Here is a 102098-nt window from a genome sequence, read left to right as displayed (position 1 = left end):
GCCGCATTTCTCTTACATATTTTTGCGGTTTGACTTCAGTTCTGTATTTTACCGATTAAACTGCCCCTTTCTTAAATCCCTACCCTTGAAAGAGAGGGGGCCCCGAGTTCCCCGCTCCTGAGAGGCTTTGATTCTTACTCCCCAACGCTAGTAGGAGAGCCAGTGCGTTGCGGGGATTCCAAGAGTTGTAGCAGCTGGCGTAAGGGGTTGGGGGTTAGGTTTAAGAGAAAGTCGCACACGGTGTTATTTACTTACTAAACATTACTTGTAGTGCTAACAAGTTTTTCCCCTTTCAACATCCGCGCCGCAGCTTCAAGTAGAGCTTCTTCGAGATAGGGCTTGGTAAAGTAGCCACTAGCACCGAGTTGAGCTGCAATTTGTCTGTGCTTGTCTGCACCCCGCGAGGTAAGCATAGCGATGGGTAGGTGGTTGAGGTTAGAATCTTTCTGAATGCGAGATAGTAACTCCAGACCATCGCAACGGGGCATTTCAATGTCGCAAAATACAATATCACAAGGCAGACCAGAGCGGAGTTTATCCCAAGCTTCCTGCCCGTCACGCGCCTGTTCTACGCGATAACCTGCTTTGTTAAACGTTAGGGATAGCAATTCTCTAACTGTAATTGAGTCATCGACTATCAGCACTGTCGGGTCAATCTTCGCAGCAGAGGTATCTGGAGGAGTAGCTTTCTGTTGCCAAGAATTGCTACCAATTTCTGTAGAAATCCGTCCTTGGAAAATGTCAATTATTTCCAGCACGTCAGCAATAGGCATAATGCGACCATCACCCAGGACTGTAGCACCAGCGACACCAATGGGTTTAGGCGCTGGGCCTTCAAATTGCTTAATTACAATTTCTTGTTCGCTCAACACTAGGTCAATCTGTAAAGCAATCAGGGTATTTGCCGATCGCACCACAACTACAGAAACCATATCATCATCTCTGGTGCCGCCATAAACATTACCCCGACTGATCTGGCGATTAAAGGTTAAAAGTTCCTTCAGGGGTCGGAATGGCAGCACTGTATCGCGCCAGGAAATAAATGATTCCCCATTGGCATCGTGCTGGATATTTTTGACTGGTATATCCAGCGTATCTTCTACACCATCCATCGGGAAGGCAATTCTAGCTCGATCAGAGACGCAGCAAAGAGCTTTACAAATACTCAGAGTCAGTGGTAAACGAATGGTGAAGGTGGTTCCCTTACCGAGGGCAGAATCGGTGTTCACTGTCCCACGAATTTCGCTAATCTCGGAGCGCACTACGTCCATACCTACACCACGACCAGAAATTTCATCTGCTTGGTCTTTGATCGTAAAACCAGACTGGAACAGCAGATCGTAGACTTCCAGGCGAGACATGGCTTTTGCCTGCGCTTGTGTAATCATGCCAATCTTCACAGCCTTAGCCTTAATCCTTGCTGAATCGATACCTGCGCCATCATCACCTACGGAAATGATCGTTTGATTGCCTTGGTGGAAGGCACGGATAGTAATGATTCCCACGGGTGGTTTACCAGCAGCTTGCCTCTCTTCTGGCGTTTCAATACCGTGAGCGATCGCATTATTCAGCATATGAGTTAACGGATCGGTAAGATGATCCAAAATCATCTTGTCAATTAAGGTATCGCCACCTTCGATCACCAACTCCACTTGTTTGCCACACTTAATAGCGTTGTCGCGCACTCCTCGCCGCCAGCGATCAATGGTTTGGGCAAAATGCACCATTCGCGCTCTTGTTAATCCCTCTTGTAGCTGGGTGGTTACTTGGCGGAATTGCCTTGCTACTCGCTCGGTTTCTTCGGTAACGAAATCAATGTCACTTGCCGACTCACGCACACGCACAATCCGCTCAATCATCTGCTGTGACAGTGTATGGAAAGGAGTAAAATGATCCATTTCTAGTTCGCTAAAACCCCTATCGGCATTGGAATCAGGGGTTTGGAAGCCGGAGTCTATCTTTTTGCGTCCAGCTAACAGAGAAGCTTCCAGTAGCGATCGCTCGTACAACTCCTGCATCCTTGCGCCCACATCCGAGAGTTGTTGTACCTGAATCAGCAAGTTATCTAGTGACTGCCGTAGCCGTTCATGATCTTGCTCTAAGGTATTGCGATTTACCACCAACTCCCCAACTAAATTACTCATATCGTCCAGTTGCTTAACTGGAACCTTCATCGTTTCTTCAAATCTTGCAGCCCGACGAATAGAGGGGCGGGGAGTTTTGCTGATGTTAGATTTTACTAATGGAGAATGGGATATTGTTTGATCTGCTTCTGCCAGCAACTTCTCCAAGTCACCAAATTCATCTTTTATGGCTGGTGATGGAATGGCATTTTTAGCCAAGACTGGTTGAGTGTTCAAGGGCTGGCGTTGGCGTAGCCCGTCGTAGCGAAAAGTTGGAGCGGAGGAAACCTCCGATCCAAACTTTTCAAGGCAGACATCGCTGTCGTTATCTGTACCTAGCAATTCTTCCAGGGCTGCAAAATCTACTTCTAATGTTGAGGTAGCTTTGGGGTTAAGTGCTACTTCCTCTTGTAGTAATGCTTCCAAGTCTGCAAATTCATCTTCTGAAGCAACTACTTCAATGGTTTCTGTCATTACCAATTCTTCAGTTGAGGTAACAATAGCATTTTCTTCCTTTAACACTGGTGCAGCTTCAGATGTCTCTTCTAGATCCCATAAATCAGTTTCTACATTTTCCTGAATAACCGTTTGTGAGCCAATTTTTGCCGCGTTTTCTCCTAATTGTTCCTGGTTTGCTGCTTCTGGTAGAGCAGTTTCTGTAAGCAATAAATCATTTGTAAAATCCAGTTCTCTATCTTCAAAATCTGTGTTTTCTGAGAACTCAAAGGCAGTTTCTAAGTCATTGTTTCCCTCAGGATCTAAAACTTTGGGGCTTGTCTGGGCTGAATCTGAAGTTTCCCCTAAATTAATATCTAGAGAAGTTTCTCTAGCTTCTTGTTGATCCACAGTATTATCTGTGGTTTCCATCTGAATATAGGTGGAGTCATCTGTAGCGACATTCTCAAACAGCAGTTGCGGATTTTCATCGAAAGAGCCGAACAAATCATCTGGCTGTGTTTGGGGTGATACTAAATCTGAAGTTTCCCCTAAATTAATATCTAGAGAAGTTTCTCTAGCTTCTTGTTGATCCACAGTATTATCTGTGGTTTCCATCTGAATATAGGTAGAGTCATCTGTGGCTACATCCTCAAACAGCAGTTGCGGATTTTCATCGAAAGAGCCGAACAAATCACCTGGCTGTGTTTGGGTTGATACTAAATCTGAAGTTTCCCCTAAATTAATATCTAGAGAAGTTTCTCTAGCTTCTTGTTCATCCACAGTATTATCTGTGGTTTCCATCTGAATATAGGTGGAGTCATCTGTGGCTACATCCTCAAACAGCAGTTGCGGATTTTCGTCGAAAGAGCTGAATGAATTAATTTCCAGATCAACAGCAGATATCTCTGAGGGCTGATTAGTAAATTCTGGAACAAAATCTAAAGCTTCTGGTTGTTGCGATCGCCTAAGAATTTCTTCCCCTGAATACTGCGTGAACAACGGCGTTTCCAGCGTGGAGGCATCGTTGATTACAGGAGGAATAGTTGGGTTACTCGGTGCTAACTCTTCAAATAAATCATCTCCAGAATCTGATGAGAATATTAAATCTAGCTGCTCTTGGTGCTGGAAATTGAGATCAAAATCTTCTTCTATGTCAAAACTGGTTATAGGAGAAGGTATGGGCTGCTGACTGTCGACAAAAATGTCATCAGTCGCCGCAGTAAACAAACTCTCATCTAACGCCCTTTCCACATTCTGCTCAATTAATGAATCAAATTCGTCCAGTTCCTCTGTGGTTTCCTGGCTCCAGAAGTTGCTCAGATCATTTTCTGATTCAGAAAACTCAGGTGCTGTCGGTGGAGATGTATCAAATAAATCACTGATTTCTGTTTCACTTGTAGGCAGTAGTGTCTGTTCTTCCATTTCAGCAAACAGGCTGTCTAAAGACAAGCCTGTTTGCTGGGGTAATTCTATGTAGTCACTAGGGGAAATTTCTTCTACCCAATTTGCATTTCTAGTTTCTAAGAATAAGTTATCAAAACTGTTTTGTTGGTTGGTAGATAGTTCCACACTGGCGAACGCCTCAGTTTCTGGTTGAGTCACTTCGGCTGTAGGCAATAGTTCTTTATCATCTAGTGCCAGTGTCAATAAATCTTCAACCACATCGTTTTTGTCAACACTATTTTGGACAATCTCCCCAAGAGGCTGGTTTGTATCACTAGGAATACCAGTAATTTCTTCTAAATTTTCGAGAGAAGAAGAGTCTAAATTTATATCAAGTACGTTAATATCGCTCAACTCTAGAGTCGTAGCAGATGTTTGTTGATTTTGCGGTTCTGAATTCTCCTTTTCTAGGAAATTGTCACCAAATAACAGGGATAAATCTTCTGTCGTGGCTGTGCTTGTTGGGTGCTGCTCGTTGCTTATGTCTTCATCAAAGGAGAGTAAATCGGATAAATCGCCATCAGCAGCCTCAGCGTCAGTGCTGCTAAAATCAATTCCAAAGTCATCGGTGGCAACTATATCTAAGGTTTCTTCTTGATGCCAGCTTTCATCTAGTTCGGGAGTTTCACCTTCAAATAAATCGGCAAGCGTATTTAACTCAGCTATTCCTACCTCTGGCCCATTGGGGTCAAGATTGTTACTGATTGGATGTACTTCCTCATGTGTGGTGAAAGTAAGACTAGTGTGAGTCACAGCGTTTAGTGGTGTCTCTTGTAACTGAAGATAGGGGCGTTCGCTAGTATCCTCGTCTAGATTCAGCTCCTCAGTTGTCTGGGCTAGGTTAGTTATGACTAACGGCTCGATGTTACCAGATAGAATTAGCTTTGAGGCAGTTGATGATTCTGTCAAAACCGCAGACTGTTCATCAAACAAATCAGGGGTAATTTCTAATAACTCAATTTCTGCAAAGCTCAAAAGTGCTTCTAGTTGCTGACTAATTGCAATTTCGGCTTCCCTACCTTGCAGAACTAATTCTTGAGCTTGTTTGATTTCGGTAATGACAATTTTAGCTAAAGTCAGGTAAGTATTTTCGGGATTGCCGATCGCACTGGCTGCTGCTTCACACAAACCACACCACTTGGACAAATTCCAAGTCTCACCCAGTTTGACTAACTGGTAACAGCATTGCTGAAGGTTTTCTCGAGTTGAGGGTGTTGTGGTTTGCTTAAACAGTTGCAACATTTCCCGCAGTCTTTGCAGTACCTGGGCTTGAAATTCGCCCCAATTATTATTTTCTTTGGCGGTGACTGGCGATCGCGCAGCCTCTTCGAGTCCGCTTACCCCTTCTCTTAAGCTAGCTACGCGTAGCGTCTCAGAAAGAGCGTCACGCACCTTCTGGGGTGGTGCAAAGAAGGATATTTCTGGAGATTCCTGATGGGTGTCTTCTGCCAAACTAGGAATATCTCGCTGGAGAAAAAGTTCTGTAAGTGTGGAGACATTTTCTACAGAGGTTGTGTGTAGTTCTGTTGCGTCAGGACTACTGGCGACTCCACTTTTTCCTTGTTCTACAAGTAGTTCCAGATGCTGATACAGCCATTGAAAGACTGGCTCAGTTTCTGACATCAAAGTATTAGCTGCATCTTCGGAAAGACCAAATGGCCCACTCAAATGCTCTAACAGCGATTTCAAGGTATCAGATACACCAAGAAATAAAGACTCTAACTTTTGGTCAATTTGAACCGGATGATCTTTGAGAACTTTGAAACAATCTTCCAGACGGTGGGAGGTATGCTGAATACTAGTCAATCCAAGCATCGCCGCTCCTCCTTTGATAGAGTGAGCCGCCCGGAATACTTCACTGATCATTTCCGGGTCGTTCAGGGTATCCTCTAAATTCAGCAATCCCTGCTCAATGGTATTCAGGTGATCCCTGGCTTCTTCGATAAAGTAACCCAAAATCCGCTGTTGTTGTTCCGGCAGCATAGCAAAAGTTATGAGTTATGAGTTATGAATTATGAGTTATGAGTTGTGAGTTGTGAGTTATGATTTTTATTTCTAACTTCTCACTCCTAACTCCTAACTTTTTTCCAAGTTATGAGTTGTGAGTTGTGAGTTGTGAGTTGTGATTTTTATTTCTAACTCCTAACTCCTAACTTTGTTACCTGGTTTCCATAGTTTCCACTCGGAAACGTTCAACGGAGGCGATTAAGTCACGAGATACACCTACTAAGTGTTGTAGGGCACCTGAAACTCGCTGTGCTTCCTGGGAAGTTTCTTGCGCGGTGAGTTCTACTGATTGCATTACGTGAGCGACGGCGCGGGAGGTTTCAGTTTGTTCCACAGTGTCGCTGGTAATGGAGCGCACAAGAATATCGATGCGATTCGCCACTTGAATAATGTTTTCAAGCGATCGCTTGGCTTCTTCTGCCAATTTTGTCCCTTTAATTACTTGTTGTGTGCCTTCTTCCATTGCCGTCATTACAGAGCCTGTTTCACTTTGGATTTGCATCACAATTTGTTCAATCTCCTTCAAGGATTTAGCAGATTTATCTGCTAGCTGGCGCACTTCATCTGCGACGATCGCAAACCCGCGTCCAGCTTCTCCTGCCCTTGCCGCCTCAATACTAGCATTGAGTGCTAACAAGTTTGTTCTGGAAGCAATTTGGGAAATCAACGCCACAATTTTAGAAATTTCTTGGGAAGATTCCGCCAACCGCTTCACTTTTCGAGTGGTTTCAGCAACGGTTTCCCGAATTTCTAAAATCCCCGCCACAGTATTTTCTACTGCTTCTCCACCTTTGAGAGCGATCATACTAGCATCACGGGCGACGGTTTCAGCTTCCCGCGCCGCCTCTGCTACCCGCTGAATCGAGTCGGTCATTACCTGTACAGAATTCAGCGTCACTGCCAACTCTTCTGCTTGCCGCAAGGCATCACTAGATAAGGCTCTAGCAAAGGTTTCGGAGTTGGTTGCACCTTTTGTCACATCCTTCGCTGCCACTTTTACCTGTTGGACGATATCCCGCAGGTTTTGAATTGTCAGGTTAAAGGCGTCAGCAACGGCTCCCAGTACGTCGGCTGTCACTTCAGCTTGGACTGTTAAATCTCCTCTAGCAGCTCCTTCCACATCATCCAACAGGCGAATCACTTGGCGTTGCAGGTTTTCTTTGGCTTCCTCTTGCTCATCGGCTTTCCGTTGGGCTTCACTTGTGGTTGTGAAAATTACTCGCGCCATTTCATTAAAGCCAGTGGATAAATGTCCTAATTCATCTTCAGAAAACACTGTGGCTTGAGCATTCAGATTTCCTTGACGTACAGCCTCAAATTGAGTTTGGAGATCATCAGTTGTGCGCCGAATTTGTTTAAGCGCAAGATTCCCCATGAAACCTGCGGTAGTAAAACCTGCAATCCCAGCTGCTAGTGACATTGCCCAACCGGTGTTTCGTACTGATTCTCGTTGTTGGGCTGGCGAAAATGTGGTGGCGACAAAGCTAACTGTGGCTACAACCAGCGCTGAGACAATGCCCACACTTCCAGCAATTAACCATTGTTTCCTTTCGATGGAGGCATTCTCTAATGGTGCTAACCATCCTTGCTCGATGCTGACGTTGGGTTCTTGTTTCGAGACATCTGTTTGGGTAAAGACTGGAACTGCTTCATGTGAACCAGTCATCGAGAATAGTTCCTCTTCGCGATCGCTAGCTGCATTACTTAAAAAAGCCTCCGCGCTTTGAAGGTGTCCACTACCACTAGTTTCTAATGGAGCAGAATGTATTGCTGGATCACTGAAGTTAGAATCTCCTTCGATCAGGTCAAACCCTGGAATGTTGCCTAAATCGTCAAATTCCTCAAAGTCATCTAAAAACTCGATATTGCTCTTAGAATTTTCTCCATTTAGTATATTGTTTGAGTCTTCATAAGAGCTTAACCCCTCTGAGCCAAAGGCAGACTCAAATGCTTCCATATCAAAATTTTCATCGTCATCGAAGCTATTTTTATCGCTGAGTTCACCTGATTTTAACTGCTTTTCTTCCAGAGGTAGATTGCTGCTAAAAGATGAAGATTCATCAGATAAATCAGGCTCGGAAGCTGACTCTGCTTCCAAATTTTTTTGCTCCAACCAATTATGTGCTTCGGTTTCTGAAAAATTATCTTGACTGCTGTATTCCAAGTTATTTGTTGTTGACGAACCATTTTTAAGTTCTTCATCAACAATCAGTAAAGTTTCGTCTCCAAAAATAGATTTTTTATATTCTAAATTCCCAAGACTAAGCTCTGGAGACTTTGGTTTACTCAACAAATCAGGTAAATCATTCTCGCTATTACCAGTTTGGGAATTAGAATATGAAGAGTTATTATTGTCAATAACTGAATTTTCGGGGTTAAGATTTATCCCATTATCTGAGAATTGACTATTTACTAATGATTCTTCCAGACTATCTTCTGACATATCTTCCTGCCAAAAAGCAGGCAACTCTAATTCTGTTTTATCCTCCAAGTTGCTATTTGAGTCTTGTTCCTGTAGTTCTTCATTCAAGGCAAAAGGGTCGTCACCAAAAGCTGTAGAAGAGTCTGATATTTTTACTGTTCCAATACTATCTTCTGTGGGGATGTCAAATGGACTTTTTGAAGATACTTCTTCAATGCCATTCACAGTTTGTTGATGCTCTCCAAAAAAGTTAAAATCAAGGTTTTTGCTGTCAAAATCCTCATTAGCACCCAAATCTTCTAATTCTTGTTCGCTATATGCCAGTTCATCAGACATCTCTGGGGAATTTATTTGCTTTTGACTTCCTGATGTATCAATCTCCCCACTGAATGACTGTAAATATTGGTTGATATTCTCAATTCCATTATTGGCAAAACCAATAATTTCTTGATCGTCAGTCAAGCGTAATACCTGTTGATATTCTTCTTTTGCTACATCGTACTGCTGCAAAACATAGTAGATGTGACCCCGTAACAAATGGGAATTGGGGTCCTTTGGTAAATTTTGCACCACTTGGTCAACTAAAGTGGCGGCAACCTCGTAATTCCTTTGAACATAGGCGGTCATCGCCTGTTGATATGTTGGCTCGTAATTATCAATACTTGCTGCCATTTCCTCCTCCAATTTCATCCTGCCCACCGCGCACTCCGTAAAATTGCCATTTGATCGAGCAGTCGTAGACACTGATTATTTTTAGCACGTAATAACCACTCTCCACGTAAAAAGGGAGCCATAGTATCTGGAACAGTTGTTGGTGGCATGAGATTCTGGACATCCAACCAGTCCATACCACCGATTTCCTCTACTGCTAAACCCACTATTGTATCTTGCTCTTCAATGGCAATCACCGGAATTTCAGCTCTATCCGTGTTTAATGCACTTGCTTCCCCAAGAAATTGACCCAAATCAGCCACCCAAATAACTCGACCTCGTAAATTTAGAGTACCCAAAAGTAAAGGAGAAGCATTAGGAATCGGGGTGATTCTATCAGGACTTAGTTCAATTACCTCCCGAATGCCAGTTGCTTGTAGTGCAAACTCCTGATGCGAGGGAATGTAAAACCTCAAATGTAACTCACCTTCAGGACTTTCTACTTGTAATTCAGGTCGGAAATGGTCTTGACCACTGCCACTTAAAAAGTCCGGTTTGCTGACCATATTGCTTTTATCCTTATCCTCGCAGCAGTTGTTTGACTGTTCCTACCAACTCGGTTGGTTGAAACGGTTTGGCTATGTAGGCGTCTGCACCCTGCTTCATGCCCCAATAGCGATCAAATTCTTCACCTTTGGAAGAACACATAACCACAGGGACATTTTGGGTTTTTGGATCGGATTTTAACCGCCGACAAACTTCGTAGCCGTTCATCCGGGGCATGACAATATCCAATACCACTAAATCGGGAGGTGCTATTTGAATTGCCTCCAATGCTTCTAATCCGTCACTGGCATGGGTAACAGTTAGGCCAGTTGCTTTCAGGAGGTCTGTAATCATCTCCCTTTGCGCGATACTGTCTTCCACAATCAGAACTGTACTCATAAGTATCTATTTACCTCCTGATGTAGACGTTCCTATTTGGAACATTCCCTGATTCCTCCGCAAGTATTAACTGTATAAATTAATTCTAGTTTTTGACTATTTTCCTGGATATTGACATTTCACTGAGTTGGCTGACTCTGTGATAACATCTTTTACCTGATCTTTTAGTAGATCAACAAATCTTGGATCTCTTTATGTGCCCCATGCCCAATTTTCATTGGTTGTTGATATATTTCTCTACGAGCATGAGTAACTCAGTGTCTGTAAATGGTTTTGTTAAATAATCTGTAGCCCCGACCATCCTAGCTTTGACTCGATCAATAAATCCATCTTTACCAGTAAGCATGATAATCGGTATGAGCCGAAATGCTGTTGAATGTCGCAGCATGGCGCAAACCTCGTACCCCTCCAATTCCGACATGGCAATGTCGCATAAAATTAAATTCGGTTTGAGTTGAAAAATCAGAGTGAGCGCTTCTAAGGGATTGCTGAGGGCGATCGCTTCATAACCTTGTGGTTGTAAGATGGAATTTACAGTCTCACCGATGGCGATCACATCGTCAATACATACTATCCGCCCCCTGTATTTTCCCTTCAATTCCCAGCTAACCGTGTGGATATCTGGTTTAAGTGTCTCTGAATATACTAGTTGTAGCCAACTCTGTTGCACATATGGATATATTGCCTTAGCGACTGTCAAAATGTCTCGGTTGAGATAGCGAGCCAGTTGACGCAAAGATGTTTTACCATCAGCCCAATGTTGTAGCTTATTCACGGTTGCTTCTGGTAGGGAGGATTGTAGTTGAACTTTGTCAGATAGCACTAGCAATTGTTCTGGAGACTGAATGTGTGGATACAGTTGCTTCCACTCTTGCACCTGCTTCGTAATTTTTGTTACAAAAGGAGCGATCTCGAAAGTGTTTAATTGCGGGGCAAGTGCCGCACCCTGATGAAAGATAAAGTTACCTTGGTGTAAGCTCAACAGATCAAAGAGGGTTTCATGCACCAAGCCGTGAATGATACCATCAGCTATCTTTGGGTTGATGATATTCCGCTCCAAGAGTGCCCAAAGATAGGCATACTCTGGCGCATCGGTTGATGGTAAGGAGGCAATTTGTTTGTCGGTGAGTCGCATCTCAACTCGGTAATAACGTAAATAATCGCTAATTCTGGATAAACTACTTTCACCTTCTTGGCAATAAATAATTTGACCATTCAGGAAAAAGACGAACCAAGACTGTTGTTTGGGGCGATAAATGCTTGCTCCGTCTCCACCCAGTTTGTTGTTATGGTGAGAGCTATGAGCTTCTACCCATAGTTGTCCAGTTCGCTGTCCCAACTCAATCAATTGCAGGATACTGCAAATATCAATTTCATTTAAATTTCCCTGCATTTATCTAAAAAGTACTCCTTAAGTATTGCTGAATTCGGAATTCAAAATTCGGAATTCTGACTTCTTCTTTAAGTATTAATTATGGAGTATTGGAAAGATTATTACCCTGTTCCTTGTTTTCATACGAGAATACATTAAACTATAAACCTTCATCTTTCGTAATACACTTCGACAAAGCTAGTGTTAACACGGAAGTCATCATCACTGTCATCAGTACAAAATATAAAGGCGCGACCAAGTCGCTTCTATAAGTATCAAGACGTAACATCTCGCGTCTATAGTTTTGTCTGTCTTGTTCTCCTAAACTTCGGTTCAGTCAGACAAGTTAACAGAATTATTTAAGGTATATCCCAAAACACGAACTTGAAGTGCATCAATAAGGACTAACGGTGTGCTGTATTTAGCAGAAGTACAAAAACAGAAAGGTGGTTTACTCAGTGGCGGTGCTAAAACCGAACTGAAACTGCTAGCTTGTCAGCGAACTGACCAGAATTGGAGTACTGTGTCGGAAGATGTGATTGCCGCTGAGGACGCAAGCAAATTAAATGATGGTGCTTTGGTACTGGTTGAACTGAATCCGAATCGTCAAGTGCAGCGGATTCAAGAAGCAGGGCGTCCACTAGTAAACATTTTGCAGAATTTTTCCCGCCAATTGGAGAAATTTAAGCTCAAGGAAGATGAGATTGATCAGTGGAAGCAATCGCTGACGTTTCAGGCGCAAGAGTTGAATCGCCGTGAAATGGACATGGAAGTACGCTCAGAACAGTTGCAAGAAATGGAGGATGAGGTGCAACGCCTGGAGGAGCAAAAACAGGAAGTTGACACCTCGCGCCAGGAACTTGAACGCTTGCAAGCAGAAAATGAGCGCAACCGCCAGGAATTGGAAGGCGCTTGGGAGCATTTACGCGGTGAGCAGCGTCGCTTAGAGGAACGTCAAACGGATTTTCAACAAGGGACGGTTTTGGATGAGGAGCAAAGTCGGGTAATGAGTGAGTTACTTGATCGCTTGTCTAGTCGTGTTACTCCCACGCAAACAGTCAGAGAACAGCTGCATCTGGCCTTTGAATTAGTCGAAAAGCAGCAAGCTACTCTAACCCCACACTGGCAAAAACTGGAGGAGCAAAAAACTGCGATCGCTCAACAGCAAGAAGAAGTAGAGCGTTTGTCACAAACGTTTAGCGATCGCCAAAACGCATGGCAACAAGCACAAAATTCTTTAGCCCAGCAAACAGTCCAATTGCAGATAAATACAGCAGACCTTACCAGTAAGCAAGAGTATGCTCGGATAATCAAAGAGCAGTTACGAAACGCCGAAGAGTTATATCAACAGATTCACTCTTTGGCTGCAACATCTGGTGATCTAGTTCTCGGCCAGCAAGCTGATGTGGAAGCTTTGGAGAAAAAGCCTTTAGAAGAACTACAAAAAATAGTGCAAGACTTGCAATATAAGTTGGAAATAGATGCTAGCTTTGTTCACGATCAAGAACAAGAACTGAAATATAAACAAGAAACTATAGAAGAACTCAAAACTAAAATAAATCACGCATCTGACCATGACCACATCAATTTGGAAGTGGAACTAACGGATGAAAAAGACCTCTATCAGATGCTAAACTCCAGTTTGGTGGGACAACGCCGCAATATGCTACAGCATCAAAAGTTTCTCAAGCAACACCAAGCTGTACTGCTGCGGCGGCAAGGACATACTGTTACTGATGAAGAAGAAAGCAACAACAAAATTAATTTAGAACCGATTCTGTTACAAATTGAAACCCAGCGACAACAATATTCACAGGAAATCCAAAAGCTGGAACGAGAGATTGAGCAGATCCGTGCTGGTATTGAGCTAAATCAGGGAATGATTGACAATCAAACTCACGATTTGGATGAAAAACGCCAAGAAATCAAAGCGATCGAGGAAAACTTGTTGTCCCTGCGAAGAACAACTGCCGAATGCTGGGGTCGGGTGAATCTGTATCAAGAAGCACTACAACCAATTCAGGATTCACTCGATGGCTTACGGCAAAAGCTGCTCTTAATTGGAGAATCTTTGGAGCAATTCCAGGAAAGTGGTGATTATCAACTCCAAGCGATCGCCCAGTTGCGCCATACTCTCCATTTAATGTCTCAGCCAGAATTACTATCGTCTTAACGAGTTAGGAGTTATGAGTGATGAGTTATGAATTAAAGAAAACTCCTAACTCATAACTTTTAACTCCTAACTATTTCAAGCAGATCCAGTCGCCTTCTACTTGAGCGATCGCACCGCCAGGAAATGGATCAGTTTGTGATCGGTTGGGCGCTATAATTAAAGCCGTTAATTTTTCGATGTGTTCAAAACTAGGGGCATCAGTAAGTATTTGCTGCAATACCTGACGCATCACGCGACGTTGCAGTGCCAATGGTGCTTTCTGCAATACCTGACGATTTAACCGTACAGGAAGAAGGCGAGTAAGAGAATCTTTTTCATCCCCAATGCCCCATGACATCGCCTTTTCTTGCAACTGCTGGGCAGCTTTTTCTAAATATTCCACTTCTGCTTGGAGAAGTTCTGCTGTTTGGGCTAAGGCAGATTCTACTTGGGGGTTGAAATTTTCTTGTAAATATGGTAACAGTTCTTGGCGAATGCGGTTGCGGGCATATTGCAAATCTTGATTGGTGGAATCTTCCCAAATTGGTAATTTAAACTCTTGACAAAATTGTTCTGTTTGTGTACGAGTAATTTCTAAAAGTGGACGTACTAGCATAATGCCCGTAGTCAGGGAGCGTTGCCAAGTAAGAGCCTGTAAGCCATCAGCACCAGTACCGCGAATTAAGTTGTAGAGGAGAGTTTCGGCGCGATCGCTAGCGGTGTGTCCTGTAACTATATATTGATAATTATTTGCTTGAGCGATCGCACTTAAAGCTTGATAGCGCCAATCGCGTGCAGTAGCTTCACTATTTATAGATTCGTTAGCTGTTTCTAAGTAAAAGGATATACCCCAAGTTTTAGCTAAATTTTCGACGTGATGAGCATTAGCTTGGGAGTCAGAACGCCAGCGATGATCACAGTGAGCTATACCTAAATACCATCCCCATTTTGATTGTAAATCTAAAAGTAATTTTATTAAACACAGAGAATCTTGTCCGCCAGAAACAGCAACTAATAGCCGCTGATTGCGCTCAAATAAGTAGCGCGATCGGATGGTGCGATGTATTTTTGCATGTATGGGAGTCCATACCATTTTTGGAACTTCTCATAGTTTTTGGATTTGACTTGCAGCTATAACTTTTTTAACAGTTAACGCTAGTTCGGGGAAAGTAGTAGAGATAATACGGTCATTATTCGTAAACTTTTGAACTTGGTACTCTCCGTCAACTAACTGGTAAACAAAAATCGTGGGTAGTTTGGGATTACCGAGATAAGCACGAGAAGCGATCGCTAGATAATCTACAATCCAATACTCAGAGATACCGAGTCGCTGATACTCATCTAGCTTGTCAACGTAATCATCATCCCAGTTTGTTGAGGTTACTTCTACAGCAAGTTGGATAGGCTCAATCAGCGCTCCGTATGCTAGAACATTGGTATTCCACTGTGATGCATTAACTACACCCACATCTGAATTTCTGCCTTGTTCTTGCCCAGCATCAGTAAACGTCCTAATGATGATATCTTTGTCAGCAATATATTCAAGTCCCAAGCGCCTAATTTCATCATAGAAGGCAAGCATTAAAAACCTTGACACATTCTTATGCGCTCTAGTTGGCTCCACTGGTATAATTTCTCCGTTGATCAGTTCGTAAATACCACCATCAGGGTATTGCTCTAGAAACTCTTCAAAAGTTAGTTTTTTAACTGGAGTTTGAACCATATTGTTCACCTGCTAAAAAAGGACTTAAAGTAATTTGTAATTGATAATAACGCTCCTACATTGCTAACGTAATTCGTAATTTTTGAAACTCAGATTCAATCTGGGTTTCCAGGTTTGTGTCTGTTGCCTTATTTTAGGCAATTCTTGCAACACAAAGAAAGTACTTTTGCAATACTCTCTGCATCTGACTTTTCACGGCATTTAGAAAACCTCTCTCTAAATCTCTCTCCTTTTAGGAGAGAGACTTTGAATTTTCCTCCTTCCCGCGTCGGGAAGGGCAGGATGGTTTCATACAAACAGAGAAAAACTAAAACTGGGTTTTAAAGCCTCTCCCCCACGGGGGGAGAGGTTTGGAGAGACGGAAAAAACCTGGACACAAAATGAGAAATCAAGACTTATGTATTTTTCTTTTTTCGTATGAAACCACCTCCCTTCCCGACACGGGAAGGGGGTTAGGTTTTTGGTGGACTTTTCCACATAACCTGAATTGTCAGAAGTGGATGAAGCGATCGCACTCTACAATCAGTCTTTGGAAATAACTCAACGCATTGGACATGTCCAAACCAAGGCGGTGACGTTGCACCAACTGGCAGGTATCTACGCCGACAAAGGGGAAGTGGAAGAAGCGATCGCACTTTTCAATCAGTCTTTGGAAATAGAAGAACGCATTGGTAATTTCCAAGGCAAAGCGGCGGTGTTGCACGAACTCGGACGTATCTACGCCAACAAAGGGGAAGTGGAGCAAGCGATCGCACTCTACAATCAATCTTTGGAAATAAATGAACGCATTGGAAATGTCCAAGGCAAAGCGGCGACGTTGCACTCTTTGGGACGTATCTACGCCGACAATGGGGAAGTGGATGAAGCGATCGCACTCTACAATCAGTCTTTGGAAATAACTCAACGCATTGGAGATGTCCGAACTCAAGCAATGACTCTGTGGTGGTTAGGAGATTTGGCAGAACAGCAGGGTGAATACACTAAAGCGATATCCTATTTGCAACCAGCTTTAGAGATTTTGCAGCGATTAAAGTCACCACACGTTGAAAGTGTGAGTGCAAGTCTTGATAGGGTAATGCGTAATTTGTAATTACTGAAAGATTTTTATGTCACGCAAAGGCGCAAAGAAGGCAAGAGTGTGATTTAAGTAAATGAAAACTGCTGTAATGAGTCTTTGATACTTGTGGACGAGTCTTTTATACTTGTGAATGAGTCTTTGAACTCCATTAATGAACCTTTGAGCTTTGTTGATGAACCTCGGAGCTTCGTTTGTGAACCTTGGAGCTTCGGTCGTGAACCTCGGAGATTCGTTTGTGAACCTTGGAGCTTCGGTCGTGAACTTCAGAGCTTCGTTAATGAATCTTTACAGCAATTTAGATGAGAGAATCAGGATCTATGCCGAGCGATCGCAACTGTTGTGCTAATAATTCAGCACGTCGTTGTGCTTGTTGAGCTTTTTGTTCTGCTTGTTGAGCTTTTTGTTCTGCTTGTTGAGCTTTTTGTTCTGCTTGTTGAGCTTTTTGTTCTGCTTGCAGGGTTTTCTGTTGAGCGAGTTTTGCGTTTTCTTCGGGTGTTAAAAGCTTTTCCCCTTGCTGGTTATACCAATACAACCACTGGCGAGGAATGCCTAGATAAGTTCCCCGTTCCATGCCAATTCCTAAACCAATCTCTGGCAACCAAATGGGATTACTATCTTCTAATGCAGTGTAACCACCATTAATTAATTTGTATATTTCTAACCGTGGCTTTCGGCGACGATTCGGATTGTAGATTACATAATATAAAATTCCTAATTTCGCATACTCTGCTTTTTTAGTAGAGTACTCACCACGATATTTTTGAGATACTACTTCCAGCGCTAATATTGGTACTCTCCTCTCTTCCCAAAGCACATAACTGGGGCGGAGGTTTTCATCATAAAATCGCTCTACGCCCAAACTCAAAAATCCATCTGGGACTATTGCTGGTAAATCTGGGTGGTAATAAATACCCATATCTACGCCAAAGTACCAATCCATGCGTTCTGGCCAAGCGATCGCCAGAAGCGCTTTAAGTAAACCGGGAATTAAATCTTGTAATTCATTATCCACAGGGGTATCGTCAGAGTCAGGTAGTTCCTCTGATGAAGGCAAACAAGCTAATGGATCGTAATTTAGCATGATGGATTTACCGTTTCTCAGTTATTAGTGCATCTTTAGTTTATAAATTAATTTTGATAGCAATTTAAATGAGAGAATCAGGCTCTATGCCAAGCGATCGTAATTGCTCTGCTAATAATTCAGCACGTCGTTGTGCTTGTTGAGCTTTTTGTTCAGCAACTTTTTCCTTTTCTTCTGGTGTTAAAAACCGTTGTCCTTGTTGGTTATACCAATACATCCATTCCCGTGGTATGCCTAGATAAGTTCCTCGTTCGATGCCAATTCCTAAACCTATTTCTGGCAACCAAACTGGATTACCATCATGTAATTCATAAACATTGTTAACTAATTTGTAAACTTCTAAACGTGGCTTGCAGCGACGAAATGGGTTGTAAACTACATAATACAAAATTCCCAATCTTGCATACTCTGCTTTTTTAGTCGAGTACTCACCACGGTATGTTTTAGATACTACCTCAAACACTAATATCGGTAATTTATTCTCTTCCCAAAGCACATAACTGGGGCGGAGGTCTTCATCATAAAATCGCTCTACGCCCAGACTCAAAAACCCATCTGGGACTATTGCTGGTAAATCTGGGTCATAATAAATACCCATATCTACGCCAAAAAACCAATCCATGCGTTCTGGCCACGCCATTGCCAGAAGCGCTTTAAGTAAACCGGGAATCAAATCTTGTAATTCATTATCCACTGGGGTATCATCCGAGTCTGGCAGTTCCTCAGATGAGGGTAAACAAGCTAATGGATCGTAATTTAGCATGATAGGTTTACTGTTTTTCGGTGATTAGTGCATCTTTATTTTATTAATGAATTTTGATATAGCAATTTTCATTTGAATGAGGTACACAGTAGGGGCGCACAGCTATACGCCCTACGAATTATCTTTACTCCATATTAGTTTTCTACTTGTTTGAGTTTTTGAAAAATTTCATCAAGTGGTGACTCAGATTCATCAGGACAAAATTCTAAAGCAAGCCTAACTTTTCCTTTTTTCCATCCCTGAGTAGTAAACTGCAAAACTTCACAATTTAATCCTTGGGTATACAAATTTACCTCATCTTTTTCATCTGCTCCAATATATTCCTTAATTGCTGTAATTAAATCACGGACTTTAAAAGTTTTAGCAATATTTAACTTATTAAAAGTGTCTGGTTCTATAGACACAACTTCATCGTGATTCAGTCTCTCGAATCCATCTTCCATAAAAATCTCCTGTCACTAAATCTATACTTTCCATAGATTTAGCAGTTCATCCGAAACAAAATGATGATTTTGTAGAGTTTTAAAAATATCTAAATTCTTAAAAGTGTTTGCTTATACAGACACTACTTCATCATGATTTAGATGCTCAAATCTATTTTCCATATTAATCTCCTGCAACTAAACTTATAATTTTCAAGAGATAGTAGTAAATTTCAATCTGCTCGTTTCTCCCTCTCCGTCAGCGGAGAGGGGTCAGGGGTGAGGTTATTAAAAGAACCAACCGTAAGAATGCAAACCTTTACCCAAAAGATTCACACCGAGATAGCAAACCCAAACGACAACAAAGCCAGTGGCGGCTAAAATTGCGGGACGACGCCCTTGCCAACCGCGAGTGATTCGGGCGTGGAGGTAGGCGGCGAACACTAACCAGGTGATTAATGCCCAAGTTTCTTTGGGGTCCCAACTCCAGTAGGAACCCCAAGCTTCGTTAGCCCAAACGCCACCGGCAATGATCCCAATTGTCAGCAGGGGAAATCCTAGTCCAATGATGCGATAGCTGATGTTGTCAAGGGTTTCGGCAAGGTTAAGGCGCTGGGGTGAAAGGGGTTCGGCAGATGCTACAGTTTGAGGCTCAGAGGTAGTTACTAAATTCAAAACAGCGGTGTTAGCATTACCGTTGCCGTTGCTACTAGTTTCAAAACGAGCAAAGCCGTTATTTTCGGCAGAAGGGGCTGGTGGTTGAGAAATTAGTTCAGATGCTTTGTGTAAGCGGTAGCCGTTGCTGCGATAGCCACCAGTACCTACAGAACTACCTTGTAGTTGGATGTTTTGACCGCGAGTGACTACTAAAAAAGCGATCGCTAATAACGCACCCACCATCAAAGCAGAATAACTCAACATCATGACGCTGACATGCATCATCAGCCAATTTGACTTCAAGGCAGGTACTAGCGGTTCTGACGTTTGCATCTGAGATGGTAGTGTCATGGTAGCAAAAGCAGTGATCGCCATTGCCACAGGAGCTGTAACAACTCCTACTAAGCGGCTACGGCTACTACTTTCAGCAATTAGATGGACTGTGGTAATTCCCCAAGTTAAGAAAAACAGAGATTCATATAAATTACTTAAGGGAAAGTAACCAGCTTCTATCCATCGTGCCCCTAATAGAGTAGCCATGCACAAATTAGCGATCGCCATCCCAGCTGTCCCCAAAGCGGCTAGATAAGGCAGATTCGGAAAAGCCGCTCCTCCCCAATACACCAGCATTGTCAGGAATAATATGGCAAAGGAGGCATTGTCCAGCCAGTTCTGGAGTACAACTAGATTCATAAAGTGTTCTCTCCGTGGATGATTTTAAATATGGATTCTGACTGTTCTGATCCTATATGCTTACAAGGTCAAGAAACAGGTGAAAGTTAGGAGTTAAGAGTTATGAGTTATGAATTAATAATTTTTAATCCCATTTCATTTTAACGTTGCTACAGATGGTATTGCTCTGAGGTAAAGACACACCAGACGCGAAGATTGATGTATAGCAAGATTTTTGAGAATTGGTACAACTCTTAACTTCTAACTCCAAACTCTAAACTTCTAACTCCTACTCCCTTTCCTGTGTAAGATTACCTATTTTATTCTTGACTTTCTTGGTGTTCTTCTCTTCTCTACGAGATGCTTTTGCTTTCAGCGAACGAGACGCTTGGCGTTCACGTAGTGTCTCGTAGAGAAAGCGTCTTGGCGGTTTTTTACATCGGTATTCTTCTAGCGGGAAGGAAGTAACTCCAAACTCCTAACCGGAGCTTCGGAGTCTCCGGCTTTGCTCCAAACTTTTCCAATTGCTGTTATGGAGAAGTCGTAGATGATGTAGTAGGACTAGGCAAGGCAGTCAAGTTCCTAACTTTTTTGAGTGCGATAAAAATGTCGTAACGGTTACTGCGACTGTCACTGACAGCAGATGTCATCCCAATTGAGCGCGTTCCATCTAGCAAAGTTTGTTGATTGGGAATTAGAGTTGGTAAAGGGAAATTTTTCACAGTTCGTTCCACATCCAGGAAAAATTGACCATTTGTCGGATTTGGTTCTGTGGGAACTGTTTGTTGGAAGGGAAGATTGCTAGCTAGTGTGTTGTTGGGTTGGGGAACAATTTTATCAGTGATGGGAGCGCCCACTACTAGAAAGGCGACATCTCCATCTAACCAGCCGTGGGTGGCAGTTAACGTACCATAGGGTGAAACCCAGTTAACAACAGGTTGATCGGCAACTTTCCCCGGTTGGACTTGGAACTGGTATTGATTTCTCATCACTTCATCGAGCTGTTTTATGGATGCTTCAGCTGATTGGCGATTGCTTGCCTGTACCATGAACACTAAACCCGCACGAAAATCATCTGGTGAACCTTGTTTTGGAGTAGTAGGAATCACTGATAAGGAAAATTCGCCTTTCATCCAATCGAGCAAATCCTTATCTAAATCGAGATTGGTAAGAGATTTTATACCACCTCTGATCTGTTCTGGTGCGATCGGCGAGAGGGGATTTCCCTGAGATGTTAAAACATAATCTCCCCACAAGCGCTGTAAGTTACCGCCAGATAGCATCATTAAGGTTTCTGCTGGTACGCGGCTTTGCATTTTCCCAGCTTTGTTTTCTACCGCCAGCACACGTTGACTATTAGGGTTTAGCCAAGAAACGCCTTTGAAGCGAATTCCTTCTGGCTCTAAGGTCATTGTCCCCGCTAAACCTTGATTATTTTGCAGTTGAGCTAAAACTTGAGCAGGTAAAGGGCGGTTTGGAGAAGCTGCGGCTATTTTGGCTGCGGTTGGCACATTTACGTAAAACTGGGCAAAGGGTTGGTAATTGGCAATTTTTGGAAAATTCTCAGCAAACCCCCCTGTTGTGGCTAGGGATGTTTTATTTTTGTAGGCATCAATTGCTCGTTCTGTGGCTTTGGGACTATCAGTTATGACTAAAAAACGCCCATCTAGTAATGCTGCTGAGAAGTTTTCTCCTGCTTGTCCCTGATTTTGTTTAATGGGGACCCCTTGATAAGTACGGTCAATCCATTTGCCTTGTTTAAGGGTTTTGGGTCGTGCCAAAATGCTTTTGGCGATTTCTGGGTTTTTCACTGGCAATACCATTACCATCGACTGCTGATCGCTAGCAGCATCTTCATTGGTGGTAACTGGTTTAGGTGCAGGTTTACTCGCTGTGTTTGGGGCAAGAAATGCGATTGTGACGTCATCACCTACCCAAGGAGCGACATCTTTCTGGAAGTCGTAACCATTATTAGTCAGAAAGCGATCGCGCAATTCTACTAAATTTTTGTCCAGTTCTACTTGGGTTTCTTTTGTGCCAAACTGTCGCAATTTCTGCCACTGCTGGGGATCTGTTGTCAGAGAAACCGCAAACAAAGCATCACCAGGAATAATATTTGCACCTACTAGCAAATCGCCAGAAGACATTTGTCTTTGGGCTAACAACCAGTATGCTACACTCCCGGTACCAATCAATAACCCAGCAGCCGAGAGCGTCAGCACCAGAGACGGTTTCTTATTTTTATTCATCGGAACAGACACAAGAGGCGGTGCCATTGAAACCTATACCTTATACTTGCAAACTCATTACTTGTTTGATTGGTTAAGTTAACCAAAAAGTTTCTCGTTATCTAGGGCAGTTAGCTGCATAAATTTTTCTATCCTAGACATTGATGATATTTCCCTAATAAACCTTCCCGAGTCTTTCAAAACCTGTGTTTTTGGCTCAGTTACCATTTTTAACATGCTTTGTTGAATTTCGTAGGACGTTTCCCTAAGATTAATTCCTCAGTCGGAAAGTTTGTGCAAGTAAATCCGTTATTCCAAGCAATTTGAGAATATAACTAACTGGACAAAGCTGCAAGTCATGATTCGAGCACACTACTCTGCGTTGGCAAAGCTTGCCTTCGTTCCAGAGAAAGGAATATCAAGTACTTTGACTACAATTTTTAATCAGCGATCGCATTTTGGATGGATAATGTGGTAAGCCAAGCTATGCCCTGAAAGCTTATCCCTACCTATACTTGCAACTCAAATCCAGGTAATATATCTTCTCCAGAAAGAATCCCTGGCATTTGCAGAACTTCTACAGCCTTCAAAAGTCGGTAAATTTCCACTCTTGCATCTTGAGGATTAATCAGCCAACCCAAACGCAGACCATTTTTGATGTATTCCTGCATTTTCTCTTGAATCGGTGCAAGCCGATCTGTCTCCGAACGCAGTTCAATCACAAAGTCGGGTACAAGTGGCGGAAATTTTTTTCGTTGTTCTGGTGTCAAAGCTTCCCATCGCTCCAATTTTACCCAAGCAGCATCAGGAGAACGTTTTGCACCATTGGGAAGTATAAAGATAGTTGAAGAACTAAAAACTTTCCCTAATTTAGCTTGACGATTCCAAATTTCTAAATCAGCGATCAGTCCAGCTTCTTGATTTCCGCTTTCTCCTCCTACTGGTGGCATAATGATTAATTCTCCGCCTGCATTCATTTCCAGGCTTAAATCACGATTGGCAATACACAATTGATAAAATTGCTCATCAGTTAAATGAGCAATCGGTTCTAGATTTAGCACAACAGTATTCATTAAACCTTTCCTCGTGCCTTTGTTGCTAAGATCAGTCGAAAATTCTTGCTTGTTGGAAAATTTTTTGAGGTGTAATTTGTAGCCTTTCAAATAAGGAATCTTCTAAACTATCAGTGTCACGTTTGGTTTGAGGGAGAATATCAGGATAAAAAATAGTGATAGTTTTTGCTCTAGTATCAATAATCCAAACTCGTTGAACTTTAGCTTTTAAATAATCAGTAGCTTTTTCTGTAATTTCTCCGAAAGTTTGACCAGGGGAGATAATTTCAATGACTAATTCAGGTACAACAGGACAAGCCTCATCTTGCAACCAATCAGCAGAAAGACGGTTATAGGAAATATATGTCAAATCTGTTACAGGAACCCAGTCTTGTTGATTTCGTGTTAGCTTAATTGCCCATTCAATTACAACTCGCCCCTTTCCTTGCGCCCATGCAGACAATAGTATAAATAACGCACCTGTTATAGAACTATGAAAAAATTTTGGTGACATTACATCGTTTTTAAATTTGGGAACAGCTTCTCCATCAATGAGTTCGGAGATGATGTCTCCTTCGGGAAGTGCGAGAAATTCTTCAAGGGTGAGTTGGGTTTTGAGTTGAATCATGGTTGGTTTTGGGGGATGACTCTATTTTAGATTTTTACCGATCTCAAATACTTCATCTGGGATTTCCTGTTTCTACTTTTAGGCGTTCCCGCTTCTCCTGTCAAAGACGCTATGCGTAGCTTGTTTCCACGTTCGCGCTAGCGTTTTTGTTGGCGCAGCCTCTCCGTCAGGAGAAGGAGGGTACGGGTTGCCGTAGGCATCGCTTGTGTGGGTAAATTACTCGTAGGTCTTTTACGATACCGCTGGCAGTTGCTTCTCGTCTTGGCGGTAGCCTGCGGCAAGCCACTACGTGTCTACGCTAAATTAAGCTTTTCGGCGATTTTTGCGTAAGTCCTGAGTTCTCTAAATAGCAATCAAAACTCAAAAGCAATATTCTCTTCAGGCTTTTTACGGGTTTTTTGAATTTAATTGCATAGCTCCCAAATATTTGGTTAAATAAGGCGAAAACACTTCATAAATTAAGGTCAGTGGCTGTCCATGATGCCAAAACAAGTAATGGCGACCCCAAAAAGGCCCAATTACATCAAAACCCGATTCTAGCGCCGATGAGTCACCGTAGTAAATTCCTCGAACATCCCGATACAACTCTGTGCGAAGACGAGCCAAACTCGCCCAAATTGGTAATGAACGGTTTTGCAAATATTCATCTACATGACTGGCTTCCCACCACGAGGTGGCGTAAGCTAATCGTTGACCAGAAGCAGTACGCAGCCATACTTGTCGCCGTAGTCGTGGCCCTGGGACAGTTTGGATTAACTCAGGCGCACCATCCAAGTCCATGCCAATCAATGACATATCAATCACATCTACTTCTATAGGCTCACCTGTAAGCAATTCTAAGTGACGTGTTGGAGAGCCGTCACCCAAAAGCATTAGCTGCCAGGCAGGTGCCAGCTGAGTGTGAGGTAAACTTTGTTGAATTATTTCTTCCCCTCCTTGCCAAATCGGAGTGAGGCGATGCCAAGCTGCTGGCAGTGTTAAGTTATTTGTTGCCGTAAAAGTTATAGTCAATGCTTTTTACAAAACTTCATCTATCTCTATAAAAGCATAAAAAAACCAGAACTATAGCCAGATTTAATGGTCAACAGTCTAAGGTCTTTTGACCCTTGACTATTGACCGTGCCAATTTTAGATTTTAGATTAAAGAATTGAAGAATTAAAAATTATTTCGGTTTATGTCCCGCTTAAAGTGGGCGGAACAAATCCAAGATCCAAAATTTCAAATCATCTTGCCCAACTCTTGTGGAATGGTCTGTTTCAATTCAAAATCGGCAATTTAAAATCCAAAATTGCTTGACCCTTGACTAAATAAACAAAATATGCGGATGGCGAGACTCGAACTCGCAAGGCAAAGCCACACGCACCTCAAGCGTGCGCGTATACCAATTCCGCCACATCCGCACGGGTTGTCTAAACATAGACTATAGCATAAGAAAATAATTATAGTAAGGTGATATCTAAGTTATATTTCTCAAAAATATAAATTTCCTCAAGGCGGTATCAGACTGACAGAAATCTAGCCTCTGCACAAGTGATATTAAAAAGGGTAGAGCTACTGTGTTGGGCAGGGTGCGATGGCGTACCCGCCCGTTTTATAGCGATGTCTACGACGGGTTGCGCCTACGCACTCTGCCCAGTTTGGTTAGCTAGTCAAGACTTACAGCAGCAATGTTGTTAGTGTAGTAAGACCCATACAGGCAGCAAGCCTGCAATCTTAAGTTTGCTTAGAATCGGGGTGGCGAATCTCCTGTGATAATTTGAAATAATGCCAAAGCGTCGTTTCAAGTTGGATCAGAGAAAATGTCAATCTACTGGTAATGATATCGAAACTAAAAAATGAAGTTTGACAAAATATTAATTGCCAATCGGGGAGAAATCGCCCTTCGCATTCTCCGCGCCTGTGAAGAAATGGGGATTGCGACAGTTGCGGTTCACTCCACCGTTGACCGTAATGCTCTCCACGTCCAACTTGCTGATGAAGCGGTTTGCATTGGCGAACCTGCTAGCAGTAAAAGTTATTTGAATATTCCCAATATTATTGCTGCCGCACTGACGCGCAATGCCACCGCCATTCATCCAGGCTATGGCTTTTTGGCAGAAAATGCCCGGTTTGCGGAAATTTGTGCTGACCATCATATTGCTTTTATCGGCCCAACTCCAGAAGCTATCAAGCTGATGGGGGATAAATCCACTGCCAAAGAAACCATGCAAAAAGCTGGAGTCCCGACAGTACCTGGTACTGAGGGGTTAGTAGAATCTGAGGAACAAGGATTAAAATTCGCCAAGGATATCGGCTATCCAGTGATGATCAAAGCCACAGCAGGTGGCGGTGGACGGGGTATGCGCCTAGTTCGTTCTAAAGATGAATTTGTCAAACTTTTCCTGGCGGCCCAAGGGGAAGCAGGAGCAGCTTTTGGGAATTCTGGCGTTTACATAGAAAAATTTATTGAACGTCCCCGCCACATCGAATTTCAAATTTTGGCGGATAACTACGGTAATGTTATCCACTTGGGCGAACGGGATTGCTCAATTCAGCGCCGAAATCAAAAGCTACTAGAAGAAGCACCAAGTCCCGCTCTCGACCAAGACCTACGTGAGAAAATGGGGCAAGCTGCTGTCAAAGCTGCCCAATTCATTAATTATACTGGGGCGGGTACTATCGAGTTTCTCTTGGATAGATCCGGTAAATTCTACTTTATGGAAATGAACACCCGGATTCAAGTAGAACATCCTGTAACAGAGATGATTACTGGCATCGATTTAGTTGTCGAACAAATTCGGATTGCCCAAGGAGAAAGACTTAAGCTTACACAAGAGCAAGTAGTCTTGCGGGGTCATGCGATCGAATGCCGGATCAATGCTGAAGACCCCGATCATGACTTTCGCCCTTCTGCTGGACGGATCAGCGGCTATCTTCCCCCTGGAGGGCCTGGTGTTCGGATTGATTCCCACGTTTACACAGATTACCAAATCCCGCCCTATTACGATTCCTTGATCGGCAAGTTAATTGTTTGGGGACCAGACCGATCCACTGCTATTAACCGCATGAAACGCGCACTCCGGGAATGTGCCATCACTGGACTACCCACCACCATCGGGTTTCATCAAAAAATTATGGAAACTCCACAGTTTTTGCAGGGTAATGTCTATACAAATTTTGTGCAAGAAATGAACGGTTAAGGGAGTGGGGAAGAAGCAGGGAAGCAGGGAGCAAGGGAGAAGAATTTTCCCCTCTGCTAAGAGCACCCCGCCCCTCTGCCTCTTTTCAATGCCTAATGTCCCATGCTCCATCCCTAATTGACACGAGATAGCATAGTTAGTAATCCTTGCTGACCTAGCAGGATTTCTCGCAACAGACTGAAGATGCCAACCCAAATAATAGGTGTAATATCTACCCCGCCTATAGGTTGGACTAGCTTTCGCAACGGTATTAAAAATGGTTCAGTAGGCCAAGCTATTAAATTAAAAGGCAAACGATTCAGATCCACTTGCGGATACCAAGTGAGAATGATCCGGAATATAAATAAAAATGTCATCAGCCCTAACACAGGGCCCAGAATCCAAGCAGTCAGGTTAACACCAGTCATCGGTTTAAGCTACTATTTATCTGTAAAGAAAGAAAAAACTTAGGCAACGGTAAGCCCTTCGGGTGGCGCTCCTGCGTCGCTAGCCTCTCCCAAGGGGAGAAGACCGCGCTAGCTCACAGCGCTTCGCGTAGGCATAGCCCGTCGTAGACATCGCCAGAAAATTTGAAGCTTTGTAAAGCACTCTCATGATCATTTTAACCAAATGCTGTCACTTCCTTCTGGAATAGAAAAGCAAACTCGCCCACGCGGTTAACTCAACAATTGATGAAAGCAGTTACCAAGTTTGGCAGTTCAGACTTAGAGGCTTCTCAAGAAAGTAATACACTATTAAAATTAGGATGAAGTGTGTAAAAAAAGGTTGAGAAGTATGACGCCTTCTTTAGCAAATTTTCTTTGGAGTCTGGTTTGGGGTGCTGCAATTGTCGTAGTACCCGCTACAATTGGTCTAATTTTCATTAGCCAGAAAGATAAAATTCAGCGTTCATAATCCTTATGAGAGTTGAATTAACTCTCACAATCGATTGTCTGTCAGCTATCTACATTAATTGCACTAAAAGCAGCAGTTTCTGCCGCTGGTGGCAGTTGTAGCTGAGAAACATAGGTTTTTTTATTTTTCGGTGAACAGCTTCAGAGCTTCTTTACCAGAGGCTTTGAAGCTTTAATATATCGTGCCTAATCGGAGTAGTGATTTTAATTGTGACTCGCTAACATAGATTTGATATTGGGAAAACAGCAATGATAAATTTTGGGCTGAACTCAGCCAGTTTTCTGGCTCAGGTAAATTTTGGGGCAAACTCAGCCAGTATTCTAGGAATTTTCCTGGCTGTGGCTGGGGCAGCACTGTATTTTCTCCGCACTGTGCGTCCAGAATTGTCACGGGATCAAGATATCTTTTTTGCGGCAGTGGGCTTGCTCTGCGGCTTCATTCTTGTGTTTCAAGGATGGCGGCTAGACCCGATTCTCCAATTTGGTCAACTGCTTTTAGTTGGCACAACTGTGTTTTTTGCAGTAGAAAGTATTCGTCTGCGAAGTATAGCTACCCAGCAAGCAAAGCGTAACACTCCGATTGTGGACGAAGACCGACCGATTAGCGATCGCTATTCATACAATGATCGCAGAAAGTATCAAGCTGAAATGGATGCAGACTTAGATCCATTACCTTATGAAGAAGAGGAGCGCCCCGTGCGTCCCCGGATTCGGGGTAGTAGGGATGAGATTTCAACTCGTGATGACTACTACGAGGAGCAACCCCCACGTCGTTCAGAACGCCGCAATAGCAGCAGTAGTGAAAGACAGGCTCCAACTGATAGAACGCGGCGGCGTACTTCTGGGCGTCCTGTGAATCGCCCTTCTGAAAGCTCTGAAGAAGAAAATTGGGGTTCTTTATCTAGGGAAGTTGATGATTGGGAAAGTTCGGGTGGGGAAGTCAGAAAACCTTCTCGCCGCAGTAATAACGGGCCCCAGCGTCCCGAAAGTCGTGAAGATGATGTTGCTCCCAGACCAAGAAGGCGTCGTCCACCCAGTGACTCGACTCCTCGAAGAGGGCGCGAAGATGATGAGGCGATACCAACTGATTATGTACCATACAACCCGGTTGAAAAGCCAAATGAGGGGCCAGATAATTCCACCGATTTTGATGATGTTTAAAACAGTTGGTGTGCAAGTAGGTTTAGAGGCGACGGAAAACAGTTGAGGTGGAAAAATTTACGCTTATATTTTGGCTCCAAAGACCAATTCATTGGAGCCTGGTTTTTGGTTTAACAAGTTTGCTTGCATCTTGTGGTTCTAACGATATTTCCATAGGGCCTACTTCCCTCAACAGTCGCTACACCGAGGAGCAACCTGCTTTGAGTGGAAATGGGCGTTTTTTAGCGTTTGTGTCTAATCGGAATGGTAATCAGCAGTTATTGGTATACGATTTGGAGAGGCAACTGTTTATTGGCACACCAGGGATAAACCGACAGGAGACAATTGCTGAAAGTCCTAGCTTGAGCTACACCGGGCGTTATATTGCTTATATTACTAGTGACCAAGGTAGACCAGTGGTGGCGCTTTACGATCGCGCTACGCAACAGTCGCAAATCGTTACACCAATCTATCGCGGCTGGGTCAGGAAACCAAATATCAGCCCAGATGGACGTTATGTTGTCTTTGAAACCGCCAGCCGGGGTCAGTGGGATATTGAAGTCCTAGACCGGGGACCAAATATTGAGTTAGATATTCCTAACGGTGCAACCGTAGGTTCACCTCCGTAGGGGAGAAAGTTAGGAGTTAGGAGCAAAGCCAAAGACGCTCCGCCTCCGGTTAGGAGTTAGAGGATGTTTGAAAAGTCTAATTTATTACTAGCCCTGGTGACTATAAGCCAATACGCTTGGGTTAAAGCCAAAAACCAAAACCAGCGTAGGTTGGGGAGCCACTGCGCCCTTGCGGTTTTCCGACTTGTTCGCTCTTAGCGTTCCCGCTATGATAGCAAGTGGCGTTTGAGGGACGTAGACGCCCTCCGGGCGTCTACCCGTTCGCGTAGCGTCTCTGATAGGAGAAGGGTAACCCAATATTTTCGCGACTTTGTTGGGTTTGACTACGTACCCCTACTAGACAAGCAAGCTATAAGCCGCACGCCAGTTGCTTCTCCTGTCGGAGACGCGCAAGGGACAAGTCGGCAGAGCGCAAGGGCGCACTGGCTTGGCTACACGAGACTTTACCCACCTTTGTGTGTTATAAAACCCTTGATTTTGCATTAAGTCTACAGAGGTAGACTTTGATTGTGTAGTAGCGAATTCTATTCGCCTAATACTTTTCAAACATCCTCTTATAAGTTATGAGACTATTGACTAATGACTAATAACTAATGACTAAGTTATATGAAACGTATTTTTTTTATACCTATATTTATATGTTTAAGTTTATTGACTGGGTGTTTTGGCTACCCTCGCATTTTGAGTTATCCCTTTGATCCGGGGGGTCGGAGTCTCAACAGTCTAGCGTCAGAATTAAACCCCCAAATATCTGGGAGATACATTGTTTTTATTACTGACCGACGCGGTAGTCAAGATGTTTATATGTTTGATACGGTGACTCGTGATTTGGTTGATTTGCCAGGTTTAAACTCCTTTGATGCGATCGCAACTCATCCTAGTGTTTCCCAAGATGGTCGTTATGTTGTGTTTGGTGCAAGCCGTCAGGGGCGATCGGCTATTTTTCTCTATGACCGGGAAACACGTCAATCACGGAATTTGACTAATAACCTGCAAGCGGAAGTCCGCAACCCTACAATTAGCGCTGATGGTAGTAGGATTGCTTTTGAATCTAGTAACAATGGGCAGTGGGATGTTTTAGTATATGACCGTTATGGACAACCGTTGAATATACCTCAAGAACCGCGTTGAGATCAGGGGACAGGGGACTAGGGACTGGGAAAGAATTTTTTTAATCCCAATACCTAATACCTCATAACCTAATACCCAATCCCTAATCCCTAGTTCCCTGTCCCTTTGCTTGTTGCACAGATTCAATGAGCGATCGCACTTGTTGCGTCCCTTCTGAAGCTTCAAAGGACATGGGAAACTTACCCCGGAGGATCATCCGCAAACCGAGGGGTGCAAGACTGAGTAATCCTTTTAAATCCCGAAAGTAGTTACCGACAACTTGTAAACCAAATTGACGTTCATCAATCCAACCACCTTCTTTAACTAAATCCACCAATACTTTCCGGTGACGAAGTGAGCGACTATCGCTGGCTTGTTTGTGGGTGAGAATTTCTTGTTTAATTTTGGTGATTTGTTCTAATGGTGCAACTTCCATTGGACAAACTGAATCGCAGTACAAACAACGAGTGCAACCCCATACGCCTTTAGTACCTTCGTTGTAGCTTGCTAAACGATTTTCGGTGTCACTATCGCGGGAGTCTGCTACCATCCGATAAGCTTTGGCAAGGGCATGGGGACCAACAAAGTTTGGATCAACTTCACGGGCGTTGCATTCAGAGTAACAAGCACCGCACATAATACAGTTGCCAGTTTGATCGAGGCGCGATCGCTCTTGTGGTGTTTGCAAAAACTCTCTTTCTGGTACTTGTCGTGCTGCCGTACTTACATAAGGAGCAACTGCTTCTAGATTATTCCAGAAACTGCTCATATCTACAACCAAATCTTTAATCACGGGCATATTGCCGAGAGGAGCGATCGTGATTTCGGCAATGGCATTTACTTTACTTTGGGATGATGATATTTGTTGTAATCTGGCAAGTTCACTGCCAACATTTTCCTTACAAGCTAAAGCCGAACGCCCATTAATTCGCATAGCACAGCTACCACAAATGGTATTGCGGCAATTTTTGCGAAAGGCCAAAGTTCCATCTTGCTCCCACTTAATATGATTGAGGCAATCCAAGATTGTATTACCTGGTTCTGCCTCTACAAGGTAGGTTTGCACAACAGGAGAGGAATTTTGTTGCTGTCGAATGACCTTAAAAATAACTTCCATGACCATTAACCAAAATTTTAAAATTGCTTCACCAGCCTTAACAATCATGCGTCAAGGCAGCTAGTTGCGAAAAGTAAGCTATACTTTTTTTGCCCTTAATTCAAACTCTGGTGTTAACAGGCTGACGATGAAAGAGCGACTGATTCTAGTTTAAGGATAACCATTAAAATTTTAGTTGTAGCAGCCCTCTAGGCAAGATTTGTGTCAAATTCTGAGTTAAAACGCCAAAAATGTAATTGCAGCTTTGCATTAAATTTAGCTGTTTGAGAATATAAAGGAAAGGAGGTTTGCTTAGAAAGGGACTGAGGTTCATCTTTGACCTAACGATAATATCCAAATTAAATGCATGTCAGGTTAGTGACACGTCTTGATGTCAACCTGAGTCAAGCAGTCCGGGCTGGAAAATTCCGTTAAGCGGTAGCGAAGGCGGAATTTTTTGATTATATAGAGGTGTAAAACCACATGTTTAATATATAGTAGTGGCAATTAAGCGCTAGACATATGTTAAGAGATTTATTCTTCCCATAGACAGACGTGCAAAATCCTCTGACCGCTTTTGACCTTAAGATAATAAATCGAGCAAAAATCCTCACCACTTTCAAAGAAAAGTTTTTGCACCGGGAAACCCGGATGCACGAGACTTTTCGCTTTTTCGCTTCCTCTCAATCAAGAAAATCTTGGATTGAACTCACTGGTCAAAACGGCTCGTCTCAATTACATAAATTTTTATAAAAGCCATAGGGCAATACTCACGCTTGCAATAAAGGGTTAAGAAAATCGTCACTGCTTTTTTATTCTTTAAGTCCAGGAATTTAAATAAAAATTTACCAGCAACTTTAATTCAAAATTAAACAACTATTTTGCTATTATTAGTCCATGCTAGTATTTAATATAAAATTACGAAGTAACAAAATCAGAATCAATAGCCGTATAAGCGCGGCTACTACTGCTTTGTTGATTTGTAATGTAGAGACAAGAAAATTTGCGTCTCTACTGGCAGGACAAAAGGGCGTATGCCCGTAGGACTCTATTGAAATACTATGCTGTTCTAAGTTTGAGAGGACGAGTAGAGAAAACTTTACTTGCTCATTGGCCAGAAGGGCAAGCACTAGAAGTGGAAAACCTGCAATTTTTTGGATTTACGACTTATTTGTAGTAGATCCAACCCAATTTGTAAAGGTGGCTGAAAGTTACACCGCTACAGTAGCGCCAAAGAAGAAAATAGTTTTCTTTCTAATGGCGAATAATGGTTAAAAGTGCCGTAACATCACCAAAATTAATGTCTGTGGCAACTATGACCTCTAATTGGTTGTGGACAACCATATATAGAAGTGCTTTTGGCTCCTATCGGCAGGAATTCACCCGTTACACTAGAGTCCTAAGTAGCTCTATGCAAATGCTAAAAAGTCAAATGCTGGCATGAGACTACATCGTTTATCAGTTTGGAGAGAGTAAGGAAAATTTGAGCATAATGACTGAAACTGCAACCGCGCCATTAACCGGAAAAGCACTACTTGCTAAAGTAAAAGAACTTTCCACTTTACCACGCCGAGAAAGAGCTAAACAGTGCGGCTATTACACTGTTACTAAGAATAACCAGGTTCGTGTCAATCTCACCGATTTTTATGACGCTTTGCTATCGGCTAGAGGAATTCCTCTAAGTCCAGAAGCACCTAAAGATGGTCGGGGTCGTGAACCGACGTATCGGGTTAGTGTCCATCAAAATGGTCAGATTGTGATTGGTGCTACATATACCAAAGCAATGGGCTTAAAACCTGGAGATGAGTTTGAAATTAGGCTGGGATACAAGCATATTCACCTGATTCAACTCGGTGAAAGCGATAAAAAACTAACCTCACAAGATGTAGACTCCGACGAATTGGATGAAGATTTGGAAGAGGAAGAGTAAATTTGTTGATGGTAGGGATAAGTTTCAGGTGATGATAACTTGTCCTTACTCCGACAGCAAACTAGTAGTTCTATTTAGAAAATTTTGTCCCAAGTAAAAAATACGATTAGACCCCTTGCAGAAGTCACCAAATTTAGTAGAGTCTTGATTAATCAGCAAGAGATCTATAGTGCAAGAAGTCTATCGTGTTTTTTTTGTTTATTTTGATAACTTTTTTTAAGCCTTCGGTCAACGCCTTACAGGCGTTTATGGAAAATGCACCAGCACTAGTTGTAGTGATGGCATTTTTTATTTTCTGGATAGTTTGCTGGTTGCCAGTCGCAACAGTATCAGCAATATTGCTCAATTGGCAACCTCCCCAACCTTTGCAGCCAGAGCAAAAGATGCCATTATTGGCGTCACTCTATCTATTAGCTCCTCTGATTCTATGGGGAGTTAGTTGGCTGACCAATAAATCTTTTTCGGATTATGGCTTTGTTGGGAATCTTTCAACTCTTGGTTCTTTAGCACTAGGTTTAGGTTTGGGAGTGGTGAGCCTAGCTATTATATTTAGTGGGCAATTCGGGTTAGGTTGGTGTTCTTTTGAAAAGACGAATTTCAAGTTACTACTACCCATCTTGCTACCGATTTTGTTGATAGCGTTATTAGTCGGTGGGATAGAAGAGTTAGTTTTTCGCGGTTTCCTGTTCACTGAATTAACCCAGGATTATCCAGTTTGGCTAGCAGCAGCAGTTTCTAGCTTGATTTTTGCTTTGCTACACTTGGTTTGGGAGCAACGCGAAACCGTACCCCAACTCCCTGGATTGTGGTTGATGGGAATGGTGCTGGTGTTGGCACGCTTTGCGTCTAGCGGCAATTTGGGTTTAGCTTGGGGACTGCACGCGGGATGGGTATGGGCGATCGCAACCCTAGATACAGCAGAACTAATTACTTACACAGGTAAAGTCTCTGACTGGTTCACAGGTAAGAACAAAAAACCCCTAGCTGGTTTGGCGGGAGTTATTTGTGTATTAGGAACTGGAGTGATTATCTGGTTTTTCTCTAAATATTTTTAATTTTGCGTATAACTCAATACGCTTGGTTTGAAGCCAAAAACCTTAACCTACGTAGGTTGGGGAGTTATACCATTTCACAAAATGGCTGATACAAATGATTGGTCTTTAATTCTTTCCCCCAGCAAGAACTGCTCCCTGCCCCACTGCTGCCTATTTGTATCAACCTTAAAGTGAAACGGTATTACTGCGTTTGTGAGGCAGTCCGGTCTTCTCCCAAAGGGAAAGGCTAGCGCCTGCCGTAGGATGCCCGTTCGCGGAGCGTCTCGTAGAGAAGGGCTGTAAGGGGTTTCCACGCTAGTTGCTTCTCCTGTCGGAGACGCGCAAGGGACAAGTCGGCAGAGCGCAACGGCGCACTGGCTCCCTATGAGGAACTGCCGTTAGCGTAGCGGTAGCGAGTAATCGAGCGTCAAGGGTTTCCCGGCTTGTCCTTTTGCGCGTCTCACGCCACTTGCTACAACTCTTAGTGGGACTTAAACAAATAAACATCCATAAAATAGCCTCAAATCTATATACACAAAGACTTTGACATCGTTAGGCTTAGTTTCTTGATATATCTGGGTTTGAGCCATTTTTGAGTATTTGGTGTATTTCTCTTACCCTGTATGGGTTTGAGGCTTGTTTGTCCCGAAAAAATGTTTAAGTCCCGTTAGAACCCCCGCAATGCAGTGATCCAATCTTGTAGGGCGGGCAAGACGCCCACCCCAGAAGAAGTAATTGAGTATTTTTTTATTTGTCAGTCCCCTAATGACTATTGACTAGCCTCCAAAACCAGGCACTAAACGCTTCAAAGCACGATCGGCAACATCGCCATAGCGCAGTTCTCCACAGAGAATTTTACCCATGATTTGGGCACCGGAGGGATGCTTAACACCAACTTTGTAGCCAATACCAGGAAAGCGATAGAATGCTCCAGCTAATTTTTGTGCCCAAGCCATCTCAGTACCCCATTCTTCATTAATGGCTTCACTATATTTTTCTAAAGCGTTGATGTCACCAGAAAGTGCCTGATTAATGACTCCTGCTGCAATCAAACCGCTAAAAATTGACGGACGAATGCCCTCTGCTGTCATGGGATAAACTACACAAGCAGCTTCCCCAGCCAAAATTGCATTTTGGGTATGCAACTTTTGGTTGCCATTCCACAAGCAAAGGGGATAACCATACTGCTTGCTAGTTTTGATATCTAGATTAAATGATCGCGCGTACTCATCTAAAATCTTCTTAAAGTCTTGGCGTTCGCCGCCGATAAATGTACCGACACCAATGGAATAACCGTCCGCCTTCGGGAAGTTCCAAATGTAGCCATTTTTCACCAAGCCCAACTCGAGGTGAATTGTGGATTTGTCCTTGACAGTTGCGGGAACTTCTGCTTCCAAAGCTCCTGCTAAACTGCGTTTACGTTCTTTAAAGCCTAGCCATTTTGCCATTGATCCTTTGGCACCATCAGCCGCAATTAAGTAGCGACCTGTAACTGAGCCATTGGCTGTGTTAACTTGCCAATAGTCACTTTGAAACTCAATACCCGTTACTTCAGTATTATCTCGTAGTTCAGCCCCTTGCTTCTGTCCTTGCTGCACTAGGAAATGGTCAAAAATATCTCGTCGCACCATCCAGACTGGTTCTTTTGTGGAGATTTTTGCTTCCACGGGGTCGCCCAATTTCCAGGTAAAGCGAAAGGAGTCGGCTTTGACAGAAATCGCTGGGCTAAAATCAAAGTCAAACCATTGAGCGATCGCTGGAGATACACCACCACCACAAGGTTTATATCTTGGCAGGGATTCTTTTTCCAACACTAATACTGAGCGACCTTGCTTGGCTAAATGATATGCAGCTGTTCCACCAGCTGGACCAGCGCCGACGATGATGCAGTCGTACATATGGCTGAATTTTGCTCCTGAATTAGTTTATTTCCTATTGAAATAGTTGATCAATTTTTGTTAAATACCTAAGAAATGATAAAGGCTGAAGAATTTATCCATCATCCTTCAGCCTTTATGCTTCAGACTTTAGACTTTAAACAGTCGTGATGTCTTTTTCTTTTTCTGCCAGCAATTCGTCTATTCTGGCGGTGTATTTGTTTGTCAGTTTTTGCAATTTATCTTGCTGATCCCGTGCTTCATCTTCAGAAATTTCAGTATTTTTTTCTTGTTTGCGAATGGCATCTATAACATCGCGACGGATATTGCGAATAGCAACACGACCCTCTTCAGCATACTTAGATGCCGTTTTGACGAATTCTTTACGGCGATCACTTGTCAAGGGCGGAATATTCAACCGAATCACGGAACCGTCGTTGCTGGGGGTTAAACCGACATCAGACAAAGAAATCGCTTTTTCGACTATATTTAAACTGCTGCGATCATAGGGTTGAATTAAGATCGTCGTGGCATCTGGGGTGCTAATGTTTGCCAGTGATTTCAGGGGCGTAGGCGAACCGTAATAGTCCACCAATACCTTATCTAATAGACTCGCATTGGCGCGACCAGTGCGAATCGTGTTAAAAGATCGTTGAGTCGCCTCAACGGTTTTTTGCATCGTACTCTCAGCTTCAGCTAATTTCACAAGAACCTCCCACAAGGGTGCCGATGGATTCTCCCAAGACTGCTCGGTGGATGTTTCCTCGCACCGTTAGGTCAAATACCAAAATTGGGATATTATTTTCTTTACACAAGGCGATCGCAGTACTATCCATCACCCGCAAATCTTTGGCTAAAACGTGCGCGTAGGTGAGGCTATTGTAACGCTTGGCGTCAGGATAAATATGAGGATCAGCATCATATATTCCGTCTACTTTGGTGGCTTTAAAAATCACTTCCGCATCAATTTCTGCGGCTCTTAATGCCGCAGTGGTATCTGTAGTAAAGAAGGGATTTCCAGAACCAGCACCAAAAATTACCACCCGTCCTTTTTCAAGATGGCGGATGGCACGACGACGGATATACGGTTCTGCTAATTCTTGCATAGCGATCGCAGTTTGCACCCGCGTTTGTACCCCTATACGTTCTAGCGAATCTTGCAGCGTCATGGCGTTCATTACCGTGGCAATCATCCCTATGTAGTCAGCGGTTGCCCTGTCCATCCCCGCCGACGCCGCTTTGACGCCACGAAAAATATTGCCGCCGCCAACAACTATGGCCATTTGAGTGCCAGTGGCGATCACCTCTGCTACCTCTTGTGCTATTCCTTTGACCACTTCTGGATCAATGCCATAGCCCATGTTGCCCATTAAGGCTTCACCGCTCAGTTTGAGTAAAACCCGTCGGTAATTCGTTCCCATGAAGTTACGCTTTATCAAAAAAGTTGCAATTGCCTCCAATTTAAGATAGCAGTTACAGGGACTATCTATGTCTAGTTACGCCAAATCAATGTAGTACCTATTGGTTCTGTTTGTGGTATATCTATTTCTTCATCAAGAAACAGAGAAGCGATCGCCGCTCTCAAATAATCCTCTCCTACCGATAATGGGTCTTGGGGATGATTGTCAATTTGACCTTTGTAGCGTACTATACCATTAGTATCGATTAAAAAGGCCATTGGTGTTTTTGTGGCACCAAAACTGCGGGTCACATCTTGGGTCGAGTCCCACAGGTAAGGGAAATTCAACTGATGATGCAGGGCAAAAGCTTTCATATTTTCAAAGCTTGACCTAGTGTTGTGATCACCATCACTACCATTCATGCCAATTAGTGTAAAGCCTTTCGGGGTGAATTCGGCTTGAATATTTTTTAACCTGTCTAGATACCACTCTACATAAGGACAGTGGTTACACATAGAAATGACGCCGACTGCTCGGAACTTTTCAAGATAACGCCTAAGATGGTGTACTTGATCATCAATTCCTGGCAGTTCAAAATCTGGTGCATAGCTCCCAATGGGAGTATCGATTGTTTCTAGTATATTCATGTTGTCTGGCTCGCAGAACTAGGAACAAGAAAAATGTTGTTAAATTCAGCGTCAGTTTCCAGTTGCAAACCACCCCTTAGCCGATGCCTCATATCCGACAATCTTATAGACTCACATAGCTATCGTAAATTGTGAAACTACTGAATCTAGCACTGATGCTAATTCACTAACATCTAAAAATAACGAAAATAGTACTCACATTATAGAAATTATAATTTCTAATACTGACATAATCTAAGTTGTGAGTAAATTACCTCTATCAACAAATGGTGTATGTCTAAGTTATCGCTAGAGCAAAGGATTTACTTTTAAAATCTGATACATTTTATTCAAATTCAAAACAATTTTGCTTGCGGCTTGCTGCTGAAAGGCTTTTACCCTTGTTTTCATAAAATTTCCCATGACAACTTCAAATTCAAAAACAGCACTTACCTCTACAAAAACCTGGATTTGGCAAGATTTCTCTATCTGCTATCAAACCCAAGGAACCACTGGCCCAGCTGTTGTCCTCGTGCATGGATTTGGCGCTTCTTGGTGGCACTGGCAGAAAAATATTCCCGTACTAGCACAAAATTGCCGTGTTTATGCAATTGATTTGATTGGTTTTGGCGCTTCTGCAAAACCTCAACCTGGTGAAAAAATTGCCTACATATTAGAAACCTGGGGACAGCAAGTAGCAGATTTTTGCTGCGAAGTAGTGGGTGAGCCAGCTTTTTTAGTCGGAAATTCTATTGGCTGTATTGTAGCCATGCAAGCAGCAGTAGGCAACCCAGATATTGCCTTAGGAGTTGCTTTGCTCAACTGTTCTTTACGGCTGTTGCACGATCGCAAACGGGTAACTTTACCTTGGTCTCGTCGTTTCGGAGCGCCTTTACTGCAACGCCTGTTATCTATCAAACCAGTTGGCGAGTTCTTTTTCAATCAACTCGCCAAACCGAAAACGGTGCGGAAGATTCTACTGCAAGCCTATGCTAATGCTGAGGTGGTGACAGATGAGTTAGTAGATATTCTCACTTCACCAGCAAGTGATCCGGGGGCTGGAGCTGTGTTTCTGGCTTTTACTTCTTATTCTACAGGGCCATTACCTGAAGAACTTTTACCACTATTAGCCTGTCCGGCGATTATCTTGTGGGGAACGGCTGATCCGTGGGAACCAATTAAATTAGGGAGAGAATTAGCTAACTTTCCGCAAGTAGAAAAGTTTATTCCTTTAGAGGGAGTGGGGCATTGTCCGCAGGATGAAGCGCCGGAGTTAGTCAATCCGATTTTACTCGATTGGATTTTGGAGCGATCGCGGTAATAGACAAGGACTGAATTTTCATGTAATGGGTGGTATTGAATATAATAATCGCCTATATAAAAAACGATTTATTTTTCTAAAAACCTGACGCTCACTTAGTACCTGGAGATTTAATAGAGAAAGAGTTCTGAGCAACATCGTATGAGATCCACTCTGACTGCAACGAATTTGACCGACGTTGAATTTTCACTCCCTTGCCTGTAAGCCCATTCGAGAATTTATGGTTTTCTTCAATGCTCAAGACTTTTCCGAAGTAACTGTTGTCATTTTTGTCATAGAGATCAGCACCAATAACTATTGTGTTCGACTGGGAACAGGAAGCAAGGAGAAGAAACAGCAGGAGAGATTTTAAAATTGGGAATCGTTTCATAGTTGAGAAAGTGACTAAGGTATTAACCAAACAGGAATTGAGGTACGATGCCCAATATCCTAGTCACATCTATAACTTGTCTAGATTATCCTGACAAGATCCACGCGTTGTTTCTTCTGGATTTTGGAGCGATCGCGGTAATCATCTGTGAGAGGTTAGAATAGAGTAAATTTTGTCAATCAGCTAAAATACACTTAAATACTGACTGTAAACAATAAAGACGACAATTCCAACGAAAATAAAGAGGACTAAAGTAGCTATTAAACCACGATGTCGAGAGACAACATCAAGAAGTACTAGTAGCCAGAATAAGGCAATCTCAACTGCGCTAGCAAGGAACACAAGTTTGATATTTAGTTCAATTTTTGGAAGCTGTGAAGTTAATAATATAGCAAACCTGGTGGCTGAAAAATCGCCTTCAAAATGAGAGGACGATATTCTTAGCTGCGTCTGTACCAAGTTAACTAAGAACCAAATAATTACTATGCCTCCCATTACTGTCAATACAACAGCTAGTCCTTTAAATAATCGATTTATAAGCATCATTTTTTCTTCCTAGAAGAAAATTTTGAGATTAATGATAAGTATTGTTAAGTTCAAAGATATCGTCCAATTTCCTTTCTAAATCTAAAATATAGTGCTACTTTCTCTTTAAGACATTGTTTGAAATAGTACTCAAGGCAATTACTAATTCAACAAAACTAACTGAGTTAAAAAGAAGGCAAGTGCTGCACTGCCCAAAGGAACTGTTAAATTGTCAATACCCAAAAATGAAACAGCTTCTAAAGCAGTAGCTATAACTGCTACTATCAGCGATATTGCCCAAGTTTGCCAACTGTTTCCTTGAGTTCCAACTAAAATCAAACTACTGACGAAATAGCTAACAAGCATCATCGTTAGAGAGCCTTCCCAACTTTTTTCTGTCCCAAAAACTTTATACTTATGTTTACCAAAACGCTGCCCAATCAAGGCTGCTAGTCCATCTCCCCAAGTCATAATCAAAATTCCTAGTGCTGCGTACTGGGGTTGTTGCAAGTACCAGAACCAGGCAACTAAAATACCGAAACTGACAGAGTAAAAAAAAGTCCCTAAACTTTGGCGGCCAACGCTATTAATACCAGGAAGAATGGGCAATCGGTAAGATAATAAGGTAATTACACTCGCTAAAATAGAAGCTGTAATCCCTACACTGGCGGGAATATCGAGCCACCAAGCGATTAAAATCACATTCCCAGTGCCAATATGAACTATCTTCCGCACGATTTCTGGCTTGTCAGCAAAACGGTTTACCACCCATGCAATCAGGAGGATGAGTAACACCCAAATTGCAGCCAATGCAATTTGCAGCCATAAAACCGGAATTGAAGTGAAGTCAGAAAATGTAATTAACAAAGATGCAACAAATGAAAATTTTTACCTCTGTTACTAATTTATAAGATTTGGGCAACTGCAATGAAACTATTATTAATTTGGCTGATTCGGGGTTACCGAATGTTTATCTCGCCGTTGTTTCTCCCAACTTGTCGCTTTCAACCAACTTGTTCGATGTATGCTATTCAAGCTATTGAACGATTTGGAGTCTTGCGTGGTGGGTGGATGGCAACTCGGCGGATTTTGCGCTGTCATCCGTTTCATCCAGGTGGTTACGATCCAGTGCCAGAGGTGGTAGAAAAAGTCACAGAGTAGTAATTTAGTACAAATTTGTTGAATTTAGGGAAGGGGAGATGGCAGAGTAATAAGAACGGTAAATTTTTAAAGTAAGTGTTCATGGGTATAGCCATTTGGGGAGATGTCAACAGCTCAGGTTGTCATCTAATTTGAAAAGGTTGAATAATTTAATTTAGACTTACGATGATTAATCCCACTGCTATTTCTATACCCGATCCACAAATTCCTACTCCTGGTCCAAGTCCGCTACCAAGTCCCAATCCTGAACCGAACCCGCTACCGAGTCCCGAACCTGTACCGGGGCCAGCGATACCTCAACCTTTACCGGGGCCTGTACCAGAACCAGTACCTGCTCCGATTCCTCAAACAGTACCTGCTCCCATTCCCCAAACCATACCGGAACCTGTTTGAATTACCTTGGTAATGTAATCCAAAATCCCAAATCTAAAATCCAAAATGCTAAGAGCCGGAATTGTCGGACTTCCCAACGTCGGAAAATCAACTTTATTTAATGCTGTAGTTGCTAATGCCAAAGCAGAAGCAGCTAACTTCCCTTTTTGCACGATTGAACCGAATGTCGGCGTAGTCGCAGTACCGGATGAGCGGTTAAATGTTCTTGCTAAGATTGCCAGTTCGGCACAAATTATCCCGGCGCGGGTTGAATTTGTCGATATTGCTGGTTTAGTTAAAGGTGCAAGTCAGGGTGAGGGACTAGGGAATCAATTCCTGTCCCACATCCGGGAAGTTGATGCGATCGTCCATGTGGTACGTTGTTTTGAAAATGACGATATTATCCACGTTGCTGGTTCTGTTGACCCAGCACGAGATATTGAAATCATTAATATAGAACTGGGTTTATCAGATTTAGCACAAATTGAGCGGCGAATTGATCGCACTCGCAAACAAGCTCGTACCAGTAAAGATGCACAGTTTGAAATCACAGTTTTAGAAAAATTAGCTGCGGCTTTAAATGAAGGTAAATCGGTGCGTCAGGTAAGCTTGAATGAAGAAGAAATAGTAATTATTAAAGGATTGGATCTGCTTACTTATAAGCCGATTATCTACGCTGCGAATGTATCTGAAGATGAGTTGGCAACTGGTAATGATTTTGTAGAAACAGTGCGGCAAATTGCAGCGACAGAAAATGCCCAAGTTGTGATTGTTTCTGCCCAAGTTGAAGCTGAATTAGTGGAATTACCAGATGAAGATAAAGCGGATTTCCTTGCGTCTTTAGGTGTGGAAGAAGGCGGTTTGAAATCATTGATTCGTGCAACCTACACTCTTTTAGGCTTACGAACATATTTTACTTCGGGCCCCAAAGAAACCCGCGCTTGGACAATTAATACGGGAATGTCTGCACCTCAAGCTGCTGGTGTAATTCACAGTGATTTTGAGCGGGGATTTATTCGCGCCGAAACTGTTGCTTATAAAGACTTAGTAACAACTGGTTCGATGAATGCGGCAAAGGAGAAAGGGTTGGTTCGCAGTGAAGGGAAAGAGTATGTTGTGCAGGAAGGGGATGTAATGTTGTTCCGCTTTAATGTGTAGGGGTAATTAATGAGTGGCCGTTATCGATAAGATAATGGTCAACCTACACTAGGTTGCGATCGCTCTAAATAACTTGACTAAACTTTCAATATACGCATACTGCTGCTTAAGGGAGTTGCTAGGCGATCGCAAATAAACCAGCAATCCTCAAAATATTGATGTGACGTTGGGTTAAATTGAGGCTCACGTAATACATAGATTTAAATCAATGCACATCAACTAATAATGATGAAATTAATTATAGAATTGGGCGCTTTTAAGAAAATTGAGTAAGAAATGGAATTGATTGACTTGCCCAAAAGCGCTGTTGATAAGAGTGAAGGCGAGGAGCGACTGCATAACTTCCTTGCGAAGTCGGGGTTATCTCAATACGGTTCGCATAAGCTCTTGAGGCAGGGGAGGCTTTCTTAATTTTGAATTATAAATTTTGAATTATAAATTTTGAATTATAAATTATGAATTGGTATTACTTGACTCACGATAGTACTTTCTGTAAAGAAAGCAATAATTCGTTGACAGTATAGGGCTTTGACAAAAACGTATTCACACCAATGGCAGCTACTGCATTTAGCCTCTTGTCAGACATAAGTCCACTACTAGCAATAATTCTGACTTGGGGGTTGATTTTTCGCAGGGTACGGATGGCAGTTAAACCATCCAGCGAAGGCAGCATAATATCCATCAGTACGACACTAATTTTGTCCCTATTTTGAGCGTATAGCGCGATCGCCTCAATGCCATCACTGGCAATTATGGTTTTGTAGTTGTGAGCTTCCAGTGATGTTCTCGTAATCTCTTGAATGGCAGTTTCATCATCCACAACCAAAATCAATTCTCCATGTCCTGTCTGTGGTGGCAAATCTTCAAGGCTGAGTGTTTCCATTCCCTCCACTGCTGGTAAGTAAACCTTAAAGCTAGTGCCACTTCCCGGTTCGCTATCCACGTTCACAAAACCTCTGTGACTTTTAATGATCCCAAGTACGGTGGAAAGTCCTAACCCTGTGCCTTGTCCCACATCTTTTGTGGTAAAGAATGGCTCGAAAATTCTATCTAAGATTTCTCTAGGAATCCCAACTCCAGTATCAAAGACAGTAATCACTGTGTATGGCCCCTCTTTGGCTTCCAGGTTCATGCGGGCAGAATTTTCGTCAATCAACAGATTCTCGGCAGAGATAGTCAAACTACCGCCATTCGGCATAGCATCACGGGCGTTGACGCAGAGGTTCATCAGCACTTGATGCAGTTGGGTGCTATCTCCAGAAACCATCCACAAATCTTGCGGTACATCAGTGCTGACTTCTATGGATTTAGGAAATGTCTCTTTAAGAATCTTGGCAACTTCCACAATCAAATGCTTGAGTTGCAAAGTGATGCGTTTCCCTTCCACACCCCGCGCAAAGGACAGCACTTGTTTGACTAAATCAGCGCCGCGTCTAGCGTTGATTTCCAAAATCTCTAATAGATGGCGGGTCCGCTCATCTGCATCAGGAAATTTGAGTGGTAACAGTTGCGCTCCTGCCAGAATCGGTGTCAAGATATTGTTGAGGTCATGAGCAATGCCACTAGCTAGAGTGCCAATACTTTCCAGGCGTTGAGCGCGAAACAATTGGGCTTCTAGGAGTTTTTTCTCGGTAATATCTGTGTCAACGGTGAGAATTGATTTGGGTCTCCCTTGTTCATCGCATACCAGACTCCAGCGACTAGCAACGAGGATTTCTTTATCCATTTTAGTGAGTTTTGTTAACTCTCCCTGCCACTTACCTTTACTAATAACTTGCAACAGAGCCGCTTCGATTTCTGGTGAAGGTTCGTCATACAAAAGCTTACTAGCATTTTTGCCCCAAGCCTCTGTAGCTTGCCAGCCGTAAAGTGTTTCTGCACCTTTGTTCCAGAAGATAATTTGATTGTTTAAATCTCGCACACAAATCGCATCTGTAGTGACATCTAGTAATGCTGCTTGTTCGCGAATTTTTTCTTCTGCCAATTTGCGATCGCGTAGGGCAGCTTGCTGTTCGCGCAGCGCCGCTTGCCGTTCGCTAATATCAATACTGGCGCAAGTCACGCCGACAACTTCTTGCGACTCGTTCCGCAATGGCTCGACAGTTAAATCGTAATATCGAGTTGTATCTTTGATTGTAATTGATACTTCCTCTCGCGTTCCTATGCCAGTGGTTAACACTCCACGTTTAATTGTGGTGAGACGTTGAGCATCTTCAACTGGGATGATATCCAAGTCTTTTTTGCCCAACATTTCCTCAACCGTCAATCCATAGGGAGGATTGTAAACCCAAGTGTACCGTAACTCCCTATCTTGGTTGTAAACAAAAATTGGAGAGTTTTTCAGGGCAACCCGAAATCGCTCCTCACTATGGCGCAGTGCGTCGTCTGCCCGTTGACGCTCGATCGCATAACGCATTGAGCGCACGAGCAAGTCGCCAGTTACTTGCCCTTTCACCAAATAATCCTGCGCTCCTTCCTGCATTGCCCTAATTGCCAGGGTTTCATCGTCTATACCCGTGAGTACAATTATCGGAGTTGCTTTTGCCTGATCGTGAGTGATAACAAAGGTTTCTAGTCCCTGGCTATCTGGCAGCGAGAGGTCTAACAGAATTACATCAAAAATTTCCTTTGCTAGGTAGTTGAGTGCTTCCGAAAGCCGCACAACAGGCATCAAATCAACTACAACTGTGGTAACTTCCTTTAAAAACTCCTGTAATAAAAAGACATCGCCAGGGTTATCTTCTACTAATAAAACTTTAATATTTGTACCTGCCATTTTCATTACTCCGGTGGCAGTTTTACGATCGCAAACCAAAAATTTTCTATTGATTGTACAATTTTAACGAATTGATCGAAATCTACTGGCTTAGTTATGTAACAATTTGCAGATAAATTATAAGCTTTGAGGATGTCTTCTTGAGCTTGGGAAGTTGTGAGGACGACTACAGGAATTCTTTTGAGATTTTCATCTTTTTTAATTTCTGCCAGTACTTCCCGTCCATCTTTTCTAGGGAGGTTGAAATCGAGTAACACAATATCTGGATGGGCTGCTTTGACATATTTTTCCTGTTTTCGCAAGAATGCCATTGCCTCAACACCATCTTCGACCACATTCAAGTGGATCGGGATTTTGCTATCTTCTAGGGCGATGCGTGTGAGTTGGACATCGCCAGGATTGTCCTCTACCAACAAAACCTCAACAGGCATAATCCCTCTTATGGTGCTTACAATTGCTTAAGAGCTCTATCTAAAATTGTGAAGTAGAAAGTCGAGCCTTGACCCAGTTTCGACTCAACCCAGATGCGTCCGCCGTGGCGTCCTATAATTTTTTTACAAATTGCCAGACCAATTCCAGTACCTGGATACTTCTCTCTACCGTGCAAGCGCTGAAAAATTATAAAAATACGTTCAGCATATTGGGATTCTAAACCAATACCATTATCACGCACCCAGAATAACCATTTATCTGCCGACGGGATAAGATTTAAACTTTCCCCATCTGGATTTGCATCTGGCTTCGCTACCCCAATGTGAATCAGTGGCTGCTGATGACGGCAAAATTTGATCGCGTTGGCGATCAGGTTTTGAAATACCTGTGTCAGTTGGGTAGCATCAGCTATCACTTCAGGTAGAGGATCATGAGTAACAACTGCTTTACTGTCCGCGATCGCCAGTTTAAGATTAGCGATCGCCCCCTCTAAGACAACATTACAATCAACTAGCATAAAGGGCTGTCCCCGGCTGCTGACGCGGGAATAGTTCAACAAATCGTTGATTAGCGTCTGCATCCGGCGGGCCCCATCTACTGCGTAGGTGATAAACTGATCAGCATTCGCATCCAGTTTATTTTTATATCTTTGCTCCAGTAGTTGTAAATAACTCGTTACCATCCGCAACGGCTCTTGCAAGTCATGGGAAGCCACATAGGCAAACTGTTCTAAATCCGCATTGGAACGTGTCAGTTCCTGACTTTGGTGGGTTTCTTGTTCTAATAGTTGCGCTTGAGATAAAGCAATTCCAATTTGGTTAGCCAGTTGCTGTAACAACTCTGTCTCAAAGTTATTCCACTGTCGAGGTGCGGCACACTGATGAGCCACTAACAAGCCCCAAATACCTTGTCTGACAAGAATTGGCACTACGAGGTTAGCCCTGACAGCAAACTGCCTAAGAAATTCTTGATGGCAGGGTTGGATATGAGCGGCTTCAATGTCTTCAATTGCACTGATTCTTCCCTGGCGATATTTTTCTCGGTATTCATCTTTAAAGCAAGTATCGAGCAGATTTTTTCCTAGAATTACCGGCCAACCAGGCAACACCGCCTCTTGCACCACTGTTCCCGAACCATCAGTCTCCAGTTGAAAAATAAAAACTCGGTCAGCTTGTAGTAGTTTTTGTACCTCAGTAACCGTGGTTTGAAGAATTTCGTCTATTTGTAAAGATTCTCGAATTTTCAGGGTGATTTCGGCAAATAGTTGCGATCGCATATTCTGCCGCTTTAATTCTTCTTCTGCTCGCTTGCGCTCTGTGATATCAGTATAAGAACCTACCATCCGCACTATATCACCCAATGCGTCCCAATGTGCCTGTCCTCGATCTAGAATCCATTTATAGCTGCCGTCTTGGCATTGGACTCGATATTCACAGACGTAAAATGGTGTTTTCTTGGCAAAGTGGTCTTGGAAAGCTTGAAGTACTCTATCGTGCTCATCGGGATGGATTCGTTTTGTCCATTCATCCCAATCGTGGGAAACTTCATGGTCTTTATAGCCGAGCATTTCCTTCCACTGAGTTGAGAAGAACACTTCATTAGTCTTGAGGTTCCAATCCCAAATACCATCATTATTACCATGTAATGCTAATTGCCAACGTTTTTCACTCTCTCGTAGTGCTTCCGCTGTTTTCCGTCGTTCAGTAATGTCTTGGAAATAAATAGACAAGCCGTCTTTTGCCGGATAGGCGTGGACTTGAAACCAACAGTTTAGTGGCGGATAAAACTCCTCAAATTCCACACTCACCTGTTCTAAGATTGCCCTGTGATACTCACGATAGAATGTTGTGCCGATAATTTCTGGAAACACCTCCCAGATGTTTTTACCCAAAAGCTGATTCTGGTTTTTTTGCAAGAGCCGTTTTGCTTGACCATTAATGTAGGTGAATTGCCACTTTTTATCTAAGGCAAAAAACCCATCAGTGATGCTTTCGAGCAGATTATTGATGCGGGTTCTTGCGGCTTCAGATTGGGCGTGGGCTGCTTGCTTGTGCGCCAAGAGTTTCTCGGTAATTTGAGATACTTCAACTACATGACGCCTGAGTTCTAGTTGGTCGATTACCAGACGACTCAGAGCTACAAGCGCCTCCACTTGTTTTTGGCTCAATTGCCGTGGAACTTGGTCAATTACACACAGAGTTCCTAGCATATCTCCCTTCGGGGTAATTAGGGCTACACCTGCATAAAAGCGCACATAGGGATAGCCAGTTACTACCGGATTATTTGCCAACTTTTCATCAGCTAAGGTATCCAAAACCACTACAACGTCACGCTGCTCTTGGCAAAGGTAAGAGAAACCAACACTCCGGGGCATTTCTGATACATCTAAACCGACTTTTGCCTTAAACCATTGACGGTTTTCATCAATGAAATTTACCAAGGATATGGGAGTGCCACAAATAGATGCTGCTAACTGAGCCAGATTGTCGTAGGCTTCTTCGGGTTCGGTGTCAATAATTTGATACTGGCGGAGCGCTTCTAGCCTTGCCACTTCTGTATCAATGTGTCCAGCTTTCATTAACTTTTATTAAACAATCTAAATATAATATTCAGTCAGCAGCGTGGCTACCTCAAGAATAGCTTAACCTTTTTTAATAATTATTAGTCTTTTCCCCGCCTCTAGCTTTTCAGGAAAGTCTGTTTAAAATACTACATTCACATTATTGTTGAGGTTCAACATCTGCGTAATTTTGCGAGAAAAAGAGTGATATATAACTAAAGGAAAACATTTCTGCTTTAAATGAGCAAGGAGTATTTCTATGGATTATTTTTTCAGGACTTGGCTGCAAAACAAACTTTATCGCCAGAGCTTGCTGAGTGCGAGTGTGTTAGTTTCTCTAACTTTGACTTTACCATTCTTTGTAACCAATTCAGGAATATTAAGTGCATCGGCACAGACGCAAACAGAGCAAAAACGCACAGACGAGGCGTTGCGTCTGTACCAAGTAGGCGAACAACAGTATAATCAAGGTCAGTTAACAGAAGCATTAGAGACATTTCAACGGGTTTTAGTTCTTTATCGAGAAATTGGCAATCGCTCCCACCAAGCAAAGACCTTTAATAATATTGGGGAAGTTTATAACGATATCGGTCAGTACCCCAAAGCCTTAGAGTTCTACCAGCAAGCCTTAGACATTACCAAACAAATCAGCGACAAACAAGGGGAAGGTGCAACACTTAGAGGCATTGGGTCAGTTTATAACAACATCAATCAGTACCCCAAAGCCTTAGAGTTCTACCAGCAAGCCTTAGACATTACCAAACAAATCGGTGACAAGAAAGAGGAAAGTAAGACCCTCAATGGTATTGGAGAAGTTTACTCTAGCCAGAGTCAGTATGCCAAAGCTTTAGAGTTCTTCGAGCAAGCAAATGGCATTACCAAACAAATCGGCAACAACAAAGAGGAAATTCAAACCCTTAATGGTATTGGAGAAGTTTACTCTAGCCAGAGTCAGTATGCCAAAGCTTTAGAGTTCTTCGAGCAAGCAAATAGCATTGCCAAACAAATCGGCGACAACAAAGAGGAAATTCAAACCCTTAATGGTATTGGAGAGTTTTACTCTAGCCAAAATCAGTACGCCAAAGCTTTAGAGTTTTACCAGCAAGCAAATGGCATTGCCAAACAAATCGGCAACAAGAAGGGGGAAGGTCAGTCCATCAATGGTATTGGGGCAATTTATAACGACCTTAGCCAATATTCCATAGCCTTAGAGTTTTACCAGCAAGCAAATAGTATTGCCAAACAAATCGGCGACAAGAAAGGGGAAAGTGCAAACCTTAGAGGTATTGGGTCAGTTTACTCTAGCCAGCGTCAGTATGCCAAAACCTTAATATTATACCAGCAAGCCTTAGCCATTTACCAACAAATCGGCAGTAAAGCGGGGGAAAGTTCGACTCTCAATAGCATTGCGGCTGTTTACTCCATTCAAGGTCAGTACCCCAAAGCTTTAGAGTTTATTGAGCGAGCGTTAACAATTAACAAACAAATTGGTAGCAAAACAGGAGAAAGTACAACTCTGGCGGAGATGGGGTTCTATTACAAGGTTCAGCGTCAGTACCCTAAAGCTTTAGAGTTTTATCAACAAGCGTTAGCGATTTACCAACAAATCGGCATTAAAGCAGAGGAAGCCTCTATTCTTAACGGTATTGGGTCAGTTTATTATGCACAGAAGCAGTACCCTAAAGCCTTAGATATTTTTGAGCAAGCCTTAGCAATTGACAAACAAATCGGCGACAAATCAGGAGAAGGTGCAACCCTTAGTAACATCGGGGCATTTTACTACAGCCAGAGACAGTATCCCAAAGCTTTAGAGTTTTTTGGGCAAGCCTTAGCAATTAACAAACAAATCGGCAACAAATCAGGAGAAGGTACAGCCCTCAATAGTATTGGGTCAGTTTACTATAACCAGCGTCAATACAAAAAAGCCATAGAGTTTTTTGGTCAAGCTTTAATGATTCACCAACAAACTGGCTCCGTTGCGAGTGAATGCGTAACCTTGAAAAACATTGGAGCAATTTACGTTACCTATAATCAAAATCCCAGATCCTTAGACTTGTATCGGCATGCTTTAGGAACTTGCAAAAAAATTGGCATTAAGCTTTAATCTAATACCAATTCACAAAAACTGTATTAGGACTAGCTCTTTTAAGGAGAACGTTTGTACTATCAACTAAATGGTATTTGAACCTAATTATGATATTTTGGCTCAGGCATCGCTTAATTTACAATCCCAAAATTTGGAGTTTAATAGATAAATTCTTTGTTCAATTCCTGCCGATGCCTGAAATGCCGTAAAAAGGCTGATAGTACTTATGCTCACCTTAAAAGGGCTACTGTTAAACCCCTATTAAAACACCTTCGCGCAGCTTGGCAATCACATCACTCAAATTACCCGTGTTTAGACGGTAACTTAGAGGATGGGCAATTAACCGCGCCGTGCTTTCATACAGAATAGCAATTTCAATCAAACCATTTTCGCGCAAAGTCCGCCCTGTAGAAACCAAATCCACGATCGCTTCTGACATACCAGTAATCGGGCCTAATTCCACTGAACCATACAACGGCACTATTTCCACAGGTAAATCTAGATTGTGGAAATATTCACGAGCGCAATTTACATACTTGGAAGCAACTCTACCATGCGGTGATAAATCTAAAGGCGATCGGTAAGAACTAGATGCTTTTACCGCCACCGACATCCGACAATGCCCAAACTGCAAATCCACCAAGTGGGCAACTTGCGGCTGCTTCTCCCGTAGCACATCGTAACCAACAACACCCAGTTGTGCTTGACCATATTCCACATAGACGGGCACATCCTGCGCCCGCACCAACAAAGCTTTCGCTTGTCCCTTTGTGTCAGAAATTTGAAGTTGGCGATTTCCTGAATCTAAAAAAGCACTAAAGTCTAACCCGACAGATTGTAGCAGGCGGATGCTATTTTTAAGTAGTTCCCCTTTTGGCAATGCAACAGTCAGCATTCTTTTTCTTAGTATCCTTGGCGTCCTAGCAGTTGAATAATATTGAGAATATCTCTATATGCTTACCACAAGCAGCATGAGAATTTTATTAGTTGATGATGAAGTTGAACTAACTGAACCCTTGAGTCGCTTATTAACTCGCGAGGGTTACACTGTGGATGCCGCTTACGATGGCACAAGTGGCAGCGAACATGCACAAGTAGGCAGTTATGACCTACTAATTTTAGATTGGATGCTGCCAGGAAAAACGGGGTTAGAGATTTGTCAGCAATTGCGACGCCAAGGCAAAACCACTCCCGTGCTGTTTCTCACAGCCAAGGATACTCTAGATGACCGCGTACAAGGTTTAGATGCTGGTGCTGACGACTATTTGGTTAAACCTTTTGAACTGCGGGAGTTACTAGCTAGAGTCCGTGCTTTATTGCGTCGTTCCAGTTCCCCAACCTATGAAACTACCACTGGACGTTTAACTGTCGCTGATTTAGAACTTGATTGTGAAAATCAAGTAGCCTATCGCCAAGGACGAATAATTGAGCTATCGCAAAAAGAAAGCCAGCTGCTGCAATATTTCATGGAACATACTGGACAACTAATGACTCATGCCCAGATTATGCAAAATTTGTGGCAAGAAGAACAACCCAATAGTAATGCGATCGCGGCATTAATTCGTTTGCTGCGCCGTAAGATTGAGGTAGGTAAAGAAACTGCGCTGATTCACACAGTCTACGGCAAAGGCTATCGTTTCGGTGCTTCCTCAGTGGAGTTAGTTTAGCCGCCTGTTTTAAACTCACAATGATTCGGTTAATTGGTTAGGATAATCATTGATATTTTTCAGTCTTTGCGACTTTAATTCCTGTCGAAGTTTATTGTAGAGGGAGACAAATAATTAAACCATCAATTTCTAACTGAGTCTCAGCCATAAAAATTATTTTATGGGAAGCGCAGTAATTCCAAAGCCTTTCTATTACAGATTCAAATTTGCTTCTGTCCATACAATTTAGTAAAATTCCCTTGTTATCACTATAAGCTGAGTATTATTGCTTGACTTGTGTCTCTGGGGATTCACTCTAGTAATTTTGGTGATAGACAAGTTTTTATGGGTCAGCAATTAAAAATTCATATCAAGCCAAAGCGATAAAAAACAAATAGCTGTGGCTTAATTTTAACAGCATTTGAATAGCATTTATATTGGATCAGCCAGGAATACAATTTAAATTTTTATAAGTAATTTCAGGAGACTACATTGAGCTATAGCGCAAGTATGAAAGGGACTATAACGATAATCTCTTATCTTTAGATCCAACTTTAATAATTAGTTGAAGCATCGTATCTGCTGCACTAAGAAGTTCTCGTAAAGGCTTGTTGGACACGTATACATATTTTCCCGAAGATTGGTTTATAGGTTGAAGAGGATGTATAGTGGCTTTTTCCAATAGCTCTCTATACTGTCCTATAGTGAATAAATAGACTTCTTCCTTAATTAGTTTAATGTTATTGCTATTATTACTACGTATTAATAAAAGAGCTAACCATTTTTTAGCTTCAACTAAAGATAGCTCTATAGTATCCATGTTACTTTCTGTAGCGCCTGAAAGAGTTGATACTGTTGCAAGACTCGTAATGCAACCAGCATATATGTCTTGAAGTTCTCTGATTTTTTCTCTACTACTTTGAAAAGTATTAATAGATATAGTAACGCAACCATTAATCAGACCAGTAATAAGACCTATTATTACGCCAATGAATACTGGATTATTTAGTACCATAAAATCATGAACTTAATAGTTATAAAAATTAAAAAAGTTAAAATTTTTCTATTTATTACTAATTGATATTCTTTGTAATAAAAATCATCACAAAGGCAAGAGGGGGTTTTTAGTTAAATTAGTCAAAACTTTATCGCTGTTTATCCCCGAAAATAGGGGCTTTCAGAGGTTGATACTTGCTGAATTTAAGCAAGATTTAGGCAAAGGCAAATTCTGGAGGGCTGGAAGTAGTGGGTGACGAGGGATTTGAACCCGCAACCAATAGATTAAGAGTCTACTGCTCTACCGTTGAGCTAGTCACCCGCACGAATAACCATCATAGCAAACTTCTGACAGATTTGCTAGTAGCACGCCCAAAAAACGAATTAAAGAGGGAATTTGACGGTGAAGGTAGTTTGACTGGCTCCACTCTTTACATAAATTGAGCCGCCTAAATGTCTGACCATTTTCTGCACTAATGCCAATTCCAGTCCAGTGCCGCTATGTTTCCAAGGATCATGTTTGGAAAGGTGATAGAAAGGCTCAAATATCCGTGATAGTTCATTGCTGGTAAGCTCTATTCCAGAATTGGTAATATTAAGCTCTAGTGCATCCCCTGTCAGGTGAGCAGAGACTGTGATAACTTCGCCCGCTGGGGTATATTTGCAGGCATGGTTGAGCAATTCGGTGACAATCCGCTCCAAATCGGTGATATCTGTCTCTAAAGGTGGCAGCGTATGATTAACAGTCAGCTTTAACCGTTGCCGCTGGCAGTTGGTGAGGTCTCGAAAAGACTCAACAATGGGGTGAAGCCAGCTTTGTAAGTCAATGGCAATCAAAGTTGGGGGATCGGGTTCGGCTTCGAGATATGTGAGTGTGAGTAGGTCGTTAATTAACTTGTTTTCTCGCCCACATTCGTTATGGAGAATCTGCAAGAGTTGCGGAACTATTTCTATATCTGATATTTCTGCTGGTGTCAGGACACTTTCAAGAGTTTGGGCTGCGAGGCTGATGCTAGTTATTGGTGTCCGCAGTTCTTGGGACAGGGTTCTAAGAAATTGGTTTTTGAGCTGATCGCGTTTTTCTAGTTCTTTTACCTGTGCCTGGGTTTGTTCGTAAAGCTGGGCTTGACGAATAGCGATCGCACATTCATTTGCCACCTGCTGCACTAGCTCGATTTCAAATTCATCAAATGCCTCTTGTGTCGGTCTTGTCAACCAAATGTTTCCCAAAATCCCTTGAGTATCGAAAATTGGACAAGCCATCTGAGACATAACCAACAACTTTGGTTCCCATCCCGGCACAATTTCCAAAAATTGCAAAGGTTGTTTTTGCAACAGCGGCTGATAAACTTCAAGACGGTCTGCAATCTGTCTGGTCAATCCCTGACACTGAGGTAGGTTAATGGTGTACTCGTAGGTAATAGTAACCAGGGTTTGGCAGGTGCTATAGAGTTCGATTTGGCAACGCTCAAGGTTCAGTAACTCTGTTAATTCCTGGATGACTGTCTGCAACACCTGAGTTTGATCCAGACTGTCGCGGATTTGTTCTGTCATGCGTCGCACCAAGGCTTCAAAGTTTCGCACCTGCTGCAACTGATTGATGTGCTTGTGTTTTTGCGACTCCAACTTTGCTTCGAGATGCTTAATCTGCTGACGAAGTTCTGCCTGCCCAGCAGCAATGCCAATTTGAGTTGCCAACTGCTTAAGCAAGTCAGTTTCTGTTGGCTGCCATTGACGCGGTTGGTGGCAATGCTGGGCAATCAATAGCCCCCACATCTCTTGCTCTTTGAAAATCGGCACAACCAGATTGGCTCTCACCTGCAAAGATGCCAGGAAATTTATATAGCAAGAATGCAACCCGGCTGCATAAATATCTTCGACAACTTGAATGCAACCTCGTCCGTAGTGTTCTCGATGTTTGCCATTGAAGCAGGGATCGGTGATGTTTTTTCCCAACAATGGATCACTGGCAGCCACACTTGATTCAGCAATGAATACTCCACTGCCATCAGGCTCGAAGCGATAAATCAGCACGCGATCGCAATTCAAAAACTGCCGAAGTTCTTTTGTTGTCTGATGCAGAATTGTCTCTAATTCTACAGATTGATGAATTCGTCCGGCGATCGCTTCTAGCAGTTGCTCTCGTTCAACCTGGAGTCCGACTGCTTCTTGGGCTTGCTTAACAAGGGTAATATTGCTACTAGTACCAATCAGTCGATAAATCCGGGAGTTAGTATCCCTTAGTGGGGTGAGAGTCGTACTCCACCAAGTCGGAATTCCCTGGAATTGCAAACATTGTTCGTAAGAAATAGTTTTGCCGAAGCGCACACATTCAGAGTAATGCTGACGTACCTTGGCAGCATCGATTGGGGAGAGAATATCCTCTGGTTTTTTGCCCCGGAGATCATCTGAGCGAATGCCTATCCACCGCTCATGAGTGGGATTAAGTGCTACATACCGAAAATCTTCATCCTCGAGAACATCAACTACAAATATTGATGTTTGCACAGAATCGTACATGCTCAGTAGAAACTGCTCGCTATTACTTTTATCATCTACTTCTGTGCCGAAGAGAATCTGAGGAGGTGATAATTTTGTCAACTCTATAGTTGATTCTGCTGGATTTATATTCATGCGAGAGTCCCTTTCTGGTATTACTGACTCTTGTAGGCGCTCTCTTGTCGTTACGCTTGTAGGAGATGCACTGTAGCGCCTATAGCAAAGTATTGTCAGCCGTTGCTCATCGAAACTTGGATCTTTCTCTACTTGTGATCAGAAATCTAGGAAAGCTAATAGGAGTCAGCTTCACAAATCCTGCTTTTTGAAACCGAAAATACATTTGCAGGTTAGGGCAAACTTACTCCAATTGATTTTTAACATTTTTTTAAGATTATTGCATATATCTCATCTCAGTGCAATCATCAGCATACATCAATTAAAGTTATAATTATTAATAAACTTTTGTTTAGTATATCTAAGGAAATAAGTAGGGGAGTGGGAACTTACAATCGCAATTTGTGAGCATTCATTCCTGTGAGGATACCAACCAGCAGCCAAGTGATTGCTAATCCCATGACTTCGCCGAAGAATAAGTGCGTTAGGCGGTGCAAGATCAGCCCGACAGCAGAACCCACGGGGACAGCAACCGCCCAACTTGCCGAAGAGACAAATATCCATCGCCACGCCATAGGCTGAGGAATTGCCAACCATTGTGCCAATCCAATCCCGAAGCCGCCAAGTGCACCATAAATCACCCCAGACAGGATTCTCACAGGAAAAATCTGAGTGCTAGGTACAATCCAACCCACAGCACCAATACCGATAAAGGTGATGATACTCCAACCCAAAAGACTTGACAAAATCCACCTGATATAAAATATAGGTTCTTTGAGAAGATAACCTTGAGGAAGTGCGATCGCAAATCCGCCGATAGCTGCTTCTACTACCCCAACATCTGGCTTTTCGCCGACTTCAATTAAGAGTAAACTCAATAAAAAACCGCCAAAAGTAGCTAAAATCCACAGCAATGTAAAGCCAAATCTAGTATTTCCAGGCGCGAATAGCATCAAAGTTTCTTCGGTTTTAATAGTCTGACAGTTTTAGCATTAAACATCTCAAAAAAACCTTTGCGTCGCTGTTGGGGTGATTCAGGTACGATGTAACCCCACAGACTTTCCCAGTAGAAAAAGGAGATACCATCAAAATTGCGATCGCGCACTACCTGAACCTGTGCTCTAATTTGTGCCATTTTCACAGGATTATGCACCGTTCCCGTTGATATACCAATTCCTACAGGAATTAGACTTTGAGCCAATTTCACAGATGCTTGTTCCAGTTGAGCGATAAAAGAGTTTTTGTCATTTCGATATACCTGCAAAATTAACTCATTAACTAAACCTTTTTTTACCCAACTTTGCCAGTCTTGCAAATAGTATTTGTAGGCAAAAGTTTGATAGTTAGGAGACAAAGATATTTTGACTTTGGGTTTAACCGCCTTGACAGCTTGATAGATTTCTGCCATGAAATCAGTAATTTTGTCTGCTCGCCAACGCATCCATTCTGAGTTAAAAGGATCAATAGGGGGACTTTTGCCTTGATGTTCTTGCTGGTAGAGTTCAATAGTGAAGCGATCGTAGCCAAACTGTACAGGCATCCCAAAATGGTCGTCAAGCTGAATCCCATCAACATCGTAATCTCTGACTACTTCCAAAATTAGCCCTTGGATAAACTCTTGTACTTGTGGATGTAAAGGATTCAACCAAGCCTGCTTACTTACCAAAACATTATTAATTTCTTCTGGCGGCGCATCTTGAATAGAGTTTATCCCCTCTTGCCCAATTGTCAACCAGTCAGGATAACGCCTTGCTAATTGTGAATAATGCGGTGTCATGAACCCGTATTCAAACCAGGGGATGACTTTCAAATCTTTATTTTTAGCAAGTGTCACTATCTTTGCTAAAACATCCTGTCCAGCGTGCATAAAGTTGAGCAAAGGTTGAGTTTCCGAACCTGTAGTCATTTTGGCTATAGCACTCTTGTAAAAAGTATGTCCTCGGTTCCAAACTACAGGATAAATTGTATTAAAGTTGAGATCCGATAATTGATTTAGAGCACGGTTAATACCCCAAGGGACAAATAGTACACCACTAGCAACATTAGTCAGCCAAACACCGCGAATTTCTCTAGTTAAAGGACTTATTTTTTGCGAAGAAACGGGCAGTGAAAAGAGTGAAAAAACTGTTAAAGCGACTACTAATCCCAAACACAGTAAATAAGAAAAACAACGGCGAACAACCCGATTCATTTGTAAGCGTGACCTAGTGCGATCGGAATATATATAACTACAAAATAAAGTTGTAATTCTCCGGATGATGTAAATAAATGATGATTTTATGCCTAGATATAAATTAATCAATGTGCCTTAGCAGACAATTATCGCTATTCTTAATTCTGTGAAATACAACAGGCCATGAGGTGCATAGTTTCCCTACATTAAGCGCACCTTTCAAACTCTCATTCCCAGTCTCCGGCTGGAAATATCCTTCATTGAGGGGAAGCATCCTATACTAACTTGAGGCAGAGCCTCATATAAGTGCATTCCCTGGCAGAGCCAGGGAACAAGAGAAACTGCGAATGCATCTTTGGGGAAAATTAAAACCTTTCCACACCTTCAAATTGCTTGATAGCCGATGCATTTGCTGCTTCACCACAAGTGCGTGGTGTGGGAAATATCTTTTCAGGATTTGCTAACCCTTTAGGATTAAAAACTTGTCGCACCCATTGCATAGTTTCTAAATCAACTTGGCTAAACATCTGTGGCATATAGCACTTTTTCTCCGCACCAATGCCATGTTCACCAGAAATACTACCACCCACTTGAACACAAAGTTTGAGAATTTTTCCACCCATTTCTTCTACTTGCTCTAATGCTCCATGTACAGAATTATCATAAAGAATTAGCGGATGAAGATTGCCATCGCCAGCATGAAATACATTAGCAACACGATAACCATATTGTTCACTTAATGCCTCAATTTCGTGCAGAACATAAGGCAACTGAGTCCGGGGAATTACACCATCTTGCACATAATAATCTGGACTTAAATGTCCAGCCGCAGCAAAAGCCGCTTTGCGTCCTTTCCATAATTTCAATCGGGTTTCTGGGTCAGTAGCAGAAGTTACATTACGCGCACCATTCTTTTTACAAATTTCAGTAACTCGCTGCTTATTTCCTGCAACTTCCACTTCTAAACCATCAATTTCTATTAGTAAAATAGCAGTTGCATCGCGAGGATAACAATTAGTTGCTACAACATCTTCAACTGCATTGATGCTGAAGTTATCCATCATTTCCATACCACCAGGAATAATTCCGGCGCTGATGATGTCAGAAACAGTTGCTCCCGCAGCTTCAATACTAGTGAAATCTGCCAACAGCACACAAATTGATTCTGGACTTTTGAGAATTCGCAAAGTAATTTCTGTGGCAATTCCTAAAGTGCCTTCAGAACCAACAAAAACACCAGTTAAATCATAACCAGGCATTTCTGGAATTTGTCCACCTAAATCAATAATTTCCCCTGACGGCGTGACAATTTTTAATCCCAAAACGTGGTTAGTGGTGACGCCATATTTGAGGCAATGTACGCCACCGGAATTTTCGGCAATGTTGCCCCCAATAGAGCAGATAATTTGACTAGAAGGGTCGGGAGCATAGTAAAAACCAGCACCACTGACAGCTTGTGTTACCCAACTATTAATCACTCCTGGTTGCACAATTGCCCACTGATTTTCCAAATCAATGCTGAGGATTTGCCGCATTAACGAGGTTACAATTAAAACAGAATCTTCCAAAGGCAAAGCACCGCCAGATAGACCAGTGCCAGAACCGCGTGCTATGAAGGGTATAGAATATTGATTGCATATCTTCACCACTTGGGCAACTTGTTCTGTAGTTCTAGGTAACACCACCACAGCCGGACGTTGGCGATAGCCAGTTAAACCATCGCATTCATAGGTAATGAGTTCTTCGCGGCGTTGGACAACACCATTTTTGCTAAGAACAGCCTCAAATGCTTTGATAATGGGTTTCCAGTTGCGTTGTTTTTTATCTTGGGTGAGCATAGTTTTTTAAAGTTCAAGGTAGATGTATGGCGTATTACAGGCTTTTTTGGAACGCTTTAATTACTATTGTTGCAAGAATAACAGTCAAAAGTGAGTAAAAGCGATCGCATAATTTAAGTACGGAAGGTGCGATGTCTCTTAACGAACGCGTTAAATTATGGTAAAATTATATACTTAGTTAAGTATGGGGTTAAAGTAACATAGAGTTAGACATTTAACAGCAGAGGGTGAAATAACTTACCAAGTTTTAGATTCCACCTCAAAATTAATTGCCAAGCTGCAAACCCTAGCAACCCGAACAGCAACAAGAAGTGCTAGATTTTGTTGAATTTTTAGCACAAAAATATGCTCAACCCCAACAACCACCACAGAAACGGGTACTAGGTTTAAACCAAGGTAAGATTTGGATAAGTGATGATTTTAATGAACCTTTGCCTTTTGACTAAGGAACAGTATAGGTTCGTGTAAAACCCAATAAAACATCCATTTCGTCCAAGAATACCAAGTTGTCTAGTTTATTTATCTCTCCAATATCCTTTTACTTCAGTTCCATCCTTACGACGATAACCTTCTACATATATTTTGCTGCTAGAGTTATTTAATGAATTACTCACCCAAAAATTTGTATTATTTGGCTGTTGATTTACTTTCTAATTCCATCTATTCGGCCTTCTTCTATTTTTAATCTTTCTTCTTTTTGTTTATGTTTTTTCTCTTAATTGTTGCTCTTTTTTGAGACGTTCTTCTTTTTGTCTTTCTAGTCTCAAGCGTTCTTCTCGAAGGCGGAGTCTTTCTTTTGCACGTTGTTCTTTCCTTCGTTCTTCTTCGTTACGTTTCCAATTTTTCAAAAAGCGATACCAATCATCTAGAGACATCTGAATATTTCTAACAGGAGCTTGACAAGTTTCCTATTCAAAATTATAAGCTTCATTTTCAAAGGGACTATCAACCTGATTAGCTACAGGCTGGTTAGGTTTATGAATATTTTCTCTAGCTTTTTCAATAATAAACTTAACGTAGCTACGGCAAAATCTGTGGAAAGCAATGGAGAGCTTTGGATTAGGGTGAATTAGTTTTAAGTTTTTAATCTCACTAAGCAAACAAGTATGGCAATGAAATCTCTATATTCTCCCAACCTCTATCTTTCATTAATCAACTAACCTAGAAAATCAATTAACCTAGAAATAACGCTCTCAAATACTGGATAAAATCATGGTTCAGCAAGTTCTAATCAATGATGATGATTATTATGTGCCAGATGCCAACCAGCTAGTCACTGAAGATGATACACCTGTGGACAATTTTGCTTCTGAAAAACAACAACGTCTCTTGGTTGGCTCTCTTTACAGTTCTCTACAGCAGCAGACTTTTTTAGCAGCAGCTAATGTCGGTATTTACCATACAGACGGTCAACCTGCAATTGTACCCGATATCTTTCTCAGCTTCGATGTTCAAGTGCCTCAAAATTGGTGGGAAAAACAAAATCGCTGTTATATGGTTTGGCGTTTTGGCAAACCTCCAGAAGTCGTGGTTGAAATTGTCTCTAATAAAGAAGGTGATGAACTGGGCAAAAAATTGAAAATTTATGAACAAATGCGGGTCAGTTACTACATCGTATACGATCAAACTCAGCAATTAGGAGAAAAAGTCCTGCGCGTTTATGAACTTAGAGGAAGGCGCTACTTTGAAACTTCAGAAAATTGGTTAGAACAAGTTGGTTTAGGTGTAACTTTGTGGGAAGGTAAATTTGAAGATAGACAGGATACTTGGTTACGCTGGTGCTACCAAGATGGTAATGTTTTATCGACTGGAGATGAACGCGCCGAACAGGAACGACAACGTGCCGAACAGGAAGAACAACGTGCCGAACAAGCAGAGCAACGCACCCAATTACTAATAGATAGGCTACGGGCTATGGGCGTAGATCCCGATACTCTTTAGGACACTCGCTGTCAAGACGCAAAAAAACTTTGCGTCTTTACATGAGCAAAAAAATTCTCACGAAGTTGTGCAACTTATAAACTCATTTATCCGATACGAAACCTTCTCTAATAAATCAGGATTATCCGCATCAAACCATTCAATTTGGGGATATGCTCGAAACCAAGTGCGTTGTCGCTTGGCAAATTGCCGCGTATGCAAAATTGTTAATTCTTTTGCTTCATCTAAGGAAATATCCCCAGTCAAATATTGCTTAATTTCTTGATAGCCCAAAGTATTCAACAAAGACAAATCAGCGCCATATTTTTGACAAAGATACTCCACCTCAGCGACTAACCCATCTGCTATCATTTCCTCAGTACGCTGTTGAATACGAGCATCCAACTTTTCAACATCGCAATCTAAACCAATTTGCAAAATCGGATAATTTGGTGGATTCTCCCCTTGTTGTTCCGAAATTGGATATCCAGTTATATAAAATACCTCTAAAGCCCGTAAAGTCCGCACTGAATCATTGCCATGAATCTTTTGTGCAGCAACTGGATCAACTTGTTGTAACATTGCGTATAGTTGTGGTTGACCGAGAGATTCAAGCTGCGATCGCAATTCTATTTGCGGTGCGACTCGAGGAATTTTCATCCCTTGGACAATAGAACGGATGTATAAACCAGTGCCACCAACTAGCAATAGTGGTATAACACCAATAGAAGTAATTAAGGCTTGTGTTTGCTCCTGGTAGTCTGCTACTGTCATCATGTCTGTTGGTTCGCAGATATCTATTAAATAGTGCGATACCAATTTTTGTTCAGCTACACTTGGTTTTGCAGTGCCAATATCAAACTCACGATAAACTTGACGAGAATCAGCACTGAGAATTACAGAACCCAACCGCATCGCCAAAGCCAAAGCCAAACTCGACTTACCTGTTGCCGTCGCCCCACAAATCACAATTAATTTAGTCATTAGTCATTATTCATTAAACTATTCTCCCCATGCTTCCCCTGTTCCTCTGACACGGGACTCCAACCCCTGTATAAACTTCTCTTAAAAATGCCCTACAGACGCCAGCAAGGCTTTTGTGTTACAATTTTGGAGTGTTTTTACTTTTATTTGCCTTTCGGCGACTTCAACCCCACGCATCAGGAGAGTTTACATGACGAGCAGTTACAGTGCCGATCAGATTCAAGTTCTGGAAGGTCTGGAAGCCGTCCGCAAAAGACCAGGAATGTACATTGGTACCACTGGCCCGCGAGGACTCCACCATTTAGTTTACGAGGTGGTGGACAATTCAATTGATGAGGCTTTGGCGGGTTATTGCACTCATATAGAGGTGGATATCAACGCTGATGGTTCCGTGACTGTAACAGATGATGGTCGCGGTATTCCCATCGATACTCACTCGCGCACGGGAAAATCGGCTTTGGAAACCGTGATGACGGTACTGCACGCCGGTGGTAAGTTTGGCGGCGGTGGCTACAAAGTTTCTGGAGGATTGCACGGGGTTGGTATTTCTGTTGTTAATGCTCTATCTGAGATTGTAGAAGTTACAGTTTGGCGAGATAAAAAAGTTCATATCCAACGCTATGAACGGGGTATCCCAGTTACTGATCTGCAAGTCAAGCCTTATAAAGAAGCTAGAACCGGAACCTCTGTCACTTTTAAGCCAGATACCCAAATATTCACTAATAGCATTGAGTTTGATTACATCACTTTATCAGGTCGCCTACGGGAATTGGCGTATCTGAATGCAGGTGTGAAAATTACTTTTACTGACCACCGTCTGGAAGTACTAAAAAGCGATACACCCAAGGTAGAAACCTACGAGTACAAGGGTGGTATTAAAGAGTATGTCGCCTACATGAACCGCGAGAAGCAACCACTGCATGAAGAAATTATCTATGTGCAGGGGGAACGCAACAACGTACAAGTGGAAGTTTCCTTGCAATGGTGTACTGATGCTTATACGGATAATGTGCTGGGTTTTGCTAACAATATTCGCACGGTGGATGGTGGTACGCACTTAGAAGGATTAAAAGCAGTTCTAACTCGGACATTAAATGCGATCGCCCGCAAGCGCAATAAAATTAAAGAGAATGAACCTAACCTCAGTGGCGAACACGTCCGCGAAGGTCTGACTGCTGTAATTTCGGTTAAAGTCCCCGACCCAGAATTTGAAGGACAAACCAAGACTAAACTTGGTAACACCGAAGTTCGAGGAATTGTTGATTCTTTGGTAGGAGAAGTCCTCACTGAGTACCTAGAATTTCATCCTGCCGTAGCAGATTCAATTTTAGATAAAGCTATCCAAGCTTTCAAAGCCGCAGAAGCAGCTCGTCATGCGCGGGAGTTAGTTCGGCGCAAATCCGTACTGGAATCTTCGCCATTACCTGGTAAATTGGCAGATTGCAGTTCTCGTGACCCTAACGAATCTGAGATATTCATCGTGGAAGGGGATTCAGCCGGTGGGAGTGCTAAACAAGGACGCGATCGCCGCACTCAAGCTATCTTGCCTCTACGTGGTAAAATTCTCAACATTGAAAAAACCGACGATGCTAAAATCTATAAAAATAACGAAGTTCAATCGTTAATTACAGCACTCGGTTTAGGTGTCAAAGGTGATGAATTCGATTCCACCCAACTGCGCTATCACCGCATAGTCATCATGACGGACGCTGATGTAGATGGAGCACATATCCGGACTTTGTTGTTAACATTTTTCTATCGATATCAGCGATCGCTCATCGAACAGGGCTTTATTTATATTGCTTGTCCCCCACTGTTTAAAGTAGAACGGGGACGTAATCATGAGTACTGCTATAGCGATCGCGAAAAAGATCAAACAATTGCCAAATTTCCTGCTAACGCCAACTACACCATCCAACGCTTCAAAGGTTTGGGTGAAATGATGCCACAACAACTCTGGGACACCACCATGAACCCAGAAAGCCGCAAAATGAAGCAAGTTGAAATCGAGGATGCCGCCGAAGCTGATCGCATTTTCACAATTTTAATGGGCGATCGTGTCGCACCCAGACGAGAATTCATCGAAACCTATGGTTCTAAACTCAACTTCACCGATCTAGATATCTAATATCAATTCTATAACACTACTCTGAGAATTTGTCAAGTTGATAATGGGTAATGGGTGAAAACCTATTACCCACTGCTTTTTTATAATTTATGGCTATTTTAAATACAGAAAATCCGGACTAAAATCTACGTCTTTTGGCTGATGACAAATTATTCAGAATTTTCATATAGACTTTTCAGTTTCCGAAGTATGCCGTTAGATGAGTGATTATATTGATAAATTGATTAACTATTCTCAATAATTCTTTATTTAATCAGATAGTAGGCAAAGCTATAAGAGCGAGTAAAGGCTAGTAGAAAAAGTATTGTTTAATATTATTGGCATAGGTAGCCTAGTTGCTCTGTCTGCCTGCGCTGAACCTGTCACAAAAACTCCCATAACAACTGTCCCTGCCGTTACGCCAACTCCTACTAGAACAATTGCCACCCGAAATTTAGCATAACTGGCAAAGTCAGCAGCCAGTCAGGGACAGTTAAAAATCCTCATCCGAGCAGTGCAAGCCGCAGACTTAACTCAACAATTGACTCACCAGGTCTTTACACAGTATTTGCACTTACTGATACCGCTTTCTCTGCTTTACCAAAAGCTACTTTAGACAAACTCTTACAACCAGTAAACAAACAACAATTAGTCAGGCTTCTGGCTTACCACGTTATACCTGGAGAAATTACCTCCCAGCAATTGACATCTGGACAAGTTAAAACAGTTGAGGGTACTCCCGTTAAAATCATGGTTGATCGTACCAACAACTCAATCACAGTCAACAATGCAAAAGTGACTCAGTCAGACATCCCAGCTAGCAATGGCATCGTTCATATAGTTGACCAGGTACTTCTGCCACCTAATTTACCCGCAAGTCTAAACACCACCCCAACACCACAGTAGTTCAGCAAAGCTCATAGTTTCTAGTATTTCGCTAAGGGTAGGTTTGAAAACCACGCTGACTTTGAACTAGATGCTAACAATCAATTAAAAAAAATTTAGGTTGCTTTACCACATAAGTGGTAGGTCAGCGCTACATAAATACAAAAATTCTAAATTTTTCAGTTAGTAATTAATCATATAATTCGCTTATTGTCAATATTTTACAAAAATTCAATGTTATAGTGTTAGCAAAACTACCAACTTGATTGGGAATTTAGTCAAGACAATACTCTTTGCACTGATTTGCACTGACTAGCTGATTAATTTTGCCCACCAGCTAGAAACACATTTGTTATGCTTTAAGAAAATAACTAAATATCATCTATCAAACAGCAGTTAATAAGTCTATTGAGGATTTATCATCATAAGATAACAAAAACTTACCGAAATAAAAGTATTGAAGTTTACAATTTGCTTACGCAAATAAACTTTGTAACTAAATCATCAGCCAATCTTGTGGGTTCTCTTTGTTCGAGGTAATGGCTACTGGAAGCACACACCATCTGGCAGCAAACTTGTTAATATCTTCATGTACTCCTGTGGCGATCGCGATTGTATTGTATGTATCCAATGAACTTCTAGCCTAAATAAAACTATTTTGGCGAGTTTGCAGGGCAAATTGTTTTTGAATTGATTAAAATATCTTTGTATACAATAAGAAAAGTTTGTCAAGTTTCATAGGGCTGAAATCGCCGCAGTGCGCTAACGTGTGAATAAGACCAAATTAGTTAAACCTAAATTGATCTGCTATCAGGTCGATTCTGGACAGCCTCAACTCCTCAGTTAAGGTAATTAGTACGCAGAAGGTTAACTGCTTTAAGTCAAGCACCATCAGCCTTGTTGTATTTACCCAAGGTAAAGACCTGCTTTAGTCTAAGGAATGCGTAATTTATGAAGGAAATGTAAAAATGGCTAGATTAAGACGAATCGTCTGAGTTAACATACAATGCACTCTTCCTAAGTAATTAAGGTTGTGTAAAATACATGTAATACCGCACAAGCAAGTTTACTTACTTTGTAATGTAATAAGAGCCTCACTGCAATTCCGAAAAGTGGAGAAAAAATTTAAGGGTATAACTCCCGTTTTTAATGTCTTTTTGGTAATAGTGGCTAACAATTACTGTGGTAATTCATGATTAATACACAAAAAAAGTGCAATTTCTGTGAAACAGGCTACAATCGTAAGAGTCTTTATAGAAAAATCTGCCAAAAGTCTGAATTTGTTTGTATAGAGTGGCAAGTTTTTTGAGAAAGGTGAGTCTTTTTTTTGACAAGTTAGTTGAAAGCAGTGTGTAATAGCAACACATATAACATCTACTAAAGTGAACAAGTCACCTTTAGTAATTGCTTAAACTAAAGTAAATACCCTCCGACCGGAGGTGTAAAACATCCGAGAATATCTCTGGCAAAGCTGCCAAAAAGCTTATTTTCGGTTGACAACTAGCTCGTTTAAAAGAGCAGTAAACACATCTTGAGTAATTGATTCTGCAAGGAGCATGAGGAACGCGGCATGAACCAGGCTAACAACGTACTCGAAAGCATATATCAGCCTGACCTAGAAATAATGAATCAGCCTGAGCTCGAGTTAGAAGAACTCTTAATAGACGAAGAAGAGGACTTGCTGATCATCGATGAAGGTGAAGATGAATTTTTAGAGCCTCAGTCTGATGAGGACGACGCAAAGTCTGGAAAAGCCGCTAAATCGCGTCGTCGGACACAAAGCAAGAAAAAGCACTACACTGAAGATTCAATTCGGCTTTACTTGCAAGAAATTGGTAGAATTCGGCTGTTGCGGGCAGACGAAGAAATTGAATTGGCGCGGAAAATAGCCGATTTGCTGGAATTAGAGAGGGTACGCGAAAGACTTTGTGAGCAATTAGATCGCGATCCTCGAGATAGTGAATGGGCAGAAGCAGTACAACTGCCACTACCAGCCTTTCGTTATCGCCTCCATGTTGGTCGCAGGGCCAAAGACAAGATGGTGCAATCTAACCTCCGTCTTGTAGTTTCAATTGCTAAGAAATACATGAATCGTGGTTTGTCGTTCCAGGACTTAATTCAGGAAGGCAGTCTCGGTTTGATTCGTGCCGCTGAAAAGTTTGACCACGAAAAAGGTTATAAGTTCTCCACCTATGCTACATGGTGGATTCGTCAAGCAATTACCCGCGCGATCGCAGACCAATCCCGCACGATTCGTCTTCCAGTTCACCTATACGAAACCATCTCTCGGATTAAGAAAACTACCAAGCTGTTGTCTCAAGAAATGGGTCGCAAACCCACCGAAGAAGAAATCGCTACTCGCATGGAAATGACCATTGAGAAGTTGCGGTTCATTGCTAAATCCGCCCAGTTACCTATCTCATTAGAAACACCAATTGGTAAAGAAGAAGATTCTCGATTGGGCGATTTTATTGAATCTGATGGTGAGACGCCAGAAGACCAAGTTTCCAAAAATCTTCTGCGTGAAGACCTTGAAAAAGTCCTCGACAGTCTCAGTCCTCGTGAACGTGATGTTCTCAGACTGCGTTACGGCTTGGATGATGGTCGGATGAAGACCCTTGAGGAAATCGGACAGATTTTCAACGTCACCCGCGAACGCATTCGTCAAATTGAGGCGAAAGCACTCCGCAAGTTACGCCACCCAAATCGTAACAGTGTTCTCAAAGAGTATATTCGATAGTCAATTAGTCATTAGTCATTGGTCATTAGTAAATAAACAAATGACAAATGACAAATGACAACTGACAAATGACAAAACAAATAAAAAACCTGGTAGTGAATTAGCACTCCAGGTTTTTTTATTTATAGGTCATCTTAGATATTAAAACTTATAGGATGCCCCAAAAATGTAGAAAGCCTTGACCAGAAAAAAGCTCAACCAAAACGGCTGCCAAAAAGCCAATCATTGCCAAACGACCGTTCCAAATTTCTGCTTGTGGGGTAAAGCCCCAACGCCAAGCGTTGCGATCTTCAATTATGGGAGTAGTGACTTTTGTTGTGCTTGCATTTGTCATGTTAGAACTCCAAACTTAATTTTTACGGTTTATTGTCTTATGTAAACTAATATAACAAATATTTTCATAAAAGCAACATTCTTTATACTTTTGTTTCCATAGCTTGACATGAACGATAGGAATTAATATGAGCTAAAACATCTATCTTTGGATACAACTATAGGACTTACGCAAAAACCTCTTAAACTCTAATTCCTTCGTGTCCTTTGCTGTTCAATTTTTCGTTGCTTGTGCGTAAGTCCTGAACTACTCAACACTTTTGGCAAAGTATCTTAATCTATTGAGAGTAATTAGCAATTATTTTACCATATTAAGTAGTTTTTCCTGGCTACGCTTGTTGAAGAAAAAGAATTGAAATTACAGATAGATGTGTATTAATTATGGTTTAATTAGTATTTTTTAGCATTAATTTAGGATCTAGAGTACAAAATGCTTACACTTGAATGTTGATAGTACCTTGTTTACCAGTCTTGTGTGTGAAGAGTTAGGTGATTAAGACTACTTTATGTCTACGCACTCATTAAAATTATTAATTTAACTTCGTCATCCAAATAGTTAAGTTAGAGTAATTACAAATAAAACTAATTTATAAGTTTAGATAATTTTCATTTGATAAGTTGATATTTAAACTGTTTGATAGTAGATCGAAAAAATTTATGAACAAACAGCAAATTAATGACTTTGACAAAATTATCCTGACTGCTTTCATGGTGAGTCTAGCTAGACAGTTCACAGATATTCCTTATGTTAAGGAATTAGCACAATTAATACAGATGCAAGGGTTGGTAAAGCTATCTCAACCACAAATTCAAGACACAAGTGTTTTGCTTACCGCACGTGTGGAAGCTCGTTATAAAGCCATCAACCAGGTCATGGCTCAATATCAAATAACACAAGTTCTAGAACTAGCATCTGGTTTGTTACCGCGCGGGCTTTTCATGTCTAACAATCCGAATATCACCTTTGTTGAAAGTGACTTGCCTCAGATGATTCGTTGCAAACAGCAACTAATTCAGCAACTTGTGGGGGAACGTCCTAACCTGCATTTTATAGAAATTGACGCAACTAGTCGTCCTAGTGAGTTTTGGAAGACTACTCCTGTACTTAAAGCTGGACAGCCAGCGATGATTTTGTGTGAAGGATTGCTGACACATCTGACTTTGGTGGAAAAAGAATTTGTGTGTGCCAATATTCGCGATATGCTTCACTGTTATGGTGGTGTTTGGATTACTCCAGATTTCATTGACACAGGTAGTTTAGTGCGATCGCAACAAGATGACTCAGGTTTAGAAAAGCTATTACAAACAGGTACTAACCTTACAGGCAGGTCTTTAGTAAATAATAATTTTGGCACACTCGATCAAGCACGGCAGTTCGTTTATGAACAAGGTTTTTGTGTGACAGAACATAGTATGTTGAATGTAATAGACGAGTTAAGCTGCTTAGAAATTTTGGGCATTGATGCAGAAGTGGTAAGGAGAATGCTTGCTACTCAATCTGTCTTCGCACTTACTCTCGATAGCCATCCAAGCTAAAAACTCACCTGGCGGCATTTTTTCGCCAAAATATTTTCGAGTTGCTTCTGCTAAGTTTGAGGTGTCAGAGTCACCTTTAATCTCGCCAGCTTCCCGCAGGAGTTTGAGACGCAGTTGGATTAGCGCCTCTAAGTCCTGCAAGTTGGCTTGTCGCAAGTTGAACATTACCCTAATTTACGAGCGCACTTCCGCCACGGTGATGATTTTTTCATCGCGGTTGAGTTGAAGAATGCTTTCACCTTTGACATCTCTACCTAAGAGCGGCACTGTTTCCACAGGTATCCGCACTACCCGCTCTTTATTCGTCACTAAAGCTACCTCACCAGATGCGTTGGCGTAGCCCGCCGTTCGCGTAGCGTCTCGTAGAGAAGGCATCGCCATGACCATACCAGCTAAGTTGTCAGTTTTGCTGGCAAATTTCAACGCTTGCGTGCCTAAATCGCCGCGATTAGCCCCTCTTAACTGACTGGCAGCCATCCGCTTGGCATATCCTTCTTGAGTAACTAGTAGCAGTTGGTCATCTTTACCGACAGTGACACAGCCAACCATTTGCTGATTTTTCAATAACCGAAATGCTTGTAAACCCATTGCTGTGCGACCCATAATCGGTAATTGTTCATCATTGACTGCAAAGCGCAACAGTCGCCCACCTGAACTAGCTAAAATCAGATGCCCCCCTGGAGTGGTGAACTGGGTAAATGACAATTCATCATCGTCTTTGAGCTTCAAAATCGTGATTCCCCGTCGAGTCAAGTTAGTAAATTCTTCCAGAGACAGACGCTTAATTCGTCCTTGTTTTGTTAGGAGAATCATCTGCCTAGTTTCGAGATTTTCCGGCAGCAAAAAGCGGCTGACTACCGCTTCTTGAGCACCTTGAGCAGTACTACTGAGCATAGTAATCAAAGGTTTTCCCCGTGGAGAACGTCCAGTGGTTGGGGGAATTTCTCCCACGTTCACAGGATAGACTTTGCCGCCAGCGGTTAGTACTAGCAAGTCTTTCTCTGTGTCGGTCAACACAGTTTGGATAATGAAGTCATTATCATGCAGACCATTTTCACCTTTTGACTTTCTCGCAGATGGTTGGGTACGGCGGACATAACCCCGTTGAGTAAATTCTAAAACCGCCTCCTCTGCCGGTTCAGAAGATTTAAGATTTTCCTCTTCCTCCTCTGCCCCTCTGCCCCTCTGCCCCTCTGCTCCTTTGCCCCTCTGCTCCTCTGCCCTAGACTTTTGCTCCTCTGTTATTTTTGTCCGCCGGGGATCGCTGTACTTGCGCTTGAGCGATCGCAAGTCTTTTTTCAGCGCCTTGAGTAATTCCCGGCGATCGCTCAGTAATAGCTCCAACAATCTAATTTGTTCACTTATCTGCTCAAATTCCTGCTGCAAATTTTGCTGTTCTAAACTGGTGAGGCGACGCAACGGCATAGCTAGAATTGCATCTCCTTGTAGCTCACTTAAATCCAGTTGGCTGCAAAGATTAATTTTTGCCGTACTCCCATCGGGAGCTTGGCGCAAAATTCTAATTACCTGATCCAAATTAGACAGCGCTTTCAGCAAACCTTCTACCAAATGCACACGACTTTGAGCCTTCTCCAACTCGTAATTGTAGCGACGGTTCAGCGTCTCTTCTCGGAAACTCAAAAACTCCTGCAACAGTTGACGTAAACTTAACTGACGGGGTTGTCCATTCACGATTGCTAGGAGAATTGCCCCAAAAGTCACTTGCAAAGCAGTTTGGTGATACAAATGCTGGAGAATTTCTTGGGGATTAGTATCGCGTTTGAGTTCAATTACCACCCGCATTCCTTCGCGATCGCTCTCATCCCGAAGATCAGAAATTCCTTGGAGGCGACCTTGATTTACTAAGTCCGCTACCTTCTCAATCCAGGCAGCCTTATTCACTTGGTAAGGCAATTCTGTAATGATAATTGCCGTCCGGCGCTTGCTTCCTCTAGCGGCTGGAATTTCCTCCAGAGTTGCAACTCCCCGCAGCAGAATTCCACCCTTACCTGTGGTGTATGCTTCCCGAATTCCCGCCTCACCAATTATTTCCCCTCCGGTGGGAAAGTCTGGCCCTGGAATTAACTCAAATAATTTTTCATCTGGCAAATCTGGGTTGTCGATTAAGGCAATTAATCCATCGACAACTTCCCCCAAATTGTGAGGTGGTACATTTGTCGCCATTCCTACGGCAATACCAGAACAACCATTAAGTAGCAGAAACGGCAACTGAGCAGGTAACACTGTTGGTTCTTGCTGGGAATTATCAAAGTTACCGACAAATTCCACAGTTTCTTCACCAATTTCTGTCAGCATTCCTTCATGGCTAATGGGTGCGAGGCGCGTTTCTGTGTAACGCATCGCTGCTGGCGGGTCATTATCGACACTGCCAAAGTTACCATGTCCTGCCAGCAAGGGATAGCGGCTAGAAAAATCCTGCACCAGCCTGACTAAAGCATCGTAAACTGATTGGTCGCCGTGGGGATGGTATTTACCTAACACATCACCCACTACACGGGCACATTTTCGATAAGGTCTATCTGGTACTAAACCGAGTTCGTGCATTGCATATAGAATGCGTCGATGCACTGGTTTTAAGCCATCACGCACGTCTGGTAACGCTCGCCCGACAATCACGCTCATGGCATATTCTAGATAAGACCGTTGCATCTCGGTGTGCAGGGCTGTTGGAATTACCTGTTCCGTTGAGAGAAGGTTTAACTGTTTTGCCATGAGTTTTTTCCCTGAAATTTAATTACACAAAAGCCAATGCAACTCAACACTGCGGCAACCACAGCATAACGGATGAAATGAGATTCATAACAAAATTTTGATAGTCACAGAAGAAAAAGCAGTAGTATCATCCTTGATGACGAGGATACACATTGACTATTAAAAAGGATGCACACGAGTATAATCTACATAAACTTAGTAACCATGATACTTACCATGATTGCATTTCTTAATTTTGTATTCTGGAATTCTTGAATCTCCTCACCTCTATAACTAAAATTCTCATGAAAACTGTTTTAATTGTCGAAGACGATCTAATTAATGCTCGTGTTTTTTCCAAAATTTTGTCCAAGCGTGGTGGCTTGGGTGTGAAACACACTGAAAATGTGGAAGAAGTCATCAAAATTGCCCAATCAGGAGAAGCCGACCTGATTTTGATGGATGTTTCTCTTTCCAGAAGTGTTTACCAAGGCAAGTCTGTTGATGGAATCAAAATTACACAAATGTTAAAATCCGATCCAAAAACAGCAAATTTACCTGTGATTCTGGTGACAGCACATGCTATGGAAGGCGATCGCGAGAACTTTCTCAAGCAAAGCGGCGCTGATGGCTACATTTCTAAGCCAGTTGTTGACCATCAACAGTTTGTTGACCAAATCATTGCACTTCTACCCACAGACTAACACTGGAAATTAACGACTTATTTCAGGAATACTTGCCCACCATTGTTTTTGGGTAACTAGTTCCTGTATTTGTCTAGTATAGATGTACTACGAAAAGGTACTTTTAGGCAAGTGGTGATAAAAGAGTTAGGAGTTATGAGTAAGGAGTTGAAATAATTAAACTCCCAAGTGCTAACTTTTAACCGGAGCTTCGGAGTCTCCGGCTTTGCTCCTAACTCCTAACTCCTATTGGGTAGGCTGTTGTTCAGGGGCTGATGATGAGTTTTCGCGTTGCAGTAGGGCTGCTTGAATACGTGGTAATTCTAGGAATTTTTTCGTATCAGAGAGTAGGCGATCGCCCCAGAGATTTTCTTTGAGAAAATTCAAATTAGCATAACGTGAATCGATGCGGAGTGCGGCTTCTCCCAAAGTCAGTCCTTGTTGGTGATCGCCTTTCGTATACAGTGCCACTGCCAAGGCCAATAATGGTTCTGCGGCTTGCTTCTCAAGGGTTATAGCAGATTGCCATCGCTTAATCGCTTCGGGAATATTACCCTGTTCGTAGTTGATTAAGCCAATATTGTTGAGCGCCGGCCAGAATTTTTTATCTTGGGAGACGGCTTTATTGTACTGTGTGATCGCATCTGGCAAGCGACCCAGCAGATAGTAAGCATTACCCAAATCAAACAAACCCTCTGGATCATTGGGTTTTAACTTCAAGCCATCTTGGTAATTAACAACAGATGCCTGGTAATTTTTCTGCTGAAAATTAGCTGAACCCAAAGCAAACAGAATATCACCATTTTTAGGGTTGATAGATTGCGCTTTTTTCAGGCTAGCGATCGCCCCATCAAACTCTTTAGTTTGCAGTTGCAATCCACCTAACAGCAACCACACCTTATCATTCTTAGGAGCCAGTTGACTTGCCAGCCGCGCCCGTGGCAAAGCTAATTCAACCTGTTGAAACTGAGCTAGTTGAGCCGCCTCTTGTGCCAAGCTCAACCCCTGCTTTTCTAACTTTGTCGCATCTAGTTGCAGTGTATGGGGTATTAATGCCTGCGCGTTAGCGGCTTTTGGCATACTCCACAAACTACAGACCATTAAAAGAGAAATCAAACGAACATGTTTAGGCACACTACCGCCTTTAAGCCACTAATCAAAGAATCTTTCAGCTAGCTTAAACGATCTCCGCTATTGACGGTAGCACAATCTTACGTGATTAATTCTTGACATCCCCATCACAAAAGCAATATATAAATAAGTAATAACTTACTTATTTATGGCTCGTACACCCAGAATCACCAATCAGCAAATCTTAGAAGCAGCTCGTCAAGTTTTCCTACAACAAGGATTTGGTGCTTCAACATTAGAAATTGCTCAACAGGCTGGTATTTCTGAAGCTTCAATTTTCAAGCGATTCTCAACCAAAGAAAAATTATTTTTGGCGGCAATGGGAATTCCAGAAAAACCCCCTTGGGTGAACGAGTTGGAATCTCTTTGTGGCAAAGGCAATTTTAAAGAAAATCTAATCAATATTTGCTTCCAGATTATGGAATTTTATCGCGAGGTGCTGCCTCGAGTGATGATGCTGCGATCGCTAGGCAATCCGATCCCAGAACTTGAAGGTAAAGAACCAAAGCCCATGCAAGAAGTCAAAGTACTGACTGCTTTCCTAGAGCATGAGATTAACCAAGGTCGGCTTCGCCCTTGCGATGCCAAGACAGTGGCTCATATCTTACTAGGATCGGTGATGAACTACGTTTTTTTAGAGCAAATATCGTCTCAAGTCACTATACCAACTATCGAATTACCATTAAATTCTGGCGATAGTACCACAGAAGTATCACCATTTGTCCACAGTCTTGTGGATATTGTCTGGCAAGGAATTGCACCAAGCCAAGATTAAATAGGAAGCAGGGGACAGGGGAAGAAGAATTATTGATTAATGCCCAATGCCCATTCCCCACTCCCCATTAAAAAAAACTGATGACTTTGGTCATACATCAGTCTGGAATTACTAATGACTTTGGTCATACATCGGTTTAGAGGTTTTAAGCAATAATTAATATGTATGAATTTATACGAAGAGGTAAATATCAAACACCTTGATGCCAAAACAAAAACAACTGTCTAAAGATTGCTGAATTCAAACCTTAGCAAAATCTAACTTTAATACAAATAAGGAGTCAATTCTGTGTTGAGAGCAAACCGGATATCGATAGTCTTAGCTGCTGCTGCCCTGATGATTGTTCCCACTCTTTTGACTGCGCCTGCAATTGCCCAGACGAAAGTCTACGTTGTTGGCGATCGCAACCAAAATTGGGATCGCGACGGCAGGCGCAACTATAGAGAAGACAGAAATGGAAATAGGGGTAATTACCGCGACGGCAGGCTTTATCCTGTAGAAGTCAGAAACCCTAGAGATCGGGATAATTGGAACCGTGATGGCAGAACATATCCTGTAGAAGTCAGAAACCCCAGATATCGGGATAATTGGAACCGTGACAACCAGTTTAATGGCAGAGTAGTCAGACTTGGCAATGGTGATATCAGATATCCCAATGGGCAAATTATTCCTGCTAGATCCGTAGTCAGACTGCGCGATCGAGGTTACTTCAGACTTCCCAACGGGGATATTCTTCTTCCCAATCAGGAAATTGTTCCTGCTGAGAGATTAGTTAGAGTGCATGATGATTATTTCAGACTTCCTAGTGGATTAGTACTGCAAATAAACCTTTAAGACACTAAAAACTCAAAATCATTGTTGTTATAGGGCTACCAGGCTATATTAGCCTTGAATAACTAGCTCGGTAGCCGTTCTTTTTAAACGAAGTTATATGAAACTTGATACACCAAATACCGTAAATTCATCAGTTTTGCTTCCAGAGGTAAAGAAAAAAAAAGGCAGACGTAATTGGCTTTCTTGGCTAATTGCTCTTTGCCTTTTGGGTGGAATTGGCTATGGAGTTTATTACCAAGTAACAGTTGTTTCCCGGCAAGAAGCCAGACGCCGGGTGCTGACAAAGCCTGTAGAAAGGCAGAGTTTAACAATTACAGTTTCAGCGAACGGAACGGTGAAGCCTGAGCGGTCAATCAACCTCAGCCCGAAAAATTCCGGCATTTTGAAAACACTGCTAGTGAAAGAAGGGGATATCGTCAAACAAGGACAGATTGTCGCTTACATGGATGATTCCAACCTGCGGGGGCAACTCACCTCTGCTCAAGGACAATTGGCACAAGCCTCGGCAAATTTGCAAAAAGCGATCGCAGGCAATCGTCCTCAAGATATTGCTCAAGCACAAGGAGTATTAGACGAAGCCCAGGCGAATCTGCAAAAAGCGATCGCAGGCAATCGCTCTCAAGATATTGGCCAAGCACAGGCACGCTTGCAAAGCGCTCAAGCCACCCTTCGCCAAGCAGAAGATGATTTTGTTCGTAATCAGCAACTTTACAATGCAGGCGGTATTTCCCTTCAGACTCTTAACCAAAACCGTGCCACTCGCGACAGCGCCCAAGCTAGTCTAAATGAAGCACAACAAGCACTAGGGTTGCAAAAAGCCGGGTCACGTCCAGAAGACATCGAGCAAGCCCGAGCTGTCGTGAAGCAGAGACAGCAAGCTTTAGCACTCTTAAAAGCAGGAACGCGCCAAGAAGATATTGACGCAGCCCGCGCCCAAGTAACATCTGCTCGCGGCTCACTGCAAAACATCCAAGCCGAAATCAATGACACGGTAATTCGCGCACCTTTCGATGGTGTGGTGACAAAGAAGTATGCTGATCCCGGCGCTTTCGTGACACCTACAACAGCCAGTAGTGAAGTAGCTTCTTCTTCTTCTTCTTCAATCTTGTCTCTAGCTTCAACAAATGAAGTTGTCGCAAATTTGGCGGAAACAAATATTTCTAAAACCCGCCTTGGGCAAAAAGTCTCGATTAAAGCAGATGCCTACCCAGGAAAAACCTTTGAAGGTAAAGTCAGCCAAATTGCTGCCCAAGCAATAGTAGAGCAAAACGTCACCAGTTTTGAAGTGAGAGTATCACTTTCAGATCCTCAAAGACTACTGCGGTCTGGGATGAATGCAGAAGTAGATTTTCAAGTCGGTCAAGTGGAAAATGTTTTAGTAGTGCCAACAGCCTCGGTGGTTCGCCAAGAAAATGCCACAGGTGTGTTTGTGGCAGGAAAGAATAACAGACCTGTGTTCACTCCCATTGAGACTGGCGTCACCGCGAATAACTTTACCGAAGTTAAGTCTGGATTGACAGGAGACGAAAGGGTATTACTCAGTTTCCCACCTGGGTCACGTCCGCAATCAACACCAAGAGGAGGAGTTTTCCCTGGTCTAGGTGGTGGTGGAGGTGGAGGAAGAGGAGGCAGTGGCGGCGGAGGTCGTTCAGGCGGTGGTTCTGCTGGTGGTTCCCCTTAAAGTGAGTTTTAAATCAATACGGTTTAGTTAAAAAGAGGCAAGGGAGCAAGGGGATGGAACAGAAAGGGGAGTAAAAAGGCTCAACTGTCGAGTAAAAAGGCTCAACTGTCGAGCAAAAAGGCTCAACTGTCGAGTAAAAAGGCTCAACTGCCAAGTAAAAAGGCTCAACTGCCGAGCAAAAAGGTTCAACTGTCGAGTAAAAAGGTTCAACTGCCGAGTAAAAAGGTTCAACTTTTTTAACGTAGACGCAGAGCGGCTTGCCGCAGGCTACTGCGAAGGACGCAAAGGAAGAGAAGGAAGAAATGTTTAACTCAATTGTATTGAGTTTCAAATAAAACTTTATGTTTAAGATATTTAAGGGCTTTTACAAAACTAAGAATACTCGCACAGTCCCGTTGCTGGAAATCTTGACAATGGCGGCAGAGACTTTGTGGAGTAACAAATTACGCACAGGTCTAACTATGTTGGGCGTGATTATTGGGATTTCCTCAGTCATCGCTATTACTTCTGTCGGTCAGGGAGTGCAAAAGGGGGTTGAGCAACAGATACAAGCATTGGGTACAGATGTGATCCAAATTTTGGCGGGTGCGGCAAGAAGCGGGAATGTCCGTCAAGGAGTAGGTTCTAGTAGCACCTTGACATGGGAAGATGCAAAGGCGATCGCTACACAAGCGCCATCAGCACAGATGGTTTCTGCTTATCTCCAACGCACCGCCCAAGTTGTATATGCAGGACAGAACACCTCAACAACCATTTATGGCACAGATTTAAATTACCCAGAAGTTAGAAATACCCACCCCCAGCAAGGGAGATATTTTACCCAAGAAGAACTAGATACTGCCGCACAGCTTGCCATTCTTGGCCCCACAGTCCAAACCACACTCTTTGGAAAGGGTGTAAATCCGATTGGTGAGCGAATTCGGATTCAGGGAGAGGCTTATGAAGTAATTGGGGTGATGGAGCCTAAAGGCGCTCAAGGCCCGATGGATCGAGATGACCAGATTTTCATCCCTCTAACTACTATGTCGAAGAGACTGGTTGGTAACAATGCCCTGGTAGGCGTTTCTGTAAATGGAATTTTAGTTAAAGGCGCGAATCAGGAGCAGTTAGAAGCCGCTCAGTTTCAAGTTACCAATCTCTTACGGTTGCGTCACAACATTTATCCACCGCAAGCTGATGATTTTCGGCTGACTAATCAAGCTGATATTGTTAGTACCTTCACTAGTATTGTGGGTTTATTTACAGTCATGGTGGTAGCGATCGCTGGAATTTCCTTGGTGGTTGGCGGAATTGGTATTGCCAACATTATGCTAGTTTCCGTGGTTGAGCGGACGCGAGAAATCGGGATTCGCAAAGCCGTAGGAGCCACCAATTCGGCAATCCTGAATCAATTTTTAGCCGAAGCGATCGTGATTTCCATTGTCGGCGGAGGTATTGGCATGGTGACTGGCGTTTTATTAGCCTTTGTAGCTGCAAACATTTTCAAATTTCCGTTTGTAATTTCTTTATTGTCGATTATTGCTGGCTTTGTACTCTCGTTAACGGTTGGCTTACTCGCTGGGGTAATTCCAGCACAGAACGCATCAAAATTAGATCCAATCACCGCTTTACGTAGTGACTAAATAATTCAAAAAAATAAAATTTAAAAATTAAAAGCTTCTCTTAAAACAGGTGAATATATGCAACTTGAACTATAGCGGTTCCTGCTTGAGTGAAATACAGTATGGGATGATGGAGTATATTAACGTCAAAATACCTATGGAATGAAACCTTACTCCTGTGATCTGCGCCAAAAAGTGATCAACGCACATAACAATAAAGAAGGCTCTCAACGACAATTGGCAATAAGATTTAGTGTCAGCTTGAGTAATGTTGCAAAGTTTACTCAGACGATATCGAAGCAGTGGGACAGTTGAGCCAAAGCCTCACGGTGGAGGTCAAATACCAAAGCTCAATAATGAGCAACAAGCAAGCTGAGGTCGCCATACAAGAACCTGAAATGGCAAACCACCTTAAGATTGGGTACATATTCTTGTTAGTCAATTAAGAACATTCTCGACTCATAACGAGTTTCCCATTCGGTAGTCGATACACGCCTTGGGGTTCTACAATTGGGTCACCTTTGTGCCAAGGACGATTTGGGTTGGTCGTTGAGGGTGTGCTGTCACTAGGTAAAGTTTTCATGTCCACTGTAGGAAAGCTGGACATCTGGGCATCTCCGGGGCGCTGAGGTAAGCCACCAGTACCTGTTACCATGAAGCTTCCCCTGGTTGGTTGATTGCGACGGACAATGCAGCTATTGGCTAGAAGGCTGTCGGTGTTAATTTGATTTTCCGGTAACTCGGTGAGGCTGTTTTGGATAAAGGTGGTATCGGGTAGGGTGATGACTCCATTGATAGCACCAGTGGCATTCACATCTACTCGGTTATTGCCATTGAGGGTACGAGGGTCTGTGTTACGAGGTGCAGGACGGTAGTTTTCGCCGAAGAATGCCGGAGTCTCGAAGGTGATATTTCCACCTGTGCCTTTAGGAGCATAAGCGAGGATATCGCTGTCGTCGAAAGCAACGATGGAGTCAGCCGTCAATTTAATGTCGCCGCCGCCCCCTGCACCTTGGGCAACGAAGGTTGTGATATCACTGTCACCAAATAGGCGAATCTGATCAGCAGTTATGCTGATATCTCCCCCAGAAGACTGATTGGAGGACGTTGCGATCATGCCATTTCTGGCTGTTAGGTTTGCGGTGTTAATTGTTACCTTACCAGCAGGAGCAGCACCATTTGACTGGGCAAGCAAACTCGCCTGATTCAAGTCTAGAGATTGTCTGGCGTTTACTGTGATCTTGCCGCCTATCCCGGACGAATCAGGAGAGGAGGTGGAAGCGGATACCTGTGCTTGATCCTGAATTGTTAGCCTTTGCGTGTCAATTGTCAGGTTTTCCGCTGCCCCAGCGCCGCTTGTCTCGACTGAGATTTTACCATTGCCGCTAATTGTGACCGCTTGGGGTGCTGTTACCAATAGGTTTCCTCCTCGACCACTGCCAGAGGTAGAAGCGGAGATTTTCGCCCCATCTTGGAGATTTAATGTCAAAGTTTGCCCGTTGTTAGAAGGTTGCAAACTCAATGAACCAGCGTCAGCAACTCCCTGTGTTTCTGCCAATAAGCCACTGCCTGTACCTAAGAGGTTTACTTGGTTGGCGTTAACACTGATACTGCCACTTGGTTCTGAAGTCGTGGCAGTTGCGATAGCGGTAGCAGAAACTGTGGCTCCATTGTTGATATTTAAAGTGTCAGTGGTAAGGGTTACGTCTCCAGCTTTGCCAGCCCCAGTTGTCTCAACTGAGATTTTACCATTGCCGCTAATTGTGACCGCTTGGGGTGCTGTTACCAATAGGTTTCCTCCTCGACCACTGCCAGAGGTAGAAGCGGAGATTTTCGCCCCATCTTGGAGATTTAATGTCAAAGTTTGCCCGTTGTTAGAAGGTTGCAAACTCAATGAACCAGCGTCAGCAACTCCCTGTGTTTCTGCCAATAAGCCACTGCCTGTACCTAAGAGGTTTACTTGGTTGGCGTTAACACTGATACTGCCACTTGGTTCTGAAGTCGTGGCAGTTGCGATAGCGGTAGCAGAAACTGTGGCTCCATTGTTGATATTTAAAGTGTCAGTGGTAAGGGTTACGTCTCCAGCTTTGCCAGCCCCAGTTGTCTCGACTGAGAGATGACCATTGCCGTTAATCGTAACCGCCTGTGGTGCCTTTACAGATAAGTTTCCCCCTTGACCGTTACCTGAGGTGGATGCTGATATCTGCGCTCCTTTTTGGAAGAAAACCCTTAAACTTTGTCCATCACCACGCGGTTGAATAGTTAAGTCCCCTGCTTTCCCTGCACTGGTTGTTTGAGCTAACAAACCACTCTCTGAGTCGGATAGTTGTATTTGTGTTGCATTCACTGTTATACTACCAGCATCCCCAGTGCCGGAAGTTGAGGTAAGAATCTGTCCACCTTTATCAACACTCAAGGTGTTAGCGCTGACTGTAATATCGCCCCCTGTTGAGTTAGTTACAGTTGTGGCGTCTAAAACAGCTCCATCAGTTACCTGTAGGTTATTAGCTGTAACGCTAATGTTACCGCCCCGTCCAATTTTACTACTACTCGATGTTCCTGGTAATAGTTCATTAGTACCACCACTGGCAGAGCGTAAAGCGCTTCCCTGATTAGAAATACTGACTGTATCAGCATCCACCACTATATTTCCTGCAACTCCTTCTCCCAAAGTCTGGGTTTGTACAATTCCAGAATTGGTTAACTCTAAACTGGAAGTGTTCAGTTCAACTTTACCGCTGTTGCCAATTGCATTAGGAGCCACCCCGCTCAATATTGAGCCACTGTCGATTTTTATCGAGTCACGAGCTTTGATTGAAATATCACCTGCATTGCTATGTCCAAAGGTAGTTGTAGCGATCGCTGCGCCATTATTAACAAGAAGTCTTCCGGTTTCTATTTTCAAGTTACCAGCGCTGCCAGTAGAACCAACGGTTGTTTGGGAAAACACACCGGAAGGAAATACAGTTCCATCAGCAGTCGATGGGTTAAAGAAGGATGCAGTTCCATTTGGAATATAACCGCCAAGGTATGTACCAGGTTGAATTCCAGCAGTGTTATTAGAATCATTTTCGGCAAAAATGCCATTGGGAATTCTGGTTGTTGTTCCACTTAGCTCTATAGAATTGGCAACTAAAGTGATATTTCCGCCTGCTCCTGTGCTGTGCGTGGAAGCAGATAGTTGTGCGCCTGAGGTTAGAGAAATCGAAGGAGCACTGATTTGAATATCTCCCGCTTTGCCAGAACCAAATGTATCGCTCGATATTACACCATTATTTAAATTAAAAGGAACATTGCTGCTAATAGTGATTTTTCCTGAACCCGTTTTTCCAGAGGAGTTCATTGAAGTTAGATTGATGCTACTATCTATGGCGCTCAGTGTTATCGCTCCCCCATCACCTGCTGTACCTGAGTAAGAGTAGGAGTAGGAGTTTATGTCTTCTGTATTGATATAATCACCAGCGCTCAGTGTTATTGCTCCCCCATTACCCCTATTATCTACTGAACCTGAGTCGTAGTAAGAAGACAGATTTCCTGTATTAATATAATCCCCAGCGCTCAGTGTTATCGCTCCCCCATTACCTCCTTTATCTGAGAAGGCGAAAGAGCCGGAAAACAAATCTTCTGTATTGATGTAACCACCAGCACTCAGTTTTATCGCTCCTCCATTACCTCCTGTATCTGAGAAGGTGGTAGAGCCGGAAGACAAATTTTTTGTATTAATATAATCATCGGCACTCAATATTATCGCTCCTCCATTACCTCCTGTATTTGATTCGGCTCTGGAGTAGGAAAACAGATTTTTTGTATTAATATAATCACCAGCGCTCAGTGTTATCGCTCCCCCATCACCTCCTTTATCTAATTGGGTGTAGGAGTAGGAAAACAGATTTCCTGTATTGATATTTGCATCAGCACTGAGTGTTATCGCTCCCCCATTACCTGCTGTCTTGTACATGGATACGGAGTAGGATATCAAGTTTTGTGTATTAATATTTTCAGAGGTGCTGAGTTTTATTGCTCCCCCATTACCTGCTGTACTACCTGAGGAGATGGAGAATGAGTACAGGCTTTGTGTACTAATTTTTCCAGCGGCACTGAGTGTTATCGCTCCCCCATTACCTGCTGTATCTGTGAAGGAGGAGGAGAAGTAAGACAACAAATTGCCAGTAGAGATGCTACCATTAGCTGCGTTTAAGGTAATTGCGCCCCCATAGATAGGGGGGTAGAAGAAAGGCTCCGTATCAGTAGAGAAGCTATTATCAATATCGTTTAAGGCAATTATACCTCCATACATCTTAACGATATCAGACACTAAAGTTTTTTGTCCATTAGTACTAATTAACTGGGTTGTTATATCCCCCTTGCGCGCCTCAAGGTTAACAGATCCTCCAACTCCATTAAACGATTGTAGAACAACATCTTTACTTAGGGTAATCCCCTGTGGAATATCTAAACTACTAGATGCTAGTGCATTCTTTAAAGTATTATCTCCGTAAACCAGGGTGTTTTGTCCTGAGCGAAGTGTTAATGCTGAACTGTTGCTCAAGGAAAGAGTATCAAGCCCATTCGATAACCCTGTACCTGGTTGTGTAATATTTATCTCGCCCCCAAAGCGAATATTACCCTTACTTTCAACTAACAACGATGCCCCCGTATAGTTAGCTGCAACATCCACATCGCCATTGCTACTAATAATTGGCTCGTATTTGCTGACAAAGTTTGCTAATCCCCCTGATACACTTCTAAGCGAAAAATTCCCACCACTGGCAAAACGAGCATCACCAGAAATAATTCCATCACTGATTAAGCTGAAATTGCCCCCACTGACAAATGGTATCTGCGTTGGGTGATTCAGCGCTAAAATATCAATTCCTTGATTTCCGCCAATTGTGAGATTACCACCTGCTTGAGCCAAAAATGGAGTTGTTATGCTATCGCGCACTTTCACCCTATCCTGCGCCTGTAACTTTAAATCTCCCCTAGCTTGTAACTGTCCCTGCAAGTCCAGATTGCCAGCCGATAGAGTAAGATGTTTCCCAGTTGATAAATTCCCTTGATTAATGATCGCAGTCGGTTGATTGGCAACCTGACTAAAAAACAGCGCTCCCGGACTGACAGACAGTAAACTACTCGTTTGGGATTCTACGGCACTGAAATAGCCACTATCACCCAACTGTAAGCGATCGGCTGTCGTCGCAACAAATGACCCTTGGATATCCAAACTGGCATTCGGGCCAAATACAATCCCGTTCGGATTGAGCAAAAACAAATTCGCCCCACCCAAAACCCCCAACCTACCCAAAATGTTAGAGGCATTATTGCCTGTGACGCGAGTTAAGATATTCTCAATTCCAGTGGGATTAGCGAAATAAACACCCCTGCCTTCCCCCACATTAAAGTCTCGAAAACTGTGGAAGAGGTTAGCACCGCGAGTTGCGCCACCATCAATGCGATCGCTAGGAATTCCCCGTATACTGACATTGGGTGTAACAACAGAACCTTCAGCCCCCAGCGTCTTGTCAGGCACGATTTGAGCCAAAACGCGATCGCTTACTTCTATTGAGAGTATCGCCAATAAAGCGACACAACCCCCAATCTTCCACTCCCAAGCCCAACCGAACCAGCTTTTAACATTCATAAGGTGGTTTTCTTAACATTTTTGCAAACCTCTACGCGCTGATCTCTCAATCACCTCTGTAGATATATTGTCCGTATTTACTTACCTTTCATAGCTGGGTTTTTTCACGCCGACTTAGTTCCCTTTGAAGCCGCACTGCACTGACTAACTGCTTGCTTAATTTATACAATAAATCTTGAACTAAAATTAGGCATTCATATATTGTGCTAAGGCGTGTCATCAATTAAGCCAAATGACAGAAGCAGCCAGATAAATTCGCCAAGGGATGTCTGCTCGATAACGATATAACACTGCTTCAACAAACAATCGATTATCTTTAGCTGTGGCTCCCACATAGCCCTCTCTCCCAGGTAGCAGGTCTTTGATTCTCTCCCACTGATCATCTCGTAGTGCGTATCGGCGCGTCATCTGTTTCAATAGTGTTTATTCTTTTCCAGCAGTTCTGATTCCAGTTTACCTAAATTGATGACACGCCCTAGTCCCCAGTCCCTTGCTATAACCGGAAAACTGAATTTTAATTATTTGCAGATTATACAATAAATGTAGTTCTTTGAAAATTAACAACAACTAACAATTTATTAAGCCAAAATCAATATGACAACGATGATTTGGATGGAATCCATTACCAAAACTTACTACTTAGGAGAAGTTAGTGTTCCAATCCTCAAGGGAATTCAACTCTCCATTGAGGAAGGGGAATACGTCTCCATTATGGGTGCGTCAGGTTCGGGTAAATCCACGCTGATGAATATTTTGGGATGTCTGGATCGTCCCACAACTGGAGACTATATTTTTGAAGGCAGAAACCTGACGACTTTTGATGATGATGAATTAGCTTATATTCGCAACCAAAGAATAGGTTTTGTCTTCCAACAATTTAACCTATTAGCGCGGGCGACAGCGCTGGAAAACGTTATGTTACCAATGGTTTACGCTAACTTACCTAAGTCAAAACGCCGTGAAAGGGCATTAGAAGCCTTAGAAAAGGTAGGATTAGGGGGACGCATAGCTAACCGTCCCAGTCAACTCTCTGGCGGACAACAACAACGGGTAGCTATTGCTCGTGCTTTGGTCAACCGACCTGCATTAGTTTTGGCAGATGAGCCAACAGGAGCTTTAGATACTGAAACTTCTCATGAGGTGATGAGTTTGCTGACAGAACTTAATAACCAAGGAATCACTATTGTGATTGTTACTCATGAACCAGATATTGCTGCTCAAACTCAAAGGATTATTCGAGTTCAGGATGGTTTGATTGTAGGGTAATTTGTTAATATCAACTTTTTGAGGGGGAATTTAAAATTTAAATCATTGTCAGGTCAATCAGAATGAAAACTTTTGATTGTATCCTTAAAAAAACCCAATTAATGACTACATCGATAATTATGAATTTCAGCTTATTTTTTGTGCATTTTATCTGGGTTCCCGTAGCGTTGGCGGTAGCCTTGCCGTCAAGCATCGCTATTCTTTTTCCAAATGCAGCAAGTGCAGCAACTCCCCCAAAACCGCAAAATTCCTCAAGCTCTGTACAGGTTCCCGATTACCTCAACCCCAATCCCAATCCTCTCCAATTTCCTACCAAACCGGAGGAAGTAAGGATTCAGCAAACTGTGCCAATCAGTTTGTCACAGGCTTTGGAACTAGCAAAACGCAACAATCAAGACTTACAGGTAGCCATATTAGAGTTAGAACGCAGTCGCTCGGCGCTACGCGAGTCTCAAGCTGCCTTGTTTCCTACTCTTGGACTCAACAGTAGTGTGACTAATAATGGGAATGGTTTTGCTAGCAGTTCATCTCAAAGCAGCACCACTTTCAATGGTTCAGCACAACTGAATTATAACCTTTATACCTCCGGTAATCGAGAGGCAACTATCCGAGCCGCTGAGGAACAACTACGTGTAGATGAATTGAATGTTGAAACTCAGTCTCTTACAATTACGTTGAATGCCAGCACTCAATACTACAATTTGCAACAAGCTGATGAATTAGTAAGAATTAATCGGTCTGCTGTGGCAAATGCCCAGGCTAGTTTGCGGGATACTCAAGCCAGAGAACAGGCTGGAGTGGGTACGCGGTTTGATGTGCTGCAAGCTCAGGTGAATTTAGGAAATGCCCAACAAGACCTGACTAATTCTATCTCACAGCAGCAAATTGCCCGTCGTCAGCTTGCCACCGTGTTAAGTTTGTCGCAGTCAGTTAATATCAGTGCAGCAGATCCCGTACAACTAGCGGGTCTTTGGCAGCCAACACTGGAAGAAACTATTGTCCAAGCGTTTCAAAATCGTCCAGAATTGCCACAGTATTTGGCACAACGTAATATTTCCGAGCAACAGCGACGACAGGCGCTTTCACAGCTAGGGCCGCAAATTGGTTTGGTAGGCAACTACCAGTTGCTAGATCGGTTTAATGATGGCGTCAGCATTACTGATGGTTATTCAGTGGGACTCCAAGGAAATTTAAGTTTGTTTGATGGGGGAGTAGCAAAAGCGCGTGCGGCTCAATCGAAAGCTGATATTGGGATCGCAGAGTCTCAATTTGCTAGCCAGCGCGACCAAATTCGCTTTGATGTAGAACAGTACTATTCTCAATTGCAATCCAATTTAGATAATGTACAAACTTCTAGTGTGGCTTTAAATCAAGCCAGAGAAGCTGTGAATCTAGCAAGGCTGAGGTTCCAAGCTGGTGTGGGCACTCAAACAGAGGTGATTGATGCTGAAAATGACCTGACAAGAGCAGAAGGTAATCGAGTCACAGCTATTTTAGATTACAATCGCGCTCTAGCTAATTTGCAAAGATCAGTTACTTCCAGAGGTTCGCGCTAAGGTCAAATCATTAAAAAAAAGTTTGCTTAGTACAGCATTTCATTAATTGGTAGCGAATTAAAGAAAGGCAATACCCTGCAATGCCAATACATCGGGCTGCATTGTTAATCCATCGGCTTGCATTATTAATCCATCGGCTGCTTTGTTAATGCATCGGCTTGCATTGTTAAGAAAGATGTGACTAATGCATAGCGCGATTTAATTAAAGCCGCTCTTAGCGTTTCATCGCAAGTAGCTTCAGCAATGGTAAACTAACTCGCTGGCGCGATCGCCTAAAGATAACGATGATTTACAAAACCAAGATTCCGGAAACGCTCAACCGGGATTCCAGAGATCTAGCTCTTGAAGACAATCAAGCCTGTTCCCTGTTAAGAGTTCGCTGCTGTATATTCAAGCAATACTATTTGCATCTAATGAAAACGACTATGGCGTAGTAATTACAGCTACTGGGCAATGGGCTTTACTCAGAATTGCATCCACTCTGTGACCGAAGAAAACGCGACCTGTAACCATTCGGATACTACTCCCGAGAATAATTAGGTCAACTTCCTTGGTTTGGGCAAACTTGAGGATTTCCCTTTCTGGGCTGGTTCCTTGAAGAATATAGGTTTTGACATCAGCACCCAGATTGCGGCCAATTGCTGCTTGCTGTTCGAGCAGCTCATGGGCAATTTCCTTGACTGGAGCTAGCGATCGCTGTTCGTAAAGAATATACTCAACCTGTGGCAAATTAATCACGTTAACGATCATAACTAATGCCCCTGTTTGAGCAGCGATCGCACTTGCCATCTCTACAGCATTTTTGCTATATTCTGTCCCTACCGTTGGCACCAGAATCTTTGTCAGCTTTTGTTGAGCGATTTTGCATATCTCGCCTTTGGTTTGGGGTAGGTGCGACTTCACCACCATCGTTGCACAAGGCGCTTCTTGTACTACCTTATCTACAAGCAAATTGAACAATGCTTTCTGGGGGCGTATCTGTTCAGAGGCTCCCAGTACAATCAAGTCATAGTTTTTGTTCGCTTCATTCAGAATTACCTCCGCTTTACTACGCCCAGACTCCGTTTTTGCTTGCAGGGTGGTATCAGCAGGTAGCTGCATTTCCTCAGCAACAGAAGCCAAAGCTTGCTCGGCAGCAGTGTCTTTTACCTGGGTTGCGGCTTGACGTGCTTTTTTTTGGGGCTGCTTATCACTTAGCGCATATATAGATGTAACTTCTATCGAGTTTTGGTGAGCCATGTGACCAACTAGTTGCGCCGCCAGTTGGATGTTGGGGCCACCACTAGTGGGTATTAAAACACGTTGGATCTGCTTGATAAAGCTGCGGCTATTCTGCTCCTCTTGTTGCAAACGTCGAGCTTCCTCTTCACCCATAACCACCTTTGATAAAGTCCAGCGCAAAAGGGGTGGAGCCATTAGGGAAGTGACGATCGCCACCATGACAATAATCGAGTACATCTGTGGATTCAGCACCCCCAAAGATAAACCAATCGTAGCAACGACAATTTCCATCGCCCCGCGAGCATTCATCCCGGAACCCATCGCCAAAGCTTCCCAATGACTCAAGCCACCGACGCGAGAACCAAGGTAAGCACCTGTAAATTTGCCAACACAGGCGACAGCGAGAACAATTAAGCCAAATATCAACGTCTGGGGGACTAACAGAGCTAGTAAATTAACTTTCAAGCCAGCCGAAGCAAAGAAAATTGGCGCTAGAAAGCTTGCTGTGAACACTTCTAGCATATGTCCAGCTTCATTACTAAAGCGGCGGGATTGACCTGCCAAAATCCCCAACACGAAAGCACCTAATGCTGCTTCTAGACCTAATGCATGGGTAAGTGCTGCTGCTGAGAGCGAAAGAATCAGCACAACCGACATACTAGCAGCAATTCCACCAACATAGTCATCAACCCAGCGCAAAATCTGGTCTATGACGGTACGCCCAATTGTAAAGGCGATCGCTAGAAACAATATAGCCGCACTCACGGAATGGAAAATTGTCCCAAGGTCAAATTTGCCGCTACTAGCTAAACCTGAAACCACAGAAAGTAAAATCCAGCCGATGGTGTCGTCAGTCATGCCGGCAGCTAAGGTGACTTGACCAATGTCACGGCGAATCAGGTTTAAGTCCATCAACACTTTAGCAATCACTGGGACTGCCGAAATACTCATCGCTGTGGCGATAAACAGACTGAATACCAGTCGCTTTTCTGGGTTGGTTAAAAAATTATCTGGCAATAGCCAGCCCAATCCAAATCCAGTGATAAACGGGACAATAATTCCGCCCAGTGAAATCAGCAGAGCCGTTTTACCCTTACGAAGAATCAGTTTTAGATCCGTTTCCAACCCAGTCACAATCAGCAAAAATAACACGCCTAACCAAGAAATCACCGAAAGTAAATTAGACTGTTCTTGGCTTTTGGGGAAGATGTCCGCCTGTAAGTCTGGAAGGATTAAACCAAATAGAGAAGGGCCCAGCACCACACCCGCCAGTAATTCCCCAACAACAGGCGGGAGGTTAATCCGGCGCATCAACTCACCTAATCCCCGCGCTACTAGAAGCAATAGTGATAGTTGCACCAGCACCAGCAGCAGCTCATGATGACCGAGAGGTTTTATTAAACCGTCACCTGCTGCTTTCTGTGCAGCGAGTACAGGCACTAACATTAGGGACAGGTTTTGCATATAAGCGTCCAAAGGTGGGATTACGAATTTTTAAAGGGGCTGCTTCAAGTAAATCTAAAAATGTTTACTTCTACATCGGTCTAGGGATTAAACTGTCAGACAATTTTGGATTTTAGATTTTGGATTTTGGATTGACCCCACGGATAAATCCGCAAGTCTCAATACAGTTCAGTTAAGCATTTCTTTCTTCTCTCGGTGTTCTCTGTGCCTGGAGTGGTAGCCTGTCTTGAAAAGTTCAGATCGGCGGGAACCGCCGCTCCGACTTTTCGCTGCGGCAAGCCGCTTCTCTACGAGACGCTACGCGAATGCGTCTACGATAAAAAAATTGACTTTGACAAAAGATTTTAGCCTTAACCCAAGCGTATTGCACTTGCTCTGTACCATCAAAGAATCATTGGTCAGTTCAGGAACAAAGCTTTGCTCATCAACTTATTTTCGAGCGCGAACAAAGAACTTTGTCGTGTCTTGCCAAAGACCTTGATCAGTTGCTAGTTTCTCAATTTCTGCTTTGTACTCAACTTCCAACTGATTTAATTGTTCTTGTGATAATTTTGACAACAAAGGATTACCTTTAAAATTTATATTAATTGCTGTCCTAGATAATCTGCTATCCCTAACAGGGCGATAACGTCCTGATGGCTCAATCTTAATTTCGATATCTCTAAAACCTGCCTGATTGAGCAAATTTCGACATTTTTCTGGAGTCCCCAGTGGTTCAAGGATATGTGGTAGCGATACGCCCAAAACTTTAGCGCAGATCCTTTGTTGAAGAGATGCCATATAAGCAGTTTCCGGAGGACAGGTAAAAGCCACATACCCTCCTGTTTTCAAGTAGCCATACCACTTTTGCAAAGTAGCAAGGATATCAGGAAAAAGTACAATTGCCTCACAGCAAAAGACTACATCAAAACTACTATCACTAAAGTTGAAATATTCTGCATCTGCCTCAATCAACTCGATGTTTTGTAATTTTGCTGCTGCAATCTTCAGTCTTGCTTGATGCAACATTCCAGGGGTGATGTCAATCCCAATCACATAGCCATTTGAACCAACTTTTTCAACTGCGGGAATTGCAACTAAACCTGTTCCAGTTCCCACATCAAGGATTTTATGTCCTGAATTTAGCGGCACAAATTCAAGTAGAAGCTTGGCTTCTAGAGGATGGCGAGTACCTTGCTCATAGTCATAAGTCGTTCTACTACCATAAAATTCTCTTAGTTGCTGCTTATAGCTATCCAGATCAGTCATAAACAAATGTCAACTTTTCTCCACTTTATAGTAACTCTTGTTGTGATACTAAGTTGCTGGCTGCTGAACCCAACCCTGACAGCACAAGCTGCTTCTTCATCCACCACAGTTTACGAACAGCATATTATCCATAATCCAGATGGTATCGGCAAATATTACATGGGGCGAGAAATTGCCAAAGTTATGGGATACACAGGTGCTGGCTGGCTAGAACGTCCAAAGCGAGAGGGAGAGGAACAGCCAAGTAAGGTAGTCAATGTCCTCAATCTGAAACCTAATGATCTGGTGGCGGATATTGGTGCTGGTACAGGTTACTTAAGCTTTCGCATCGCACCGCTATTAACAGCAGGTAAGGTGTTGGCTGTAGATGTTCAGCCCCAAATGTTGGAAATCATTGAGTTGTTCAAAAAAGAGAAAAATATCACCAATGTTGAGCCTGTTTTGGCAACCCTTACTGACCCAAACCTACCACCTGAAAGTGTCGATTTGGCGCTGATGGTGGATGCTTACCATGAATTGGAGTATCCGCAAGAAATGATGCAAGGAATTGTCAAAGGACTTAAACCTGGTGGTAGGGTGGTTTTGGTTGAGTACCGGGGCGAAAATCCCTTTATTCTGATTAAAGGTCTGCACAAAATGACTCAAAAGCAAGTCCGTAAAGAAATGCAAGCTGTTGGTTTGGTTTGGCGGGAAACCAAAAACTTGTTACCTCTACAGCATTTAATGGTATTTGAGAAACCTGATTCTAGCGATTTATTGACAAGATGAGGCTAGGCAGTGGATCACAAGAAAAATATGCACCAAGCCATAATAAAATAAAACTCCTTGCCAGAGCAGAAAATTATGTTCAACCTATCACTCAAGCAGCGAATTCCTTCTTTAGAAAATGGCGATCGCCTCACTCGCTACGAATTTGAACGACGCTATCAAGCGATGCCCCGTCATCAAAAGGCAGAATTAATTGAAGGAGTTGTATACTTGGCATCCCCATTACGCTTTGAAAGTCATGCTGAACCACATGGCCATACAATCACTTGGTTGGGAGTTTATGAAGCATCAACCCCTGGTGTGAGATTGGGAATTGAGCCAACAGTACGCTTAGATCGAGATAATGAACCGCAACCAGATGGAGTGCTATTAATCACACCAGTAGCTAAAGGACAATCTCGTTTGAGCGATGATGATTACATAGAAGGTGCGCCAGAACTGGTAATAGAGATAGCAGCTAGCAGTGTTGCTATTGATTTACATGACAAGAAAAAAGTTTATGGTCGTAATGGAGTAAAAGAATATATTGTTTGGCAAATATTTGAAAACAAATTAGATTGGTTTCGCCTGCAACAAGGAGAATATATGTCTTTAGAAGTAGATGCAGATGGAATTATCAAAAGTCATGTATTTCCTGGTTTGTGGTTGTCAATGTCAGATTTACTTGCTGGCAATATGCAGCAAGTATTGACTGTGTTGCAGTTGGGATTAAATTCGTCAGAGCATCAAATATTTGTGCAGCAATTGTCTGACGAAGAAAAATAGTTAGTCAGAATAGTTAAACAATCAGGGAAATATTTGATGATTATTTTGGCATCAGTCTAGTTTTTGGGGAATAAGACTGGCGTTTTTGGTTGCACTATCCCAAACAATCCAGCTAAGAGAATCATCTAAATCATCGGGACTATTTGAAACTTTGAAATATAGTTTTTTTTCGCCCTTTCTTTCAATAGCAAAGTCGGCATTTTGAGCATAAACGACTATAAAACCTTTGTCTCGCAAACAATACATCGCCCAAGCTTTCAATGATTGCTTGTATGGTTCGTGTGGAATTGGCGGTTTTGTGATTGTGTCTTCAATTAGTTTAAATATTTGCGTGAGTTTAGCGGTCATAGTAAATTAAGTAGTGTTTTTTAAGAGCCAGAACAAAGGTCATTCACAGCTATACATAAGAAAAGATTGAGGTTTTTAAACTCACAGAGGTGGTTTCTACTTGTGTGGATGCAGTTTCCAAGCGTCGATTTAATTGTACATCTCTAATATCTGTTCTATCCATTCGAGCATTTTCAAATATTATCCCCAAATTTTTTTCAGATTTAGTACAAAATCAAGTAAAACACTTTCTCCAGAAATAGTTTGAAGTGATTTTAAAACTTCCACATCTTGTCCAGGACGATAAATTTCTACTTCCTGTTTTTTTCGATTTATTAGCCAACCTAAACGACACCCAGTTGACATATACTCATGCATTTTTACTTGAACTTTTTTCAAAGTGTCAGATGGTGAGATTATTTCAATCACAAAATCAGGACATAAAGGAATAAATTTTTCTCTTTGTTCTTTTGTCAAACTATCCCACCGAGATTTTTCCACCCACGAAACATCAGGAGAACGGTCAGCACCATTTGGTAAAGTAAATCCAGTGGAAGAATCAAAAACTTCACCTAGTTGCTTTTGTTCATTCCATGATGCTAATTGCAGAATTAAATTAACGTTACTTTTTCCAGTTTCTCCTCCCGTCGGTGGCATTATGACTAGTTCTCCTTGGGCATTGCGTTCTAGTTGTAAATCGGGGTTTTCTTCGCACAACTGATAAAACTGCTCTCTTGTCAGTTTCAGAATTGAATTCAAGTTTAATGTCAGTGCTGTCATAGAAGTATTTCCCTTTTTTACTGACAAATAATTATTTAACGGACATCTGGATCGCAACGAATTTCAATCATAAAGCCATCTGGATCGTAAAAATACACTCCTCTACCAGTAGGACGAGTGACTGGGCCATGAGCGATCGCTATTTTATTTTCTCTGATCACTGTCACCGCACGATCAAATAACTGCTGATCTATATCAAAGGCTAGATGGTACGCTCTGGTAAAAGTCTTTTCGGGGTCTGGATTTGGTGGTGATAACTCTGGTTCCCCAAATAAATCCAGTATCGTTCCATCTGGGGTAATGAAGTTGGCTACTTTCCCAGATGCGACAAGTTCCACTAGAGTTGCGGGTACTTCGTCGCCTGTCAGTTCGTGCAAACCCAGGATTGTGCCATAAAAGTGGCGGGAAGCTTGCATATCTTTGACGTTGAGGGCAATGTGATGCACTTTACGCAGATTTCCTGGCGCAAGGACACTGTTCACAGATTGGGTGCTAGATAGCATAATAAAACAAAATTTCCCTACAGAGATAGAAGCTCGACTTCTTTCTTAAAGTTTATTATTTATAATAAACACTTCGCATGGCTTTTGATTATTCTTTAGACTTTAAAAATCTCGATTTTCGCCAACATCCTGAACTCTATCGTGTTGGCAAGGGTGAGCAGGGTGTACTTTTGGTTGAACCATACAAATCAGAAATTCTTCCCTACTGGCGGTTTAAGACTCCTAATATTGCTAGAGAATCGAGTGAGAAAATTTACGAGCTTTTTCTTGATTATTTAGAGAAAGATGATTTTGTCGGCGCAGATATGGCACGGAAGTTTATCCAAATGGGCTATACTCGCTCCCGCCGTTATGCTAATCATAAGAGTGGCAGGAAATATAAACAAAATTCGGAAACCTCAGGTTCTAAAAAAGAGATTCTTCCCTATGAAGTAGACTCAGTTAAAGCGGAATCAGCAGCAATATTCAAAGCTAAGTGGGTAGAAGCAAAGACAAACGAGAAATATCAAGAGCTTTTAGCCAAGCATAAACAGATGTATGAATTAGACTAGCACTCTGTCAACTTTCAATTGAGTGACTTTCGGAGAGTGCGTTACGCGAATGAACCTCTGAGCTTTGCGAACGAACCTCTGAGCTTTGCGAATGAACCTTTGAGCTTTGCGAGTGAACCTTTGAGCTTTGCGAATGAACCTCTGAGCTTCGTCGATAAACCCTTGAGCTTTGCGAGTGAACCTTTGAGCTTCTTCGATGAACCTTTGAGCTTCTTCGATGAACCTTTGAGCTTCGTGAATGAATCTCTGAGCTTCGTCGATGAACCTTTGAGCTTCGTGAATGAATCTCTGAGCTTCGTCGATGAACCTTTGAGCTTCGTGAATGAATCTTGAGGCTAATTAATTTAAGATTAACGCGATCGCATTTCCTCACTCAGCAATCCAGCAATAATCATAGTTGTCTAAGCGATCGCATCTCCCCCTCACTAAGCCAACAAAAATCATACTGTGCAACAATAGCTGTAGCTTAGTCGGAGTAAAAATTATGGACTGGCGACAGTACATTCATTCAGACCCCAAAATTCTGCTGGGTAAGCCGACTGTAAAAGGAACTCGTTTATCCGTAGAGTTCTTATTAGGTTTGTTTGCTGCGGGGTGGACAGAACAACAAGTGCTAGAAAACTATCCTACTCTTACCTCAGAAGCACTAAGGGCGGTATTTGCTTTTACAGCAGAGTGTATGCGTGAAGAATCTTTGTACACCCTCCCGCTTCTGTCACAGGCGGGATAATGCGGTTTCTAGCAAATGAAAATTTTCCTCTGATGAGCGTTAGATATTTGCGCTCTGCTGGTTACGATGTGGCCTATGGAAGCGAAGACGCACCAGGTGCAGAAGATTCTGAAGTTCTGACACGCGCAGTTAGTGAGGGACGAATCATTCTGACATTTGACCGAGATTATGGTGAGTTAATTTACCGTTTGCGGATGCCATCGCCAGTTGGTGTTGTTTATTTCCGCTATTTTACTGTGACACCAGAGGAGCCAGCTGAAGACTTGCTACGACTGCTAAGTATTGAAGGTATATCTTTAGAAGGCAGTTTTACAGTTGTAGAGCGTACACAGTTACGTCAGCGTCCACTGCCCTAATTTACCTTATTTCTCAAACAGTCTCCCCTTTCCTATCCCCGCATTTCCCCTTATTCCTCCACCTCAAATTGACTACAGTCAAACAACCACCCATCGCCGACTATCTCCTCTAGGCGTTGATTGAGTCGGGGGAGGAAATATTCTGGCTCGTTGAGCCTTTGTTTGACAAACCAGATTGCCTTAGCTTTCCGTGTCTTTACTCCTTGTATCATCCAGTTAATTAGTTTATCAAGCTGATCTAAATGAGGATGATTTGGTTCTAGGCTATTGTACAAAAATATGGCAGTTGCTAGTAACAAAGGTTGTAGTTTGTCGCCTGTAGGCAAAGCTCCATAAAAATGGCTGATGAGGTTGATAGTATTTGCTAAAGGGCCTTTAATTTTCAGAGAAAGCCAGATTGCTTGAGCGAAGTAAACCGAACAGTTACTTTCTGCCTTTAAGCCTAAATTACCTAAAACATTAACCAAACTCTCATAGCTGCCAGTCTGTACAAGTACCTCGGCTGCTTGCAAATACAGTTCTAACTGCCTAGCTTGATCGCTGATTTCACCTGCCAATTTAATCATTATTGGCAGTGTAATAGCTTTGCGTTTAATATTGTCATCAATTTCCAACCATTTTTTCCATAATTGCAGTGCTTGCGCTAAATCCCCATTTTTGTAAATATAATATGCCATATTCCAGAGGGTAGCAGCTCGACCTTGGAGATTCCCAACACCCTCATCAATTTCCAAGGATTGTTGCCATAATTGCAGTGATTGCTCTATATCTCCTTGTTCTGCAATAAACGAAGCCATGTTAGCTAACGTTGCAGCTTCACCATCAATATCACCAATGTGTTTTGTAATTTCCAAAGATTGTTGCCATAATTGCAGTGCTTGCTTTATATCTCCTTGTTCTGCAATAAATGAAGCCATATCGTTAAGAGTGCCAGCTTTACCTCGGACATCGTCAAGACTTTCTTTAATTTCCAAAGATTGCTGATATAGCTTTAACGCTCGCTCACTGTTTCCCTGTTGAGCAATTATCCATGCCATATTGGTAAAGATAGCGGATTTAATTTTGGTATTGCCAATATAGTCCGCAATTTCCAAGGATTGCTCGTAGAATTGAAGCGCTTGCTCGATTTCTCCTTCGTTTGATATTACCTTTGCCATATTATTTAAGATGAGGGCCTTTTCTTCTAAATCATCTTTAGGGCAAAGGTCTAAAGCTTGCTGATAATGGGCAAGAGCATCTTTTGGCAACCCCAAAATACCTTCCGCGTAGGCAATGCTGCTTAAGATTGTATAGTCCTGAAAAACTGCGAGAATTTGCTGGCATAGCTCAAAAGTTTCCAAGTACCGGAATTGTTTCAACCAAGTTGTTGCTAAACTATTTCCAGCGCTGATGGCAATCTCCCGTTCTCTTACCAGCAGTCCCAAACGTACCATCTCCAAGACTTCATATTCTATGCAGCCAGGCTTTTGGAACCAAATTTGATAAAGTTTCCTCACCCCTTGCTGTCGCGTTACTTGCCATTCTTCCTCACTCAAAACTGTTTCTAACAACGGTTCTAAAATTGTCGTCACCCGGTAATTAGCTGGCTGGTTGAGGTGAGTAGTGGCAGACTCAACTAGACTGAGGCTGGTTAGCTTTTGCAGAAAAGAGGCAGAGGGGGAAATGGCATTGATGATTTCAACAGTAACGGGCAAGTGAAATACACTCAACTGTGCAAGAAACTTTTGTTCTTCCAATTCCAAAGCATCCAGCAGAGTTTGTGCCAAAATATTTTCGCGGAATTTCTGCTCAGTCGCCTCCAAAGTATTCAGTAATTCATCCGCCGCTAGTCCTGGCTGCTGAATCACCTCTAACAGCCACTTCAGCAAGCGGGGATTACCATCGGCAATATCAATAATCCGCTGAGTTCTTAACTGTTGCCTAACTTCTTGATCCAAGGGAAAGCAGATTTTATCAATATCACTGCTGTTCATCCCTGCTAAAGATTCCAAATGCAGACGATGAGGTGGAAAAGTGTCTGCTTTCAAATAGCGACAGGTGACAATCAGCCGACTTTCTGCCCCGGTTTCTGCCAATGCCGCACAAATCGCCCCTAAAATCTCGTAAGCCTCTGCCGTCATCCGCAATGAACCATCTTCAACGTTAGCTATGGGGATGTTTTGCTCAAAATCATCCAGTACCAGCAGCAAAGGTTGCTTGTGTTCGTTTTCAATTGCTTCAAAAAAGTTTTGCAACCGTCCTTTAAGAGACACCTTTGGTTCGTTCAAAAGTGCAGGCACATCTGCAAACCGCTCAAACTTATTAGAAAGCTTATTCAGCAAACCTATTTCATCCAGAGAACCAATCAACACGACTCGCGCAAAGTTAGAACGCTGCGTTTGCACCCGTGTACATAACCGCGCCGCCAAGCTACTTTTACCAAGTCCTCCCATCCCGGCAATAAACACACCAATTTGATCGCTAGTTTCCCGCAATGCCTTGAGACACCGTTGCAAAGCTCGTCTGCGTCCAACAAATTCAAGCCGACTGGCAACTTTAACTTGATTATTCTCATCGAGAAATTCTTGCTCTGGCGCTGTAAACGTCAGCCTTTCAGTGCGATTCGTTCAGTCGAAACCGAGTAATCGGGGGATGGCTGGCTTCTACAGGGTAATCCAACAGGATTGAGTTCGCATTTTAATCCCTTGTAGATGACAACTTCATAATCTTGCAGGTGAGCGCTAGTATCCTAGAAAACGTCAAGCCCTGTCCTCCAGACGTAGGAGTGAAAACATATCCCCCACTGTAGAGACTAGCCCTCAATCGGTGAAGCGGGGATAAAAGCGGAAAGAGCTACCAGCCTAAAGGTGGTGTCCCGTGAGTAAGTTCTCATGGATAACAAATGCTAAGTCACTGTCTGAATCATCGTTACTGCGAACCAGCGAAATAGGCTTTATGCGCTGGAAGTCCCAAAAGGGCATAGGAAAAGCAAGGGTGGTATGAGGATTTTTATCGACATACCTACGTTACCCGAAAACCCGGTGAAGAGGTGACATCCTAACAGAACAAAACAAAGGTTACGAGGAACGAAGTAACTCACTTGATTACTCTCAAAGAGGTCGAATACTTTGAGTAGTCAGCTAAGACAAAAACTCTGGATTAAAACCAGGTAGCAGGTGAGAGAGATTGGGTCAGAAAGCTAATGCCTTGCTGTAATGGTAAGGATATGCCCACGGACACACGGTAAGACGGAAAGTATAGCTATCAGTAGCAACGAATAAGTCATGAACACGGTGTTAAAACCGATGTATGAATGGAAAGATATCGAATGGCGAAAGCTAGATCGTAACGTTTTCAAGTTGCAAAAGCGGATATACCAAGCGTCTAGTCGTGGTGATGTCAAGTTAGTGCGTAAACTTCAAAAGTTGCTGATAAGTTCACGGTCAGCAAGAGCAATATCGGTTCGTCGTGTAACTCAGGATAATCAAGGTAAGAAAACGGCTGGCGTGGACGGAATTAAATCACTGACCCCAAAGCAACGTTTGACCTTGATAAATGAAATTAAACTGGGTTCAAAGGTGAAACCTACACGCCGAGTTTGGATACCCAAACCAGGAACAGAGGAAAAAAGACCTTTGGGAATACCGACAATGTTCGACCGAGCCTTGCAAGCACTTGTCAAGCTGGCATTAGAGCCAGAATGGGAAGCGCGATTTGAACCTAACTCATACGGGTTCAGACCTGGGCGCTCATGTCACGATGCGATTGGAGCAATATTTTGTGCGATTAGGCTTAAATCCAAATATGTATTGGATGCCGACATCAGCAAATGCTTCGACCGCATTAATCACGATGTACTTCTTAAGAAATTAAATACCTATCCAACCTTACGAAGACAAATTCGAGCTTGGCTAAAAGCTGGTTTTATGGATGGGAAAAGTCTGTTCCCAACCGATGAAGGTACACCACAAGGCGGGGTCATTTCACCTCTTCTTGCGAATGTTGCCTTACACGGACTAGAGGAATTGATTATGGGATTAGCCCCAAAATTCGACATGAAGCGACCCGATAATACTCAAATGAGTGTCCGAGATAAGCTGAAATCGATTTCATTAATCAGATACGCAGATGATATGGTCAGTGCGACACGATGTCGCATGTTCTGAGTGAGGAGGTGACTTCTCTAAGTTAGTGTCCAAACTTATCCTCAATCTCTGAGGGC

80 protein-coding genes, 2 tRNA genes and 1 pseudogene are annotated in these 102098 nt (G+C 42.6%); 35 read left to right on the top strand and 48 right to left on the bottom strand.

Annotated features, from left to right (window positions below; all coding sequences use genetic code 11):
• Window positions 1-254: 254 nt before the first annotated feature.
• The 5 genes from V7L29_RS15315 to V7L29_RS15295 all read right to left on the bottom strand — a co-directional run bounded on the left by V7L29_RS15315 (window position 255) and on the right by V7L29_RS15295 (window position 11422).
• On the bottom strand, window positions 255-5987 hold the full coding sequence (locus V7L29_RS15315; RefSeq protein WP_334736022.1) for a hybrid sensor histidine kinase/response regulator: 5733 nt from the start codon (window positions 5985-5987) through the stop codon (window positions 255-257).
• Between the two features lie 175 nt (window positions 5988-6162).
• Window positions 6163-9105, bottom strand: coding sequence for a methyl-accepting chemotaxis protein (locus tag V7L29_RS15310; RefSeq protein ID WP_334736021.1), 2943 nt, complete (start codon window positions 9103-9105; stop codon window positions 6163-6165).
• Between the two features lie 14 nt (window positions 9106-9119).
• Window positions 9120-9650: a chemotaxis protein CheW gene (locus tag V7L29_RS15305; protein ID WP_334689033.1), complete on the bottom strand. Its 531-nt coding sequence runs from the start codon at window positions 9648-9650 to the stop codon at window positions 9120-9122.
• Between the two features lie 13 nt (window positions 9651-9663).
• The gene (locus V7L29_RS15300; RefSeq protein WP_069073698.1) at window positions 9664-10029 is read right to left on the bottom strand and encodes a response regulator transcription factor; all 366 of its coding nucleotides are present in this window, start codon (window positions 10027-10029) and stop codon (window positions 9664-9666) included.
• A 214-nt stretch (window positions 10030-10243) separates the two neighbouring features.
• Window positions 10244-11422 (bottom strand): response regulator, encoded by a 1179-nt coding sequence (locus tag V7L29_RS15295; RefSeq protein ID WP_334736020.1) that lies wholly within the window; start codon window positions 11420-11422, stop codon window positions 10244-10246.
• 391 nt (window positions 11423-11813) lie between these two features.
• Here V7L29_RS15295 and hmpF point away from each other — a divergent pair, with 391 nt between their 5' ends.
• Window positions 11814-13574: a pilus motility taxis protein HmpF gene (gene hmpF, locus V7L29_RS15290; RefSeq protein WP_334736019.1), complete on the top strand. Its 1761-nt coding sequence runs from the start codon at window positions 11814-11816 to the stop codon at window positions 13572-13574.
• Window positions 13575-13644: 70 nt separating this feature from the next.
• On the opposite strand, the gene tilS is transcribed toward hmpF, so the two are convergent.
• Window positions 13645-14646 (bottom strand): tRNA lysidine(34) synthetase TilS, encoded by a 1002-nt coding sequence (gene tilS, locus V7L29_RS15285; RefSeq protein WP_334736018.1) that lies wholly within the window; start codon window positions 14644-14646, stop codon window positions 13645-13647.
• A 12-nt stretch (window positions 14647-14658) separates the two neighbouring features.
• Window positions 14659-15276, bottom strand: coding sequence for a Uma2 family endonuclease (locus V7L29_RS15280; protein WP_334736017.1), 618 nt, complete (start codon window positions 15274-15276; stop codon window positions 14659-14661).
• Between the two features lie 496 nt (window positions 15277-15772).
• Here V7L29_RS15280 and V7L29_RS15275 point away from each other — a divergent pair, with 496 nt between their 5' ends.
• Window positions 15773-16366, top strand: a complete 594-nt coding sequence (locus tag V7L29_RS15275; protein WP_334736027.1) for a tetratricopeptide repeat protein — start codon at window positions 15773-15775, stop codon at window positions 16364-16366.
• Between the two features lie 283 nt (window positions 16367-16649).
• Here V7L29_RS15275 and V7L29_RS15270 read toward each other — a convergent pair whose 3' ends face one another.
• The 9 genes from V7L29_RS15270 to V7L29_RS15230 all read right to left on the bottom strand — a co-directional run bounded on the left by V7L29_RS15270 (window position 16650) and on the right by V7L29_RS15230 (window position 25258).
• Window positions 16650-17435 (bottom strand): Uma2 family endonuclease, encoded by a 786-nt coding sequence (locus V7L29_RS15270; protein ID WP_334736016.1) that lies wholly within the window; start codon window positions 17433-17435, stop codon window positions 16650-16652.
• A 64-nt stretch (window positions 17436-17499) separates the two neighbouring features.
• Window positions 17500-18198 carry a Uma2 family endonuclease gene (locus V7L29_RS15265; RefSeq protein ID WP_334736015.1) on the bottom strand — a complete coding sequence of 233 codons (699 nt, stop codon included), beginning with the start codon at window positions 18196-18198 and terminating at the stop codon, window positions 17500-17502.
• Between the two features lie 134 nt (window positions 18199-18332).
• Complete coding sequence (locus V7L29_RS15260) at window positions 18333-18641, bottom strand: KGK domain-containing protein (RefSeq protein ID WP_334689047.1); 309 nt, start codon at window positions 18639-18641, stop codon at window positions 18333-18335.
• A gap of 267 nt (window positions 18642-18908) precedes the next feature.
• Complete coding sequence (gene ccsB, locus V7L29_RS15255) at window positions 18909-19970, bottom strand: c-type cytochrome biogenesis protein CcsB (RefSeq protein WP_334689046.1); 1062 nt, start codon at window positions 19968-19970, stop codon at window positions 18909-18911.
• Window positions 19971-20479: 509 nt separating this feature from the next.
• Window positions 20480-22225: a DUF3352 domain-containing protein gene (locus V7L29_RS15250; RefSeq protein WP_334736014.1), complete on the bottom strand. Its 1746-nt coding sequence runs from the start codon at window positions 22223-22225 to the stop codon at window positions 20480-20482.
• Window positions 22226-22686: 461 nt separating this feature from the next.
• Window positions 22687-23250 carry a Uma2 family endonuclease gene (locus V7L29_RS15245; RefSeq protein WP_334736013.1) on the bottom strand — a complete coding sequence of 188 codons (564 nt, stop codon included), beginning with the start codon at window positions 23248-23250 and terminating at the stop codon, window positions 22687-22689.
• Between the two features lie 31 nt (window positions 23251-23281).
• Entirely contained in the window at window positions 23282-23857 is a 576-nt protein-coding gene (locus V7L29_RS15240; RefSeq protein WP_334736012.1) for a Uma2 family endonuclease, read from the bottom strand.
• Between the two features lie 387 nt (window positions 23858-24244).
• Window positions 24245-24868: a chorismate lyase gene (locus V7L29_RS15235; protein ID WP_334736011.1), complete on the bottom strand. Its 624-nt coding sequence runs from the start codon at window positions 24866-24868 to the stop codon at window positions 24245-24247.
• Between the two features lie 309 nt (window positions 24869-25177).
• Window positions 25178-25258 (bottom strand) — tRNA-Leu (locus V7L29_RS15230).
• A 435-nt stretch (window positions 25259-25693) separates the two neighbouring features.
• Between V7L29_RS15230 and accC the strand changes: the two genes are divergently transcribed.
• Complete coding sequence (accC, locus tag V7L29_RS15225; protein ID WP_334689042.1) at window positions 25694-27037, top strand: acetyl-CoA carboxylase biotin carboxylase subunit; 1344 nt, start codon at window positions 25694-25696, stop codon at window positions 27035-27037.
• A 113-nt stretch (window positions 27038-27150) separates the two neighbouring features.
• On the opposite strand, the gene V7L29_RS15220 is transcribed toward accC, so the two are convergent.
• On the bottom strand, window positions 27151-27444 hold the full coding sequence (locus V7L29_RS15220) for a YggT family protein (protein ID WP_334689041.1): 294 nt from the start codon (window positions 27442-27444) through the stop codon (window positions 27151-27153).
• 367 nt (window positions 27445-27811) lie between these two features.
• On the opposite strand from V7L29_RS15220, the gene psbX reads away from it, so the two are divergent.
• From psbX to V7L29_RS15200, 4 genes are all read left to right on the top strand, one after another.
• Complete coding sequence (gene psbX / locus V7L29_RS15215) at window positions 27812-27931, top strand: photosystem II reaction center X protein (protein ID WP_334736010.1); 120 nt, start codon at window positions 27812-27814, stop codon at window positions 27929-27931.
• 248 nt (window positions 27932-28179) lie between these two features.
• Window positions 28180-29091 (top strand): Ycf66 family protein, encoded by a 912-nt coding sequence (locus V7L29_RS15210; RefSeq protein WP_334736009.1) that lies wholly within the window; start codon window positions 28180-28182, stop codon window positions 29089-29091.
• 47 nt (window positions 29092-29138) lie between these two features.
• Entirely contained in the window at window positions 29139-29699 is a 561-nt protein-coding gene (locus tag V7L29_RS15205; protein ID WP_334689038.1) for a TolB family protein, read from the top strand.
• 606 nt (window positions 29700-30305) lie between these two features.
• A complete protein-coding gene (locus V7L29_RS15200; RefSeq protein ID WP_334736008.1) occupies window positions 30306-30830 on the top strand; it encodes a TolB family protein in 525 nt (174 codons plus the stop codon).
• An 82-nt stretch (window positions 30831-30912) separates the two neighbouring features.
• On the opposite strand, the gene V7L29_RS15195 is transcribed toward V7L29_RS15200, so the two are convergent.
• Window positions 30913-31926, bottom strand: a complete 1014-nt coding sequence (locus tag V7L29_RS15195; protein WP_334736026.1) for a succinate dehydrogenase/fumarate reductase iron-sulfur subunit — start codon at window positions 31924-31926, stop codon at window positions 30913-30915.
• Window positions 31927-33397: 1471 nt separating this feature from the next.
• Between V7L29_RS15195 and V7L29_RS15190 the strand changes: the two genes are divergently transcribed.
• Window positions 33398-33835: an AbrB family transcriptional regulator gene (locus V7L29_RS15190; RefSeq protein WP_334693670.1), complete on the top strand. Its 438-nt coding sequence runs from the start codon at window positions 33398-33400 to the stop codon at window positions 33833-33835.
• Window positions 33836-34020: 185 nt separating this feature from the next.
• A complete protein-coding gene (locus V7L29_RS15185) occupies window positions 34021-34890 on the top strand; it encodes a CPBP family intramembrane glutamic endopeptidase (RefSeq protein ID WP_334736007.1) in 870 nt (289 codons plus the stop codon).
• A 755-nt stretch (window positions 34891-35645) separates the two neighbouring features.
• Here V7L29_RS15185 and V7L29_RS15180 read toward each other — a convergent pair.
• From V7L29_RS15180 to V7L29_RS15165, 4 genes are all read right to left on the bottom strand, one after another.
• Window positions 35646-36767 (bottom strand): geranylgeranyl reductase family protein, encoded by a 1122-nt coding sequence (locus tag V7L29_RS15180; RefSeq protein ID WP_334736006.1) that lies wholly within the window; start codon window positions 36765-36767, stop codon window positions 35646-35648.
• A gap of 136 nt (window positions 36768-36903) precedes the next feature.
• Complete coding sequence (gene frr / locus V7L29_RS15175; protein ID WP_334693673.1) at window positions 36904-37452, bottom strand: ribosome recycling factor; 549 nt, start codon at window positions 37450-37452, stop codon at window positions 36904-36906.
• The gene (gene pyrH / locus V7L29_RS15170; RefSeq protein ID WP_334693674.1) at window positions 37439-38167 is read right to left on the bottom strand and encodes a UMP kinase; all 729 of its coding nucleotides are present in this window, start codon (window positions 38165-38167) and stop codon (window positions 37439-37441) included. Before pyrH ends, frr begins: the two co-directional genes overlap by 14 nt.
• A gap of 71 nt (window positions 38168-38238) precedes the next feature.
• Window positions 38239-38793, bottom strand: coding sequence for a thioredoxin family protein (locus tag V7L29_RS15165; protein ID WP_334736005.1), 555 nt, complete (start codon window positions 38791-38793; stop codon window positions 38239-38241).
• Window positions 38794-39193: 400 nt separating this feature from the next.
• On the opposite strand from V7L29_RS15165, the gene V7L29_RS15160 reads away from it, so the two are divergent.
• Window positions 39194-40093 carry an alpha/beta fold hydrolase gene (locus tag V7L29_RS15160; protein WP_334736004.1) on the top strand — a complete coding sequence of 300 codons (900 nt, stop codon included), beginning with the start codon at window positions 39194-39196 and terminating at the stop codon, window positions 40091-40093.
• A gap of 553 nt (window positions 40094-40646) precedes the next feature.
• On the opposite strand, the gene V7L29_RS15155 is transcribed toward V7L29_RS15160, so the two are convergent.
• Window positions 40647-41009 (bottom strand): hypothetical protein, encoded by a 363-nt coding sequence (locus V7L29_RS15155; RefSeq protein WP_334693677.1) that lies wholly within the window; start codon window positions 41007-41009, stop codon window positions 40647-40649.
• Between the two features lie 141 nt (window positions 41010-41150).
• Window positions 41151-41855 (bottom strand): diacylglycerol/polyprenol kinase family protein, encoded by a 705-nt coding sequence (locus V7L29_RS15150; protein WP_334693678.1) that lies wholly within the window; start codon window positions 41853-41855, stop codon window positions 41151-41153.
• A gap of 60 nt (window positions 41856-41915) precedes the next feature.
• Here V7L29_RS15150 and yidD point away from each other — a divergent pair, with 60 nt between their 5' ends.
• The 3 genes from yidD (at window position 41916) to ychF (ending at window position 43679) form a co-directional block, all read left to right on the top strand.
• Complete coding sequence (gene yidD / locus V7L29_RS15145; RefSeq protein WP_334736003.1) at window positions 41916-42149, top strand: membrane protein insertion efficiency factor YidD; 234 nt, start codon at window positions 41916-41918, stop codon at window positions 42147-42149.
• A gap of 165 nt (window positions 42150-42314) precedes the next feature.
• Entirely contained in the window at window positions 42315-42542 is a 228-nt protein-coding gene (locus V7L29_RS15140; protein ID WP_334693680.1) for a hypothetical protein, read from the top strand.
• Window positions 42543-42587: 45 nt separating this feature from the next.
• Window positions 42588-43679 carry a redox-regulated ATPase YchF gene (gene ychF, locus V7L29_RS15135; protein WP_334693681.1) on the top strand — a complete coding sequence of 364 codons (1092 nt, stop codon included), beginning with the start codon at window positions 42588-42590 and terminating at the stop codon, window positions 43677-43679.
• A gap of 475 nt (window positions 43680-44154) precedes the next feature.
• Here ychF and V7L29_RS15130 read toward each other — a convergent pair whose 3' ends face one another.
• The 3 genes from V7L29_RS15130 to V7L29_RS15120 are packed head-to-tail and all read right to left on the bottom strand — an operon-like array spanning window position 44155 to window position 49465.
• Window positions 44155-46455: a hybrid sensor histidine kinase/response regulator gene (locus tag V7L29_RS15130; protein WP_334736002.1), complete on the bottom strand. Its 2301-nt coding sequence runs from the start codon at window positions 46453-46455 to the stop codon at window positions 44155-44157.
• A gap of 5 nt (window positions 46456-46460) precedes the next feature.
• Window positions 46461-46886, bottom strand: coding sequence for a response regulator (locus tag V7L29_RS15125; RefSeq protein WP_334692877.1), 426 nt, complete (start codon window positions 46884-46886; stop codon window positions 46461-46463).
• Between the two features lie 17 nt (window positions 46887-46903).
• Complete coding sequence (locus V7L29_RS15120; protein ID WP_334736001.1) at window positions 46904-49465, bottom strand: GAF domain-containing protein; 2562 nt, start codon at window positions 49463-49465, stop codon at window positions 46904-46906.
• 241 nt (window positions 49466-49706) lie between these two features.
• Between V7L29_RS15120 and V7L29_RS15115 the strand changes: the two genes are divergently transcribed.
• Window positions 49707-51551: a tetratricopeptide repeat protein gene (locus V7L29_RS15115; protein WP_334692875.1), complete on the top strand. Its 1845-nt coding sequence runs from the start codon at window positions 49707-49709 to the stop codon at window positions 51549-51551.
• Window positions 51552-51783: 232 nt separating this feature from the next.
• Here the strand turns inward: V7L29_RS15115 and hisG are convergent, their stop codons facing one another.
• Window positions 51784-52428, bottom strand: a complete 645-nt coding sequence (hisG, locus tag V7L29_RS15110) for an ATP phosphoribosyltransferase (RefSeq protein WP_334692874.1) — start codon at window positions 52426-52428, stop codon at window positions 51784-51786.
• A 76-nt stretch (window positions 52429-52504) separates the two neighbouring features.
• Here hisG and rppA point away from each other — a divergent pair, with 76 nt between their 5' ends.
• Window positions 52505-53200, top strand: coding sequence for a two-component system response regulator RppA (gene rppA / locus V7L29_RS15105; RefSeq protein ID WP_334736025.1), 696 nt, complete (start codon window positions 52505-52507; stop codon window positions 53198-53200).
• 499 nt (window positions 53201-53699) lie between these two features.
• On the opposite strand, the gene V7L29_RS15100 is transcribed toward rppA, so the two are convergent.
• From V7L29_RS15100 to glcD, 6 genes are all read right to left on the bottom strand, one after another.
• The gene (locus V7L29_RS15100; RefSeq protein ID WP_334736000.1) at window positions 53700-54194 is read right to left on the bottom strand and encodes a hypothetical protein; all 495 of its coding nucleotides are present in this window, start codon (window positions 54192-54194) and stop codon (window positions 53700-53702) included.
• 231 nt (window positions 54195-54425) lie between these two features.
• A tRNA-Lys gene (locus tag V7L29_RS15095) sits at window positions 54426-54497 on the bottom strand.
• A gap of 62 nt (window positions 54498-54559) precedes the next feature.
• Window positions 54560-56809 carry a sensor histidine kinase gene (locus V7L29_RS15090; RefSeq protein ID WP_334735999.1) on the bottom strand — a complete coding sequence of 750 codons (2250 nt, stop codon included), beginning with the start codon at window positions 56807-56809 and terminating at the stop codon, window positions 54560-54562.
• Window positions 56810-57177: 368 nt separating this feature from the next.
• The gene (locus tag V7L29_RS15085) at window positions 57178-57741 is read right to left on the bottom strand and encodes a hypothetical protein (protein ID WP_334735998.1); all 564 of its coding nucleotides are present in this window, start codon (window positions 57739-57741) and stop codon (window positions 57178-57180) included.
• On the bottom strand, window positions 57741-58979 hold the full coding sequence (locus tag V7L29_RS15080; RefSeq protein WP_334735997.1) for a glycoside hydrolase family 10 protein: 1239 nt from the start codon (window positions 58977-58979) through the stop codon (window positions 57741-57743). Before V7L29_RS15080 ends, V7L29_RS15085 begins: the two co-directional genes overlap by 1 nt.
• Before the next feature lie 347 nt (window positions 58980-59326).
• Window positions 59327-60799: a glycolate oxidase subunit GlcD gene (gene glcD / locus V7L29_RS15075; RefSeq protein WP_334691059.1), complete on the bottom strand. Its 1473-nt coding sequence runs from the start codon at window positions 60797-60799 to the stop codon at window positions 59327-59329.
• A 311-nt stretch (window positions 60800-61110) separates the two neighbouring features.
• Between glcD and V7L29_RS15070 the strand changes: the two genes are divergently transcribed.
• On the top strand, window positions 61111-61245 hold the full coding sequence (locus V7L29_RS15070; RefSeq protein ID WP_334691060.1) for a DUF2281 domain-containing protein: 135 nt from the start codon (window positions 61111-61113) through the stop codon (window positions 61243-61245).
• 255 nt (window positions 61246-61500) lie between these two features.
• Here the strand turns inward: V7L29_RS15070 and V7L29_RS15065 are convergent, their stop codons facing one another.
• Window positions 61501-61674: a hypothetical protein gene (locus V7L29_RS15065; RefSeq protein ID WP_334735996.1), complete on the bottom strand. Its 174-nt coding sequence runs from the start codon at window positions 61672-61674 to the stop codon at window positions 61501-61503.
• 337 nt (window positions 61675-62011) lie between these two features.
• On the opposite strand from V7L29_RS15065, the gene V7L29_RS15060 reads away from it, so the two are divergent.
• Entirely contained in the window at window positions 62012-62740 is a 729-nt protein-coding gene (locus V7L29_RS15060) for a Uma2 family endonuclease (RefSeq protein WP_334735995.1), read from the top strand.
• Window positions 62741-62797: 57 nt separating this feature from the next.
• Here the strand turns inward: V7L29_RS15060 and miaA are convergent, their stop codons facing one another.
• Window positions 62798-63703, bottom strand: a complete 906-nt coding sequence (gene miaA, locus V7L29_RS15055; RefSeq protein WP_334735994.1) for a tRNA (adenosine(37)-N6)-dimethylallyltransferase MiaA — start codon at window positions 63701-63703, stop codon at window positions 62798-62800.
• Between the two features lie 190 nt (window positions 63704-63893).
• Between miaA and gyrB the strand changes: the two genes are divergently transcribed.
• Together gyrB and V7L29_RS15045 are read left to right on the top strand one after the other, a co-directional pair.
• Window positions 63894-65831, top strand: a complete 1938-nt coding sequence (gene gyrB, locus V7L29_RS15050) for a DNA topoisomerase (ATP-hydrolyzing) subunit B (protein ID WP_334735993.1) — start codon at window positions 63894-63896, stop codon at window positions 65829-65831.
• Between the two features lie 438 nt (window positions 65832-66269).
• On the top strand, window positions 66270-66716 hold the full coding sequence (locus V7L29_RS15045; RefSeq protein ID WP_442944196.1) for a fasciclin domain-containing protein: 447 nt from the start codon (window positions 66270-66272) through the stop codon (window positions 66714-66716).
• Between the two features lie 475 nt (window positions 66717-67191).
• Here V7L29_RS15045 and V7L29_RS15040 read toward each other — a convergent pair whose 3' ends face one another.
• Window positions 67192-67326, bottom strand: a complete 135-nt coding sequence (locus tag V7L29_RS15040) for a hypothetical protein (protein ID WP_334691065.1) — start codon at window positions 67324-67326, stop codon at window positions 67192-67194.
• Window positions 67327-68265: 939 nt separating this feature from the next.
• On the opposite strand from V7L29_RS15040, the gene rpoD reads away from it, so the two are divergent.
• Window positions 68266-69435: an RNA polymerase sigma factor RpoD gene (rpoD, locus tag V7L29_RS15035; protein WP_300414872.1), complete on the top strand. Its 1170-nt coding sequence runs from the start codon at window positions 68266-68268 to the stop codon at window positions 69433-69435.
• Window positions 69436-69583: 148 nt separating this feature from the next.
• Here the strand turns inward: rpoD and V7L29_RS15030 are convergent, their stop codons facing one another.
• Entirely contained in the window at window positions 69584-69769 is a 186-nt protein-coding gene (locus tag V7L29_RS15030; protein WP_334691066.1) for a chlorophyll a/b-binding protein, read from the bottom strand.
• Window positions 69770-70425: 656 nt separating this feature from the next.
• Between V7L29_RS15030 and V7L29_RS15025 the strand changes: the two genes are divergently transcribed.
• Window positions 70426-71304, top strand: coding sequence for a class I SAM-dependent methyltransferase (locus tag V7L29_RS15025; protein WP_334691067.1), 879 nt, complete (start codon window positions 70426-70428; stop codon window positions 71302-71304).
• Window positions 71305-71478: 174 nt separating this feature from the next.
• Here V7L29_RS15025 and gyrA read toward each other — a convergent pair whose 3' ends face one another.
• On the bottom strand, window positions 71479-74037 hold the full coding sequence (gene gyrA, locus V7L29_RS15020; RefSeq protein WP_334735992.1) for a DNA topoisomerase (ATP-hydrolyzing) subunit A: 2559 nt from the start codon (window positions 74035-74037) through the stop codon (window positions 71479-71481).
• 284 nt (window positions 74038-74321) lie between these two features.
• Between gyrA and V7L29_RS15015 the strand changes: the two genes are divergently transcribed.
• Window positions 74322-74720, top strand: coding sequence for a response regulator (locus tag V7L29_RS15015; protein WP_069073372.1), 399 nt, complete (start codon window positions 74322-74324; stop codon window positions 74718-74720).
• Window positions 74721-74945: 225 nt separating this feature from the next.
• Here V7L29_RS15015 and V7L29_RS15010 read toward each other — a convergent pair whose 3' ends face one another.
• Window positions 74946-75833 carry a tetratricopeptide repeat protein gene (locus V7L29_RS15010; protein WP_334691069.1) on the bottom strand — a complete coding sequence of 296 codons (888 nt, stop codon included), beginning with the start codon at window positions 75831-75833 and terminating at the stop codon, window positions 74946-74948.
• A 145-nt stretch (window positions 75834-75978) separates the two neighbouring features.
• On the opposite strand from V7L29_RS15010, the gene V7L29_RS15005 reads away from it, so the two are divergent.
• The 4 genes from V7L29_RS15005 to V7L29_RS14990 all read left to right on the top strand — a co-directional run bounded on the left by V7L29_RS15005 (window position 75979) and on the right by V7L29_RS14990 (window position 80742).
• The gene (locus V7L29_RS15005) at window positions 75979-76605 is read left to right on the top strand and encodes a TetR/AcrR family transcriptional regulator (RefSeq protein ID WP_334735991.1); all 627 of its coding nucleotides are present in this window, start codon (window positions 75979-75981) and stop codon (window positions 76603-76605) included.
• A gap of 288 nt (window positions 76606-76893) precedes the next feature.
• On the top strand, window positions 76894-77439 hold the full coding sequence (locus V7L29_RS15000; RefSeq protein ID WP_334735990.1) for a hypothetical protein: 546 nt from the start codon (window positions 76894-76896) through the stop codon (window positions 77437-77439).
• Between the two features lie 97 nt (window positions 77440-77536).
• A complete protein-coding gene (locus V7L29_RS14995; protein ID WP_334735989.1) occupies window positions 77537-79120 on the top strand; it encodes an efflux RND transporter periplasmic adaptor subunit in 1584 nt (527 codons plus the stop codon).
• 341 nt (window positions 79121-79461) lie between these two features.
• On the top strand, window positions 79462-80742 hold the full coding sequence (locus V7L29_RS14990; RefSeq protein ID WP_442944195.1) for an ABC transporter permease: 1281 nt from the start codon (window positions 79462-79464) through the stop codon (window positions 80740-80742).
• A 421-nt stretch (window positions 80743-81163) separates the two neighbouring features.
• On the opposite strand, the gene V7L29_RS14985 is transcribed toward V7L29_RS14990, so the two are convergent.
• Together V7L29_RS14985 and V7L29_RS14980 are read right to left on the bottom strand one after the other, a co-directional pair.
• A complete protein-coding gene (locus V7L29_RS14985) occupies window positions 81164-86362 on the bottom strand; it encodes a beta strand repeat-containing protein (RefSeq protein ID WP_334735988.1) in 5199 nt (1732 codons plus the stop codon).
• A 255-nt stretch (window positions 86363-86617) separates the two neighbouring features.
• Window positions 86618-86770: pseudogene (locus tag V7L29_RS14980) on the bottom strand (transposase); the annotation flags it as partial.
• 186 nt (window positions 86771-86956) lie between these two features.
• Between V7L29_RS14980 and V7L29_RS14975 the strand changes: the two are divergent.
• A complete protein-coding gene (locus V7L29_RS14975) occupies window positions 86957-87628 on the top strand; it encodes an ABC transporter ATP-binding protein (protein ID WP_334690960.1) in 672 nt (223 codons plus the stop codon).
• A gap of 101 nt (window positions 87629-87729) precedes the next feature.
• A complete protein-coding gene (locus V7L29_RS14970) occupies window positions 87730-89184 on the top strand; it encodes a TolC family protein (protein WP_334735987.1) in 1455 nt (484 codons plus the stop codon).
• A 423-nt stretch (window positions 89185-89607) separates the two neighbouring features.
• Here the strand turns inward: V7L29_RS14970 and V7L29_RS14965 are convergent, their stop codons facing one another.
• Window positions 89608-91869: a cation:proton antiporter domain-containing protein gene (locus V7L29_RS14965; protein ID WP_334735986.1), complete on the bottom strand. Its 2262-nt coding sequence runs from the start codon at window positions 91867-91869 to the stop codon at window positions 89608-89610.
• Between the two features lie 429 nt (window positions 91870-92298).
• Complete coding sequence (locus tag V7L29_RS14960; protein ID WP_334735985.1) at window positions 92299-93117, bottom strand: class I SAM-dependent methyltransferase; 819 nt, start codon at window positions 93115-93117, stop codon at window positions 92299-92301.
• 6 nt (window positions 93118-93123) lie between these two features.
• Here V7L29_RS14960 and V7L29_RS14955 point away from each other — a divergent pair, with 6 nt between their 5' ends.
• Complete coding sequence (locus V7L29_RS14955) at window positions 93124-93885, top strand: class I SAM-dependent methyltransferase (protein ID WP_334735984.1); 762 nt, start codon at window positions 93124-93126, stop codon at window positions 93883-93885.
• Window positions 93886-93960: 75 nt separating this feature from the next.
• Window positions 93961-94650: a Uma2 family endonuclease gene (locus V7L29_RS14950; protein ID WP_334735983.1), complete on the top strand. Its 690-nt coding sequence runs from the start codon at window positions 93961-93963 to the stop codon at window positions 94648-94650.
• Window positions 94651-94701: 51 nt separating this feature from the next.
• Here the strand turns inward: V7L29_RS14950 and V7L29_RS14945 are convergent, their stop codons facing one another.
• The 3 genes from V7L29_RS14945 to V7L29_RS14935 form a co-directional block, all read right to left on the bottom strand.
• Complete coding sequence (locus V7L29_RS14945) at window positions 94702-94998, bottom strand: hypothetical protein (RefSeq protein ID WP_334690966.1); 297 nt, start codon at window positions 94996-94998, stop codon at window positions 94702-94704.
• 180 nt (window positions 94999-95178) lie between these two features.
• Window positions 95179-95757, bottom strand: a complete 579-nt coding sequence (locus tag V7L29_RS14940) for a Uma2 family endonuclease (RefSeq protein WP_334735982.1) — start codon at window positions 95755-95757, stop codon at window positions 95179-95181.
• Window positions 95758-95792: 35 nt separating this feature from the next.
• A complete protein-coding gene (locus tag V7L29_RS14935; protein WP_334735981.1) occupies window positions 95793-96260 on the bottom strand; it encodes a VOC family protein in 468 nt (155 codons plus the stop codon).
• Window positions 96261-96337: 77 nt separating this feature from the next.
• On the opposite strand from V7L29_RS14935, the gene V7L29_RS14930 reads away from it, so the two are divergent.
• The 4 genes from V7L29_RS14930 (at window position 96338) to V7L29_RS14915 (ending at window position 97897) form a co-directional block, all read left to right on the top strand.
• Complete coding sequence (locus V7L29_RS14930) at window positions 96338-96811, top strand: DUF4385 domain-containing protein (RefSeq protein ID WP_334735980.1); 474 nt, start codon at window positions 96338-96340, stop codon at window positions 96809-96811.
• 36 nt (window positions 96812-96847) lie between these two features.
• Window positions 96848-97144 (top strand): hypothetical protein, encoded by a 297-nt coding sequence (locus V7L29_RS14925; RefSeq protein ID WP_334735979.1) that lies wholly within the window; start codon window positions 96848-96850, stop codon window positions 97142-97144.
• 151 nt (window positions 97145-97295) lie between these two features.
• Complete coding sequence (locus V7L29_RS14920; RefSeq protein ID WP_334735978.1) at window positions 97296-97541, top strand: DUF433 domain-containing protein; 246 nt, start codon at window positions 97296-97298, stop codon at window positions 97539-97541.
• Window positions 97541-97897: a DUF5615 family PIN-like protein gene (locus V7L29_RS14915; protein ID WP_334735977.1), complete on the top strand. Its 357-nt coding sequence runs from the start codon at window positions 97541-97543 to the stop codon at window positions 97895-97897. The genes V7L29_RS14920 and V7L29_RS14915 overlap by 1 nt, the downstream gene beginning before the upstream one ends.
• Window positions 97898-97947: 50 nt before the next feature.
• Here V7L29_RS14915 and V7L29_RS14910 read toward each other — a convergent pair whose 3' ends face one another.
• Window positions 97948-100485: a tetratricopeptide repeat protein gene (locus V7L29_RS14910; RefSeq protein WP_334736023.1), complete on the bottom strand. Its 2538-nt coding sequence runs from the start codon at window positions 100483-100485 to the stop codon at window positions 97948-97950.
• Window positions 100486-101160: 675 nt separating this feature from the next.
• On the opposite strand from V7L29_RS14910, the gene V7L29_RS14905 reads away from it, so the two are divergent.
• A complete protein-coding gene (locus V7L29_RS14905; RefSeq protein ID WP_334735976.1) occupies window positions 101161-102042 on the top strand; it encodes a reverse transcriptase N-terminal domain-containing protein in 882 nt (293 codons plus the stop codon).
• The last annotated feature ends 56 nt before the right edge of the window (window positions 102043-102098 follow it).

This window comes from Nostoc sp. (assembly GCF_036916575.1).
Classification (GTDB): Bacteria; Cyanobacteriota; Cyanobacteriia; order Cyanobacteriales; family Nostocaceae; genus Nostoc.
This window is presented reverse-complemented; position numbering and strand designations above follow the sequence as displayed.

What these genes read in the sequence shown, in the direction of transcription:
- V7L29_RS15300 (WP_069073698.1), bottom strand. Translation starts at nt 10,029, where the DNA reads ATGAGTACAGTTCTGATTGTGGAAGACAGTATCGCGCAAAGGGAGATG.
- gyrA (WP_334735992.1), bottom strand. Translation starts at nt 74,037, where the DNA reads ATGGCAAAACAGTTAAACCTTCTCTCAACGGAACAGGTAATTCCAACA.
- V7L29_RS15240 (WP_334736012.1), bottom strand. Translation starts at nt 23,857, where the DNA reads ATGATTCAACTCAAAACCCAACTCACCCTTGAAGAATTTCTCGCACTT.
- tilS (WP_334736018.1), bottom strand. Translation starts at nt 14,646, where the DNA reads ATGGTATGGACTCCCATACATGCAAAAATACATCGCACCATCCGATCG.
- V7L29_RS15005 (WP_334735991.1), top strand. Translation starts at nt 75,979, where the DNA reads ATGGCTCGTACACCCAGAATCACCAATCAGCAAATCTTAGAAGCAGCT.
- V7L29_RS14940 (WP_334735982.1), bottom strand. Translation starts at nt 95,757, where the DNA reads ATGACAGCACTGACATTAAACTTGAATTCAATTCTGAAACTGACAAGA.
- accC (WP_334689042.1), top strand. Translation starts at nt 25,694, where the DNA reads ATGAAGTTTGACAAAATATTAATTGCCAATCGGGGAGAAATCGCCCTT.
- V7L29_RS15180 (WP_334736006.1), bottom strand. Translation starts at nt 36,767, where the DNA reads ATGTACGACTGCATCATCGTCGGCGCTGGTCCAGCTGGTGGAACAGCT.
- V7L29_RS15210 (WP_334736009.1), top strand. Translation starts at nt 28,180, where the DNA reads ATGATAAATTTTGGGCTGAACTCAGCCAGTTTTCTGGCTCAGGTAAAT.
- V7L29_RS15190 (WP_334693670.1), top strand. Translation starts at nt 33,398, where the DNA reads ATGACTGAAACTGCAACCGCGCCATTAACCGGAAAAGCACTACTTGCT.
- V7L29_RS15130 (WP_334736002.1), bottom strand. Translation starts at nt 46,455, where the DNA reads ATGGCAGGTACAAATATTAAAGTTTTATTAGTAGAAGATAACCCTGGC.
- psbX (WP_334736010.1), top strand. Translation starts at nt 27,812, where the DNA reads ATGACGCCTTCTTTAGCAAATTTTCTTTGGAGTCTGGTTTGGGGTGCT.
- V7L29_RS15280 (WP_334736017.1), bottom strand. Translation starts at nt 15,276, where the DNA reads ATGGTTCAAACTCCAGTTAAAAAACTAACTTTTGAAGAGTTTCTAGAG.
- miaA (WP_334735994.1), bottom strand. Translation starts at nt 63,703, where the DNA reads ATGACTAAATTAATTGTGATTTGTGGGGCGACGGCAACAGGTAAGTCG.
- ychF (WP_334693681.1), top strand. Translation starts at nt 42,588, where the DNA reads ATGCTAAGAGCCGGAATTGTCGGACTTCCCAACGTCGGAAAATCAACT.
- V7L29_RS15060 (WP_334735995.1), top strand. Translation starts at nt 62,012, where the DNA reads ATGGTTCAGCAAGTTCTAATCAATGATGATGATTATTATGTGCCAGAT.
- V7L29_RS14985 (WP_334735988.1), bottom strand. Translation starts at nt 86,362, where the DNA reads ATGAATGTTAAAAGCTGGTTCGGTTGGGCTTGGGAGTGGAAGATTGGG.
- rppA (WP_334736025.1), top strand. Translation starts at nt 52,505, where the DNA reads ATGAGAATTTTATTAGTTGATGATGAAGTTGAACTAACTGAACCCTTG.
- V7L29_RS15310 (WP_334736021.1), bottom strand. Translation starts at nt 9,105, where the DNA reads ATGGCAGCAAGTATTGATAATTACGAGCCAACATATCAACAGGCGATG.
- V7L29_RS15305 (WP_334689033.1), bottom strand. Translation starts at nt 9,650, where the DNA reads ATGGTCAGCAAACCGGACTTTTTAAGTGGCAGTGGTCAAGACCATTTC.
- V7L29_RS15100 (WP_334736000.1), bottom strand. Translation starts at nt 54,194, where the DNA reads ATGGTACTAAATAATCCAGTATTCATTGGCGTAATAATAGGTCTTATT.
- V7L29_RS14960 (WP_334735985.1), bottom strand. Translation starts at nt 93,117, where the DNA reads ATGACTGATCTGGATAGCTATAAGCAGCAACTAAGAGAATTTTATGGT.
- V7L29_RS15065 (WP_334735996.1), bottom strand. Translation starts at nt 61,674, where the DNA reads ATGTCTCTAGATGATTGGTATCGCTTTTTGAAAAATTGGAAACGTAAC.
- V7L29_RS15245 (WP_334736013.1), bottom strand. Translation starts at nt 23,250, where the DNA reads ATGAATACTGTTGTGCTAAATCTAGAACCGATTGCTCATTTAACTGAT.
- pyrH (WP_334693674.1), bottom strand. Translation starts at nt 38,167, where the DNA reads ATGGGAACGAATTACCGACGGGTTTTACTCAAACTGAGCGGTGAAGCC.
- V7L29_RS14930 (WP_334735980.1), top strand. Translation starts at nt 96,338, where the DNA reads ATGGCTTTTGATTATTCTTTAGACTTTAAAAATCTCGATTTTCGCCAA.
- V7L29_RS14935 (WP_334735981.1), bottom strand. Translation starts at nt 96,260, where the DNA reads ATGCTATCTAGCACCCAATCTGTGAACAGTGTCCTTGCGCCAGGAAAT.
- V7L29_RS14945 (WP_334690966.1), bottom strand. Translation starts at nt 94,998, where the DNA reads ATGACCGCTAAACTCACGCAAATATTTAAACTAATTGAAGACACAATC.
- V7L29_RS15265 (WP_334736015.1), bottom strand. Translation starts at nt 18,198, where the DNA reads ATGCTAAATTACGATCCATTAGCTTGTTTACCCTCATCTGAGGAACTG.
- V7L29_RS14905 (WP_334735976.1), top strand. Translation starts at nt 101,161, where the DNA reads ATGAACACGGTGTTAAAACCGATGTATGAATGGAAAGATATCGAATGG.
- V7L29_RS14975 (WP_334690960.1), top strand. Translation starts at nt 86,957, where the DNA reads ATGACAACGATGATTTGGATGGAATCCATTACCAAAACTTACTACTTA.
- V7L29_RS15270 (WP_334736016.1), bottom strand. Translation starts at nt 17,435, where the DNA reads ATGCTAAATTACGATCCATTAGCTTGTTTGCCTTCATCAGAGGAACTA.
- V7L29_RS14920 (WP_334735978.1), top strand. Translation starts at nt 97,296, where the DNA reads ATGGACTGGCGACAGTACATTCATTCAGACCCCAAAATTCTGCTGGGT.
- V7L29_RS14990 (WP_442944195.1), top strand. Translation starts at nt 79,462, where the DNA reads ATGTTTAAGATATTTAAGGGCTTTTACAAAACTAAGAATACTCGCACA.
- yidD (WP_334736003.1), top strand. Translation starts at nt 41,916, where the DNA reads ATGAAACTATTATTAATTTGGCTGATTCGGGGTTACCGAATGTTTATC.
- V7L29_RS14970 (WP_334735987.1), top strand. Translation starts at nt 87,730, where the DNA reads ATGACTACATCGATAATTATGAATTTCAGCTTATTTTTTGTGCATTTT.
- ccsB (WP_334689046.1), bottom strand. Translation starts at nt 19,970, where the DNA reads ATGAATCTAGTTGTACTCCAGAACTGGCTGGACAATGCCTCCTTTGCC.
- rpoD (WP_300414872.1), top strand. Translation starts at nt 68,266, where the DNA reads ATGAACCAGGCTAACAACGTACTCGAAAGCATATATCAGCCTGACCTA.
- V7L29_RS15260 (WP_334689047.1), bottom strand. Translation starts at nt 18,641, where the DNA reads ATGGAAGATGGATTCGAGAGACTGAATCACGATGAAGTTGTGTCTATA.
- V7L29_RS14965 (WP_334735986.1), bottom strand. Translation starts at nt 91,869, where the DNA reads ATGCAAAACCTGTCCCTAATGTTAGTGCCTGTACTCGCTGCACAGAAA.
- V7L29_RS15125 (WP_334692877.1), bottom strand. Translation starts at nt 46,886, where the DNA reads ATGCCTGTTGAGGTTTTGTTGGTAGAGGACAATCCTGGCGATGTCCAA.
- V7L29_RS15030 (WP_334691066.1), bottom strand. Translation starts at nt 69,769, where the DNA reads ATGACAAATGCAAGCACAACAAAAGTCACTACTCCCATAATTGAAGAT.
- V7L29_RS14955 (WP_334735984.1), top strand. Translation starts at nt 93,124, where the DNA reads ATGTCAACTTTTCTCCACTTTATAGTAACTCTTGTTGTGATACTAAGT.
- V7L29_RS15015 (WP_069073372.1), top strand. Translation starts at nt 74,322, where the DNA reads ATGAAAACTGTTTTAATTGTCGAAGACGATCTAATTAATGCTCGTGTT.
- V7L29_RS15220 (WP_334689041.1), bottom strand. Translation starts at nt 27,444, where the DNA reads ATGACTGGTGTTAACCTGACTGCTTGGATTCTGGGCCCTGTGTTAGGG.
- gyrB (WP_334735993.1), top strand. Translation starts at nt 63,894, where the DNA reads ATGACGAGCAGTTACAGTGCCGATCAGATTCAAGTTCTGGAAGGTCTG.
- V7L29_RS15140 (WP_334693680.1), top strand. Translation starts at nt 42,315, where the DNA reads ATGATTAATCCCACTGCTATTTCTATACCCGATCCACAAATTCCTACT.
- V7L29_RS15090 (WP_334735999.1), bottom strand. Translation starts at nt 56,809, where the DNA reads ATGAATATAAATCCAGCAGAATCAACTATAGAGTTGACAAAATTATCA.
- V7L29_RS15165 (WP_334736005.1), bottom strand. Translation starts at nt 38,793, where the DNA reads ATGAATATACTAGAAACAATCGATACTCCCATTGGGAGCTATGCACCA.
- V7L29_RS14950 (WP_334735983.1), top strand. Translation starts at nt 93,961, where the DNA reads ATGTTCAACCTATCACTCAAGCAGCGAATTCCTTCTTTAGAAAATGGC.
- V7L29_RS15085 (WP_334735998.1), bottom strand. Translation starts at nt 57,741, where the DNA reads ATGCTATTCGCGCCTGGAAATACTAGATTTGGCTTTACATTGCTGTGG.
- V7L29_RS14915 (WP_334735977.1), top strand. Translation starts at nt 97,541, where the DNA reads ATGCGGTTTCTAGCAAATGAAAATTTTCCTCTGATGAGCGTTAGATAT.
- V7L29_RS15115 (WP_334692875.1), top strand. Translation starts at nt 49,707, where the DNA reads ATGGATTATTTTTTCAGGACTTGGCTGCAAAACAAACTTTATCGCCAG.
- V7L29_RS15315 (WP_334736022.1), bottom strand. Translation starts at nt 5,987, where the DNA reads ATGCTGCCGGAACAACAACAGCGGATTTTGGGTTACTTTATCGAAGAA.
- hisG (WP_334692874.1), bottom strand. Translation starts at nt 52,428, where the DNA reads ATGCTGACTGTTGCATTGCCAAAAGGGGAACTACTTAAAAATAGCATC.
- V7L29_RS14995 (WP_334735989.1), top strand. Translation starts at nt 77,537, where the DNA reads ATGAAACTTGATACACCAAATACCGTAAATTCATCAGTTTTGCTTCCA.
- V7L29_RS15120 (WP_334736001.1), bottom strand. Translation starts at nt 49,465, where the DNA reads ATGAAAGCTGGACACATTGATACAGAAGTGGCAAGGCTAGAAGCGCTC.
- V7L29_RS15025 (WP_334691067.1), top strand. Translation starts at nt 70,426, where the DNA reads ATGAACAAACAGCAAATTAATGACTTTGACAAAATTATCCTGACTGCT.
- V7L29_RS15155 (WP_334693677.1), bottom strand. Translation starts at nt 41,009, where the DNA reads ATGATGCTTATAAATCGATTATTTAAAGGACTAGCTGTTGTATTGACA.
- V7L29_RS15080 (WP_334735997.1), bottom strand. Translation starts at nt 58,979, where the DNA reads ATGAATCGGGTTGTTCGCCGTTGTTTTTCTTATTTACTGTGTTTGGGA.
- V7L29_RS15295 (WP_334736020.1), bottom strand. Translation starts at nt 11,422, where the DNA reads ATGCAGGGAAATTTAAATGAAATTGATATTTGCAGTATCCTGCAATTG.
- V7L29_RS15250 (WP_334736014.1), bottom strand. Translation starts at nt 22,225, where the DNA reads ATGGCACCGCCTCTTGTGTCTGTTCCGATGAATAAAAATAAGAAACCG.
- glcD (WP_334691059.1), bottom strand. Translation starts at nt 60,799, where the DNA reads ATGCTCACCCAAGATAAAAAACAACGCAACTGGAAACCCATTATCAAA.
- V7L29_RS15160 (WP_334736004.1), top strand. Translation starts at nt 39,194, where the DNA reads ATGACAACTTCAAATTCAAAAACAGCACTTACCTCTACAAAAACCTGG.
- V7L29_RS15195 (WP_334736026.1), bottom strand. Translation starts at nt 31,926, where the DNA reads ATGGAAGTTATTTTTAAGGTCATTCGACAGCAACAAAATTCCTCTCCT.
- V7L29_RS15200 (WP_334736008.1), top strand. Translation starts at nt 30,306, where the DNA reads ATGAAACGTATTTTTTTTATACCTATATTTATATGTTTAAGTTTATTG.